105 protein-coding genes and 2 tRNA genes (2 of these 107 running past the window's edge) are annotated in these 115343 nt (G+C 32.5%); 58 read left to right on the plus strand and 49 right to left on the minus strand.

The features are described from left to right. A protein-coding gene (gene recG / locus BD847_RS04745) for an ATP-dependent DNA helicase RecG (protein WP_115887103.1) crosses the window boundary here: on the minus strand, positions 1 to 2 show a 2-nt sliver of it. It extends 2107 nt beyond the left edge of the window; a 2-nt sliver of its 2109-nt coding sequence is all that appears in the window; its start codon straddles the left edge of the window (only 2 of its three bases are visible, at positions 1 to 2); its stop codon lies off the left edge, out of view. 218 nt (positions 3 to 220) lie between these two features. Between recG and BD847_RS04750 the strand changes: the two genes are divergently transcribed. Beyond that, a complete protein-coding gene (locus tag BD847_RS04750; protein WP_115887104.1) occupies positions 221 to 763 on the plus strand; it encodes a DUF1697 domain-containing protein in 543 nt (180 codons plus the stop codon). Between the two features lie 131 nt (positions 764 to 894). Here BD847_RS04750 and BD847_RS04755 read toward each other — a convergent pair whose 3' ends face one another. Continuing rightward, a complete protein-coding gene (locus tag BD847_RS04755; RefSeq protein WP_115887105.1) occupies positions 895 to 1638 on the minus strand; it encodes a Dph6-related ATP pyrophosphatase in 744 nt (247 codons plus the stop codon). 85 nt (positions 1639 to 1723) lie between these two features. Here BD847_RS04755 and BD847_RS04760 point away from each other — a divergent pair, with 85 nt between their 5' ends. From BD847_RS04760 to BD847_RS04770, 3 genes are all read left to right on the plus strand, one after another. Further along, the gene (locus BD847_RS04760; RefSeq protein ID WP_115887106.1) at positions 1724 to 2752 is read left to right on the plus strand and encodes a transposase; all 1029 of its coding nucleotides are present in this window, start codon (positions 1724 to 1726) and stop codon (positions 2750 to 2752) included. An 8-nt stretch (positions 2753 to 2760) separates the two neighbouring features. Further along, positions 2761 to 4821 (plus strand): M1 family metallopeptidase, encoded by a 2061-nt coding sequence (locus tag BD847_RS04765; protein WP_115887355.1) that lies wholly within the window; start codon positions 2761 to 2763, stop codon positions 4819 to 4821. A gap of 111 nt (positions 4822 to 4932) precedes the next feature. After that, on the plus strand, positions 4933 to 5832 hold the full coding sequence (locus BD847_RS04770; protein WP_115887107.1) for a patatin-like phospholipase family protein: 900 nt from the start codon (positions 4933 to 4935) through the stop codon (positions 5830 to 5832). 77 nt (positions 5833 to 5909) lie between these two features. On the opposite strand, the gene BD847_RS04775 is transcribed toward BD847_RS04770, so the two are convergent. Next, entirely contained in the window at positions 5910 to 6431 is a 522-nt protein-coding gene (locus tag BD847_RS04775) for a DUF7935 family protein (protein WP_115887108.1), read from the minus strand. A 124-nt stretch (positions 6432 to 6555) separates the two neighbouring features. On the opposite strand from BD847_RS04775, the gene BD847_RS04780 reads away from it, so the two are divergent. The 5 genes from BD847_RS04780 to BD847_RS04805 all read left to right on the plus strand — a co-directional run bounded on the left by BD847_RS04780 (position 6556) and on the right by BD847_RS04805 (position 12446). Beyond that, positions 6556 to 7323, plus strand: coding sequence for a sulfite exporter TauE/SafE family protein (locus tag BD847_RS04780; protein ID WP_115887109.1), 768 nt, complete (start codon positions 6556 to 6558; stop codon positions 7321 to 7323). 123 nt (positions 7324 to 7446) lie between these two features. After that, positions 7447 to 7746: a hypothetical protein gene (locus BD847_RS04785; protein ID WP_115887110.1), complete on the plus strand. Its 300-nt coding sequence runs from the start codon at positions 7447 to 7449 to the stop codon at positions 7744 to 7746. Between the two features lie 537 nt (positions 7747 to 8283). Beyond that, complete coding sequence (locus tag BD847_RS04795) at positions 8284 to 10626, plus strand: ATP-dependent helicase (protein ID WP_115887112.1); 2343 nt, start codon at positions 8284 to 8286, stop codon at positions 10624 to 10626. Between the two features lie 84 nt (positions 10627 to 10710). Beyond that, entirely contained in the window at positions 10711 to 11331 is a 621-nt protein-coding gene (locus BD847_RS04800; RefSeq protein WP_115887113.1) for an L-threonylcarbamoyladenylate synthase, read from the plus strand. Positions 11332 to 11408: 77 nt separating this feature from the next. After that, entirely contained in the window at positions 11409 to 12446 is a 1038-nt protein-coding gene (locus tag BD847_RS04805) for a carboxypeptidase-like regulatory domain-containing protein (protein ID WP_115887114.1), read from the plus strand. Positions 12447 to 12687: 241 nt separating this feature from the next. Here the strand turns inward: BD847_RS04805 and BD847_RS04810 are convergent, their stop codons facing one another. Genes BD847_RS04810 through BD847_RS04820 form a run of 3 tightly spaced genes read right to left on the minus strand, consistent with a single transcriptional unit; the run spans position 12688 to position 15049 of the window. Continuing rightward, positions 12688 to 13521, minus strand: coding sequence for an OmpA/MotB family protein (locus BD847_RS04810; protein WP_115887115.1), 834 nt, complete (start codon positions 13519 to 13521; stop codon positions 12688 to 12690). Positions 13522 to 13555: 34 nt separating this feature from the next. Beyond that, positions 13556 to 14575: a glycosyltransferase family 2 protein gene (locus BD847_RS04815; protein WP_115887116.1), complete on the minus strand. Its 1020-nt coding sequence runs from the start codon at positions 14573 to 14575 to the stop codon at positions 13556 to 13558. Positions 14576 to 14596: 21 nt separating this feature from the next. Next, complete coding sequence (locus BD847_RS04820) at positions 14597 to 15049, minus strand: type I restriction enzyme HsdR N-terminal domain-containing protein (protein WP_115887117.1); 453 nt, start codon at positions 15047 to 15049, stop codon at positions 14597 to 14599. Between the two features lie 69 nt (positions 15050 to 15118). On the opposite strand from BD847_RS04820, the gene holA reads away from it, so the two are divergent. The 3 genes from holA to ettA all read left to right on the plus strand — a co-directional run bounded on the left by holA (position 15119) and on the right by ettA (position 18115). After that, positions 15119 to 16123 (plus strand): DNA polymerase III subunit delta, encoded by a 1005-nt coding sequence (gene holA, locus BD847_RS04825; RefSeq protein ID WP_115887118.1) that lies wholly within the window; start codon positions 15119 to 15121, stop codon positions 16121 to 16123. Positions 16124 to 16188: 65 nt separating this feature from the next. Next, complete coding sequence (locus tag BD847_RS04830) at positions 16189 to 16371, plus strand: CAL67264 family membrane protein (protein WP_115887119.1); 183 nt, start codon at positions 16189 to 16191, stop codon at positions 16369 to 16371. A 52-nt stretch (positions 16372 to 16423) separates the two neighbouring features. Beyond that, a complete protein-coding gene (ettA, locus tag BD847_RS04835; protein ID WP_111291005.1) occupies positions 16424 to 18115 on the plus strand; it encodes an energy-dependent translational throttle protein EttA in 1692 nt (563 codons plus the stop codon). 99 nt (positions 18116 to 18214) lie between these two features. Here the strand turns inward: ettA and BD847_RS04840 are convergent, their stop codons facing one another. After that, positions 18215 to 18913 carry a carbohydrate-binding family 9-like protein gene (locus BD847_RS04840; protein ID WP_115887120.1) on the minus strand — a complete coding sequence of 233 codons (699 nt, stop codon included), beginning with the start codon at positions 18911 to 18913 and terminating at the stop codon, positions 18215 to 18217. A gap of 148 nt (positions 18914 to 19061) precedes the next feature. Here BD847_RS04840 and BD847_RS04845 point away from each other — a divergent pair, with 148 nt between their 5' ends. Further along, positions 19062 to 20717: a M1 family metallopeptidase gene (locus BD847_RS04845; protein ID WP_115887121.1), complete on the plus strand. Its 1656-nt coding sequence runs from the start codon at positions 19062 to 19064 to the stop codon at positions 20715 to 20717. A gap of 149 nt (positions 20718 to 20866) precedes the next feature. Next, positions 20867 to 22522 (plus strand): M1 family metallopeptidase, encoded by a 1656-nt coding sequence (locus tag BD847_RS04850; RefSeq protein ID WP_115887122.1) that lies wholly within the window; start codon positions 20867 to 20869, stop codon positions 22520 to 22522. Positions 22523 to 22851: 329 nt separating this feature from the next. Here BD847_RS04850 and BD847_RS04855 read toward each other — a convergent pair whose 3' ends face one another. Then, positions 22852 to 24396, minus strand: a complete 1545-nt coding sequence (locus tag BD847_RS04855) for a hypothetical protein (RefSeq protein WP_115887123.1) — start codon at positions 24394 to 24396, stop codon at positions 22852 to 22854. 155 nt (positions 24397 to 24551) lie between these two features. On the opposite strand from BD847_RS04855, the gene BD847_RS04860 reads away from it, so the two are divergent. From BD847_RS04860 to acs, 7 genes are all read left to right on the plus strand, one after another. Beyond that, entirely contained in the window at positions 24552 to 25727 is a 1176-nt protein-coding gene (locus BD847_RS04860) for a 2-isopropylmalate synthase (RefSeq protein ID WP_115887356.1), read from the plus strand. Between the two features lie 77 nt (positions 25728 to 25804). Continuing rightward, positions 25805 to 26923 (plus strand): 3-isopropylmalate dehydrogenase, encoded by a 1119-nt coding sequence (leuB, locus tag BD847_RS04865; protein WP_115887124.1) that lies wholly within the window; start codon positions 25805 to 25807, stop codon positions 26921 to 26923. A 272-nt stretch (positions 26924 to 27195) separates the two neighbouring features. Continuing rightward, the gene (gene ilvD, locus BD847_RS04870; RefSeq protein ID WP_115887125.1) at positions 27196 to 28869 is read left to right on the plus strand and encodes a dihydroxy-acid dehydratase; all 1674 of its coding nucleotides are present in this window, start codon (positions 27196 to 27198) and stop codon (positions 28867 to 28869) included. Between the two features lie 64 nt (positions 28870 to 28933). Beyond that, positions 28934 to 30622: a biosynthetic-type acetolactate synthase large subunit gene (ilvB, locus tag BD847_RS04875; RefSeq protein WP_115887126.1), complete on the plus strand. Its 1689-nt coding sequence runs from the start codon at positions 28934 to 28936 to the stop codon at positions 30620 to 30622. Between the two features lie 87 nt (positions 30623 to 30709). After that, positions 30710 to 31231 (plus strand): acetolactate synthase small subunit, encoded by a 522-nt coding sequence (ilvN, locus tag BD847_RS04880; RefSeq protein WP_115887127.1) that lies wholly within the window; start codon positions 30710 to 30712, stop codon positions 31229 to 31231. Between the two features lie 61 nt (positions 31232 to 31292). Continuing rightward, positions 31293 to 32762: a ketol-acid reductoisomerase gene (ilvC, locus tag BD847_RS04885; protein WP_115887128.1), complete on the plus strand. Its 1470-nt coding sequence runs from the start codon at positions 31293 to 31295 to the stop codon at positions 32760 to 32762. A gap of 494 nt (positions 32763 to 33256) precedes the next feature. After that, positions 33257 to 35164, plus strand: a complete 1908-nt coding sequence (gene acs, locus BD847_RS04890) for an acetate--CoA ligase (RefSeq protein WP_115887357.1) — start codon at positions 33257 to 33259, stop codon at positions 35162 to 35164. A 135-nt stretch (positions 35165 to 35299) separates the two neighbouring features. Here the strand turns inward: acs and BD847_RS04895 are convergent, their stop codons facing one another. The 3 genes from BD847_RS04895 to BD847_RS04905 form a co-directional block, all read right to left on the minus strand. Further along, on the minus strand, positions 35300 to 35896 hold the full coding sequence (locus BD847_RS04895) for a 3'-5' exonuclease (RefSeq protein ID WP_115887129.1): 597 nt from the start codon (positions 35894 to 35896) through the stop codon (positions 35300 to 35302). Between the two features lie 3 nt (positions 35897 to 35899). After that, positions 35900 to 37816: a DUF294 nucleotidyltransferase-like domain-containing protein gene (locus BD847_RS04900; protein WP_115887130.1), complete on the minus strand. Its 1917-nt coding sequence runs from the start codon at positions 37814 to 37816 to the stop codon at positions 35900 to 35902. A 653-nt stretch (positions 37817 to 38469) separates the two neighbouring features. Next, a complete protein-coding gene (locus BD847_RS04905) occupies positions 38470 to 38886 on the minus strand; it encodes a hypothetical protein (RefSeq protein WP_115887131.1) in 417 nt (138 codons plus the stop codon). A 146-nt stretch (positions 38887 to 39032) separates the two neighbouring features. Here BD847_RS04905 and BD847_RS04910 point away from each other — a divergent pair, with 146 nt between their 5' ends. Together BD847_RS04910 and BD847_RS04915 are read left to right on the plus strand one after the other, a co-directional pair. Then, positions 39033 to 40262: a multidrug effflux MFS transporter gene (locus tag BD847_RS04910; protein WP_115887132.1), complete on the plus strand. Its 1230-nt coding sequence runs from the start codon at positions 39033 to 39035 to the stop codon at positions 40260 to 40262. A 170-nt stretch (positions 40263 to 40432) separates the two neighbouring features. Continuing rightward, the gene (locus tag BD847_RS04915) at positions 40433 to 40717 is read left to right on the plus strand and encodes a DUF4242 domain-containing protein (protein WP_115887358.1); all 285 of its coding nucleotides are present in this window, start codon (positions 40433 to 40435) and stop codon (positions 40715 to 40717) included. Positions 40718 to 40813: 96 nt separating this feature from the next. On the opposite strand, the gene BD847_RS04920 is transcribed toward BD847_RS04915, so the two are convergent. The 5 genes from BD847_RS04920 to BD847_RS04940 all read right to left on the minus strand — a co-directional run bounded on the left by BD847_RS04920 (position 40814) and on the right by BD847_RS04940 (position 46295). Next, the gene (locus tag BD847_RS04920; protein ID WP_115887133.1) at positions 40814 to 42082 is read right to left on the minus strand and encodes an NAD(P)/FAD-dependent oxidoreductase; all 1269 of its coding nucleotides are present in this window, start codon (positions 42080 to 42082) and stop codon (positions 40814 to 40816) included. Between the two features lie 142 nt (positions 42083 to 42224). Next, positions 42225 to 42554: a hypothetical protein gene (locus tag BD847_RS04925; RefSeq protein WP_147298494.1), complete on the minus strand. Its 330-nt coding sequence runs from the start codon at positions 42552 to 42554 to the stop codon at positions 42225 to 42227. Positions 42555 to 42562: 8 nt separating this feature from the next. Then, positions 42563 to 43897 carry a DEAD/DEAH box helicase gene (locus BD847_RS04930; RefSeq protein WP_115887135.1) on the minus strand — a complete coding sequence of 445 codons (1335 nt, stop codon included), beginning with the start codon at positions 43895 to 43897 and terminating at the stop codon, positions 42563 to 42565. A gap of 216 nt (positions 43898 to 44113) precedes the next feature. Continuing rightward, positions 44114 to 45652, minus strand: coding sequence for a DEAD/DEAH box helicase (locus tag BD847_RS04935; protein ID WP_115887136.1), 1539 nt, complete (start codon positions 45650 to 45652; stop codon positions 44114 to 44116). Between the two features lie 109 nt (positions 45653 to 45761). Then, positions 45762 to 46295 (minus strand): DUF6155 family protein, encoded by a 534-nt coding sequence (locus BD847_RS04940; RefSeq protein ID WP_115887137.1) that lies wholly within the window; start codon positions 46293 to 46295, stop codon positions 45762 to 45764. Positions 46296 to 46399: 104 nt separating this feature from the next. On the opposite strand from BD847_RS04940, the gene BD847_RS04945 reads away from it, so the two are divergent. Both BD847_RS04945 and BD847_RS04950 read left to right on the plus strand, forming a co-directional pair. Next, on the plus strand, positions 46400 to 46693 hold the full coding sequence (locus BD847_RS04945) for a DUF3817 domain-containing protein (RefSeq protein ID WP_115887138.1): 294 nt from the start codon (positions 46400 to 46402) through the stop codon (positions 46691 to 46693). After that, on the plus strand, positions 46686 to 47945 hold the full coding sequence (locus tag BD847_RS04950) for a mechanosensitive ion channel family protein (RefSeq protein WP_115887139.1): 1260 nt from the start codon (positions 46686 to 46688) through the stop codon (positions 47943 to 47945). The genes BD847_RS04945 and BD847_RS04950 overlap by 8 nt, the downstream gene beginning before the upstream one ends. 101 nt (positions 47946 to 48046) lie before the next feature. Here the strand turns inward: BD847_RS04950 and BD847_RS04955 are convergent, their stop codons facing one another. After that, positions 48047 to 48475, minus strand: a complete 429-nt coding sequence (locus BD847_RS04955; RefSeq protein ID WP_167443821.1) for a hypothetical protein — start codon at positions 48473 to 48475, stop codon at positions 48047 to 48049. Positions 48476 to 48601: 126 nt separating this feature from the next. On the opposite strand from BD847_RS04955, the gene BD847_RS04960 reads away from it, so the two are divergent. Together BD847_RS04960 and BD847_RS04965 are read left to right on the plus strand one after the other, a co-directional pair. Then, positions 48602 to 49003, plus strand: a complete 402-nt coding sequence (locus BD847_RS04960; protein ID WP_115887141.1) for a glyoxalase — start codon at positions 48602 to 48604, stop codon at positions 49001 to 49003. A gap of 10 nt (positions 49004 to 49013) precedes the next feature. Continuing rightward, positions 49014 to 49514 carry a hypothetical protein gene (locus tag BD847_RS04965; protein ID WP_115887142.1) on the plus strand — a complete coding sequence of 167 codons (501 nt, stop codon included), beginning with the start codon at positions 49014 to 49016 and terminating at the stop codon, positions 49512 to 49514. A 297-nt stretch (positions 49515 to 49811) separates the two neighbouring features. Here the strand turns inward: BD847_RS04965 and BD847_RS04970 are convergent, their stop codons facing one another. Further along, on the minus strand, positions 49812 to 51554 hold the full coding sequence (locus BD847_RS04970; protein ID WP_115887143.1) for a DUF885 domain-containing protein: 1743 nt from the start codon (positions 51552 to 51554) through the stop codon (positions 49812 to 49814). A 68-nt stretch (positions 51555 to 51622) separates the two neighbouring features. Then, positions 51623 to 53599: an alpha-ketoacid dehydrogenase subunit alpha/beta gene (locus BD847_RS04975; protein ID WP_115887144.1), complete on the minus strand. Its 1977-nt coding sequence runs from the start codon at positions 53597 to 53599 to the stop codon at positions 51623 to 51625. A 172-nt stretch (positions 53600 to 53771) separates the two neighbouring features. Here BD847_RS04975 and BD847_RS04980 point away from each other — a divergent pair, with 172 nt between their 5' ends. The 10 genes from BD847_RS04980 to BD847_RS05025 all read left to right on the plus strand — a co-directional run bounded on the left by BD847_RS04980 (position 53772) and on the right by BD847_RS05025 (position 61122). Continuing rightward, positions 53772 to 54722 (plus strand): isopenicillin N synthase family dioxygenase, encoded by a 951-nt coding sequence (locus BD847_RS04980; protein WP_115887145.1) that lies wholly within the window; start codon positions 53772 to 53774, stop codon positions 54720 to 54722. A gap of 114 nt (positions 54723 to 54836) precedes the next feature. Beyond that, positions 54837 to 55169 carry a translation initiation factor gene (locus BD847_RS04985; protein ID WP_115887146.1) on the plus strand — a complete coding sequence of 111 codons (333 nt, stop codon included), beginning with the start codon at positions 54837 to 54839 and terminating at the stop codon, positions 55167 to 55169. A 96-nt stretch (positions 55170 to 55265) separates the two neighbouring features. Then, entirely contained in the window at positions 55266 to 56135 is an 870-nt protein-coding gene (locus BD847_RS04990) for a nucleoside phosphorylase (protein WP_115887147.1), read from the plus strand. 35 nt (positions 56136 to 56170) lie between these two features. Next, positions 56171 to 56611, plus strand: a complete 441-nt coding sequence (locus tag BD847_RS04995) for a DinB family protein (protein WP_115887148.1) — start codon at positions 56171 to 56173, stop codon at positions 56609 to 56611. A 4-nt stretch (positions 56612 to 56615) separates the two neighbouring features. After that, positions 56616 to 57008 (plus strand): VOC family protein, encoded by a 393-nt coding sequence (locus BD847_RS05000; RefSeq protein WP_115887149.1) that lies wholly within the window; start codon positions 56616 to 56618, stop codon positions 57006 to 57008. After that, complete coding sequence (locus BD847_RS05005; protein ID WP_115887150.1) at positions 57008 to 57481, plus strand: DUF4265 domain-containing protein; 474 nt, start codon at positions 57008 to 57010, stop codon at positions 57479 to 57481. Before BD847_RS05000 ends, BD847_RS05005 begins: the two co-directional genes overlap by 1 nt. A 68-nt stretch (positions 57482 to 57549) precedes the next feature. Next, the gene (locus BD847_RS05010) at positions 57550 to 58401 is read left to right on the plus strand and encodes a substrate-binding domain-containing protein (RefSeq protein ID WP_115887151.1); all 852 of its coding nucleotides are present in this window, start codon (positions 57550 to 57552) and stop codon (positions 58399 to 58401) included. 18 nt (positions 58402 to 58419) lie between these two features. Continuing rightward, entirely contained in the window at positions 58420 to 59352 is a 933-nt protein-coding gene (locus BD847_RS05015; RefSeq protein ID WP_115887152.1) for a transglutaminase, read from the plus strand. Between the two features lie 225 nt (positions 59353 to 59577). Beyond that, positions 59578 to 59952, plus strand: coding sequence for a hypothetical protein (locus tag BD847_RS05020; protein ID WP_115887153.1), 375 nt, complete (start codon positions 59578 to 59580; stop codon positions 59950 to 59952). 114 nt (positions 59953 to 60066) lie between these two features. After that, positions 60067 to 61122, plus strand: a complete 1056-nt coding sequence (locus tag BD847_RS05025; protein ID WP_115887154.1) for a linear amide C-N hydrolase — start codon at positions 60067 to 60069, stop codon at positions 61120 to 61122. 44 nt (positions 61123 to 61166) lie between these two features. Here the strand turns inward: BD847_RS05025 and BD847_RS05030 are convergent, their stop codons facing one another. Together BD847_RS05030 and BD847_RS05035 are read right to left on the minus strand one after the other, a co-directional pair. Next, positions 61167 to 62615: a glycosyltransferase gene (locus tag BD847_RS05030; RefSeq protein ID WP_115887155.1), complete on the minus strand. Its 1449-nt coding sequence runs from the start codon at positions 62613 to 62615 to the stop codon at positions 61167 to 61169. Positions 62616 to 62918: 303 nt separating this feature from the next. Continuing rightward, positions 62919 to 63362, minus strand: a complete 444-nt coding sequence (locus BD847_RS05035; protein ID WP_115887156.1) for a PepSY-like domain-containing protein — start codon at positions 63360 to 63362, stop codon at positions 62919 to 62921. Positions 63363 to 63496: 134 nt separating this feature from the next. On the opposite strand from BD847_RS05035, the gene BD847_RS05040 reads away from it, so the two are divergent. The 4 genes from BD847_RS05040 to BD847_RS05055 all read left to right on the plus strand — a co-directional run bounded on the left by BD847_RS05040 (position 63497) and on the right by BD847_RS05055 (position 66762). Continuing rightward, a complete protein-coding gene (locus BD847_RS05040) occupies positions 63497 to 63913 on the plus strand; it encodes a VOC family protein (protein WP_115887157.1) in 417 nt (138 codons plus the stop codon). Between the two features lie 31 nt (positions 63914 to 63944). After that, the gene (locus BD847_RS05045; protein WP_115887158.1) at positions 63945 to 64487 is read left to right on the plus strand and encodes a helix-turn-helix domain-containing protein; all 543 of its coding nucleotides are present in this window, start codon (positions 63945 to 63947) and stop codon (positions 64485 to 64487) included. A gap of 87 nt (positions 64488 to 64574) precedes the next feature. Beyond that, complete coding sequence (locus BD847_RS05050) at positions 64575 to 65516, plus strand: hypothetical protein (protein ID WP_115887359.1); 942 nt, start codon at positions 64575 to 64577, stop codon at positions 65514 to 65516. 145 nt (positions 65517 to 65661) lie between these two features. Next, positions 65662 to 66762 (plus strand): acyltransferase family protein, encoded by a 1101-nt coding sequence (locus BD847_RS05055; RefSeq protein ID WP_115887159.1) that lies wholly within the window; start codon positions 65662 to 65664, stop codon positions 66760 to 66762. Between the two features lie 181 nt (positions 66763 to 66943). On the opposite strand, the gene BD847_RS05060 is transcribed toward BD847_RS05055, so the two are convergent. The 12 genes from BD847_RS05060 to BD847_RS05120 form a co-directional block, all read right to left on the minus strand. Continuing rightward, the gene (locus BD847_RS05060) at positions 66944 to 68107 is read right to left on the minus strand and encodes a chromate transporter (RefSeq protein ID WP_115887360.1); all 1164 of its coding nucleotides are present in this window, start codon (positions 68105 to 68107) and stop codon (positions 66944 to 66946) included. A gap of 1 nt (position 68108) precedes the next feature. Then, complete coding sequence (locus BD847_RS05065) at positions 68109 to 68606, minus strand: hypothetical protein (protein ID WP_115887160.1); 498 nt, start codon at positions 68604 to 68606, stop codon at positions 68109 to 68111. A gap of 59 nt (positions 68607 to 68665) precedes the next feature. Next, positions 68666 to 69532, minus strand: coding sequence for a chromate resistance protein ChrB domain-containing protein (locus BD847_RS05070; protein WP_115887161.1), 867 nt, complete (start codon positions 69530 to 69532; stop codon positions 68666 to 68668). Between the two features lie 186 nt (positions 69533 to 69718). Next, positions 69719 to 70873, minus strand: a complete 1155-nt coding sequence (locus BD847_RS05075) for an outer membrane protein assembly factor BamB family protein (RefSeq protein ID WP_115887162.1) — start codon at positions 70871 to 70873, stop codon at positions 69719 to 69721. 189 nt (positions 70874 to 71062) lie between these two features. Continuing rightward, entirely contained in the window at positions 71063 to 71731 is a 669-nt protein-coding gene (locus BD847_RS05080; RefSeq protein ID WP_244201557.1) for a GNAT family N-acetyltransferase, read from the minus strand. Between the two features lie 545 nt (positions 71732 to 72276). Further along, complete coding sequence (locus BD847_RS05085; protein WP_244201558.1) at positions 72277 to 72717, minus strand: putative quinol monooxygenase; 441 nt, start codon at positions 72715 to 72717, stop codon at positions 72277 to 72279. A gap of 335 nt (positions 72718 to 73052) precedes the next feature. Further along, positions 73053 to 73634 (minus strand): RNA polymerase sigma factor, encoded by a 582-nt coding sequence (locus BD847_RS05090; RefSeq protein ID WP_115887163.1) that lies wholly within the window; start codon positions 73632 to 73634, stop codon positions 73053 to 73055. 198 nt (positions 73635 to 73832) lie between these two features. Further along, positions 73833 to 74948, minus strand: coding sequence for a nuclear transport factor 2 family protein (locus tag BD847_RS05100; RefSeq protein WP_115887165.1), 1116 nt, complete (start codon positions 74946 to 74948; stop codon positions 73833 to 73835). A gap of 261 nt (positions 74949 to 75209) precedes the next feature. Next, positions 75210 to 76514 carry a M20/M25/M40 family metallo-hydrolase gene (locus BD847_RS05105; RefSeq protein ID WP_115887166.1) on the minus strand — a complete coding sequence of 435 codons (1305 nt, stop codon included), beginning with the start codon at positions 76512 to 76514 and terminating at the stop codon, positions 75210 to 75212. A 304-nt stretch (positions 76515 to 76818) separates the two neighbouring features. Next, positions 76819 to 76896: transfer RNA gene (locus BD847_RS05110), tRNA-Val, on the minus strand. A gap of 352 nt (positions 76897 to 77248) precedes the next feature. Then, on the minus strand, positions 77249 to 78022 hold the full coding sequence (locus tag BD847_RS05115) for a DUF4304 domain-containing protein (protein WP_115887167.1): 774 nt from the start codon (positions 78020 to 78022) through the stop codon (positions 77249 to 77251). 78 nt (positions 78023 to 78100) lie between these two features. After that, positions 78101 to 78178, minus strand: a tRNA-Val gene (locus BD847_RS05120). A 264-nt stretch (positions 78179 to 78442) separates the two neighbouring features. Here BD847_RS05120 and BD847_RS05125 point away from each other — a divergent pair. After that, entirely contained in the window at positions 78443 to 80233 is a 1791-nt protein-coding gene (locus BD847_RS05125; RefSeq protein ID WP_115887168.1) for an ABC transporter ATP-binding protein, read from the plus strand. A 275-nt stretch (positions 80234 to 80508) separates the two neighbouring features. On the opposite strand, the gene BD847_RS05130 is transcribed toward BD847_RS05125, so the two are convergent. Continuing rightward, on the minus strand, positions 80509 to 81678 hold the full coding sequence (locus BD847_RS05130; RefSeq protein WP_115887169.1) for a proline dehydrogenase family protein: 1170 nt from the start codon (positions 81676 to 81678) through the stop codon (positions 80509 to 80511). A gap of 266 nt (positions 81679 to 81944) precedes the next feature. Here BD847_RS05130 and aroB point away from each other — a divergent pair, with 266 nt between their 5' ends. From aroB to recQ, 5 genes are all read left to right on the plus strand, one after another. After that, on the plus strand, positions 81945 to 83012 hold the full coding sequence (gene aroB, locus BD847_RS05135; protein WP_115887170.1) for a 3-dehydroquinate synthase: 1068 nt from the start codon (positions 81945 to 81947) through the stop codon (positions 83010 to 83012). A 299-nt stretch (positions 83013 to 83311) separates the two neighbouring features. Beyond that, positions 83312 to 84715: a type III PLP-dependent enzyme domain-containing protein gene (locus BD847_RS05140; RefSeq protein ID WP_115887171.1), complete on the plus strand. Its 1404-nt coding sequence runs from the start codon at positions 83312 to 83314 to the stop codon at positions 84713 to 84715. Positions 84716 to 84824: 109 nt separating this feature from the next. Beyond that, complete coding sequence (locus tag BD847_RS05145) at positions 84825 to 85793, plus strand: deoxyhypusine synthase family protein (RefSeq protein ID WP_115887172.1); 969 nt, start codon at positions 84825 to 84827, stop codon at positions 85791 to 85793. Between the two features lie 8 nt (positions 85794 to 85801). Beyond that, positions 85802 to 86209, plus strand: coding sequence for a DNA primase (locus BD847_RS05150; protein ID WP_115887173.1), 408 nt, complete (start codon positions 85802 to 85804; stop codon positions 86207 to 86209). A 133-nt stretch (positions 86210 to 86342) separates the two neighbouring features. Next, entirely contained in the window at positions 86343 to 88466 is a 2124-nt protein-coding gene (gene recQ, locus BD847_RS05155) for a DNA helicase RecQ (protein WP_115887174.1), read from the plus strand. A 160-nt stretch (positions 88467 to 88626) separates the two neighbouring features. Here the strand turns inward: recQ and BD847_RS05160 are convergent, their stop codons facing one another. The 4 genes from BD847_RS05160 to BD847_RS05175 form a co-directional block, all read right to left on the minus strand. Then, complete coding sequence (locus BD847_RS05160) at positions 88627 to 89142, minus strand: DinB family protein (protein WP_115887175.1); 516 nt, start codon at positions 89140 to 89142, stop codon at positions 88627 to 88629. Between the two features lie 41 nt (positions 89143 to 89183). Continuing rightward, positions 89184 to 91769: a phosphoenolpyruvate carboxylase gene (locus BD847_RS05165; protein WP_115887176.1), complete on the minus strand. Its 2586-nt coding sequence runs from the start codon at positions 91767 to 91769 to the stop codon at positions 89184 to 89186. A gap of 92 nt (positions 91770 to 91861) precedes the next feature. Beyond that, the gene (locus BD847_RS05170) at positions 91862 to 92341 is read right to left on the minus strand and encodes an Lrp/AsnC family transcriptional regulator (protein ID WP_008468989.1); all 480 of its coding nucleotides are present in this window, start codon (positions 92339 to 92341) and stop codon (positions 91862 to 91864) included. Positions 92342 to 92418: 77 nt separating this feature from the next. Continuing rightward, entirely contained in the window at positions 92419 to 93573 is a 1155-nt protein-coding gene (locus tag BD847_RS05175) for a M14 family metallopeptidase (protein ID WP_115887177.1), read from the minus strand. A gap of 313 nt (positions 93574 to 93886) precedes the next feature. On the opposite strand from BD847_RS05175, the gene BD847_RS05180 reads away from it, so the two are divergent. Further along, positions 93887 to 94360: a helix-turn-helix domain-containing protein gene (locus tag BD847_RS05180; protein WP_115887178.1), complete on the plus strand. Its 474-nt coding sequence runs from the start codon at positions 93887 to 93889 to the stop codon at positions 94358 to 94360. A gap of 83 nt (positions 94361 to 94443) precedes the next feature. Here BD847_RS05180 and BD847_RS05185 read toward each other — a convergent pair whose 3' ends face one another. Continuing rightward, the gene (locus BD847_RS05185) at positions 94444 to 94995 is read right to left on the minus strand and encodes a 1-acyl-sn-glycerol-3-phosphate acyltransferase (RefSeq protein ID WP_115887179.1); all 552 of its coding nucleotides are present in this window, start codon (positions 94993 to 94995) and stop codon (positions 94444 to 94446) included. A 65-nt stretch (positions 94996 to 95060) separates the two neighbouring features. Here BD847_RS05185 and BD847_RS05190 point away from each other — a divergent pair, with 65 nt between their 5' ends. The 6 genes from BD847_RS05190 to BD847_RS05215 all read left to right on the plus strand — a co-directional run bounded on the left by BD847_RS05190 (position 95061) and on the right by BD847_RS05215 (position 99804). Then, positions 95061 to 95726: a spermidine synthase gene (locus BD847_RS05190; protein ID WP_115887180.1), complete on the plus strand. Its 666-nt coding sequence runs from the start codon at positions 95061 to 95063 to the stop codon at positions 95724 to 95726. A 9-nt stretch (positions 95727 to 95735) separates the two neighbouring features. Then, positions 95736 to 96413, plus strand: a complete 678-nt coding sequence (locus BD847_RS05195) for a peptidoglycan DD-metalloendopeptidase family protein (protein ID WP_115887181.1) — start codon at positions 95736 to 95738, stop codon at positions 96411 to 96413. A gap of 6 nt (positions 96414 to 96419) precedes the next feature. Continuing rightward, on the plus strand, positions 96420 to 96893 hold the full coding sequence (locus tag BD847_RS05200) for a hypothetical protein (protein ID WP_115887182.1): 474 nt from the start codon (positions 96420 to 96422) through the stop codon (positions 96891 to 96893). Between the two features lie 22 nt (positions 96894 to 96915). Continuing rightward, positions 96916 to 97431: a hypothetical protein gene (locus BD847_RS05205; RefSeq protein WP_244201559.1), complete on the plus strand. Its 516-nt coding sequence runs from the start codon at positions 96916 to 96918 to the stop codon at positions 97429 to 97431. Between the two features lie 52 nt (positions 97432 to 97483). Beyond that, on the plus strand, positions 97484 to 97954 hold the full coding sequence (locus tag BD847_RS05210; RefSeq protein ID WP_115887184.1) for a nuclear transport factor 2 family protein: 471 nt from the start codon (positions 97484 to 97486) through the stop codon (positions 97952 to 97954). A 107-nt stretch (positions 97955 to 98061) separates the two neighbouring features. Further along, positions 98062 to 99804: an APC family permease gene (locus BD847_RS05215; protein WP_115887185.1), complete on the plus strand. Its 1743-nt coding sequence runs from the start codon at positions 98062 to 98064 to the stop codon at positions 99802 to 99804. 199 nt (positions 99805 to 100003) lie between these two features. Here BD847_RS05215 and BD847_RS05220 read toward each other — a convergent pair whose 3' ends face one another. Beyond that, positions 100004 to 101491 (minus strand): aminotransferase class V-fold PLP-dependent enzyme, encoded by a 1488-nt coding sequence (locus BD847_RS05220; protein WP_115887186.1) that lies wholly within the window; start codon positions 101489 to 101491, stop codon positions 100004 to 100006. Between the two features lie 182 nt (positions 101492 to 101673). Between BD847_RS05220 and msrA the strand changes: the two genes are divergently transcribed. Further along, the gene (msrA, locus tag BD847_RS05225) at positions 101674 to 102204 is read left to right on the plus strand and encodes a peptide-methionine (S)-S-oxide reductase MsrA (protein WP_115887187.1); all 531 of its coding nucleotides are present in this window, start codon (positions 101674 to 101676) and stop codon (positions 102202 to 102204) included. Between the two features lie 133 nt (positions 102205 to 102337). Then, positions 102338 to 103906, plus strand: a complete 1569-nt coding sequence (locus BD847_RS05230; protein WP_115887188.1) for a protein adenylyltransferase SelO — start codon at positions 102338 to 102340, stop codon at positions 103904 to 103906. A gap of 161 nt (positions 103907 to 104067) precedes the next feature. On the opposite strand, the gene BD847_RS05235 is transcribed toward BD847_RS05230, so the two are convergent. Continuing rightward, complete coding sequence (locus tag BD847_RS05235) at positions 104068 to 105033, minus strand: YpdA family putative bacillithiol disulfide reductase (RefSeq protein ID WP_115887189.1); 966 nt, start codon at positions 105031 to 105033, stop codon at positions 104068 to 104070. Between the two features lie 7 nt (positions 105034 to 105040). Further along, entirely contained in the window at positions 105041 to 105514 is a 474-nt protein-coding gene (locus BD847_RS05240) for a CYTH domain-containing protein (RefSeq protein ID WP_115887190.1), read from the minus strand. 185 nt (positions 105515 to 105699) lie between these two features. On the opposite strand from BD847_RS05240, the gene BD847_RS05245 reads away from it, so the two are divergent. Together BD847_RS05245 and BD847_RS05250 are read left to right on the plus strand one after the other, a co-directional pair. Beyond that, positions 105700 to 106611 (plus strand): OmpA family protein, encoded by a 912-nt coding sequence (locus tag BD847_RS05245; RefSeq protein ID WP_115887191.1) that lies wholly within the window; start codon positions 105700 to 105702, stop codon positions 106609 to 106611. Positions 106612 to 106627: 16 nt separating this feature from the next. Beyond that, positions 106628 to 107176, plus strand: a complete 549-nt coding sequence (locus BD847_RS05250; protein ID WP_115887192.1) for a hypothetical protein — start codon at positions 106628 to 106630, stop codon at positions 107174 to 107176. A gap of 92 nt (positions 107177 to 107268) precedes the next feature. On the opposite strand, the gene BD847_RS05255 is transcribed toward BD847_RS05250, so the two are convergent. The 7 genes from BD847_RS05255 to menD form a co-directional block, all read right to left on the minus strand. After that, positions 107269 to 108300, minus strand: coding sequence for an o-succinylbenzoate synthase (locus BD847_RS05255; RefSeq protein ID WP_115887363.1), 1032 nt, complete (start codon positions 108298 to 108300; stop codon positions 107269 to 107271). Between the two features lie 157 nt (positions 108301 to 108457). Continuing rightward, positions 108458 to 109660, minus strand: a complete 1203-nt coding sequence (locus BD847_RS05260) for a tetratricopeptide repeat protein (RefSeq protein WP_115887193.1) — start codon at positions 109658 to 109660, stop codon at positions 108458 to 108460. Positions 109661 to 109826: 166 nt separating this feature from the next. Next, a complete protein-coding gene (locus tag BD847_RS05265; protein WP_115887194.1) occupies positions 109827 to 110504 on the minus strand; it encodes a metal-dependent hydrolase in 678 nt (225 codons plus the stop codon). A gap of 27 nt (positions 110505 to 110531) precedes the next feature. Next, positions 110532 to 111494, minus strand: a complete 963-nt coding sequence (gene menA, locus BD847_RS05270; protein ID WP_115887195.1) for a 1,4-dihydroxy-2-naphthoate octaprenyltransferase — start codon at positions 111492 to 111494, stop codon at positions 110532 to 110534. An 87-nt stretch (positions 111495 to 111581) separates the two neighbouring features. Continuing rightward, positions 111582 to 112415, minus strand: coding sequence for a 1,4-dihydroxy-2-naphthoyl-CoA synthase (locus BD847_RS05275; protein WP_115887196.1), 834 nt, complete (start codon positions 112413 to 112415; stop codon positions 111582 to 111584). 796 nt (positions 112416 to 113211) lie between these two features. Beyond that, complete coding sequence (locus BD847_RS05285; RefSeq protein ID WP_115887198.1) at positions 113212 to 114066, minus strand: CvfB family protein; 855 nt, start codon at positions 114064 to 114066, stop codon at positions 113212 to 113214. 125 nt (positions 114067 to 114191) lie between these two features. Then, a protein-coding gene (menD, locus tag BD847_RS05290; protein WP_115887199.1) for a 2-succinyl-5-enolpyruvyl-6-hydroxy-3-cyclohexene-1-carboxylic-acid synthase crosses the window boundary here: on the minus strand, positions 114192 to 115343 show its 3' portion. The gene runs 519 nt beyond the window's last position; 1152 of the gene's 1671 nt are visible here — the last part of the coding sequence; its start codon lies off the right edge, out of view — the gene reads right to left on this strand; the stop codon is at positions 114192 to 114194.

The following is a 115343-nucleotide window of genomic DNA, read 5'->3' on the forward strand; positions in this document are numbered from 1 at the left end:
ATTTTTTTTTGACTTCTTAGATTATTAGATTTTTAGACTGGCTTAGATTTTAGAAAATAAAGCAAAGAAGAAAGAGTAAAGACAAAAAATCTATTTTTTTGCTTCTATATTCTTTGCTCTTTTTGGAAAGCGAAGATAGATTTTAATTAGGAAATTTGAAAATTGATTTATTTGAAATCAAACATATAATAATATCTTTGAAGTATAAATTACAAAAAAGATGAAAACTCATTTAGCACTTTTACGCGGTATCAATGTTTCTGGTCATAATATGATGAAAATGGAAGCTTTGAAAACCATGTTGGAAAACATCGGATTTCAAAATATTAGAACGTATCTGCAATCCGGAAATGTTTTTGTTGATAGTGAAGAAGATGCTTCGAAAGTGGGTTTTATGATCAAGCAGGAAATTTTCAAGGTTTTCGGGCACGAAGTTCCGGTAATTGTAATTACTAAAGAAGATCTGGAATTGTGTTTTAAAAACAGTCCGTATTTAAAGGGAAAAGATTTAGATACCAAAAAGCTTTATGTTGCATTTGTTTCGACTGTTCTGAAAAAAGAAAATATAAATGATTTAAAAATCAGTCAGTTTAAACCGGATGAAGCGAGTATTGATGGTAACAGAATTTTTATAAAATACGCTATCGGAGCCGGAAAAACCAGGTTGGAAGGTAAATATATTGAGAAGAAGCTAAATGTAATTGTGACAATAAGAAACTGGAATACAGTTACAAATTTGCTGGCAATGTATTCTGAAGAATAGCAGTTTTTTTTAAAAAAATACCGAATTAAGTCCTGTCACGCTAAGCGAAGTCAAAGTGTCGCCACGAGTTTCACAAATTCACACAAATCAATTCGTGAAAATTAGTGAAATTCGTGGCAAACTTTTTTATATTATTTCGGAATCAAATCACAATACCAAAATCCAAAATCAAAAGCATCAGAACTATTTGTATCACATGCAGTATTTGACGAATCTTCTGTTTTAGGTTTTTCATATTTACGGTAAACAATTTCTCCAATTTCAAAATTTATTGGTTCAGAGAAAATTGGGCCATCAAAAGCAAAAGTGTGAAATTCTCCGTTTTCACCACAGACATCAACATTTTCGGGTAAATCATTTATAAAATCCTGATCGATAATTCGGCCAACAAAACTTTTGTCTAAATAACGTTCATTTATACAAACCACAATTGTTTTGAATCCAAGTGAAATAAATTCCTGAATTAAATCGTGAGACGGAATTTTCCAAATCGGGAAAACGCCTTCAAAATCTAATTTTGCCAATTGATCCTCGCGATATTTGCGTAAATCTTCCAAAAAAATATCGCCAAAAACGGACTGTGAAATACCTTCTTCTTTCAATTTGGTTAAAGTTTCGGTCATTACATTTTCGTAAACTTCCATAGTTGGCATTTCAGGAATTTCAAGAATTTTTAATGGAATTCCGATACTTTTTGCCTGAGCTTCTAATAATTCAACTCGAACGCCATGCATGGAGATTCGTTGAAATTGCTGATTCACGCTCGTCATTAAACATTCAATTTTATAGACAGGATTCTGAAGGATTTTATATAAGGCAAGAGCAGAATCCTTTCCGCTGCTCCAGTTGAATAAGGCTTTTTTTATCGACACGATTTGGTATTTTTATACGGTAAACTTACAAATTTCATTCTATTTGTTGATGAAAGGTTTGTAACTTTGGGATTTTACACGCCAAAAAATGACATTATATAAAGATAAATTCAAAGTAGATTCAATTAGATTGAAGAATTGGGATTATTCAAGCGAAGCAGTATATTTTATCACAATAGTTACGAAGAATAGAGAATGTATTTTCGGAAACATTGAAGACGATAAAATGATTTTAAATGAAAATGGAAAGATTATTGAGACGGAGCTTTTAAGGTCAATTACGATTCGTGAAAGTTGGTTCTTCCATAATTGGGTTATTATGCCAAATCATATTCATTTGTTGATTGAAATTCAAAGCACAAATAATATTCAAAATCAATATGAAATTGAAAACGATAATAAAATTAAAACCACAAGCAAAATCCAAACCACAACGCATATCGTAGAGGCGCACGGCAGTGCGTCTCCGCACAGTATATCCGAAATAGATGATTCTTTGGCGACAACCGTTGCGGAGACGCACTACCGTGCGCCTCTACAGAACCAATCGGAATCGGAATTATTAGAAAAACAAATTTTAAAATTTAACAAAAATAGCACAACGCATATCGTAGAGGCGCATGGTAGTGTGTCTGCGCACAGTATATCCAAAATAGATGATTCTTTGACGACAACCGTTGCGGAGACGCACTGCTGTGCGCCTCTACAGAACCAATCGGAATCGGAATTATTAGAAAAACAAATTTTAAAATTTAGCAAAAATAACACAACGCATATCGTAGAGGCGCACGGCAGTGCGTCTCTGTCCAGTATATCGACAACAGAATTTAACACATCTTTGTCGACAACCGTTGCGGAGACGCACAGCAGTGCGCCTTTACAGAACCAATCGATGTCGAAATTCGTGAACAAATCAAATTTATCTAGAAAACCAAAATCTATTTCATCATTTGTGGCTATTTTTAAATCGATAACAACAAAGCAAATAAATGGTTTTGAAACAATTTGGCAGGATAATTATCATGATCACATCGTTAGAAATTACAAACGATTCGAAATAATTTACGACTACATTAAAAACAATCCGAAATCTTGGGAAACAGATTCTTTAAAATAAAGTATTCAATGAAATATATCTTCTTTCTAATTACTTCTTTTGCTTTTGCACAACAAACTCAGTTTGTTGATTTCAAAACCGTTTCCGGCCAATTAACTTTAAATGCCAAAGAAAAAACAGTTTCAGGTAATGTTGAATATGATTTTGTGGTTTTAAAACAAATTGACACCATAAAAATTGATGCCAAAAACATGGAATTTTCCAATGTACAAATCAATAATAAAGACGTTGTATTTGTTAATTCCGGAAAACAGCTTCAAATCGTTGGTAATTTTCAACAAGGAGAAAATCATTTGACTTTTGAATATACTGCAAAACCAAAGCAAGCCTTATATTTTGTTGATATTGAAGGGAAAGAAGTTCAAATTTGGACGCAAGGTCAAGGCAGATATACCAGCAATTGGTTTCCGAGTTTTGATGATGTAAACGAAAAACTGATTTTTAATTTAGGAATATCATACGATGCAGCATATCAGGTTGTCTCGAACGGAATTTTAAAAGAAAAAACTCAAAAAGGAAATTTATTCCATTGGCAATATGAAATGAAGAAACCAATGAGTTCGTATGTTTTAATGCTTGCTATTGGGAAATACGACAAAAAGAATTTAAAAGCGAAATCGAATATTCCACTTGAATATTATTTGGAGAATAAAGATGTTTCACGCTTTGAACCAACTTTTCGTTATTCAAAACGTATTTTCGATTTTTTAGAGAAAGAAATTGGCGTAAAATACCCATGGGAAATTTACAGACAAATTCCGGTAAGGGATTTTTTGTATGCCGGAATGGAAAATACAACTTCAACGCTTTTTGCAACTCGATATGTAGTTGATTCAATTGGTTTTACCGACAGAAATTATACAAATGTAGATGCGCACGAATTGGCGCATCATTGGTTTGGTGATCTAATTACGGCAGAAAGTAGCAAACAGCATTGGCTTCAGGAAGGTTTTGCGACTTATTATGCAGCCTTGGCAGAAAGAGATATTTTTGGTGACGATTATTTTTATTCCAAACTTTATGACACAGCTCAGCAAATAAAATTTGCGTCAAGAACCGATTCAATTCCGGTTTTGAACCCAAAAGCAAGTTCACTTACATTTTATGAAAAAGGAGCTTGGATTTTGTTTGTTTTACATGAATCAATAGGAGATAAAGCTTTTAAAAAAGCAATAAAAAGTTATCTGAAAAAATATGCTTATCAAACTGTAAATACTGAAGATTTCTTTAGTGAAATTAAAAAAGTTTCCAATTTTGATTTGGATAAATTCCAAAAAACCTGGCTTGAATCGACTGTTTTTGATACGCCAACGGCAAATGCTTTATTGAGTAAAAACAAAGCGATTCAGGTAAGACTGCAAGTCGATAAGTTGAAGAAAACACCTTTTGAAGAGAAAAAAGATTTCTTTTTAAAAACTTTAAATTCTGATGTTTATCATACGGTTAAAGAAGCCATTGTTGAGCAATTAGAAAATGAGAAGTACGAAGCCAAGAAAGAATTATTGCTTTTGGCGATGAAGACAAACAATGTTTATATCCGTCAAACCGTTGCAGAAACTTTAACCAAAATTCCTGAAGATTTTAGAAAAGAATATGAAACACTGTTAAACGATCAATCGTACCAGACACAAGAAACGGCTTTGTATTGGCTTTGGAGAAATTTCCCTGACCATAGAAATGAATATTTGGATCAATCAAAAAACTGGATTGGTTTTAATGATTACAATCTTAGAACATTATGGTTGTCTCTGGTATTATCAACCCCAAATTATGCCGATAATCCAGATGAACTTGTTGCTGAATTAATTGGTTTTTCATCTACAAAGTATGAAGCTACTACAAGACAAAATGCGCTCGAAAAATTAATAGCCTTCAAAATTATTAACGACCAAGTTCTAAGTAATTTAGTCGCTTCAACAACGCATCATATGTGGCAGTTTTCAAAATTTGGAAGAGATACAATAAGAATGTTATTAAAAAATTCTGAAATGCATGCTTCGTTTGAAAGAATTTTGCCTAATTTGACCCCCGACGAACAGTTTCAATTAAACCGTTTACTGAAAGAATAGAATGGAAAAGAAGAAAGAAACAAGATGAAAGATTTTATTAAAAAAAACTCTTTGTTCTTACTTCTTGACTCTATTCTCTAAAAAAAAAAGCAAAAACCTACAATACCACATATGAGAGCATTAGTTATTTCTGGCGGCGGAAGTAAAGGCGCATTTGCCGGCGGAGTTGCGCAGTATTTAATCGAAGAGAAAAATCACGAATACGATTTGTTTTTAGGGACTTCTACAGGAAGTTTACTGATTCCGCATTTGGCTTTAGGACATATTAAAAAAATTCATTCGGTTTATACTAATGTTACCATGACAAGTATTTTTAATATTTGTCCGTTTGTGGTTAAAAATAAAGAAGGAGTTGACATTGTAACGATAAATCACTTCAATGTTTTACGCCAGTTTTTTAGAGGGAAAAGGACTTTTGGCGAAAGCAAAGGTTTGAGAAAATACATTCGAAATAATTTTTCATTATCAGATTTTAATAAACTTAAAAAATTAAAAACTGATGTTGTTGTTACGGTTACTAATTTCACGAAAAACGAATCAGAATATAAATCGGTAAAAGAGTGTAGTTACGAAGAATTTGTAGAATGGTCTTGGATTTCAAGTAATTATGTTCCGTTTATGAGTTTAGTCGAGAAAAACAATTACGAATATGGCGATGGCGGATTCTCAAGTTTAGTTCCAATTCGTGAAGCAATCAATCGTGGCGCCACAGAAATAGATGTAATTATTTTAGAAACAGAAGTCAATATGGATAAAACGGTTATTGGAAAAAATCCGTTTTCACTAATGATTGATTTGTTCCGAATTGCTTTAGATCAGGTAGAAAAGCATGACATTGCTATAGGAAAACTTATGGCAAACAATAAGAACGTGAAACTTAACTTATACTACACACCAACAAAACTTACTGATAATGCTTTAATTTTCAATAAAGAAGTGATGAAAGAATGGTGGGAACAAGGTTTTGAATATGCTCAGAATAAGTCTGAAGTAATGAGTGATAATAGGTAATTTAAGATTTTAGAATTCAGATTTTAGATTGCAAGAGATAAATCTAAAATCTGAATTCTAAAATCTAAAGTATTTTTCTACCAAAGTTCGGCAACTTCATTTTTAATATATCCTAAAGCTGCATTGCTAGGTGATTGTTTTTCTAATAAATCATTCAAAATAACTTCACGCAATTTATCAGCATTTTCTACTTTATCGCTCATTGCAGCTTTACGAATCATTTGGATTGTTGCATTTTTTGCAGTTACAATAATAGTCCAGCATTCTTCAGACATATAAATTTGTTGCGTTAAATTATGCTCAAATTCTTGTTCGATTTGTTCAATTAAATAGTTTTCGTAATCGTTTTTGTTGTTCGAAATTGGTGCAATTCTAATTAATAGTTTCGTTAGATTTATGCGTTCCAAAAATAATGTCATACGCTCATAAGCCTGCAAACGTATTGGTAATGATTGTTTTTGGTAATCTCTATTCAATAAAAAAGCACGTTTTTTATCATTGTTTTTAATATGCAGTTCAAAAAAACTGTAGGCAACAAATCCTGTAACTATTGCAGGCAATGTATAACTGGCTAATTCTATAATTCTTGTAAAATCCATTTGGGTTAAATTTTTTAGCAAAAATATACTTTTTGAGGAGAAATCCGTTTTAATTTTTTGGTAATAAACAAAACGGAAAACCTACTTTTGCAACTGTTTCAAAATTTGCACAATACTACTTTTAATGGATTCATACATTATACTTTTTCTTTGCTTAGCTGCGTTTGCTGCAGGATTTATCGATGCAATTGTTGGCGGCGGCGGACTAATCCAAACTCCAATGGGATTAATTTTATTACCTAATTTACCTGTTTCAACAGTTATTGGTTCTTTAAAAATTCCGGCTTTCAGCGGAACGGCTTTTGCTGCTTTTCAATATTTAAAGAAAGTAGTTATTCAGTGGAAATTATTAATCATTATGATGTGTTTGGCAGTTCCATCGGCATTTTTGGGTTCTACAATTTTGACAATGGTGAGCAATGATTTTATGAAACCGCTTTTGCTTGTGGTTTTGTCCTTGTTGTTTGTTTATACGTATGCAAAGAAGAATTTTGGTCAGCATGTTGCTAAAGATCATTCAGAAATGACTCAAATTATTTATGCTGTTGTAATAAGTATAATAGTTGGTTTTTATGATGGATTTATTGGGCCAGGAACCGGAAGTTTTTTTGTAGTTGCTTTTATTGCACTTTTAGGTTTTGATTTCTTGCACGCTTCCGCGAATGCTAAAATGGTGAACCTGGCAACGAATTTTGGTTCGATTTGTTTGTTTATGATCAAAGGAAAAATCATTTGGTCAATCGCAATTCCAATGGCAATTAGCAATGGACTAGGAGGATGGCTTGGCGCAAAACTTGCTATTAATAAAGGAAATGGGTTTATTCGAATTTTCTTTTTGGTTGTTGTAGTTGGGACATTGATTCGATTTGCGTACGATGTGTTTTTTAAATAAGATTCTATAATGAAACCTCTGGTTTGAAGTACTGAGATACTAGTTTTTTTTAACTTGTTTTTTTACTAAATATCATTTTATTAGAATATATTTGTCAGATAACAATACTAAAAGTATCATTAAATGATAGAAATAGTTGAAAATTACGAGAATTACGTTCAAAATTTACCAGATTTAATTAGTAAATCATATTATAAAGCCGAGTTTTTTATGCAAAAACTAGGGTTAAAACATGCAACATACTACAGGAAATTAAAATCAAATAATTTTACACATCAAGAAGTTAAGTTGATTACAATCTTGTTGTTTCCTGAAGAAATCTTACTGCAACAATTACAAAAAAGTGAGGAAGATATAAAAGCAGGCAGAACTATTAGTTTTGAAGATTTTAAACAAAAATTAGGAGCTAAGTATAGTCTCTAATTCTATGGGATTTCTTTTATTGTCCCAAAAAAGAACTATAAACAAAGTTTCTTTTTCAATTAAATAAAACAAGTAAATTTGGTTAGAAACTAAAAACTTTCGAAAAGAAGTTTTTTTATATTTCGATCCAATATAATTGTTTTGCGCAATCAGTTGGATAGTTGAAATTACTTGAATTTTGAACTTGTTTGATTTATTATCCGAATACTTTTGAATTATTTGAAAAAATGTTTTCTCGGCAATTTCTGTTAGTTCTATATTCATATTTAATTTTGGTGTTAAACAAATATAGTATTTTTTTAAGTTTTTTCTTTCAAAATATTTAAAGAAAGCCAATTGTTTGAATCTAGCCCCGATTGAGGCGGTATCCTCGTAACGGAGTGAAGAGATAAAGCCGAAAGCGGGAAACCATGCTCAATAAAATGCCCATTCTTCGGCTTCAAAAAAAACTTAGTATCTTAGTCCCGAAGCTTCGGGATAGTACCTTAGGAACTTTCTCTTTTAATTCTTATTTTTGCCTAAAAGGAGATAAATTACATGCAGAAATATATTGACCAGCTCAACGAAGCGCAGAGAGCGCCTGTTTTAAAGAAAGACGGGCCAATGATTATTATTGCTGGTGCAGGTTCGGGAAAAACCCGTGTTTTAACAATTAGAATTGCTTATTTGATGGCTCAGGGAATTGATGCCTTCAATATTTTGTCGCTGACTTTTACCAACAAAGCAGCGCGTGAAATGAAACACAGGATTTCGGATATTGTGGGAGCATCTGAAGCTAAAAATCTTTGGATGGGAACTTTTCACTCGATTTTTGCGCGTATCCTTCGTGCAGAATCAGATCATTTAGGATATCCTTCTAATTTCACTATTTACGATTCTCAAGATTCGGCAAGACTGATTTCTTCCATTATTAAAGAAATGCAGTTAGATCGTGATATCTACAAACCAAAACAGATTTTAGGACGTATATCAAGCTATAAGAACAGTTTGATTACGGTAAAAGCCTATTTCAATAATCCAGAATTGGTTGAAGCCGATGCAATGGCAAAAAGACCGAGGTTAGGAGAAATATATCAGCAATATGTGGAGCGCTGTTTTAAAGCCGGTGCAATGGATTTTGATGATTTGTTGTTGAAAACCAATGAGTTGTTGACTCGTTTTCCAGAGGTTTTGGCTAAATATCAGGATCGTTTCCGTTATATTTTGGTTGATGAGTACCAAGATACCAATCACTCTCAGTATTTGATTGTTAGGGCTTTGTCTGATAGATTCCAGAATATTTGTGTGGTTGGTGATGATGCGCAGAGTATTTATGCTTTCCGTGGGGCGAACATCAATAATATTTTGAATTTCCAGAAAGATTATGAAGGTGTAGTAATGTTTCGTTTGGAGCAGAATTACCGGTCAACACGAAATATTGTTGAAGCGGCAAATACAGTAATGGAACATAACAAAACCAAACTGGATAAAGTAGTTTGGACAGCAAATGATTTTGGACCAAAAATTAAAGTCCATCGCAGTTTAACTGATGCTGAAGAAGGGCGTTTTGTTGCAAGTACGATTTTTGAGCAAAAAATGCAGAATCAGCTTCATAACGGAGCTTTTGCAATTTTGTATCGTACTAATGCACAGTCGCGCGCGATGGAAGATGCATTGAGAAAACGTGATATTCCGTATCGAATTTATGGTGGATTATCTTTCTATCAGCGTAAAGAGATTAAAGATGTTTTGTGCTATTTACGTTTGGTAATTAACCCAAAGGATGAAGAAGCTTTAATTCGTGTGATTAATTATCCGGCACGTGGAATTGGAGATACAACTGTTGAAAAGTTGACTATTGCTGCGAATCATTACAAACGTTCGATTTGGGAAGTAATGGTGAATATTGATAAAATTGATTTGAAACTGAATACAGGAACAAAGAACAAATTGAAAGATTTTGTTACTATGATTCAGAGTTTTCAGGTAATCGATCAAAATCAGGATGCTTTTTATTTAACGGATCATGTTGCGAAGAAAACAGGTTTGGTTCAGGAATTGAAAAAAGATGCTACTCCGGAAGGAATGGCTAAAATTCAGAATATCGAAGAGCTTTTAAATGGTATTAAAGATTTTACTGAAGGCCAAAGAGAGATTGATGGAGCAAGAGGTGCACTTTCTGAATTTATGGAGGATGTGGCTTTGGCAACGGATTTAGATAAAGACACCAATGATGAAGACCGAGTAGCTTTGATGACGATTCACTTAGCAAAAGGACTTGAGTTTCCACATGTTTTTGTGGTTGGTATGGAAGAAGATTTGTTTCCGAGTGCAATGAGTATGAGCACAAGAAGTGAATTGGAAGAAGAACGTCGATTATTTTACGTAGCTTTAACTCGTGCAGAACATCAGGCGTATTTGACCTACGCACAGTCGCGTTACCGTTGGGGAAAATTAACTGACAGCGAGCCCTCGCGTTTTATTGAAGAAATTGATGGTCAGTTTTTAGAATATTTAACTCCAGCTGAAACTAATTATCGTTATAAATCACCAATTGATGGCGATATTTTTGGAGATGTAGATAAGTCAAAACTGAGATTAGCAAAACCAGTGGGAGGAACACCTCCAAAACACATTACAGATAATAATCCGAAACCGGATTTAAATATCAGAAAATTAAAACCAGTTGCAGGTACAAATCCTAATGCAAGTGCAGGAGCTCCAAATTTATTTGATAGTAAATTAACTGTTGGAAATGTGGTGATGCACGAGCGTTTTGGAAAAGGAGAAGTTATTAATCTAGAAGGCGTTGGTGCTGATAAAAAAGCCGAAATCAAATTTGAAGTAGGCGGAATTAAGAAACTTTTGCTAAGATTTGCTAAATTAGATGTAGTAGGATAAATATATGTTTCAGGTTTAAAGTTTCAAGTTGTTGAAGCGTAAACTTGAAACCTGAAACAATAAAAAACTTGAAACGAAAACACTATGGCTGAATTCATAAAAATATATCCCGATAAACCAAGTGAAGCTGCAATTGCAAAAGTTGTAAAGGTGCTTCAAAATGGTGGATTGGTAATTTATCCGACAGATACTGTTTATGGTTTGGGTTGTGATATTACCAATTCGAGAGCTTTAGAAAAAATTGCAAAAATTAAAGGAGTTAAGTTAGAGAAAGCAAAATTTTCGTTTATTTGTCATGATTTAAGCAATTTATCTGATTATGTGCGACAGATCGATACCTCTACTTTTAAAATTTTAAAGAGAGCTTTGCCTGGTCCATATACGTTCATTTTACCGGGAAATAACAATTTACCAAAAGAGTTTAAAAAGAAAACGACAGTTGGTATTCGTGTTCCTGATAATAATATTATATTAGAAATTGTTAAACAATTGGGAAATCCAGTTGTTTCAACTTCTATTCGTGATGATGATGATGTGATTGAGTATACAACTGATCCTGAATTGATTTTTGAAAAATGGCAGAATCTTGTTGATTTGGTAATCGATGGAGGTTATGGTGATAATGTTGGTTCGACAATTATCGACTTGTCTGAACATGAACCGGTTATCGTGAGAGAAGGGAAAGGGGATATTGATATTTTGTAACAAAAGAAATGTATTTCTAGGATAATACAAAAAGGTTTGGTTAATTAGCTACTGATTAATCAAACTTTTTGAATTTAATGAAAAAACTATTTACTCTTTTATTTTTGTTTTCTGCGGTCACTATATTTTCTCAACAGAATCTTATAGGCAAAATTACAGGAAAAGGTAATATTCCGTTAGAAGGAGTAAATGTTTACTATGATGGTACGACAATTTCAACAGTTTCAGATGCTGATGGACAATTTTCTATCAAGTATGAACCTAATGCGAATAATATTTTAGTGATTAGCATAATGGGATATCAGACCGAGTATCTCTCAGGACTAGATGCTTCAAAGCCATTAAATATTGTGATGAAGATTTCTGAAAATGAGCTTAAAGAGGTTGTAGTTAATAATAATAATGAGTTTACAAGAGCTCAGAAATTAAAGTTGTTTAGAGATTTTTTTTTAGGAAAAACTAGTAATGCGAAATCAGCGATTATTAAAAATGAAGATGATATTAAATTTAATTATGATAAAAAGAATTTGATTTTTACTGCATCTTCAGATAAACCTTTGGTAATTATAAATCCAGCATTAGGATATAAAATTGATTTTGAATTGGTAATTTTTGAAGTTTCTTTTAATAGATTTAGTATTAATTCAATAGATGCGTTTAAGAATTTTTACGGTGGTGTGAGCCGATTTGAAGAAATTGATAATAGTGCTAAAGTTTTAAAAAAACGAGAAAAAACATTTAAGGGATCTCAAGTTCAGTTTTTCAGAAATTTGGCAAATACAGATTGGGAAGCGAAGAAGTTTTTATTATTTAAAGATAAATATACTCAGGACCCAAGTAAATGCTTTACAATAACTAAAGAAGAAGATTTTACAAAAGTAGAAGTAATTCCTCAAGATAAAGCTGAAATCAAAAGTCTAAACTCAAAAAATATTATCGCAGTTTATAATCTTGTCTTTGATAAAAAAGAAGCATCGAGGATCACTTTTGAAACAAATAGTTTTTATATTTATAAGTACGGAAATAATTCTAATATTGAAGACATACTTTTTTCAGGAAAAATTTCGGAAAAAAGAGTTGGAGATATGTTGCCTTTAAATTATGGGATTGATTAATTTCAATTCTAATAATTTCAAATATGCAAAAATGACAACATGGTATATTTGTAAAAAAAAACTGAAATTGTATAAAAGTTTAAAAATTATCGCTAATTTTATAATAGTTAAAATTTAGTTAGTTGATTAAAAATAATGCTATTCTTGATTTATATTTAATTGGTTATTAAAAAAATTAAGGATACATAAAAGCAGGTCGTAAGACCTGCTTTTTCTGTTTTTATGATATGTAAAACAAGGATTATTTAGCTTGTTTTTTCATTTCTTTTTCAATCATATCGTAGAATTGATCGATTTTTGGCATAACCACAATACGAGTTCTTCTGTTACGAGCTTTGTTTTCAGCGCTGTCATTAGCAACTAAAGGCACATAAGAGCTTCTTCCAGCTGCAATTAATTTTGCTGGGTTCACTCCAAGATCATTTGTTAATACACGAACGATAGAAGTAGAACGTTTAACACTTAAATCCCAGTTGTCTAAGATAATTCCGTTGCTTTTGTAAGGAACATCATCAGTATGACCTTCAACCATACATTCAAAATCAGGTTTGTCGTTTACAACTTTTGCAACTTTAGCTAACACAGATTTTGCTTTGTCGCTAACTTCATAACTTCCGCTTTTGAATAACAATTTATCAGCGATAGAAATAAATACAACTCCTTTTTCAACATTGATTTCGATATCTGGATCGTTGATTCCAACAGCTCCTTTTAAACTTGTAACTAAAGCTAAAGTTACACTGTCTTTTTTCGTAAGAGCATCTTGAAGTCTTGAGATTTTTAAATCTTTCTCTTTTAAGCTTTCTAGAGATTTTTCTAGGTTTTCAGCTCCTTTAGTAGTTAAAACCGTTAAATCTTTTGAACTGTTGATCAAGTCTTGATTATGTTGTTTGTAGCTTTCTGCTGTTGCAGCAAGACCAGCTTTCTCTTCTAAGCAAGAATTCAATTTTACAGTGCAAGAGTTTAATAAATCTTGGGTCTCTTTGTTCTTAGCTTCAAGTGCTGCATATTGCTTCTTCGATACACACGAAGTTAAGGCCATTAATACTGATAGTGCGATAACTATTTTTCTCATAGGTATTATATTTAATTAAACGTTGATTACAAATTTAGTTTTTAATATTTTGATTACTGTTAAAGATTTCTTTAAAAACCAGTAATTTCTTTATGTAATACAGATAAACGATACTTTTTACGGTATAGTATTGCTGTATTTGAAAATCTTTTCGCTTTTTTAGATACTTTAAAGATAGGCAATAAAAAGATAAATGTGCCTTCAATATAGCAAAAGTATGACTGAATTTGCCTTGTGTAAGAAAACGGATACCGGCAATCCCATCTAAAACCATTCTGAAAAAAATCACAAAGAATAAACCTTTCGTTGGTAAATTTTTGACGAGCATCAGCAATGAGTTTCGGAAATTCAAAAATGTCTTTCTTGGGTTTCCTTGTTGCAAAGTTGCGCCTCCAACATGATAAACAACCGATTTAGAATTATACTTTATAATATGGCCTTCATTTGCGGCACGCCAGCATAAATCAATTTCTTCCTGATGAGCAAAGAAACTTTCGTCGAATCCTCCTAATTCATCATAAACTTCTTTTCGGATAAAGAAACAAGCTCCGGAAGCCCAGAATAACTCACAATTATCATTGTATTGTCCATTATCTTTTTCAATTGTATCAAAAATGCGTCCACGACAAAATGGGAAGCCATATTTATCAATGAAACCACCGGCTCCTCCGGCATATTCGAAATATTCCTTGTTTTTAAAATCAAGAATTTTAGGCTGAATAATTGCGGTTTGTTTTTCAGAATCGAAAGTTTCAAGTATTGGTTTTAACCAATTTTCGGTTACTTCAATATCCGAATTTACTAAGGCATAAATTTCTGCATCAATATGTTTCAAAGCATCATTATAACCTTTTGCAAAGCCGTAATTGCCAGTATTTTTTACAATCTTAACTGTAGGAAAATTTTGTTGAACAAACTCAACCGAATTATCTGTAGAATCATTGTCGGCAACATATATTGTTGCTCCTTCTGAAAACTGAATAACAGATGGTAAAAACTGCTCCAGCAATTTTACTCCGTTCCAATTTAAAATGACAACTGCTATTTTATCCAAAAGCTCTTAAATTATTTTATTTTAATGGTTTTCTTTATAGTCTGGCAGATTTCTCAAAAACTGATATTTTTCGTTTTCAAAATCCATTTGACAATAAAAATGGTTTAGCCCGTTTGTGACATTCAAAAACCGTGCCTGCATTGTCATATTATAACGTGCAATTTGATCAAAAGTTGCCTGAGAGATTTTTACCTCAGGAGCTTTGCATTCTACTAATATGTGTATAGAGCCATCAGAATTAAAAACAACAACATCATATCTTTTTCGTAATCCGTTGACTTTTAAAACTTTCTCAACATTGATTAACGATTTGGGATATTTTTTTTCCTTCAATAAATAATGAACAACATGCTGTCGAACCCATTCTTCTGGGGTAAGAATGATAAATTTTTTTCTGATTTCATCAAAAATTGACACTTTATTTTCGCTATTTTTGAATCGAAAACTATAGGTTGGAAAATTTAATTGCTGCATAAAGCAAAAATATAAAATAGTTTTAGGTTTCAAACCAACTTGAAACTTTAAACTTGAAACAAATTTTAAATGGACGAAGTTGTAAAGATTGTTAATGATATCAAGGCGGGAAATATAAGGCCAATTTATTTTTTGATGGGAGAAGAACCTTATTATATAGATAAATTATCGGAGTATATTGAGCAAAATGTTCTTGCGGAAGAAGAGAAAGGTTTCAATCAAACGGTTTTGTATGGAAGAGACGTTTCTGTAGAAGATATTGTGTCAACGGCCAAGCGCTATCCTATGATGGCTGAACGTCAGGTTGTTATTGTAAAAGAAGCTCAGGATTTGTCCAGAAACATTGATAAATTAGAAGCGTATGCCAATAATCCAATGGAAACTACGGTGCTGGTTTTTTGTTATAAATACAAAACACTTGACAAACGTAAGAAAGTAACTAAAGTATTGGCTCAAAACGGTTTGGTTTACGAAAGTAAAAAACTTTATGAAAATCAAGTTGGCGATTGGATAAAACGTGTTTTAGCCGGAAAAAAATATACAATTGACCCAAAGGCAAATGCTATGCTTGTCGAGTTCCTTGGAACTGATTTAAGCAAAATCAATAATGAGCTTGAAAAACTGCAGATTATTTTGCCACAAGGCACGATGATTACGGCGGAACATATCGAAGAAAATATTGGTTTCAGTAAAGATTATAATGTTTTCGAATTACGAAAAGCAATTGGTGAACGCAATCAATTAAAAGCGTATAAAATTGCAGAAAACTTTGCACATAATCCTAAAGAATATCCATTGGTAATGACTACCGGATTAGTATTTGGATTCTTTGTTCAGCTTTTAAAATATCACGGATTAAAAGATAAAAATCCAAAGAATGTTGCTTCTGCTATTGGTGTAAATCCTTATTTTTTAAAGGAATATGATTTGGCTGTAAAGAATTACCCAATGCGAAAAGTGAGTCAGATTGTTGGTGCTTTAAGGGATATTGATGTTAAAAGTAAAGGAGTTGGAGCAAATGCACTACCGCAATCCGATTTGCTAAAAGAAATGCTTTATAAAATATTTAATTAAGCCGTAATAATTCACGATATTTGCCTTTCTAAAAATTAATCAGATTAAAAAATAATTACACAATTATGGGAATGAATAAAAATACCGTTTTAGGATGGGCTACTTTTATAATGATACTTATGGGATTGTTGCTTATAGGTCTTGGAATCTTTAGATACAGTGATGTTTCGGGCTGGGGATTTGCTGCTGTTGGAGTTGGTTTTTTTGCTAATGCCTGGGTTTTCAATGCGCTGAAAGGAAGGGTTTAATCTGTTTTATAAGAAAAATTAAAAACAATAATAAAAATAAATAATAAAGAAAATGTCAGACGATAAGAAAGTAATTTTCTCAATGCAAAAATTGAGTAAAACCTATCAGGGAGCAGACAAACCGGTACTTAAGAATATTTATTTGAGTTTCTTTTACGGAGCTAAAATTGGTATTTTGGGACTTAACGGTTCGGGAAAATCTTCTCTTTTAAAAATTATTGCCGGAGTAGATAAAAACTACCAAGGTGATGTTGTTTTTCAGCCAGGTTATACTGTAGGTTATTTAGAGCAAGAACCAATTCTTGATGATTCTAAAACAGTTATCGAAATTGTTCGCGAAGGCGCTGCAGAAACTATGGCAGTTTTAGAAGAATACAATCAAATTAATGATTTATTTGGTCTTGAAGAAAATTATTCAGATCCAGATAAAATGGATAAATTGATGGACCGTCAGGCAGCATTGCAAGATAAAATTGATGCGCTTGGTGCTTGGGAAATCGATACTAAGTTAGAAATCGCAATGGATGCATTGCGTACACCGGAAGGTGATACACCAATTAAAAACCTTTCTGGAGGTGAGCGTCGTCGTGTAGCTTTATGTCGTTTATTATTGCAACAGCCTGATGTATTGCTTCTGGATGAGCCAACCAACCACCTTGATGCTGAGTCAGTTCTTTGGTTAGAGCAGCATTTAGCGCAATATTCAGGAACTGTAATTGCGGTAACACACGACCGTTATTTCTTGGATAACGTTGCAGGATGGATTCTTGAATTAGATAGAGGAGAAGGTATTCCATGGAAAGGGAATTATTCTTCTTGGTTAGATCAAAAATCAAACCGTATGGCTCAAGAAGAAAAAGTAGCTTCTAAACGTAGAAAAACGTTAGAGCGTGAGTTGGAGTGGGTTCGCCAAGGTGCTAAAGGTCGTCAGACAAAACAAAAAGCACGTTTACAGAACTACGACAAATTATTAAATGAAGATCAGAAACAACTAGATGAAAATCTGGAAATCTATATTCCGAACGGTCCACGTTTAGGAACAAATGTAATTGAGGCTAAAAACGTTGCAAAAGCGTTTGGTGAAAAATTATTGTATGATAATTTGAACTTTACGTTGCCACAAGCCGGAATTGTTGGAATTATCGGACCAAACGGTGCTGGTAAATCGACCATTTTCAAAATGATTATGGGAGAGCAAGCAACGGACAGCGGAGAATTCTCAGTTGGAGAAACGGTAAAAATCGCTTACGTAGATCAGTCGCACTCTAATATTGATCCGAATAAATCGATTTGGGAAAATTTTGCAGACGGTCAGGAATTAATTATGATGGGCGGAAAGCAAGTAAACTCAAGAGCTTATTTATCTCGTTTCAATTTTGGTGGTGGAGAGCAGAATAAAAAAGTATCAATGTTGTCTGGTGGTGAGCGTAACCGTTTACACTTAGCAATGACTTTGAAAGAAGAAGGAAACGTGCTTTTACTGGATGAGCCTACGAATGACCTTGACGTAAATACACTTCGTGCACTTGAAGAAGGTTTGGAGAATTTTGCTGGTTGTGCAGTTATTATTTCGCACGACAGATGGTTCTTAGATAGAATTTGCACGCACATTCTAGCTTTTGAAGGAGATTCTGAAGTTTATTTCTTCGAAGGAAGTTTCTCTGATTATGAAGAAAATAAAAAGAAACGTCTTGGCGGTGATTTAACTCCAAAACGTTTGAAATACAGAAAATTGATTAGATAAATCTAATTAATTTCCTCCCGAAATTTCGAGATAAAATCCCAAATTCCTTTACTTGGAATTTGGGATTTTTTTATATCTGATGTTCTCATTTGAATTAGATTATTCTACAAATTCGAATGTCGCAAATTCCTGTGGCTGATGAAAACCAAATTTTCCACTCTTATATGATTGTAAAGCTAAATATTCAGTTGTTTGACCGTAATCGATTCTAAAAGCATTACCGCGCCATTTTGTTCCCGATTCAGGTTTTTTAAAATTGCCGTTTTCGATTTTCTCCAAGCTTGAAAAAGGGATTTTAATTTCGGCGCAAAAACCTTCTGAAGTAATTTTGCTTTTTGCTTCCATTTCTAAAATGTCAAATGCCATTGAAGTTTTCCATCCGCCACAATCAGCTGAAATACATTTTAGCAGCATATCATAATTTGTTGAAAATGCATTTACTCCAATTTCAATATAATTTTGACCATCACCATCCGGATCAATAAAAATTTCGACTAAATCATCTGTGTTGAAAATTCCGGAATCTTTTTTCTGATTGGTTCCAATTATTTTTGAATCATTGGAACGATAGGCGATATACAGGTTTTCATCATTCCACGAAAGTGAAACAAATGTATTTTGGTTTGCTTTTTCTCCGGAATTATGAATTACAAACGGGCCTAAAAAAGGTGTTTTCCAATCAGATAAATCTCCGTCGATATTTATTTTTTCGGCTGTTTTAGAAATTGAAACTGTTTGCGAATAAATAGTTCTTGACCAAATTAAAAGTATAAAATATAAAAGACAACGAAGTTTCATAGAATGTCAGTGTTATTAGAAAAGCTAAAATAAACAAGAATATCTGAAGTTGAATGTTAATTTTCAGAATTAGAAAATAGAAATTTAACTCGAATAGTTACATTTGTTAAAAACAAAGAAAAACGTATTTACACCAAACTACCATATAATGAAAAAAATCTTTGGAAGCCTTTTTGTCGCTTCTTTAATTGGTTTTAATGCCAATGCTCAAGGCCTTTTGGCTAAGTCAGAAAACATTTTTACGCATCAGGATACTTTACGCGGAAGCATCACAAAAGAAAGAGCTTGGTGGGATTTAAAATATTATCATTTAGATATTAAAGTAAATCCTTCACAAAAAACAATTACAGGTTTTAATACTGTACGTTATACTGTTTTGACTGAGAATAACAAAATGCAAATCGATTTGCAGGAGCCGATGCAAATTTACAAAGTAACGCAGAACGGAAAAGAATTGAAATTTGAAAGAGACGGAAACGCATTTTTTATTCGGTTGACTGAAAAGCAAAAAGTGGGAGAAACAAAAGAAATTGTAATTTCATTTGGAGGAAAACCAAAAGAAGCCATCAGACCACCATGGGACGGAGGAATTACATGGAATAAAGATAAAAACGGAAAGGATTTTATCGCTTCATCTTGCCAGGGACTTGGCGCAAGCGTTTGGTGGCCGTGCAAGGATCATATGTACGATGAAGTAGAAAATATGCTAATCAGCGTGAATGTTCCGGGACATTTGACTGATGTTTCGAATGGAAGATTGCAAAGCGTTAAGAAAGAAAAAGACGGAACAAAGACCTTCAATTGGTATGTGGCAAATCCAATCAATAATTATGGTGTGAACATTAATATTGGAGATTATGTAAACTTTTCTGAGAAGTTTAAAGGAGAAAAAGGCGATTTAGACTGCAGTTATTATGTTTTGAAAGATAATCTGGCTGTTGCAAAAGAACAATTTAAAGATGCCCCAAGAATGTTGAAAGCTTTTGAAAGCTGGTTTGGTCCTTATCCTTTTTATGAAGATAGTTACAAACTTGTTGAAGCACCTTATTTAGGAATGGAACATCAGAGCAGTGTGACGTATGGTAATAATTTTAAAAACGGACATAATGGACATGATATAAGTGGAACTGGTTGGGGATTAAAATACGATTATATTATTATTCACGAATCGGGTCACGAATGGTTTGCTAATAATATCACTTATAAAGATATCGCAGACATGTGGATTCATGAAAGTTTTACAACATATTCGGAATCAGTTTTTATTGAATATTATTATGGAAAAGAAGCTGCGAGTGAATATATTAGAGGAATCAGAAAAATGATCCGTAATAAAAGTTCAATTATCGGGAGTTATGATGTAAACAGAGAAGGTTCTGGCGATATGTATCCAAAAGGCGCAAATATGCTGCACACAATTCGTCAGGTAATCAATGATGACGCTAAATGGAAATCAATATTAAGAGGATTAAATAGTACTTTTTATCATCAAACAGTAACTACAAAAGAAATTGAAGATTATTTAAGTACACAGTCAGGAATCAATTTGAGTTCGATTTTTGATCAATATCTTAGAACACCTCAAGTTCCTACTTTCGAATATTATATTAAAGATCAAAAACTGACGTATCATTGGATAAACAGTGTTGAAAATTTTAATTTGCCTCTGAAAGTAAACTTCGACGGAAAAGAAATGTGGCTAAAACCTACAACAGATTGGAAAACAGAAGATTTAAAATCGGACAAAACAAACTTAATTGTTGATCGAAATTTTTATGTAACTGTTTTTAATATTACAGAATAGATTCTGAATTCATTCAAAAAACAAAACCTGATAAATTACTGCGATTTATCAGGTTTGTTTTTTTATTTAGAAATCATAAAATTTTAGAAAGTTTAATTTGAATGTTTACATTTGTTGAAGATTGATTTCAAAATAATACCGTTTTACTAATGAAAAATTACTTCGGAAGCATTTTTGTTGCTTTTTTAATTGGTTTTAGTGCCAATGCCCAAGGACTTCTTAATAAAGGAGAAACAGTTTTTACACATCAGGATACTTTACGCGGAAGCATAACAAAAGAAAGAGCCTGGTGGGATTTAAAATATTATCATCTGAATGTAAAGGTTAATCCTTCTGAAAAAAGCATTTCGGGTTCTAATTTAGTTCGTTATACTGTTTTGACAGAGAACAACAAAATGCAAATTGATTTGCAGGAACCAATGCAGATTTACAAAGTAACGCAGAATGGTAAAGAACTGAAATTTGAAAGAGACGGAAATGCATTTTTTATTCAGTTGACTGAAAAGCAAAAAGTTGGAGAAACAAAAGAAATTCTAATTTCATTTGGAGGAAAACCAAAAGAAGCTGTAAGAGCACCTTGGGATGGAGGTTTTTCTTGGAAAAAAGATAAAAACGGAAAAGATTTTATTGCTACATCTTGTCAGGGATTAGGTGCAAGTGTTTGGTGGCCAAACAAAGATCATATGTATGATGAAGTTGAAAATATGTTGATCAGCGTGAATGTTCCTGGAGATTTGACAGATGTTTCGAACGGAAGATTACAAAGCGTTAAGAAAGAAAAAGACGGAACTAAAACCTTCAATTGGTATGTTTCGAACCCTATTAATAATTACGGAGTGAACATCAATATTGGTGATTACGTTAATTTTTCTGAGGTTTATAAAGGAGAAAAAGGTGATTTAGATTGTAATTATTATGTTTTGAGAGATAATTTGGCCAAAGCCAAAGAACAATTTAAAGATGCACCAAAAATGCTTAAAGCCTTCGAAAACTGGTTTGGACCTTATCCGTTTTATGAAGACAGTTATAAATTAGTAGAAGTTCCGTATTTAGGAATGGAACACCAAAGTTCTGTAACCTACGGAAACGAATATAAAAATGGTTATTTAGGTCGTGATTTGAGCGGAACTGGCTGGGGATTAAAATTTGATTTTATCATTATTCACGAATCTGGTCACGAATGGTACGCGAACAATATCACGTATAAAGATATTGCTGATATGTGGGTGCATGAGAGCTTTACTAATTATTCTGAAAGTTTGTTTTTAGAATATTATTATGGAAAAGATGCAGCTGCTGAATACATTATCGGATGTAGAAAAAACATTCATAATGACACGCCAATTATCGGGCATTATGATGTTAATAACGAAGGATCCGGAGATATGTATCCAAAAGGAGCTTCAATGTTGCACATGATTCGCCAAGTAATTAATGACGATGCAAAATGGAAATCGATTTTGAGAGGTATGAACAAGACTTTCTATCATCAAACTGTTACCGGAAAGCAAATTCAGGATTATATTAATGAGCAATCAGGAATTAATTTCAACAGAGTTTTCGCTCAGTATTTAACAACAACTCAAATTCCTGTTTTTGAATATATGTTCAAAAATGGAACTTTTGGATATCATTGGACAAATTGCGTTGCTAAATTTGACATGCCGGTTAGAGTAAAATTGAACGGTGTTGAAACTTGGTTAAGACCAACGACAGAATGGCAATCTGAAAAAACTACTACAGAAGATAGAAAAGTAGAAGTTGATAAAGATTTCTATGTTACGACTTCTAATATTGTCGAATAAAAAGTTTTAAAATTCCAAAATATAAATCCCAAATTCCAATTTTGTTGGAATTAGGGATTTTTTATTAAGATTTGAATTGTATGCATATAGTAAACCCGACAGGTTTTAAAAACCTGTCGGGTTTTGTTTTTCACGTAAAGTATGTCATTTCGACCGAAGGGAGAAATCACACTAGTATTTCCGTAAAGAGAAGCGCCAATCTTTGTAGAGTTTCGAGTGAGATTTCTCCCTTCGGTCGAAATGACAAAAAAGCGTAAAAGGTTAAAACTTTTACGCTTTTTTTCTTATTGGAATTTGGAATTTAAAATTTAAAATATTGGAATTTAAAATTATCTACTATTCAATTTTGCCTTTTCCTTAATAATATCAGCAATCTTACGATTTTCAATTTTACTTTCAAGCCAAGAAATAATATCTAAATAAAGGAAAGCTCTTTTTTCGTAAGTATTCTTTTCAAGTTCTACGAAACGAGCGTGCATTTTTTTGAATTCCTTTTTAATATCAGCAGGATAAAAGTTATTTAAGTTTCTTAGGAATTTTATAATCTCTTTCTGAACTTCATGTAAGTCGTTCATTTTTATCAAGAATTTATATGTGCTCTTAAGATGATTTTCTAAGTAATAATCTTTTCCTAATTCATAATGTGCTATCAATGACAAAAGTCGGGCAAAACACATTAAATCTTCGCGCATACTTAAGTTCTTGTTGTTTATGATTTTGTCTAAATAATTAATACACTCATTGTATTTTTCGTTTCCAAAATAGATAGAAGCAATTTTATAGAAAAATAACATTTCGTGATGCTCGTCAAGATGCTCACTGTGAATTTTCAGTTTTTCTAAAATCTCTGGAATCAAATATTCACTTTCATCAAAAGTACCTTCAAGAATATGAAGATTCAACTTATTGTTGTAAACGTATAGAAATGATAGTGATGCAATGTTGTCGTTAACCGGAAATCTCGGATCTGCGATTGTTTCTTCTAAAAGCGTCAAATATTTCTTGAAATTCGAAGTATACTTTAACATATAAAGCGATTCAAGAAAATAGTGATTTCCTTTTAAGAAAAACACCGGATTCAGATAAATCATATTTGGGTTATCATAAAAGAGCTGTACCCATTTATAAGCAAATTTATAACTCGCCAAGAAATCCTGAACTAAGAAACTACGCCATAAATTGGCATTGTAAAACCAATATTTTTCGCGAAAGCCAAATTTACTTTCGTCTAGTTTTGCAATATGTCTGTTGAAATAATCGTCTATATATTTATATTCTTCATCGCTTTTTACGTAACCCGTTTTCAGCATGATTCCATATAACTGAAGCGATAAATTTGATAGTTTGCTTGAAATTGTATTTCTGTAATTTAGTTCTTTTGCCTGAATTACTAGTTCATCGGCGCGACCTTGAATACTGCGGGTAATATATTGTGATTCGATCAGTTTTTCGAATTCTACAATCTCATACGCCATATATTTTTCATCATTTTCTAAAGCCTGCTGTTTTGTTTTATCTAAGATTTTTAAACTCTGTCTGTACAATCCTTTGTTATATAGAATAACAGCAAAATCTATTTGCTCTCGTAGCTGATAGCGAATATTCTGGCTCGGAATATTTAAACGGATACTTACTAGGATTTGTTTGTACAAGTATGATTTTAAGTTAGATAACTGTACTTTTTTGATGCTTCCGCTTTTTAAAATTAGCTTTTCATCATAGGTTTCAGATTTATCTAAAATATTAAACAGTTCGATAAATTTTGTATTCGAACTGGTTTCTAAACGACTCGCAAAAATTTTAAATTGTCTTTTTTCAGATTTGGAAAGGGATTTAATCAGAACAAATAAGAAATCTTTTTGATGGTTAGCCATTGTAAAAAATAATAATATAACTTATTGATTATAAAGTATTTAACTAGGTATAAATTGTTTTATGAACAGTATAATTTCGTTAAAATGAATTTCGTACTGCATAAGTACAATATATATTTGTTATCACAATGTGAAATTACATTAAATTAATGAATATGAATAGAGAGAAAGTTCAAATTTTTGACACCACTTTGCGCGATGGTGAACAAGTTCCAGGATGTAAGTTAGATACTAACCAAAAATTAGTTATCGCAGAACGACTAGACAAAATGGGAGTTGATATTATCGAAGCAGGTTTTCCTGTGTCAAGTCCGGGCGATTTTTTATCGGTCTCTGAGATTTGTAAAATTGTAGAAAATGCAACCGTCTGCGGATTGACAAGAGCCGTAAAAAACGACATTGATGTTGCTGCAGCAGCTTTAAAACATGCTAAAAGACCTAGAATCCACACGGGAATCGGAACATCTGAATCTCATATACTCCATAAACTACAAACTACTCCTGAAGATATCATCGCAAGAGCAAAATATGCAGTAGCTCACGCAAAATCATATGTAGAAGACGTTGAATTCTACGCTGAAGATGCTGGAAGAACTGATAATGCCTTCTTGGCAAAAGTTTGTGAAGAAGTTATTAAATCCGGAGCTACGGTTTTAAATATTCCTGATACAACAGGATATTGTCTTCCTGAAGAATACGGAGCAAAAATTAAATATTTAAAAGAAAACGTAAAAGGAATCGAAAACGTAATCCTTTCATGTCATTGTCATAATGATTTAGGAATGGCAACCGCAAATTCAATTGCAGGAGCTATAAATGGAGCAAGACAAATTGAATGTACAATTAACGGTATTGGAGAAAGAGCTGGAAACACTGCACTTGAAGAAGTAGTAATGATTTTCAAACAACATCCGTACTTAAATCTAGATACAAATATCAATACTAGAGAATTGAACGAAATGAGCCGTTTGGTTTCTGAAAGTATGGGAATGATTGTTCAGCCAAATAAAGCGATTGTAGGAGCAAATGCTTTTGCACACAGTTCTGGAATTCACCAAGATGGTGTAATCAAAAACAGAGCGACATACGAAATCATGGATCCGCTTGATGTTGGTGTGAATGAATCATCAATTATTTTGACAGCAAGAAGCGGAAGAGCTGCTTTGGCGTACCGAGCAAAAAAAGTTGGTTATGAGCTTACAAAAGTACAATTGGATATTGTATATGTTGAGTTTTTGAAATTCGCTGATATTAAAAAAGAAGTTGTTGATGCTGATATTCATCAGATTATCGAAGCTTCAAAAATTCAGGGAGAACTAATCAGAAGCTAGTTCATTAGAAGAAGGAAAATAGAACAAAGAAGAAAGAGAAAAAAAATAAAGATTTAAATCATAAAGAACGAGACGTTATGAATTTGAAAATAGCAGTTTTACCAGGAGATGGTATTGGACCAGAAGTAATTTTACAGGCCAAAAAAGCATTGTATGCCATTGGCGAAGTGTATAACCATGAATTTGTTTTTGAAGAGGCACTTATGGGTGCTGTTGCCATTGACAAAACAGGAAATCCACTCCCGGAACAAACGCTAAATCTTTGTTTAAATACAGATGCAGTTTTGCTTGGTGCTATTGGTGATCCAAAATATGACAATAATCCAAATGCAAAAGTTCGTCCGGAGCAGGGATTATTAAAACTGCGAAAAGAGCTTGGTTTGTTTGCAAATATTCGTCCAATTAAACCTTATAAAGCGTTAATAGAGTCTTCTCCTTTAAAAAGAGAAATTATTGAAGGAGCCGATTTTACAATTTTTAGAGAATTAACTGGCGGTGCATATTTTGGAGCAAAAACACTGAATGAAGAAGGGACACACGCTTCAGATTTATGTGAATATTCAGAAGAAGAAATCACTAGAATTGCACATTTAGCTTTTAAATCGGCGCAAAAAAGACGTAAAAAGCTAACATTGGTTGATAAAGCAAATGTTTTAGAAACCTCAAGATTATGGAGAAAAGTTGTTCAGAAAGTGAGCGAAGACTATTCAGATGTTGCTTTAGATTTCTTATTTGTTGATAATGCAGCAATGCAGTTGATTTTAAATCCGAAACAATTTGATGTGATTTTAACTGAGAACTTGTTTGGAGATATTTTATCTGATGAAGCTAGTGTAATTACTGGTTCAATTGGTTTATTACCATCGGTATCTTTAGGAGAAAAAAATGCTTTGTTCGAGCCAATTCATGGTTCATATCCACAAGCAAAAGGAAAAAATATTGCAAATCCGATTGCTTCAATTTTGGCAGCGGCACTTTTATTAGAGCATTTTGGATTAACTAAAGAAGCTCATGTAGTTTATAAAGCGGTAGAAAAAGCAATAGAATTTAAAGTAGTTACAGTCGATTTAAAACCAGATTCAAAATTCGGTACAAATGAAGTAGGGGAGTTTGTTTCTAATTTTATTTTCAGTAAAGATGATCTGCTTTATTTTAATAATGATAATGTAAGTATTGGACAATCGACAATTGTTTAATATTTTTTGTTAAAACGTAGAAGAAATAACAAGAAGTCTTTAAAATGTTGAGATTTTATTTTTTTAGTCATTAAAGTTTTTATACTTTTGTCTCACTAAAAAATAGAAAAGATGCAAATCTCAGTTATTATTATTTCTTCTGTCGTTGTTGTCAATGTGATTAGCACATCTGCGTCGGGAATGTTATAAATATAATTGAAAAACTATATTATAAACCTTCCAAGTACTGGAAGGTTTTTTTTTGAATAAAAATTAAAATAAAATAATACATAATGGAATTAAATAAGTACAGCAAAACCATCACTCAAGATCAGACACAGCCTGCAGCGCAAGCGATGTTATACGGTATTGGTTTAACTGAAGAAGATCTAAAAAAAGCACAAGTTGGAATTGTGAGCATGGGTTACGATGGTAACACTTGCAACATGCACTTGAATGATTTAGCAAAAGATGTTAAAAAAGGTGTTTGGGATGCAGATCTGGTCGGACTTATTTTTAATACCATTGGTGTTAGTGATGGAATTTCAAACGGAACAGAAGGAATGCGCTATTCTTTAGTTTCTCGTGATGTAATTGCAGATTCTATTGAAACAGTTGCAGGAGCACAATGGTATGATAGTATTATTGCGATTCCTGGCTGTGATAAAAATATGCCTGGAGCGTTAATCGCAATGGGAAGATTAAATCGCCCATCGATGATGGTTTATGGAGGTTCAATTCACTCTGGAAAATGGAAGGGTGAATCTTTGAACATTGTTTCTGCTTTTGAAGCTTTAGGAAAAAAAGTAAAAGGAGAAATTACTCCGGAAGATTTTAAAGGAGTTATTCAAAATGCTTGCCCAGGAGCTGGAGCTTGTGGTGGTATGTATACAGCAAATACAATGTCTTCTGCAATTGAAGCATTAGGAATGAGTATGCCATACAGCTCTTCTAATCCTGCTTTAAGTCAGGAAAAAAGAGACGAATGTCTTGCTGCAGGAGCTGCAATTAAAATTTTATTAGAAAAAGATATTAAGCCAAGAGATATTATGACTCGTAAAGCTTTCGAAAATGCTATTACAATCGTAGCAGTTTTGGGAGGTTCTACAAATGCAGTTATGCACTTAATCGCAATGGCGCACTCTGTTGGTATCACAATTACTTTGGATGATTTTCAGGCAATTAATGACAGAACACCAGTTCTTGCTGACATGAAACCAAGTGGTAAATACATGATGGAAGATATTCATGAAGTTGGAGGTATTCCGGGAGTAATGAAATATCTATTGAAAGTTGGATTGATTCACGGAGATTGTTTGACTGTAACAGGAAAAACAGTTGCTGAGAATTTAGCTTCAACTCCGGATTTACAAGACGGACAAGAAGTAATTCACGAAATTCAAAAAGCATTAAAACCAACAGGAAATATTCAGGTTTTATACGGAAATCTTGCTTCTGAAGGTGCTGTAGCAAAAATCAGTGGAAAAGAAGGAGAATATTTCGAAGGGCCAGCTGTAGTATTCGAAGGTGAATTTGAGGTAATTCCAGGTCTTCAAGCCGGAAAAATTAAACCAGGAAATGTAGTCGTCATTAGAGGTTGTGGACCAAAAGGTGGTCCGGGAATGCCTGAAATGCTAAAACCTACATCTGCAATTATTGGAGCCGGATTAGGTAGCACCTGTGCACTAATCACAGACGGTAGATTCTCCGGAGGTTCACACGGTTTCGTGGTAGGACACGTTACACCAGAAGCATATGACGGCGGTGGTATTGCACTAGTAAAAGATGGAGATATAATTGCCATCGATGCGGTGAAAAATACAATCGACCTGAAGATATCTGACGAAGAATTCGCTGCTCGTAAAGTGGCTTGGGTTCAGCCTCCTTTAAAAGTAAACAAAGGAGTTTTACTTAAATACGCAAGATCGGTGTCAAGCGCTTCTACAGGTTGCGTTACCGATAATTAATTAAAAAACAATAATATCAAGGATCAATTGAAAATTGAAATTGATTTTTGAAAAATAATATACTATGAAAATATCAGGGGCAGAAGCCGTTATAAGATGTTTGTTAGAAGAAGGTGTAGACTTGGTTTATGGTTATCCGGGAGGAGCAATCATGCCAGTTTACGATGAATTATATAAATTCCAAGATCAGTTGCATCACGTTTTAGTTCGTCATGAACAAGGTGCGACACACGCAGCTCAAGGTTATGCGAGAGCTACTGGAAAAGTGGGTGTTGCAATTGCTACTTCTGGGCCGGGTGCTACAAATTTAGTTACCGGAATTGCAGATGCGCAAATAGATTCAACTCCAATGGTTTGTATTACAGGCCAAGTTGGTAGGCATTTATTAGGTTCTGATGCATTTCAGGAAACGGATATTATCGGAATTTCGACTCCGGTTACAAAATGGAATTTTCAGATTACTGAAGCTTCTCAGATTCCGGAAATAATTGCAAAAGCGTTTTATATCGCACGCTCAGGCCGTCCGGGTCCAGTTTTGATCGATATAACTAAAAATGCGCAATTTGACTTTTTTGATTACAGTTATGAAAAATGTACAGGAATCAGAAGTTATGTTCCGGTTCCGAAATTAAAATTAGATAAAGTTGCTGAAGCTGCTGCTTTAATCAATAGCGCTAAAAAACCGTTTATCGTTTTTGGTCAGGGAATTATTTTAGGTCAAGCCGAAGCAGAATTCAAAGCGGTAGTAGAAAAATCAGGTATTCCGGCAGCATGGACAATTTTAGGTCTTTCAGCTTTGCCAACAGATCATCCATTGAATGTTGGAATGTTAGGAATGCACGGAAACTATGCGCCAAACTTGTTAACTAATGAATGTGATGTTTTAATTGCCTTCGGAATGCGTTTTGATGACCGTGTTACCGGGAAATTAGCTACTTATGCAAAACAAGCAAAAGTAATTCACTTCGAAATTGATCCAGCTGAAATTGATAAAAACGTTAAAACTGAAGTTGCTGTTTTAGGTGATGTTAAAGAATCTTTGGCTGCTTTATTACCATTGTTAGATGCAAAATCTCACGATTTATGGCACAATGAATTTAAAGCTTTACAAGAAGTAGAATTTAATTCGGTTATAAAAGAAGAATTAAACCCAACGAATGGAAAAGGAATTTCAATGGGAGAAACTATTGAAATGATCAATAAACATTCAAAAGGTGATGCAATTATCGTTTCAGATGTTGGTCAGCACCAAATGTTTGCTTGTCGATATGCAAAATTTAATTCAACAAAAAGTAATATTACTTCTGGAGGATTAGGAACAATGGGATTTGCACTTCCAGCTGCAATTGGAGCTAAAATGGGAAAACCAGAGCGTGAAGTTGTAGCGATTATTGGTGATGGAGGTTTCCAAATGACAATTCAGGAATTGGGTACAATTTTCCAAACTCAGGTTCCGGTTAAGATTGTTATTTTAAATAATGAATTTTTAGGAATGGTACGTCAATGGCAGGAATTGTTCTTTGACAACCGATATGCATCAACAAAAATGATTAATCCAAACTTTGTTGCCATTGCTGAAGGATACCATATTAAATCTAAAAAAGTAACGCAACGTGATGATTTAGATGAAGCTGTTGCAGAAATGCTGGCTTCTAAAGATTCATACTTCTTAGAAGTCATGGTAGAAAAGGAAAACAACGTTTTTCCAATGATTCCGACAGGAGCATGTGTTTCAGAAATTAGATTAAGCTAAGAAAAAGGTTTCAAGTTTCAGGTTTCATGTTCCAAGTTAAGCAAAACTTGAAACTTTAAACCTGAAACAAATAAAACTAAAAACAAAATGGAAGATAAAACATTTACCATATCGGTATACTCAGAAAATAACGTGGGTTTGTTGAACAGAATATCGGGAATATTCTTAAAGCGTCACATTAATATATTAAGTCTAAATGTTTCTGAATCAGAAATAGAGAATGTTTCAAGATTCATCATTGTAGTGAATACTACAGAAAAATGGGTTCAGAATATTGTTGGGCAGATTGAGAAACAAATTGAAGTTATAAAAGCATTTTATCATACAGATGAAGAAACAATTTATCTTGAAAATGCATTGTTCAAAATCGCTTCAAGTTTGTTATTTGACGAAAAACAAATTCAGAATATCATTAAAGAAAGCCAGTCTACAATTGTAACGGTTTCTCGTGATTTCTTCGTGATTTCAAAATCAGGAAGACGTTCTGAAATTGAAGACTTATACGCAAAGTTCAAACCATACGGAATTATGCAGTTTGTACGTTCGGGAAGAATTTCAGTTTCTAAAGAAAAGATGGAGATTTCTTCATTATTAGAAACATTCAAGTAATACAATTTTAGCTATATATTAATCAATTATAAATTTCATTTCATTAAATATTAAAACAAAAATGGCAAATTATTTCAATACATTACCACTTAGATTACAATTAGAACAATTAGGAGTTTGTGAATTTATGGAGCAGTCTGAATTTGCAGACGGAATTGCTGCATTGGCAGGGAAAAAAGTTGTAATTGTGGGCTGTGGTGCACAAGGTTTGAATCAAGGTTTAAACATGAGAGATTCTGGTTTAGATATTTCTTATGCATTGCGCGCAGATGCAATTGCTGAAAAAAGAGCTTCATATAAAAATGCAACTGAAAATGGTTTTACAGTAGGAACTTACGAAGAATTAATTCCAACTGCTGATTTGGTTTGTAACTTAACTCCGGACAAACAACACACTGCTGTAGTTACTGCAATTATGCCATTAATGAAACAAGGATCGACTTTAGCATATTCTCACGGATTCAACATTGTTGAAGAAGGAATGCAAATTCGTAAAGATATCACTGTAATTATGTGTGCTCCAAAATGTCCTGGATCTGAGGTTCGTGAAGAATACAAAAGAGGATTTGGTGTACCAACTTTAATCGCTGTTCACCCTGAAAATGATCCAAACGGATTTGGATTAGATCAGGCGAAAGCTTACGCTGTAGGAACTGGAGGACATAGAGCAGGAGTTTTAAGATCATCGTTCGTTGCAGAAGTAAAATCAGATTTAATGGGTGAGCAAACAATTCTTTGCGGATTATTGCAAACTGGATCTATTTTATGTTTTGATAAAATGGTTGAAAAAGGAATTGATGCTGCATATGCTTCAAAATTAATTCAGTACGGATGGGAAACTATCACTGAAGCTTTGAAACATGGTGGTATTACAAATATGATGGATCGTTTGAATAATCCTTCTAAAATCGAAGCTTACGAATTGGCAGAAGAATTAAAAGACATTATGCGTCCGTTATTCCAAAAACACCAAGACGATATCATTTCTGGAGAATTCTCAAGAACTATGATGATTGACTGGGCAAATGATGATGTTAACTTATTGAAATGGAGAGCTGCTACAGGAGAAACTAACTTCGAAAAAACAGCTCCACAAGAAGCTCCAATCTCAGAACAAGAATATTTTGACAATGGAGTATTAATGATTGCAATGGTAAAAGCTGGTGTTGAATTGGCTTTTGAAACTATGACAGAAGCTGGAATCATCGAAGAATCAGCTTATTATGAGTCATTGCACGAATTACCATTAATCGCAAACACAATCGCAAGAAAGAAATTGTTCGAAATGAACCGTGTAATTTCTGATACTGCTGAATACGGATGTTATTTATTTGATCATGCATGTAAGCCATTATTGACTGAGTTCATGAAAAAAGTAGAAACTAATATTATTGGTAAACCATTCTCAACTTCAAACGGAGTAGATAATGCTGTACTAATTGCTGTTAATAAAGAAATTCGTCAACATCCTATCGAAGAAGTAGGAGCTTGGTTGAGAGAGTCTATGACTGCAATGAAAAAAATTGGATAATAAATTGGGAATTACCACACATTCGACTGTGATGGGATTTGCACTGTATCTCTGTTTTATGTAATATTTTGAATTAGTAAGCACTTATTAAGAAAATGAGATTAGATGCATAATTGCATTCACTTAACTTGAGTGAGTTTTAGTTAAGTGAAGGTAATCCCGAAAATTGGGATATGTTCAGTAATGGATATATTTGTTGAAATTTCTATTTTAATTAATAAAGATGCTTCTATTTTCAAAATAAATGAAGTAGGTAATGGAGAATTACAATATTAATTGTTATTGAAATTGTTAAAAATAAAAAGGCGTGGTAAATTTTTTCCACGCCTTTTTTGTAATAAGCTTTTTGAGGTAAAAAAATGTTTTTTTATATTAAACGCATTAAAAGAAGAATTTTTTTTTAATATGTGTTTTTATTTGCCAAAATTTATGAATTAAATAATTTTAAGAATACACTGAGATTTAATACATTTATAAAAAAATTCCAAGAAACAATGAGTTATTATAAAATTGAAAATTTAGAACAATATTTTAAACATTACAATAAGTCAATCAGGGAACCAAGAAAATTTTGGGGTAAAATTGCAGAAGAAAATTTTACATGGTACCAACAATGGGAAAAAGTTGTTGATTTTAATATGGCCGACGCCGAAGTAAAATGGTTTACAGAAGCTAAAGTTAATATCACAAAAAACTGTATAGACAGACATTTAAGCAAAAGAGGCGAAAAAACGGCTATTATCTTTGAACCGAACGATCCTTCTGAAGATGCTTTACATATAACGTATAACGAATTATACGAAAGAGTTTCAAAAATGGCGAATGTTTTGCGTGAGCAAGGAGTTCGCAAAGGCGATCGAGTTTGTATTTATTTACCAATGATTCCGGAACTGGCAGTTGCTGTTTTGGCTTGTGCCAGAATTGGAGCGATCCATTCTGTAGTTTTTGCAGGATTTTCTGCTTCTGCAGTTTCTGCAAGGATAAATGACTGCGAATGTAAAATGGTTATTACTTCCGATGGAGGTTATAGAGGAAACAAAACAATTGATCTTAAAGGAATTGTTGATGAAGCACTTGAAACTTGCCCTTCAGTAGAAAAAGTATTGGTTGCAAAAAGAACTAATACTTCAGTGAAAATGAAAGATGGTCGTGATATCTGGTTGCAGCCACTTTTAGATGCAGCTATGGATAACAGTGTTGCTGAAATTATGGACGCTGAAGATCCTTTGTTTATTCTTTATACTTCTGGATCTACCGGAAAACCAAAAGGAATGGTTCATACTACAGCCGGATATATGGTTTATACTGCCTATACATTTAAGAATGTTTTCAGTCATGAAGAAAATGATATTTTCTGGTGTACTGCAGATATTGGTTGGATTACAGGTCACTCTTACATATTATACGGACCATTATTGAATGGAGGAACAACTGTAATTTTTGAAGGAGTTCCATCTTATCCGGACTTTAGCCGTTTTTGGGATATTATCGAAAAACATAAAATCACACAATTTTATACAGCGCCAACCGCAATTCGTTCATTGGCAAAAGAAAGTTTAGATTATATTCAAAAATATCCTCTAAAATCACTTAAAGTTATTGGGTCTGTTGGAGAGCCAATTAACGAAGAAGCTTGGCACTGGTTTAATGACCACGTTGGAGATAAGAGATGTCCAGTGGTTGATACTTGGTGGCAAACAGAAACAGGTGGAATTATGATTTCGCCAATTGCTTTCGTTACGCCAACAAAACCAACTTATGCTACTTTGCCATTACCTGGAATTCAGCCAGTTTTGATGGATGAAAAACGTAATGAAATTGAAGGAAATCAGGTTGTAGGTAGTTTATGTATCAAATTTCCTTGGCCTGGAATTGCCAGAACAATTTGGGGAAATCATGATCGTTATAAAGAAACGTATTTCTCAGCTTTCCCAGGAAAATATTTTACGGGTGACGGTGCATTAAGAGATGAAGTTGGTTATTACAGAATTACTGGTCGAGTTGATGATGTTGTAATTGTTTCAGGACATAATTTAGGAACAGCGCCAATTGAAGATGCTATCAATGAGCATCCGGCTGTTGCAGAATCTGCAATTGTTGGATTCCCTCATGATATAAAAGGAAATGCATTGTACGGTTATGTAATTCTTAAAGAAACTGGTGAAGACAGAAATAAAGAGAATTTAACAAAAGAGATTAATCAATACATTTCAGACCACATTGGACCAATTGCAAAATTGGATAAAATACAATTCGTTTCAGGTTTGCCAAAAACACGCTCTGGAAAAATTATGCGTAGAATTTTGCGTAAAATAGCGGAAGGAGATTTTTCTAATTTTGGAGATACTTCAACATTATTAAATCCTGAAATTGTAGATGAAATTACACAAGGAAAAATCTAAGGATTTTTTCTATTGAAAATAAAAATGCCTCTTAAATTTTAAGAGGCATTTTTTATTATGTTGTTTATAAAGTCTTCATCACAAAGTTCGTCATTTCGAGGAACGAGAAATCTTCGCAAGTTTCGATTTAGAGATTTACTTAATTCCCAATCTAGATTTCAGTTTCAAAAACAACAGCGCAATTTTATAAGCATCTTCAGCTGAAGAATTTCTGTCGCTTTTTGGAATCTTATAAATTTCGCATAAATCGTCAAGCGAAAATTGTTTGTCGTTTATATCTGTAAGTTTTCGGTACATCATGTCAACATCAAGCGCTTCATTTTTTAAGCGGCCACAATCTAAACGCTCCAACGCCGAATTGATCATTTCGATATCAAAGTTAATATGATGTCCAACTAAAATTGCATTTCCAAGGAAATTTATAAAAGCGGCCAAAGCTTCAGGTTCCTGCATTTTCGCCATTTTGCTTTCAATGATAAATTCATTAGAAAGACCATTGTCCTGCAAAAATTTGTATTGAAGTAATACACATTCAAAATTATCCTTAATAACAATACTATCTTCAACAACTGAAAATGCACCTAAGGATAAAATAACATCCTTATTCGGATTAAGCCCAGATGTTTCTGTCGATAAAACAACAAATCGGTTGGGTTTGGTTTCGAATTTAGTTAAGTAGTCCTTCCAAAAATCAGGATATTCTTTATTTATATTTTTCAGCCAGTCTAGCATATTTTACGAGAATTGTGTAAGTTGAAATTTACTCTTAATTAGTTCCTCAAGATCTTTCATTGGGGTCAAGGCATTTTTTAACTTTTCTTTGTCTGTTTTAGACATTTCTCTCAAATTTATATATTGTCCTGAATCGTCATTTTTTAAACCTTCAACAGTTCTAAATTTTGAAAGTATTAAGAAAGCTTCAGCACAGCTTAGGTAGATTTCAGCATTTTTAGAGTCTGTAATGGCTAATTGTTTAAATCTTAAATAGGTATTTTTAATTCCTTTAATGTTTGCATTCAATATCAACAAACGCGCAGCATCAATAAGTGGCATTAATGCACGGGTTTTAATATCAAATTTTGTTTTATGCGGACCTTCTTCTTCAACTATAAATTTCTTGAAAAAGCTCAAAGGAGAGTTCTTTTTCAACGCATCATTACCTAAAAAGTCGAAGAAAAGTGTATTGTTGACAGCGTTCTTGAAAATTACATTTTCTATTACTTCTTCAATTTTTGGTTCTCCAAAAACGATTTCATAATCAAAGAAAATACTGCTCAAATCATTACTGTTTTCACCTGGAGTATTCATCCAACTGTTGTATTGTTTTGTCCAGTCTGTCAGTGATTTACACCACAACATATTGCTTGCCATATGTCCATTTGGGCAAAATTCGTAGCCCACTTTTTCTAATATTGAAGTAGCTCTTTTAGCTAATCGCAAAAAGTAATCTTTAACTTCTCTGTATTTTTCCGGAGCAACATCCTCAAAAATTAAGATACTATCCTGATCTGTAAGTAATAATTGTTCTTTACGTCCTTGACTTCCAATGCTTAACCATGCAAAACGAGCAGGAGGGGAGCCCAGATCTAAAATTGATAATTCAACAGATCTTTTTATAATAGCCAGATTAATCTCGCTCGCAATATTGCTAACATGGGAAATCGGAATATTTTTCTGAATCGAATTCTGAATCAAATCTGATAAACGATCTCTGATTTGTTTTAAATCTTTTGGTAACTGCGAACGCTTAATTTCTTTGATTAATACACCAGGGTTACTTGCTTGAGCAACAATTAAATCGTGCTCAGAAATTATTCCTTTCACAGCAGATTTGCTTGTACCGTCTTTAGTAACACATAAATGTGTAACATTATGTTTTAGCATAAGCAATTGCGCTTCCGCTAAAGATACATTTTCAATAACGGTAACAACTGGAGAAGACATAATCTTGTCAATTGTTTCAGTGATAGGATAGCGGCCAGTCGCAATTTTTGAAGCTAAATCTGTTGCTGTTACAATTCCAATTGGGCGATTTTTTTCACAGATAATAATACTGTCGACCATAGATTCAGTCATTAGAATAGCAACATCTTTCACAACATGATTAGCTTCAGTTGTTAGAGGAGAATTGTTGTAATTCAATGATTGAATGTATTGTAATTCTGATTGCTGATCTACATAAAATGAAGTGTCAGAAATTACTTTTCCGTTTGAATTTACACTGTCTTTTGTGTGTCTTGAATTAGTCGCAAAGCTTTCCAAAAGGAAATTCAAAACATCCGAATTATTCGCAACAAAAGGTCTGAAAACGGCAATTGGTATAGCATACACAATACTTTCTTCGCGGGCTTTTGCCGTCATCATATAGTTGTTTTTGGCAAAAAACGGTCTTAATCCAAAAATATCACCTTCATGGCATTTATTAATAATAGTTTCTTCAGCATCGGCAATTGTGGTTAAATTTATTACGCCGGAAGCTACAACATAAAAACTATCATGAAGCACATCATTATTTTGAAATAATACGGTGTGTTTTTCTAAATTGAGTACGCGAATATTGGTTGCAATATCTGATAATTCCTGAAAAGTTAAATTATCAAATGGCGGGTATTCCTTTAAAAAATCTGCAATATGCTCAGCAATTGTATTCATACGTCTGATAATTTTTTTGAAGTATCGAATGTAAAAATAATAAAATAAAGTCTTACAATGAAAGCAAGTTCGACAGAATATAAATATTTTAAAGAAATGTTAAGATTTAGTGATTTCAAGGCTTTAAAATGTTTTTTTTACGTTTAAAAATCTTAATGTGTGGATTCGTTTCATGACTTTGGCATTTTTAAATATACATTTTTTTTATAAATAATTACATGATAGAGTATTGCTTTTTGAATTTTAAGTTTCATGAAAGCGATCTGTAGAATGTACAATGACTGAATGCATCATTAGGAAAAGAATTCTTAAATATTCTATTTTACATAATATAAATTATAGTTCAAACATGATATCGTTATAAATGACCCAAATCCAATTACAAACGAATATTTCTCTGTTATGATTATACAATGCTTCATCTTACTCTTTATTGATAACTTTTCTAATTTTTTTCAAATGATCAAATTTTCAATCAGACTACAGTTTACAAATTCAAGATTTATTCTTAAGCTGAAAATCGCATATTTGAAAAAATAAAATACTTTTTATCAAATATGCGTTTTATAAGCATTCGTGAATTCACAGATTAATCAAATAAAAAGCATCACGTATAATTGTGATGCTTCAAATTTCTCATATTTGAAAATTAATTATATTTTTTTCAAATAAACAGATTTACCGTTCAACGAAACTTCAATGAGATTTGTTTTTTCTGAAAAAGTTGTTCGCAAAACATTTCCTTTAAAAACAGAAACATCGCCATAAACTTTTCCAGTTTCATCTGAAACATATTCAAATTGGACTTTTTTATTTCCTGGTTCAATTCCGAGTTTGTAGCTTGAAAATTTTGTTCCTTTTAAATCAAATTGTTGCTGCGAATCTATAATCTTTCCATCGGCATAAAAATTTGTGACTGTTTTGCTCAACGTGATGTCCGGATAATATTCATTTACTTTTTTAAGAAGCTCATATTGCTCAACGTTTGCATCTTCTTGTTTTGAAGTGATTGTTTGTGCAAAAGATATTGAAGAAAATAGAATCGCTAATAATAAGATGTACTTTTTCATAATTGTTTAAATTTTTAGATTATTAAATCTGTTCTGCAAACTTTAAGGGTATTTATACTTAAAATTTACCATTAATATTATTTAAGAACTCTACAAGTTATGAAAACTCTACCTTTGTAGAAAATTTATTAGTTTTTTTTAAGAAAATGACAACAAAAAAATACATTAAACTTATACTCATTTTAGGTTCTTTAACTGCACTTGGGCCTTTTTCAATTGATATGTATCTGCCTGGTTTCTCTGATATTGCAAAGGATTTGAACACAACTGTTGCTAAAGTTTCGATGAGTTTGTCTAGTTATTTTATCGGAATTTCTGCAGGACAATTACTCTACGGACCATTATTAGACCGTTTTGGACGTAAAAAACCTTTATTTGTGGGTTTGATGGTTTATATATTGGCTTCGCTTGGTTGCGCATATGTAACTGATATTGATTCGTTTATTCTCTTACGATTCATTCAGGCAATTGGAAGTTGTGCTGCAACAGTTGCTTCTGTTGCAATGGTTCGTGATTTGTTTCCTGTAAAAGATATTCCTAAAGTATTTTCACTCTTAATGCTTGTTCTGGGGCTTTCTCCAATGCTTGCACCAACGATTGGTGGTTATGTAACAGAAGATTACGGCTGGCATACGGTGTTCTTTATCTTAATGTTTATGGGAATTGCTATTTTGTTGGCTTCTCAAATTGGTTTACCAAATAGTTACAAACCAGATACTACGATTTCATTAAAACCAAAACCTATTATTTCTAATTTTTTAAAAGTCCTTAAAGAGCCGCAATTTTATACGTATGCATTTACGGGAGCAATCGCTTTTTCGGGATTATTTACCTATGTAGCGGCCTCTCCTATCATATTTATGGATATCTATCATGTTGATGCTAAAACCTACGGATGGATTTTTGCCTTTATGTCGGTTAGTTTCATTGGTTCCAGTCAGTTGAACTCGGTTTTATTGAAGAAATTTTCAAGTGAGCAGATGATTTTTGGAGCATTAATTTTACAGTCTATTGTTAGTATTGTTTTCCTTGTACTTTCTTTAAATAATTTATTAGGATTATACGAGACTATAGCAATGTTATTTGTGTTTTTAGGTTGTTTAGGGGTTTCAAACCCAAATACTGCCGGACTTACTATGGCTCCGTTTGCTAAAAATGCCGGAAGTGCTTCAGCTTTAATGGGCGCAATTCAATTAGGCTTAGGATCTATTGCGTCTTTTGCTGTTGGAATCTTTGTTAAGGATTCTGTAGCACCTATGGTTCTTATTATGACTATTACAACCTTTGTTGCTTTTATTGTTCTGAATATTGGAAAGCGATTTATTAAGAAAAAGGTTGAATTAGGTTCTGGAGATGATGTTGCCATTGTTCATTAGAATAAAATTAATTTTTGGGCTCTTTCTATTTAAAACCTTGTATATAAATGTTTTATGGTTTTTTAATTTATTAATTTTATAGTGCTTAAAATTAAATGGAATCCAGATACCATTTGAAAAACGGGGCGAAACCGAAAAGCCACACGAGTAGGAATAAATTTCGAATTATTATGCCGAAATATGTTATTGAAAGAGAGATCCCAAATGCTGGCAAACTTACATCAGATGAACTTCAAAGTATTTCACAAGCGTCCTGTGGAGTATTAAAACAACTAGGAACGCAAATACAATGGGTAAACAGTTATATAACAAACAATAAAATTTATTGTATCTATATTGCGCCAAATGAAGAAATGATTTATGAGCATGCTAAATTGGGTGGTTTTCCAGCCAATTCCGTAAATCAGATTTTGGGAGTAATTGATCCTACCACAGCTGAAGAAGTTTTGAATTAAACTTAAAATAATAAAAAACAGAATCTAATATAGATTCTGTTTTTTTATTGATTTCAATCCTGGAATTTGAAATTTCAAAAATTGAATATTTTAAATTTACTCTGCTGATTGTCTTTTATCAGGTCGAATAATCATTCTTAGCGATTGATCACTTGCAAAATAAGCAACCATCCAGTTCCAGAAAGTTTGCAATCTATTTCTATAAGTTATCAGCGAGATCAAGTGGATAAACAGCCAGATAACCCAGGCAAAGAAACCTTTAAAATGCCATTTCGGGCTAGGTAAATCTACAACTGCTTTATTTTTTCCGATAATTGCCATCGATCCTTTGTCATTATATTCAAAAGGTTTTAATGGTTTATTGTCGGCCATTTTCATAAAGTTTTTGGCTAAATTAATTCCTTGCTGTATAGCAACTTGAGCAACTTGTGGATGTCCATCAGGAAAATTTTTATCTCCGGCTAAAATGGCAGTGTCACCAATTGCGTATATATTTTCAAATCCGTTAACTTTATTGTATTGGTCCGTCGCCATACGTCTTCCACGGCCGTAGCTTTCTTTTGGAATTCCCTCAAAAATTTTAGCAGAAACTCCAGCGGCCCAGATTAAGTTTTTCGTTTTAATGGTTTCCCCATTTTCAAAAAATACGGTATCGTTAACATAATCAGTAACACGCGTATGAAGCTTAACTACAACGCCTAGTTTTGTCAAAGCTTCCAAAGTATCTTTTTGAGAAGCTTCGCTCATTGGCGAAAGTAGCGCATCTCCTCCATCAACCAAATAAACATTACTTGCCGATGTTTCTAATTCTGGATATTCTTTTAGCAGAATATTTTTTCGCATTTCGGCAAACATTCCAGAAACTTCTACTCCTGTTGGTCCACCTCCGGCAACTACAATAGTTAAAAGTTTACGACGTTTGCGCATATCTTTGCAGATTGCAGCTTTTTCAAGGTTTTTAAGCAACGCATTACGCATTTCGATGGCATCATTTAAGGTTTTCATCGGAATGGCGTTTTTCATAACGTTTTCCATACCAAAATAACTGGTTTCTGCACCTGTGGCAAACACCAGATAATCATAAGTAAGTTCACCGTTGTTCAAAACAATCTTGTTTTCGGTAGGAACTACAGACTCCAGTTCGCCCAAACGAAACTGAAGGTTTTTCTTTCCTGCAAAGAACTTCCTAAAAGGATAACTAATACTTGAAGGCTCTAAAAAAGCAGTCGCAACCTGATATATAAGTGGAGGAAAAAAGTTGTAATTATTTTTGTCTACAAGGGTTACTTGTATTTTAGGGTGGTTTACAAGTTCTTTTGCTAAATTGATTCCTGCAAAGCCACCTCCTATAATAACGATCTTCATATATGTTGTTTATTAAGTAGGATTAATAAAATATTTCCTTATAAATATACAACTTTAATATCCAATGACAATTGTCAGATTTGTTACTTTTTGAATTTTTTAACAGGTTTATAGATCTATTTTGAAATATTGTTTATTCTCTTTATTTTGATGCATAATAACAACTTTGGCTATATAAATGGGTGAGATTTTTAGTTGAAATCCAGTCAAATTGTGCATTTATAAAAATCTCAAACTGTTCAAAATTTACAAAACTATATTTTTGATCAGTTAAAATTGGGTTATCATAAACATAGCTATTTGCAATTTTATTTACCTGCTTACAAATTAAATCGCAATTATCTAATTCTTTATTTGAAAGTCCTGGATAAATTTTTGAAAGTCTTTTGTTAATGGGCACAAGCCAATTTTCTCCAAATTCCATTGAAAAAGATAAAGCCTCGTTTAATATTTCATGTGATAAATTTATCATCTAGAATATTACTTTTTGAATTTTTTAACAGGTTTTTCAACTACATCGATTTTGTTTTGAAGGACGTAATTAGCCAATAATTTTTCAATTAGTTCGTCTTTTGTTAAGTGGTGGAAAACAGTTTTTACTTTTGTTTTTAAATCTGATGAAATATCATGATTTGGCTTTGTTTTGAAAATTTGTTTTGCCCACAAAAGTGTATTATTTTCTTCAAGGCTTAATGCCGAAGGTTTCTCAAATTTGGTAAATTTAATTCCAAGTTCTCTTTCAAAATCAGGAATTTCAATAACTTCTTCTTCCTGTAAAACAGTTAATGAAAGTCCCTTTGCTCCTGCCCTTGCGGTTCTTCCGCTACGGTGTACGTAATTTTCATAAGTATCCGGCAAATGGTAATTTACAACATACGAGATTTCTTTTACGTCAATTCCTCTGGCAGCAAGGTCTGTAGCTACTAAAATATTGATATGTCCTTCACGGAACTGCTCCATAATTCGATCACGAATTCCTTGCGTTAAACTTCCGTGAATAGCGCCTGAAGAAAAACGGTTTATTGCTAAATTTTTAGCTAGTTTATTTACTGCAGCTTTAGTTTTACAAAAAATAATTCCGCGTTCGCCTTCTCTTGAATTTAGAAAATGCATTAAAACATCGAGTTTCTCAATTGGATCAACGACAATATATTCGTGATCAATTCCTTGATTTCCGGTTGTTTCCATGTCGGCACTTATCTGAACTACGTTTTTGTTCAAATAATTTTGTACCAATTGTTTAATTGTTCCCGGCAAAGTAGCGGAGAATAATAAAGTGCGGTGTTTTTTTGGAAGCTCTGCAATAATTTCATCCAGACTTTCTTTTAGAATAGAAACCATTTCATCAGCTTCATCCAAAACTAGAAATTGTGTTTGTTTTAGGTCAACTGCTTTTCTTTGGATTAAATCGATTAATCGTCCCGGCGTTGCCACTACTATATGAGTGGGATTGCTTAGACGCTCAATTTGAGGTTTAATCGGAATTCCTCCACATGTAGCTGCAATTGAAATATTTGGAATGTATTTTGAAAAATCTTCTAAATTTCTAAAAATCTGATGTCCAAGTTCTCTGGTAGGAACCAAAATCACTGCCTGCACAACTGACGAAGTAGTATCAATCAACTGTAGCAAAGGAAGCCCGAAAGCAGCAGTTTTTCCTGTTCCGGTTTTGGCCAGACCAACAACATCGTGACTTTCTGATAATAGCAACGGAATCGTTTTTTGCTGAATTTCTGTTGCTTCAACAATATTAAGTTCGCTTAAAGCTTTTAAAATTGGTGCTGAAATTCCTAATGTTGTGAATTGTTTAGACATCTTTATATTTTTGTTAGTTTTTTGTTTGCTTCGCCTGTTCGGCTTTCAGCCTTGGGTCAAGTTTCAGGTTTCAAGTTACGCCAAAACTTTATAAGTTTAAAGGAGAAATGACATTTACTCAGAAATGCCATTTCTCCTTTTAATATTGATAATCTGTATTTTAGGTTCCAACAACTTGAAACGTGAAACCTGAAACATTTAGAACTTAAAAATTTATCAATCCGGTTCGTTCATGATTTTTTCACGGTACTTTTTACCAATCAAAAGCGTTAGATTCTTCTTGTAATCATCAAGAAGCCATTCGCGATAATTTTTACTGCATTGACTTAAACATTTCGCAAAACGTTTAATTCTGCACTCAATATCATCATCAAGTTCTTTTCCTAAAGCTTTTGCTTCCTGAAGTGTTTCTGTATTGTCTACACACATTGCTGCGTGTTGTTCCAACGATTTATCCAAAACAATTTTCGAACGCAAATTTTGTTTGATCGCCAGTTTGTGTTCTTCATCAATATCGAAAGTAACCTCGGCAGTTTTACTGAATTTCGCTCGTAATTCAGGTGGCATACTGTATTTAAAGAACATTTCGATTTCAGTATCATCTCTTAGGTTTTCCAAATAAAACTCAGGAGATTTAAAGATATGTTGCCAGTTTACAGGCTCACTCCATAAACCAAAACGAGCAGCATTATTTCCTAAATCGATTACTGTAAATTCGTCTTTTCCTGGCAATTTACGAGATCCTCGACCAATCATCTGGTAATATAAAGTTAGCGATTTTGTCGCTCTGTTTAAAATAATAGTTTCTACAGTTGGTTCATCAAATCCTGTAGTTAAAATTCCAACCGAAGTCAAAATCGCATCTGGAGTTTTCTTAAACCATTGTAAAATATCTTTTCGTTCTTCAGGACTGCTTGTATTATCAAGGTGTCTGATATCGTAACCCGCTTCTCTAAAAGTTTCATACACATATAAAGAAGTGTGAATACCATTATTGAAAATAAGTGTCTTTTTACCCAAAGAACGTTCTGTATAAGCATGAAGCAATTTTTCTTGCATCATTGTATTGGTATACAAATCATCAGAAGATTTTACGGTATAATCACCGTTGATACCTACTTTTAGAGAAGTAAGACCAACATCATAACTATACGTAGTAGCTCTTGCCAAAAATCCTTTTTCAATCAACGAACCAATTGTGTCACCAACGATAAGCTCATCATAACTTTGGTGCATTGGTAATTTAATATTCGAACTTAGAGGAGTTGCTGTTACACCTAAGATGAAAGCATTCTTAAATGAATTCAATAATTTTCTGAAAGAATTGTAGTGCGCCTCATCAATAATAACCAAACCAATATTATCCAAATGAAGTTTTTCGTCATTGATACGGTTTTTTAATGTTTCAACCATAGCTACGAAACAAGAAAAATCATTTTGGTCCGGTAATTCTTTTACCTTACTGTTGATTATTTTATTGCTTACGCCAAAGCCTTTCAGCATTTTTGAAGTTTGTTTACAAAGCTCAATACGGTGTGTTAGAACCACAACTTTTTTGTCATTATTGGATAAATAACGGCGTACAATTTCGGAGAAAATTACTGTTTTCCCACCTCCTGTAGGCAATTGATACAATAAATGATGTTTTTGAGGAGCGTTATCTAAGCGATCAAAAATGGCGTCAATATCGCCTTTTTGGTACGCATAAAGCTCTTTTTTCTCTTCTCTTTCTATTTCTAAAGTGTTTTGAGACATTGTTTATTTTTGGATTTTTGCAAAAATACACCGAAAAAACAGTTATTCATCTTATTTTAACCTAAAATAAATGTTTTTTTTAAACTAAGATTTTTTATGGGAAGTGCTTTTAGAGGTCAATTTTGTCTAAAATAGCCTCAAATTCGTACTTATTTTTCCATTTTTGTTGCAAAGTCTCCTTATAAATACCTTCAATTCGTGATTTATATTCATTCAAAATACCATTCGAAATAGAGAAAGTTACGGCCTGCTCAAAAGAATTTAAAATGCTTTTGTAAAACAATTCCTGCTTGATGAAGTTTTGAGAAGAATAAGTTTGTGCAATTTCAATATTGTAAAGCATCAAATCTGCAATTACAAAAGAATCGACACCTAATGAAATAAAATGTTTGATAATTTTCTGGGCTACAGAACGACGCATTTTTGCTTTCGGACGCCATTTTGCACCCGGCTTTTTTATAGGGAAATATTCGTGAGAAATTTTAACCTTGGATTCCTGCAGCAATTTGTCTTCCTTCGGATTAAAAACAAAGTCGTAATATACTTTTACGGGACTGAATTTTTCATACAATTCTATAAGCAGTTCTTCCAATTGCTCTTTGGTTAAATCGGCTAAATATTTTTTTAAATCGCGTTTGCTCATTATCAAAGTTTAAGAATACAAAAGTAAATTACTTTACTGACACATAACTCAAAAACCAATCCTAATACTTAATTTTGCTGCTTTAAACACAAAAAAATAGATACATGCTTAAGATTTTTAAAGTTACAGCCATTTTAGAAGGAATTTCTTATTTAGTTTTATTTGCTAATATGTTGATTATCAAAAATAATAATCCTGAACTTTATCACACTTTATTACGTCCGTTAGGAATGACACATGGTGTTTTGTTCATTGGTTATATCATCCTTGCTTTTTTATTGAAAAAATCTCAAAACTGGGATTTAAAAACATTTGCAATTATTCTGATTGCTTCTCTTATTCCGTTTGGAACATTTTACATCGAGAAAAAATATTTAGAGAATAAAGCAAATGCATAAGCTTTTGGATAAAATATTTAACTTCTTATACCCGCTTTTTCGAGATTGGGGAATGAGTCGCAACGTAGCGTCTTATACCAGTCTTATTTTTAATATTGCCATTTTGGTGGCATTGGCATATGTTATTTACTATGCTGCCAAATTTATATTAGTGACCTTGACCGCTGTTTTTGCGCAACGTACTAAAACTAAATTTGATGATTATTTAATTCAGAATAAAACCACGCGATACACTGCTTATTTAATTCCGTTTTTCTTTATTTATAAGGCGGTTCCTGTCATTTTGGATAAATATGAATATTGGGAATCTATTTTCGGAAAAATAGTTGGTATTTATATCGTTTTGCTTGGATTGTGGATCGTTCGTACGATTTTCAATTCACTACGAGATTATTTAAAACAAAAACCGGAATATAGCGACAAGCCAATCGACAGTTTTGTTCAGGTTATCATGATCGTGCTTTGGATTTTTGGTTCAGCCATGATTATTTCGACTTTATTTGGAATCAAACAAAGCGAATTACTGACCATTTTGGGTACGCTTTCGGCTATTATTATTTTGATTTTCAGAGATACAATTTTAGGCTTTGTCTCAAGTGTTCAGGTTGCCATAAACGATATGGTTCGTATTGGCGACTGGATTACCATGGATAAATTTGGTGCCGACGGAGATGTAATCGAAATAAACTTGACAACGGTAAAAGTCCGAAACTTTGATAATACAATTACGACGATTCCAACGTATGCTTTAAGTTCAGATTCTTTTCAGAACTGGCGCGGAATGCAGAATTCTGAAGGAAGACGTATCAAAAGGCATATTCTAATTAAAAGCAGCAGTATTCGTTTCCTGAATAATGATGATCTTAATCATATGAAAGGAATTCAGCTTATTACTTCTTACATCGAAACCAGACAAGCCGAAATCGAAAAGTATAATGATCTTCGAGGAATTGATAAGTCACTTTCGCTTAACGGACGAAATATGACCAATTTAGGTTTGTTTAGAAAATATATTATGCAGTATTTATTAGATCATCCGGGTCTTAATAAAAACATGCATATTATGTGCCGCCAGCTACAATCTACAGCGCACGGAGTTCCATTGGAAATTTATGTTTTCTCAAGTGATAAACGCTGGGCGAATTACGAATATATCATGTCGGATATTTTCGATCATATTATGGCTTCGGTAATTTATTTCGATCTTGAAATATTCGAATTGCCTTCGCAGATAGGACGTCTTGATAGATAAGTTAAGTTTTTTTGTTTCAGGTTTCAGGTTTCAAGTTATTGCATTGCGCAAAGTTGAACCTGAAACCTGAAACTTGAAACTTGAAACTTGAAACAAAAGAACTATTTCCCAACCTCTTCAAAAACAAACTTCGGATCATTATAATTTAATGTTCCTTCAATAAAGCAAGGAAGATTCATGTAAGTTCCTACTACGCCGGTTCCTAAAATTAATTTCTTGTCTTTTTTTAGCAAAGCGATTGGAACTCTCTTCCAGCTTCCTCCGTTAGAAATAAAATGAAAATCGCCCGTAAGTTTATTTTCTTTAATATCTCCTCTTACGTCGCCTGAATCTTTTCCTAACTGATGATAAAGTATTTCGTAACGGCCATAAAAACGTTTGTCGTTGATTTTGATGGCCAAAATAGCAGTGTCTTTTTGATTTACGGCGCGATAAACGATTTCTTTGTAGTCGCTTTTGTTTTCTTTAGAATTACAAGAAATAAAAGAAATCGCAATTAAAATAAGAAGAAGGAAAGAGTTTTTGATCATAATAAATTTTTAAAATCATATTTAAGCTAATAGTACTTTTAAACAATTAAACTTGAATTTTGTTAACTAACTAATGTCTTAATTTAAATTTTGTATTTTAATTTTTTCTAAATTTAAAGAAAAAACATGGCAGACAGAGATATTTTTTTAAGAGAATTTAGAGGTGAAACTTTAGGAACTGTCAGTGACCAATCTTCGGCAGACGAATTGTTTCAAAACCAAACTATTAGACCCATTTTAAAACTTCAAAATGATTTGTTTATTGCAGTTTTCATTAATTACGTCAATAAAAACAAAGCTGATTTTTATTCTTACTCAGTAGAGAAAAAACTTCAGACTATCGAAAATTCCATTCAGAAAGATATTAAATTCAGAAATTCACTAAAAGGAATTGTCATGGCGCTTTTTACGATTGAAGAATATGACACTTATATTCAGAATTCTTCAAGTCTAAATAAACGTATGATGAATTTATTGATTGATAGATTGAAAAGTCAGATACAGCTGTTTGAAGTAGAAACGAATTAATTTTTTTTAAATGTCAATTAAAACTTTTTGGACAATCCTAATAAAAATATTAGGATTATGGATGGTATACAGGATTTTAACTGTTTTGCCAGAATTGATTTCCAATCTTTATTTTATCTATGAAAATGGTGATTCTAAGAATTTGGTTGTTTTGTTTTCGAGTATTCTGATTGCGATTTTATTTTTTTGCTTGATAATAAGAACCTTTCTTTTTAAAACGCTTTGGATAATTGAGAAACTAAAACTTGAGAAAGGTTTTGAAACTGAAACTATTGAAATACAATCAAATGAAAATAAAATAATTGCAATTGCTCTCATTGTAATTGGAGGATTTATTTTTATTGAAAATCTTCCGATTTTATTGAGAGAAATTGCTGTTTTCTTTCATGACAAAACCCAATTCAAAGATTATCCAAAATCAGGATGGATCATTTTTTATCTTTGTAAATCAGTTTTAGGATATTTATTGATGACTAATAGTTTTAGAGTTGCGAGTTTTATAAAAAAGTAAAGTTCCAGATGGAAAACGATTTGTTGTCCAGATATAAATCAAAAAAAATCTTTACAAACAATTAATTATTCACGCTGTTTGTCATTTCGACGAAGGAGAAATCTTCGCAAGAAACTCCGCAACATAATCCCAATCTTTATCGAGCTTCTCGTGGAGATTTCTCGTTCCTCGAAATGACAAGATTGTGTTTAATTCTCATGTTTTATTTATCTTTCAAGTTCATTCAAAATATAAAGAAAAAAGGTTTGATGAGAAATAAATCCCATCAAACCTTTTTAATTAAAATAGTTGCAAATTTTATTCTTTAGAAAGCATTAATTCCTTGATATATTTAACCGGAGCACTTCCAAAACTTAAGAATTTCTCATGAAACTTTTTCAGGTTAAATTTATCTCCTTCTTGTTTCTTCAATTCTTCTCTTAAATTATAAATTTCAGTATATCCTGTAAAGTAAGAGCATAATTGTACTTGAGATAGCGTTACACGTTTCCATTTACCATCAGCTTCGGCTTGCTGCTGAAAAGCCTCTTTTGTTAATAGATCTATAGCGGCTTTCTGAGTCATGTTTTTAGTATGAACACTGATGTCTAAAATGGTATTGCAAGTAGTTCTTAAATTCCATTTGTAATACATCAACCACATTTCGTCTGAATTTTTATAACCGCTTTCCAACATCATTTTTTCAGCATAAACTGCCCACCCTTCTACCATAGCGCCATTTCCTAAGATCGCTTTAATGATACTTGGCGATTGGTTGCTGTAAACCAATTGCGTGTAATGTCCTGGAATTGCTTCGTGGATATTTAAAATCTGAAGAATATAGTCGTTGTATTCGCGTAAATAACTTTCTGAATTTTCAGCCGTCCAGCCAGACATGCTTCCTACATTGTAGTATGTGTTGCCGTTTTTATCATAAGGTCCAGGAGCTGAAATTGATGCTCCAGCTACACCCGCCATATAAGCTGGTTCTTTACGTACAACAAGCGGTTTTGATGGATCTATATATAATAAATCTTTAGCTTTTACATAAGCTGTTAATTCCGGGATTTGCTTTTCAATTTCAGATTGAAATTTTTCAGGAGTAGTATGTTGTAAAGAGATTTTATCAATAACTTGTTTAATTAACTCAAGTTTATCAGTTGGTTTTGGCTCATTTCCTTTGTATTTCGTCCAAAGTTTATCTGCAAGAACAAACATTTTCTCGTGCAAATCTTTTTTATGATCCATTGCAATTTTATAAATTTCATCAACAGTATAGCTTGATTGAATATCAAAATTGAATTTTTTAGCATATAATGCTGAACCAAGTCTAAAAGATCGAGGTGTTTTATTTGGAGTTGTTTTCAACCAATCTGCATAATCAGTAATCGCTTTTTTAGCAATTTTAGCTTTTTCTGTTATTTCTTTTTTCTCAACAGTAGTTAGTTTGCTTTTTTCTAAAGCTGCATTAAGATCAACATCAAAAACAGTAGAACCGCCTAAGTTTTGTGCGATTGCAAGTTCTGTATGTTCTATCGTAGGATTTTTTATGTTGGCTTTGGCAGCTTCGTAGTAAGCAGGAACATTGTCCATTTTTGCGCTGAAAGCACGAAGACGATTTTCTAATGAATCGTAATTGCCATTCAATATTTCAGAAAAAGCGCCACAAACATTATAATCTGAAGGATTCCATTCAGATGATTTAAGTTCTTTAATGCTAAAAATGGTACTTTCAAGCTGACTTTTTATCATCTGAAAATCAGTCTTATTATTGTCAGACAGATCTTCAAGTTTAAACTGTTTTAATGAATCTAATTGCGCATTCGCAAAATCAAGTTGTTTTTTTTCTTCTGTAGCATTTGGAACAATCAAAACATTGTCAAATTTATGATATCCTACTCCGGAAGCCCAACCAGGATTAATTTCCCATAAAGCAGTTACAAAGCCATCTTTGTATTTATCAAATTTTTCGTCTAAAGCTTTATCTGAGTTAGACTTAGTGCTTTTATTACAGGAAAAAAGCAATGAAATAGCAAAAATTGAAACAAATAGTTTTTTCATAAGTAATTTTTTTTATGGTTTAAAGATAAAAAAAATGTTCATTATGCAAACCAATGTGATTTTTGTAATCAATATTTCAATAATTCTAATAAAATATCTTCAAAACGATTTTTAGCCAAAAATTGATCTTCCAGTGCTTTGGTAAATGGAATTGGCGTGTCTAAACTCGCGACTCTTTTTACCGGAGCATCCAGATATTCAAAACAGTTTTCCATTATTAAAGCCGAAATATCGCTGGCAATTCCGCCAAACATGGTGTCTTCCTGATAAATAATCGCTTTTCCTGTTTTTTTAACCGAAGCAAAAATAGTTTCGGTGTCCAGCGGTTGTAAAGTTCTTAAATCAATTAAGTCGGCATCAATTTCAGGATTATTACCTAAAGTATCTAAAGCCCAATGAACAGCAGCTCCAAAAGTGATAATGGTTACTGCATTTCCTTCTTTTATCAAAGCCGCTTTTCCAAAAGGAATGGTATAATAATCTGTTGGAACATCCTGATAAATACTTCTGTACAATTGTTTGTGTTCAAAGAATAAAACTGGATTCGGGTCATTTATGGCCGTATTTAATAAACCTTTTGCGTCATAAGGGAAAGCTGGATAAACCACTTTTAAACCGGGTGTTTTGGTGAACCAGGCTTCATTTGTTTGTGAGTGAAATGGCCCAGCCTGAGTGCCACCACCACAAGGCATACGAACTACGACATCGGCTTTTTCGCTCCAGCGATAATGTGATTTTGCTAATAAATTTACTATTGGGTTAAAACCGGTTGAAACAAAATCAGCAAACTGCATTTCTACAATTGCTTTGTATCCGTTTATAGATAATCCCATTCCTGCTGAGACAACAGCACTTTCACAAATTGGCGTATTACGAACTCTTTCCTTTCCAAAGGCATCAACAAAACCATCGGTGATTTTAAATGCGCCGCCATATTCAGCAATATCCTGCCCCATGATGACTAAGTTTTTGTTGCGCCACATCGATTGTTCTAAACTATTTCGAATAGCATCTATAAAGCGAATATTTTTTACTTCTTCACCATGTGTATATTCTTCATATTCAAAATCTTTATAAACATCATCTAATTCTCCGCTGTAAGTTGGAACAATTTCAGGTTCAGCATTTGCGATTGCTAAATTTTCATCAATTTCCTGCTTTATTTCATTATGAAGTTGTTCGTCGTATTCAGGAGTTAAAACTCCAATTTCAGTTAAATAGTTTTTGTAATTTGCAACAGGATCTTTAGCAGCCCATTCGTCCATTAATTCCTGAGGTACGTATTTAGTTCCACTCGCCTCTTCATGGCCTCGCATTCTAAAGGTTTTAAACTCTAATAAAACAGGACGAGGGTTTTCTTTCATTTCTTCTTTAAGAGAAGATAATTTGGTATAGATTTCAACAATGTTATTTCCGTCTAAAATGTAGCTTTCAATACCGTATCCAATTCCTTTATCGGCAAGATTTTCGCAGGCATATTGCTCGTTTGTAGGTGTAGAAAGTCCGTAGCCATTGTTTTCTATAATAAACATAACCGGTAATTTCCAAACTGCAGCAATATTGAGCGCTTCATGAAAATCACCTTCGCTTGTTGCACCTTCTCCGGTAAAAACAGCAGTAACTTTTTTATTATTCTGAAGTTTATCGGCTAATGCGATTCCGTCTGCGATACCCAATTGTGGTCCGAGATGCGAAATCATTCCGATTATTTTGTATTCCTGAGTTCCGAAGTGAAAACTACGATCTCTACCTTTGGTAAAACCATTTGCTTTTCCTTGCCATTGAGAGAATAAGCGGTATAAGGGAATGTTTCTTGTTGTAAAGACACCCAGATTCCGGTGCATTGGCAGTACATATTCGGTTTCGTCCAAAACTGCAGTTACTCCTACTGCGATTGCTTCCTGACCTATTCCTGAAAACCACTTTGATACTTTTCCCTGACGAATCAAAATCAGCATTTTTTCTTCGATCAAACGGGGTTTTAGAATTTTTTTGTATAAATCCAGTAATTGTGAATCTGTAAGATTTTGTCTGTGAAAGATCATTATGGTTTATGTTTTGGTTTTTCAAATATAAAGAAATACAACAATTTTATTCGTTTTTGTTATAAAAATTTTATTTTATAATAACTTTTAAAATTCAATTCTAAAATATTCTCTACCTTTGTTATTGAAAGGTTCTGCGGGGCCTTTTATCTTAAAATAAAAAATGTAAAGTATGCAAAACATTCCTAGTGTAGACTTACGTGATTTCCTTTCGGACGACCCGAAACGTAAACAAAAATTTGTAAATGAAATCGGCAGTGCATTTGAAAACATTGGCTTCGTAGCCCTAAAAGGTCATTTTCTTGACGACCAGTTAGTAGACGAGCTTTATGGCGAAATTAGAAAATTTTTCGCTTTGCCAATAGAAACTAAGCATAATTATGAAATTCCTGGTATTGGCGGACAAAGAGGTTATGTGTCTTTTGGAAAAGAACATGCTAAAGGCCGTAAAGAAGGAGATTTGAAAGAGTTTTGGCATTTTGGCCAATATGTTGATGCAGATTCAAAATACGCATCAGAATATCCGGAAAACGTTGAAGTAAAAGAGTTGCCACGTTTTAATGTAGTTGGTAAAGATGCTTATCAAATGCTTGAAAAAACGGGTGTTTATGTACTTAGAGCTTTAGCACTTCATTTAGGATTAGATGAATTTTATTTTGATCAGTATGCAAAAGAAGGAAACTCAATTTTAAGACCAATTCATTATCCTCCAATTACTTCAGAGCCTGAAAATGCAATTCGTGCTGCGGCCCATGGAGATATAAACCTTATTACTCTTTTGATGGGAGCTCAAGGTAAAGGATTGCAGGTTCAAAATCATGATGGTGAATGGATTGACGCTATTGCAGCAGATGATGAACTTGTTATAAATGTTGGAGATATGTTGTCAAGACATACCAATAATAAATTGAAATCGACAATTCATCAGGTTGTGAATCCACCAAGAGAATTATGGGGAACTTCACGTTATTCTATTCCATTTTTTATGCATCCAGTAAGCGATATGCGTTTGGATTGTTTAGAAAATTGTATCGATGCTGAAAATCCAAAGAAATTTGAAGATATCACAGCAGGTGATTATTTATATGAACGTTTAGTAGATTTGGGGTTAATTAAAAAATAAAAACTCAAATAAATTTCAAAAATAAAAATTCCAAATTCCAAGCTTTATTGGAGTTTGGAATTTAATTTTTAAATACTTTTATAGTTGGAATTTGTTTTTTAGAATAAAAAATTTATGGACTTTAAAGATCAATTAAAAAACTTATTTCCGGATCATATCGAATCAAATGAACCGGAAGAAATTCAGGAGCAGGATCATGTTCTTTACATTCAGAAAGAACCAATGATTTGCAAATTTGAAAAAAGAAAAGGAAAACCAACCACTATTATCGAAGGTTACGAAGGATCTGATGAAGATTTTAAAGTTTTAGCCAAAGAAATCAAAACTAAATTGAGTGTGGGCGGTACTTTTAAAGATGCGTCAATTATCATTCAGGGCGATTATCGTGATAAAATAATGGCCATTCTAAAAGAAAAAGGATTTAAAACGAAACGTGTAGGCGGTTAAAAAAAAGTTTAAAGTTTAACGTTTCAGGTTTCAAGTTATGAGAATCTGAAAAAAACTCAGAATCTTAGCCGCTCATTACCTTAGCATCTTAAAAATATGATACAAAATTCAGAATTAATACTAAATCCGGATGGAAGTGTTTACCACTTAAACCTTCTTCCTGAGCATATAGCAAATGATATAATTTTTGTTGGAGATCAAAATCGAGTTGAAAAAATCACTCAGTTTTTTGATTCAATCGAATTTTCTACTCAAAAAAGAGAATTCAAAACCCAAACGGGAATTTATAAAGGCAAGAGGATTTCAGTAATGTCAACCGGAATTGGGCCTGATAATATTGATATTGTCGTAAATGAATTGGATGCCTTGGTTAATATCGACTTAAAAACGCGTCAGCCAAAAGAAGTTTTGACTTCTTTGAATATTATCAGAATTGGAACTTCGGGTTCTTTGCAGGCAGATATTCCTGTAGATAGTTTTGTAATGTCGAAGTTCGGACTTGGATTGGATAATATGCTTCGCTCCTATTTAATAGATGAAGTTTCGAATGTAGCAATCGAAGACGCTTTTATAGCACACACCAATTGGGATATCCGAAAAGGAAAACCTTATGCAATTGCATGTTCAGAAAAATTAGAAAAGATTATTGAGTCGGATAAAATTTTTAAAGGAATTACAGCAACAGCCGGAGGATTTTATGGACCGCAAGGAAGAGTTTTACGTCTCAATATTCAAGATGAAGAATTGAACAATAAAATGGACAATTTTGATTTTGATGGTAATAGAATTACCAATTTAGAAATGGAAACTGCTGCAATTTATGGTCTTTCTTCGCTTTTAGGTCATAATGCATTATCTTTAAATGCTATTATAGCCAATCGAGCTTCGGGAACTTTCAGTGAAGATCCTTACAAAGCGGTTGATGAATTAATTGCTTACACATTGAATAAGCTGGCAAATAGTTAATTAGATAATTTGTTAATCAGGAAATTAGATAATTTATGCATGATGCAATTCTTAAGTTTGAGAAAATATTGAATGAGAATGTTTCTTATTTTCCAGTATTGAATAATGAGATTTTAGAAGCAAAAGTTCCTGGAAAGTGGTCTAAAAAAGAAATTCTGGGGCATTTAGTAGATTCTGCACTTCATAATTTGGTTCGATTTACAGAAATTAATTATGCTGAAAAACCATATCAACACAGACCATACAATCAAATAGATTTGGTAAATTTGAATGATTATCAATCAATGGATATTAATGAATTAATACAATTATGGTTTGTGCTAAACAAGCAAATTGTACGAATTATGAAATCTGTTGATGATGAAGTTTTAGATTATAAAATTGTTTTAAGTGATAAAACAGTAATTGATTTAAAATTTCTTATGACCGATTATGTTGAGCATTTAGAACATCATGTCAATCAAATAAAATCTTAAGATTATGTTTTTACGAGTTGCACGTCACACCAATAATTTGCAGGAAATTGAAAATTTTTATGTTGATGTTTTAGGATTTGAGAGATTAGGCGGTTTTGAGAATCACAATAATTATGATGGTGTTTTTATTGGAAAATCAGGTTTAGACTGGCATTTCGAATTTACACAATCTGACGTACAAACAAAACATTCCTTTGATGAGGATGATATAACTGTCCTTTATCCAAAAACAGTTGAAAATTATAATGAATTGATTAAAAAGGTAATACATTACGGTATTTCGATAATTGAATCAACTAATCCGTTTTGGAATGAAAACGGAAAAATGATTCAGGATCCAGATGGATATCGTATTGTTATATCACCATTAAAAGCTGTAATAAGCGAAATAGAATAATGCAGGAAACACACACAAAAATATTATTTAAATACTACAGCGACTTATTAGAAGAAAATGTTGTAGAAACCATGTGGGCAGAAATAGTTGACTTAGAGAAAGGTCTCTTTAAACTGGATAATATTCCTTTTTTTGGCCCTTTGATTGCTACAGATGATTTGTTTTATGCCGAATATGATGAAAATGAGAAACGCTTGGTTTACAGAGAAACTATTGAAAGTTTCGGAAATTCGATTATTCAGGTTGTAATCTTAGAAAAGGGATTCGATAAAGAAATTATCAGAGAAAAATTAAGCGCTATAAACTGTTTATCAGAAGGGTTAAATGAAACCTTATTTGCCGTTGAAGTAATGAGAGATGTTGATTATTCACTGGTTAAGAACATTTTGAGCGAATATGAATCGCAGGATATTATCGACTTTGCCGAACCATGTCTTTCAGACAAACATCGCGCGGATCTATTAAAAAATTAAAAAAACAGACAGACAATCAGACAAATATAATACGCATACCCAACTTAAACTTAACTTAAACTTATTCTATGAAAACCGTAAAAATTGTTGGTGTTCCCGAACACTTCAATTTGCCATGGCATCTATGCATTGAAAATGGCGAATTCGAAGCAGAAAATATTGATTTGCAATGGAAAAATATTCCTGAAGGTACCGGGAAAATGTGTCAGATGCTCCGTGATGGCGAAGCAGATATGGCGGTGATCCTTACAGAAGGAATCGTAAAAGATATTGTGGCTGGAAATCCTAGTAAAATTGTTCAGATTTATGTGCAGTCGCCTTTAATCTGGGGAATCCACGTTGCTGAAAAATCAGATTTTCATACAATTAAAGATTTAAAAAATAAAAAAGTAGCGATTTCAAGAGTTGGATCCGGTTCACAATTAATGGCTTATGTAAATGCCAGCGAGCAAGGTTGGGAAACAGAAGATTTACAGTTTGAAATCATAAACACAATTGATGGTGCGGTTGATGCATTGACAAATGGTACTGCAGATTATTTTATGTGGGAGCGTTTCATGACCAAACCACTTGTAGATAAAGGTGTTTTTAGACGTGTTGGAGATTGCCCTACTCCATGGCCTTCATTTGTGATCACAGTTAGGGATGAGTTTCTAAAAAAGAACCCAAAAACCGTTGAAAAAGTTCTTGAAATCATAAATAAAACAACCAATAATTTTACACAAATTCCAGAAATCGATAAAACTCTGGCTGATTTGTTCGATCAAAAAGTAGAAGACATTCAGGAATGGTTAAAATTAACGCAATGGTCTCAGAAAAATCTTAATGAAAAGGCATTTATCAAAATTCAAAATCAACTTTTTGATCTGGGAATTATTGATAAAAAAAGTACTTTTGTTGAAACAGTAAAAGCGCTTTAAAAACTGCTTTTGATTCTTATGATGAAATTCCCAAAAATTGACTTTCCGCGATTAAAATCCAAATTACAGGTGAAATCACCTTGGGATAGGATTATTATTTCGTTGTTGAGTCTTTTAATTACAATCCCAATTTTCATCATTCTGCATCAAAATTTACGAGATTTAAACTGGTCTTTCAATTTAGACAGGGTTTTTATATTCATTTTTGTTTTCGCAGCAATTTTCTTTTTGTTGATGTTGTTGAGAACCATTATAATTTTATGTGTTGCAGTTTACCTTTTGGTATTATTTTATGGTACAGTTATCGGAAACTATGGCTTTAGTGAGATCTCAGAAGATTATAATTCAATGATTTATACCATGTCGGATAATCCTTTTCCGCAGGATATAATTGTGGCAAAACTGCTTCCGTTTCCAAATAAATCAAAAATTATAAATGCTATTGAATATCAAAATCCTAAAGTGCGAAATTTTGCTATAATGGCGACAACAAAGCATTTTAAAGGAATTAGAGGATACTCAGATTATCGTACTACCATTCAGTGTTTTGCTGTTTTTAAAGAAATTAACAGTCGCTGGAATTATGTAAACGATCCCAAAGAAGGAGATTATATTGCAACAGCTAGTGAATCGCTTGAATATTTTTCTGGTGATTGTGATGATCATTCAATTTTAATGGCAGCTGCAATACGATCTATTGGCGGTACACCAAGGCTTATTCATACAAAAGGACATATTTATCCTGAAATTCTAATTGGATCATTAATTGATTTAGAGAAAGTGAATTATCTTATAAAAAATGTTCTTTTTACGAAAGAAAGTTACGGCAAAAAGATTCATTATCATATTGACGAACGTGGTCAGGTTTGGATGAATCTCGATTATACCGCCACATATCCAGGCGGACCATTTTTATATGAAGAAATTTTAGGGGAATTGACACTTAAGTAAAAAATAGTTTTGTTTTTTACTTTGCTGATCAATTATAAAACTACTTTTTAACTGAAAAGGCTTGATTTTTATAGGTTTTTTATAATCAGATGATTATGAAATAATTCCTGTTTTCTGTTCATTTTGCTTTCATATATTAATGTAATTATAAATATTTGACTACAAACGTTTTAAGTGTTATTTTTTTTTGTAACTTTTCCTGTCTAATTTTTTAATCACTGAATTATGAAAAAATCTAAATTATTTATCTTCGGAATTTTATTATCAGCAGTATTAATTCTTTCATGCAACAAAGCAAAAAGAAATGAGTTAGTAAATTCTTGGAAAGTTACAAATGTTGAAGCAAACAAAAAGCCGCTTTCTGATTCATTGAAGAATATAATTCTTACTAACGGCCAATTAACTTTTACTGAAGATGGGCATGTAACAGGATTTTTATTAAGAGAAATGACAGATGGTACTTATGCTTTAACTAAAAAAGGAAAAAGCCTTGTAATTAAAGATGAAACTGGTACACCATGGCCTTGTGTGAGCACCATTACCAAGGACGAACTAATTTTGGAAGCAGAAGAAGTTAAATTGACTCTCAAAAAGATTTGATTTTGTTTTGCTGAAAATACAAACATAACCACATAAAAAGAATAAAAAAAACTCCAAAGTAATCTCAAATTTTGGAGTTTTTTATTTTAATAGTAACTGAAAATTACATTAGTTATGAAATCAAAATTTAAAAATTTCTTTCTTTTAGCTTTATTTTGTTTACTACATTTTAGTGCGACAAGTTTTGCCTGTACAAGAGTAGTTTATCAAGGTCCAAACGGAACTGTTCTTACGGCTCGTTCTATGGACTGGAGAGGTGAAATTCCAGCAAATCTATGGGTTCTTCCCAGAGGAATGGACCGATTTGGAGAAGCTGGAAATAATTCAGTAAAATGGAAGGCAAAATACGGAAGTGTCGTAACAAGTTCCTGGGATATTGCATCTTCTGACGGAATGAATGAAAAAGGTTTGGTTGGAAATCTTCTTTGGCTGGCTGAGTCGACTTATCCGCAGTTTGAAAAGAATAGTAGTGCAAAAGGATTGGCTGTTTCTTTGTGGCTTCAGTATGTATTGGATAATTTTTCTACAGTTTCGGAAGTAGTAAATGCCTTAAGTAAAAATGAATTTACAGTTACTTCTTCTCATATTCCAGGAACAGATATTTTTGCGACAGTACATTTGTCCGTTTCCGACGCATCAGGAGATAATGCCATTTTTGAATATATAAATGGGAAATTAGTGATTCATCATGATCGAAAATATGTTGCAATGACCAACTCTCCTATTTTTGATGAACAGCTTGCTATAAATACTTATTGGAAAGGAATTCCCGGAACTATCATGCTACCAGGAACCAATAGAGCCGCTGACCGATTTGTAAGAGCTCATTATTATATTGACGCAATTCCTAAAACAGATAATATAAGAACGGCACTTGCCAGTGTTTTTGGTGTAATTAGAAATTGTTCTGTTCCGCTTGGAATTTCTTCGCCAACAGAGCCTAATATTTCTTCGACAAGATGGAGAACTGTTGCCGATCAAAAGAATCTTATTTATTATTTTGACAATGTATTAAATCCAAATGTTGTCTGGGTTGAGTTTAGTAAATTAGATTTTAGCGAAAAAGCCAAGGTGAAAAAACTAAGTCTGGCTAATAACGAAAACTATTCGGGAGAATCCTCTGCAGGATTTGTGATAACACCGCCTTTTAAATTTGCCGGACTAGACTAATAAAAACAAAACCCCGAAGAAACTTCTTCGGGGTTTTGTTTTTATTATAATCCGCGTGTAAGCCATCCTTTTTTATTGGCTGTAGCAATTGCATAAGGTGTAATCCAGAACAAGCTAAAGGTGTAAAAAATACTATATGAATAAGCCCAGAAAGCTTCTGATAAACTATATCTTTTTGCATAAAATAATACTGAAAAACTCGAAACAATAAATATGCTTAAAAGTGTTGAGCTAAAGAATAATACAGGATGAACAGCTATAAAAAACAGCATAAACAATAAGAACGGATATGCCATTATAATTCGCAACGACTGATTTAAGAATAATAATCTTGCACCAAATTTTGATTCGTTTCTAAAATCCTTAAAAACATACTGTGCCATCATGATGTTTTCACGCACATTGCTTCTACCCCATCTGATGAACATTTTGTATAATCCTTTATATTCTTCTGGTACATTTGTCAAGACGTAAGCATTTCTCTGAAATAAAACATGTAATCCCTGTTTTAAGATCATATTTGTCATTGCTCGGTCCTCGCCAATATCTGAAGGTTGCCCCATAAAAGTTTGGTTGATCCATTCCGGAAGACATGCAAATACAGCGTCTTTTCGGTAAGCAGCCGCTGCGCCAGGAGTACAAAGAACAGAACCAAGCATACTTTCTGCAGAACGCATGAATTCGAAACTCATTACAAAACTTACATTTAGCATTTTTGGAAGTAACGCCTTTTTGTTATTCAAAACATGAACATTTCCTGCAACTGCACCACATTTTTTGTCTACTACAAAGGGACTTACAAGATTTCTTAAAGTATCTTTTTTAACGATTGAGTCACTGTCTACTGTTACGAATATTTCACCAGTTCCAAGTTCGAATCCGCGGTATAGTGCATGACGTTTTCCTTTGTTTTCAGGTTGCTGAAAAATAGTTAAGCGATCACCTAATTTTAGTTTTGCTTGTTGCATCCAGTACCAGGTATCGTCTTTACTTCCATCGTCAATTGCTAATAATTGTATTTTGTGTTCCGGGAAATCGCTTTCGGCAAGACTAAGTAATGTATCCCAAACCAGTTTTCCTTCATTGTAAGCGGGCACAATTACGGTACAAGTTGGCAATAAATCATCACTTACGGATTCAATTGGTTTATAGCGGAAATATAAATACAGATTGTATAAAAAAGATCCTGTTTGAAAAAAGAACAGCATTGCTGTAAATACTAGAAATGGCAATCCCCAAGCTGAATTTATTCGGTCTAGCTGAAACTGATCAAAGTCGGATTGTAGCGTGTAGACTAAAAATGCGCCACCTAACATTAATAGAAAAGAGCCTGAAAGAACCAAACGCCCAAAAGAGCTTGTCTGTTTTTCTATCGCTTTTTTGGCTGAAGTATTGGTAACATTAAAATTGGAATTATTATGTATTTTCTCTTTTGCGTTGAGACTGTTGTTCGAAGTATAAAATTGTTCTGAGATAATTGTTTCACTTTTCATTATGGCTATTGCTTTTATCGTAAAATGGCTTTTATTTTAAATTTATTCTCTGTTTTCGAAATCATTTTATTGTGCCATAAAAACACAACAAAGACAATTCGATACAGATTTGATAGTATCCCATTTTACAAGCCTCGTGCCAATTGGAGTTAGAATTGATTATGAGTGATTTAGTAAATTCACTCCATAAAAAAAGTGTATAAAGTTTATACACCTGTGAAAAGTTTACCCTGAAATTTAAGAAATAAGCCTTTAAAATCGGTTGAATTTAAAGGCTTAACAAAGTAGAATTTGAGTTATAGTTTATTCAAGTTTGTTCTTTTTATCCTTTAGAATTTTTCCATCTTTAGTAAATTCTAAATCAATTTTGTTTGTTAAGTCAACATCGAGATCTTTATGGCCATAATCGATGTGAGTTATTTTTTCATTGGGATAGTGTTTGGCTACATAATCCTTAATTTCTTTAGGAATAAATTCTGTCGGAATTGGTTTGTCATCGCCGTCTACTTCTCTGTACGAACCATCTTTCCAAAATTCGACCTCAGTTCCATCTTTAAGAATTACCTCATATCCTTTTTCGCCATGTTCAGCATCCTTCTTTGCTATATCAACGGAAGTATGATTAAAATATTGTTTAAGAAATTGTTGAGATTCTTTTGGAAGCTCCGAAACGGCAATTTTTTTCTGCGCGTTGACCGTCAGTGCTAAACTTAGCGCTAATGTTGAAATAATTATTTTTGCTTTCATGATTTGCCTTTTTTAATATCGTATCTAGCTAATTTACAATAACTAAAGTTGCATTCAAATCAATTTAAGAAAGCTTTAGTTTTTTACAAAAGGCTTTTTTTAGTACTTTTAAATTTTAATTCATTGAAGAAGTCATGGAAGATCAAAGTAAACAAACAGCAAATAATACCGAAGTAACTCCAAAAGTTACTGGGATTGGCGGTATTTTCTTTTTTTCGGATAATCCAAAAGAAACCAGAGAATGGTACGCCAAAAATCTTGGAATTGAAGTAAATGACTGGGGATCTACTTTTGAATCGAGAAACATTGATAATCCTGATGTAAAAGAGGCGCTTCAATGGAGTCCGTTTAAAAAAGATGATACTTATTTTGCTCCGTCAAAAAAGGATTTTATGATTAACTATCGTGTTCAGAATATCGAAGGTTTGATTGATCAGCTGAAAAAGAACGGAGTTACGGTTTTAGATGAAATTGCAACTTACGATTACGGAAAATTTGTCCATATTATGGATGCAGATGGTAATAAAATCGAATTTTGGGAACCAATTTAGAAATAGAACTATATATATTAAAAAGTAAAAAATGAAAACAAAAGTTCAATTATTGAGAGAAGAAAAACATCTTACTCAGACTGAACTTGCTCAGGAATCTGGGCTTTCTTTACGAACGATTCAGCGAATTGAAGCAGGTAATATTCCGAAAGGGTTTACACTCAAAACACTTGCAAAATCATTAAATACGGAACCCGAAAATCTAATTGCGACAAATGATAATTGGAGTATAATTGCACGTGTCAAATTAATTAATATTTCCGTTTTATCGTCGCTTATCCTTCCGTTTGGGAATATTATTTTTCCCGCAATTTTAACTTATAAAACAAAAGAACCAGAAGCCAAAGAATTGGGTAGAAACATTATAAGTTTTCAGATTATTTACTCTTTTATACTTGCGACTTTATTAATTGTAAGTCCTTTTATCCAAAAAGCTTTTTCTATACAATTTCCTCTTTTTTTAGTTGTTTTAGTTGTTCTTAAAAGTATTAATGTCTTTATAATTGTAAAGAATAGTGCTAGTTTGAATCAAAAATCAACTTTGTACATTAAATTGAAAAACAGCTTTTTATAATTATTGTCACGCAATTGACGTAAAATTGTCATATTGTTTTTTACTGCATTTTCAGATACAATTCCGAATCTTGCACAAAAAAATGTGATGAAAATAATTAAGAAAATTGTGTTGGTCTTTGTGGCTGTTTTTATTATGGCTTCAGTTGGTGGCTATTTGTATTTTGATAGAAAATTTACACCACCCGAGAATTACCTGAAGGTTTCCGGAATGACCAAAAAATTGCCTTTTAAATGGGCTTCCGACGAAGAAAATAGTTATGCTGCGATGCTTTTGCCAATTAGAATAAAAGGTATTGATAAAACTTTTTATATGCAGCTGGATTCCGGTTCGCAAAGCACCGTTTTTTATAAAAAATCACTAGAATCGATTCAGAAAAAGTTTCCAAAACAATTGAATTTCAACGAAAGTTTAAATGAAATTTCTCTCGTTTTTAATTTAAAGGACATGACTGTTTCTTCTGAAAGTTTTGAACTCCTCGACTACGGAAATAATGTAGATTTTGAAACCCCTAACACAGAGAATATCATTGGAACAATTGGAACTGATTTGTTTGAAAAAAGAAAAGTAGAAATTGATTTTAAAAATAAAAGAATTTCCCTTTTAGAAAAAATCGACGATAAAGGTTTCTCTATATTCGAATTTAAAAAACGAAAAATAATTTTTCCGATGATTATAGACAATCAAAAAATGAAACTTCTATATGATTCAGGAACAAGTGGATATGAATTAATTGTAAATAAAGAAAAGTGGATTCTTTATAAAAGTAAAAAAGACAAAATTAAAAAAGAGAATGGAAATTCTTGGGGAACTGTATTAAGCGTATTCACTGCGCCCGCAACTAAAAACATAGAGTTTGGGAATCTAAAACTGCAGCTTTCAGAAATAACATATATCGAAGGCACTTCAGAATTGCAAAAAATGCTCATGAAGCGCTCAGGAATGCAGGGAATGATGGGAAATAAGCTCTTACTCAATCATAAACTTATTTTGGATTGTAAAAACGAGAAATTCAAAATTGAGAATTAAATGAAAGAAGTTGTTAAGTCTTTAAATCTGTTGTTAAAATCTTGTTATCCTGATTTTGTTTTAAGTATTTATTTGTATAATTTGCGGCGCCGGCAAAATAGTTGGCGGTCTTTATTAACTTAACCTTATTTGCATTAAAAATTAAATGGATACTACCGAACCCCAAACCACTACAACAATTTTACAAACCAAACAACATTTTGAAATATTAGACGGATTGCGAGGCGTTGCAGCATTAGCTGTTGTCGTTTTCCATTTTATGGAATGGGTTTTTACTGATCCAAGCAAAAATTTTATCGGACATGGTTTTTTGGCCGTTGATTTTTTCTTTTGCCTTTCCGGATTTGTAATCGGTTATGCTTATGATGATCGTATTGCAAAAATGGGACTTCGAAACTTTTTTATTGCGAGGATTATCAGATTACATCCGTTGGTAATTGCGGGATCAATTTTAGGTCTTTTGGCTTTTCTTTTTGATCCGTTTGGGGGACATCTTGAATTGTATAGCGCAGGAAAAATCTTTGTAACTTTTATTTGTTCACTATTCCTTATTCCCTTGCCTATAATTGAAGATCGTGGTTTTAATAATTTTAGTTTCAATGCACCGGCGTGGTCATTGTTTTGGGAATATATTGCTAATATCGTTTATGCATTTGTACTTTACAGAGTTGGGCGTAATTATTTGAGATTACTTACTTTGGTAGCTGCAATTGCACTTTGTTATGTGGCTTACACATCTGGAAATTTATTAGGTGGCTGGAGCGGACCAACTTTTTGGGATGGATTTGCACGTATATCTTATTCTTTTTTAGCTGGTTTACTTATTTATCGTTCGAACTGGATTATTAAAAATAATCTTGGTTTTATTGGTCTGGCTGTATTATTGTTTTTAGCTTTCGTAATGCCTTTTTCAGAATGGAACTGGATTTCAGAACCGTTAATTGTATTGTTTTATTTTCCATTATTGGTTGCTTTAGGTGCTGGAGCAAAATTAAATGATGGATTTAAGAACATTTGTGTGTTTTCTGGAAATATTTCTTATCCATTGTACATGACGCATTACGCTGTATTGTGGATGTTTGGAAATTATTACACGACACACAAAGTATCAACTTCTGAGTTAACTTTTATTGTTATTATATCGACGATTCTTCTGGTCGGATTTGCTTATTTGGTGATGAAACTTTATGATATTCCGTTAAGGAAATATCTAACAGATAAATGGCGCAGTAAAATAGCAAAGTAAAATAATTGATTTTTGCGCGTTCAAAGAACTCGTTTAAACTCTCAAAAACTTCTTAAGAAATTAAGGAGTTTTTTTTATTTATTTGGTTTCTTACTTTTTATTAAAGCAAGGATTTTATTGAAGTAGATATGCATAGAAACTAAGTTTTATCAGAAAAAATAATTTGGAATTATTTTCTTGACTAAATCAGTTTTATAAATATTCCTATTATGCCAGCAATTAGAATTATGTATGGTTCCTGAAGTTTTTTATAATAAAGAAGTGCCATAATGGTTAAAATCGCAATTAAAGTGGTAGGTATATCAATAATACTTCTTGTTGCTATAACAATTACAGAGCCAACTAAAGCACCAATAACAACAGCTGTTATGCCATCAACAAACGCCTTAACTGATTTATTATCGGCAATTTTCTTAAAATAAGGAGCCAATATAATTGTAAAGAGATAACACGGTAGAAAAGTTGCTAAAGCAGCTGTGAAAGCACCAAAAAAGCCACTAACTAAATATCCTATAAATCCAACGGTTATTACCACTGGTCCGGGTGTAATCATTGCTACGGCAACTGAATCAATGAATTGTTGTTCAGTCAGCCAATTATTTTCTTTCACTACACCGGAGTGCAAAAAAGGAACAATAGCTAATCCGCTTCCAAAAACAAAAGCTCCTGCTTTAGCGAAAAAAACAGCCAATTTGAAAAGTGTTGATTCTTCTGAATTCAACAAACCAAATTGAAATAAAACTAAGAAGTTTGTTGTTTTAAAACTCCACCACTTTGGAGGAGCCTTGAAAATCATGTATAAAAGCCCAGCAAAAATAAATAGTAACACTTGCTCCGTTTCGGTTATAAACGTTACGATAACGGCTGAGATAAAAAACATCCAAAGCAACCATTTCGATTTTAGAGATTCGAAGTTTAATTTACCAATAGATTTCAAAGTCAGCTTATACGAACTTAATGCTATAATACCAACCACTGAAGCGCCAATGCCATAAAATACAGCCTGAATCCATGCCAAGCCACCATATGATTTATAAACAATGCCAAGTAGCACTACCATTATAAAAGACGGTACAATAAACGCAAAGCCAACCAAGGTTGCTCCTAAAAAACTGTAATGAACAAATCCTAAATAAATTCCTAATTGCGCTGCGAGTGGCCCTGGTGCTAATTGTGCCAAAGCTAATCCTTGTTTGTATTCTTCCTCGGTTATCCATTTACGATCTTCTACTAAATCCTTGTGCATATAGCCAACTAAAGCAACAGGGCCTCCAAAACCTGTAGTTCCTAGTTTTAGAAAATAAAGTGTTAAATGTAGTAAACTGTATGTTGGTTTTGTTTTCATTTTAAAAAGCAATTCCAAACTGAAAACCAATTGTAAAAGTTGCAGGATGATCATTACCAAAACGAACTGGCAAAGGAACAGCGGCGTAATAACTACAACTACTCCTTTTAAAAACGGTTTTATTAAAAACGGGTGTAAATCCGTATCTTCCGCTTGTTTCAAATGCAGCTCTTCCGGCAAATGTGTAGCCATTTCCTAATGCAACCAAAACTCCGGGATGAAATAATAAATTAGTTACTTTGTCAGTTCCGTTATCGTCTTTTATATTTGGAACCATTTCAAAAGAAAACCCTATTTTTTGACTTTTCCAAATGTTAATTCCCGTTGGAAAACCTACAGCATAATAATCTCTAAAATTTACTGTCGTTTCATCACTGCTGAAGGTAACGATTGGATGCATTATACCAAAATACCCTGTTATTTTAGGGTAAGTAGTTTGGGCTGAAATGTTTATACTTGATAGTAATACGGCAAAGAAAAAAGTTAATTTTAAATACATTGCTTTAGTTTTATTTATGACAGCAAAACTAAAAGTCAATAAAGCTTTAAAATAGAATCTTATTTACCTTTTGTATCTGGATTACTTTTTTTATTCTTTTTTCGATAAGACGAAGGATTTTTGCCTGTATGCGATTTAAAAATTCTCGTAAAATGACTTTGATCTGAAAATCCGGTCATGTAGGCAATTTCGGTTAAGGAATGTGAAGAGTTTGAAATGAGACTAATTGCTTTTTCAATTCGTAATTTTCTCACGTATTCTCCAAAATTTAAATCTTCAAAATGTTTTGAAAATTCCCTCGATAAATAGGACGGATTTAAATCTAATTCAGATGAAATTTTCTTTAAATCAAATGCAAATTGAGCATCAATCTGATCCTGAATTATTTCTTTTAGACCTTGAACCCAAGCAGGTGTTTTAGTTCCGGATTTTTTGTCTTTGAGAAACTTATTATAAACTTCATGAAGTAAGTTTTCAAAAGGGCTATTCTGCAAATGATTTTGTCTGTAAAGATGCGTAGCCCAGCTATATAACGCATCGTACATAATCATTCCTGTTTCCAAAAGTTTATAATCGTCGGTGATATTATAAGAAAGTCCAGCTGAAATCGCCCAAAGTCCTGCGGATTCTTTTGCAATATCATGTCTGTCGGTATCTGCGCCACGCACAATTCCAGCTATAATTGAAATGGCGGGATCGTCGATTTCATATTTTTTTACAATGTAGTCAAAAGTGCTTTGATCTTCATAATGCGTAAATTCAACATCTGGAATATCAAATGGTGTTGCATTTAATTCTTTTGCTTTTTCTAAAACTTGATTAAACGGAACATAAATGAATTCAGCTTCACTGTCAACAAACTTTTTTATTAGCCATGGACAAGCGATTCGGTCAATTTTTGGTCGTTCTCTGGTAATCCATTTCATTTTCTAAATCTTTAGGGTTTTGTTTTTCAAATCTAATGAAATCATTTGGTTTCAAAGATTTGTTATAATTGATTCAAGTACTTAGGTTGTTTGTGGCGAGAATTAAATTAATTTTCAATCAGTACAAGCATTTAATTGTAAAAAACAAAAAATAAGCCTTCTCAAAAATTTTGAGAAGGCTTTTTTTTACTGTCTTATTATTTTCAAATAAGCGCTGTAAACATCATCTTTAAGTGAAGTACGCATATAATACATGTCTTCGTCTTTTGTATTCAAATCAAATTTAATTAAACCTGCATCGCAATAATAAAATATCGTATCGTCAACAGGAAATTCAATATTTGAGATAGGCATTGTTGTAAGTTTTAATTCAAATGCTATTTCGCCATTTGTAATATCAATTTGGAAAAGCTTTTTCTTGCGTGTATATCCCCAAATATTATCACTATCCTCTGTTATGTATTCGATGTTATCATCATTAAAATCCCTTTTCCATATCTGAGTTCCAGTTTTTGAATCTACGGCATATAATGTAGAAACTGTAGTTCCTTGCGCTGCAAAATATATTTTTTTGTCTTTGCAGAAGATGCGTTCCTTCACATTAAACTGATTTTCATCAAATTTAAATTGCCATAAAATATCTAATTTATCAGGGCTTAACGCATACAACACATCTTTTTCATTTGCTATAAATATATTTTCACCATCAGTTACAGGTTTTCCATACATTGGTACATCAAAGCTTTTTTGGTTGAGAACCTTTCCTGTATTGGCATCAAAACTATAAAGGCTAGAAGCACTTTGAGCAAAAATTTTGTTATTGAAGTAGAGAACCGGAATATCATTATTTGTAGATTCCAGCTTATAGCTCCAGGCTAAACTTCCATCTTTTATATTTAGTGCATATAGGTTGCCATTTTGAGCAGTTATATACAGTTTTCCATTATTTATAATTGGAGTTTGGTTTTTCAGTATAATTTGATCGGTACTATTACTTAATCTTGATTTCCAAAATACATCTCCGGTTTGGTTATCAATTGCGAAGATTTCTCCATTAATAAACGGAACATATACAACGCCATCATGCAACGTTACCATATTGGCGCACATTTCAGTAAAAGAATCCGTTGCTTTTACAGTCCAGCCAATTTGTTCAGATTCTAAATCATACGAAAAAAGAGATCCGTCATAATCATAAATTAGAATTGAAGCTTCATCTAAAGGGACTTTTTTAATTGGTTTTAGGACTTTGTTGGAAACGGCATCATTAAATACAGATGTTTGTCCAAAAATATTTATAACTGTTAGCAGAAATAAAAGAGATATTAGGTTTTTCTTCATTTTAAGATTTGGGTTTGATGATTTGATTTATTTGTTCGGCAATAAATTTGTCAAACAAATAAATTTCTATGTCAAATATAATTAAAATGTTTTACAGGTTATTAGTTCTTTATCTTGTGAATTATAATCTTTATTAGCTTTGATTTGCTGCACTTGTTGGTAGGAATAGTATATTGCAGAATGTCTATATCAAATGTCTGTAGAATTTTGTTTAGGATCAAAAAGCATTGCGGTACATAAACAATTTTTTCTTTCTTTACTCATTAGTATTGGGCAGTTTACGCAAGATTTACAACTCTCCCAAAACATTTCATCAGCAGGAAGTTCATTGAAAGTAACTGGCTCAAATCCAAGTTCATGATTCATTTTCATAACGGCCAGACCTGAAGTTAAACTGAATATACGAGCTTCAGGATACAGTTCACGGCTCAACTCAAAAATTTTTCTTTTAATTTTTTTTGCAAGCCCGGTATGTCTAAATTCAGGAGCTACAATTAATCCGGAGTTTGAAACATATTTATCGTTCTCCCAAGAAGAAATAAAGGAAAAACCGGCCCATCGCCCATCTGACGCAAAAGCGATTACGGCCTCACCTTTTTTCATTTTTGTTTCAAGCAACTCTGGAGAACGTGCTGAAATACCGATTCCTCGTGCTATGGCAGAAGACAATGTTACCTCGCAGATTTCTCTAATCCAGAAAGTGTGAGCAGATCTGGCTTTTTCAATAGTAAATTCAACTAATTCCTCTGCATCTTTGACAGCAGAAGATATTGTTCTGTTTCGAAAAGAACCGGAATAGAAAAAGTTTTTATTTGATAAGTTTATTTTAGAATCTATTATGGGGTCAATAATTTTCATAATTGTTTAATTATATGGTGAGGAAATACCAAGTAAAAGTTTCAAATTGGCCTATACTATTTGAGAGATTAGCAAAACCGCAATAAAGAAAACGATCGTAAATACCATTAAGTTGATAAAGCGATCTTTATTTTGCATAGATTTTTTTGATACATATAGCTTTGTAATTTCCTTGTTTCTGGTTTTATTTGTTTTCATATTTTTTTTTAATTGATATTAGTCTGGATTAGTAATAATGTTATGACGTTAAAAGCAAAAAAACGTTCTTGCCTCTAAATCTATACTTCTCGAATTGATTCATCGATTAAAAACAAATGATATGCCATAACAAAGAAAATTAATCAAATTATTGATTATCAATTAATTGTAAATAAAGTAGATTTTTTTTGTTTTAAAACAGTATCAAAATGATAGGATCCACTATTCAAAATGAAAGGGATATTGAAGATTGCTAAACGGAAAAGTGATAAAATAGCAAATATATTGCCGAAGAATACTTCTAGTTATTTAGACGATTTTTGAAAGAGGGATATACCGTAGTCGATTTATTCCTTCATTTTCATAAACAATAATTTCATTGATTCTGGATCAATTGCATTCATATCGATCAATTTTAATGATTTCACCATTTTAAGCGTGCTTGTTTTATATTTTAAAAAATGTGGTGTTTTTAAATGTGATTGATAAGCATTGTGATCCGCATAAATTTCTAATATTTTAACTTGAGTAGAATCGTTTTTTTGGTACATTGGAAAAATTGCCAATACACCGTGTTCCAATTTTACTGAAGCTGAAGATTCTTCTTTTAAAATGGCTTTGTATTCGGATAGATATTTAGGGAAGATTTCGATTTCCGCTACACGAACCATCATATCTTTTTTTTGAGCGAATATATTACTGTGAGTAAAAAACAAAGACGCAAATGTTAGATAAAAGAATATGGTTTTTGAAAAACTGTTTTGAAAAATATTGGAAGACTGTTTCATTTATCAATTCAATTTAGCTTTATTAATTTTTCGATATTGATTTAAATTACAAACAGCCTTAAAAGTATGAAAAAAATATAATGTTATTTGTTTTGGCAACGTTAGAAATGCTTTCCTTTATGCAATATTATAAATCAAAGTGAATCAAATGGATTAAGCGGTTTTTACATCTTAACATTCCGTATGATTAGAAAAGATAAACATTTGGACAAAACTTAGTCTAAAAGGACGAAAACTCTTTTTTTAAAATTATAGAAAAGGAAATTTTAGCTTGGAAGCATTAGTTTGAAAAGTTTAGCGCTATAGCAATAAAGATAAATGCGCGACACCAAGTTTTAGTTTAAGATAATCTTATTTTTTTCGATAATTTTTCTCAAATTAGTTATTGCATAACGCATTCTGCCCAATGCAGTGTTTATACTAATTTTCTTCTCTTCAGATATTTCTTTAAAACTCATATTACAATATAATCGCATTATTAGTATTTCTTTTTGGTCATCTACAAGTTCTTCCAAGAGTTTTTTCAAATCAATTTCAAGCTGGTCGATAATGATTTTGCTTTCAATATTTAGTGAATTATCAGACATAATAGAAAAAATGGAAAATTGATCATTGTCTCTCAGCATCGGCATTCGATTTGTTTTGCGAAAATGATCAACAATCAAATTGTGCGAAATTCTCATAACCCAAGAGAGAAATTTTTCTTCTTCTTTATAAGAATTGCTTTTAAGGGTTTTAATTACTTTAATAAAAGTATCTTGAAAAATATCATTTGTAATGTCTTTATCCTTAATCTTTGAGAATATAAAACCATATATTCTGGATTCATGTCTTTTGATTAATTTTGAAAGAGCAGCTTCATTGCCATCTATGTATTTTTTTACAAGTAAAGAATCAGGAATATTCATATCGACCATAATATCAAATTTTTAATTTTTGGAACCGCAAAATTAAAAGTGAACTGGTTATATTCTTTTGCCTGTAAAGACTTTAAAGTATTAAAATAAGATTTTTTAGCAATGAAGATTTTAAAATTATCTTTTTTAGTAGATAACGCTCTATAGTGTTGATTTGCAATCGATATATGTAATGTATTGATGGTTAATGAAAAAAAACTAATTACTTCTTTCAATCAGTTCAATTATTTTTAAAGCAACACCATTTGAGGATTGAAAGTTTTGTCCCGTAACAATTCGGGCATCTTGTTCAACATAAGATTCATTTCGCTTTGAGAATTTAAACTTCCCTCCCCTTTCTTCTATTGTTTTCTGAATTAAGAAGGGAAAGTGTTTGAAATATTTGCCATCTTGTTTTTCAAAAGAATCCGGATAACCACTTATTTTTTTCCCTTCAACTAAGAACTTTCCATTTTTAGTTTTCAAGTTAACAATACCTGCTGTTCCATGACATACCGAAGAAATGATGCCGTTATTATCTTCATAAACTTGCATAGTGATATGTTGAATATCTTGATTTTCAGGAACGTCATACATTGCGCTTCCGCCTCCTATATAATGAACAGCTTTATATTTTTTATAATCAATTTCTTTGGGACTCACAGTATTCTTTATGGCATACATAAAATCTTCGTTATACAAATATTGCTTTTGCAAATTATCAGAAGTATTGATATAGGCTAAAGGAATAGCGCCTCCCTTTGGACTTACAAAATCAACCGTATAACCGGAATTTATAAAAGTATCGTAGGCGTTTACAATTTCTGCAAAACTATTGCCTGTTGAAATTGTGGAATTTCCGTAATAATTGGCATTGGAAACAATGAATAGTATTTTCTTCCCTGATTTATTACTTGCTTTGCTGCTTGCCGCTTTGCTAATTATTTTCCATTCACCCTGAATTTTTTTAAGCAAAAACATATCCATAAATTCTTGTTTTTTTTCAGGTATGAGAATTTCTGCTTTCGCTAAAGCGATATCATTAAAATATTCTATAGAGATAATTTTGCCTACACGGCCGTTAAATTCTCCTTTATTTCCTTTTTGAAACCAGGTAACATATTCTGAACTTGGAACTATCCATAAAGGTTTTTCTTTGTGACTTAAAAACAGATTGGCCTCAGGATAAAAAGCCTTGCTAATATTCTCGGGTTTATTGTAAGATGTGCCTTCAATATAATTTTGAATACAAATCTCAATCAGAGATTGCTCGGATTGTGAAAAAGATAAATTTGATAGTAATGCAAATAGTATTGCGAAAAAGATTTTTCTCATAAACTTTGAATTTTAAATGATTTAAAAAATGTTTTTCAAAACTATATCGATTAACTTTTAAATCATTCCATGTTTATGATATCAGGAGTACGGATTTATAATTTCGGAGTTTTTTTTTCTTATAATTCAGAAAATACAATGTCTGTAATCATGCTTCGTTATTAAGTAACCTCTTTCATTGGTTGTATTATCAAACAATAAAAAAGCGCTGAAAAATCAATTGTTTTCAGCGCTTTTATGATTCTTTATAATTTATTGAAGTTATTTCAGTTGAGTAGTATTTACTCTTGTCGGTGTATCTTTTCCACTAATAATCGAAGAAGAACTTAATGCAATTGATTTTATTATTTGAGTCATGTTATCAATATCCAACGTTTCAAACTCATCATCGGCTGTGTGATACGTTAGCTCATTATCCATTTTTGAAGTAGAAATGGTATGAGCAGGAACTCCAAGTCTGGCTAAAGTAGCGTTGTCTGAGCGATAAAATAATTGTTGGTCTGGATAAGGATCTGCATAAAATGTAAAATTTGTTCCTGTTAAATTAGTTTGTAAAATCTGCCCCATATTCGACTTTTCGAAGCCTGTAATATAAGCAGAGTTTTTACCCCATTTAGATTCTGTTCCAATCATTTCAATATTGAACATCGCAATCACTTGTTCTGGCGCAAGCTGTTTAGAAAAATATTTGGCTCCATAACCACCTATTTCTTCAGCCACAAATGTGGTGAAAATAATAGTTCGCTCGTTGTTGTTCTGCTTTTTAAAATATTTCGCAAGCATAATTACTGCTGTTGTTCCAGCGGCATCATCATTAGCGCCATTATAAATAGAGTCATTTGCAGGATGTGGAGCGCCTTCTTCGGGAGCGCCTACTCCTAAATGATCATAATGCCCTGAAAAAATCACATACTCATTTGGTTTAGTTTTTCCAGGTAATATTCCAACAACATTATTCAATGTTTTTTTGGAGATTGTATTCGTTAATTCAACAGAAAAAGTGGTTGCTTCTGTGGTACCAAAAACAAACATAATTGTATTGTTTCCTGGAGTAGCAGTTATTCTTTCGATATGTTTAATATTTGGTAAAACATTATCAAATGAAGAATCAACTAGTACCAAAAGATTTTTCGGACTTTTATAATATTCATTAAATTTCTCGCCAATGTTATCTCCTTTATTGATTTTTACAATAGAAATGTCGCTTTTTTCAGTTAAAGAAACTTGAGGAAGGTAGGAGAATGTTACAATTTGATTATTATTTATTTCTTTGCCATCAATAGTAATTTTTGAAGAAACAGCTTCAGAGGCAGTCATTGAAAATTCTTGTTTATAATTCGTTGCTGCATTGAAAGTTTGCAGGCCAATTTTTTTAAACTCTGATTCTATAAACGCTGATGCTTTATCAATACCGGGAGTAAAAGTTCTCCTACCCTGCATGTCATCAGCCGAAAGTATTTTCTCGATACGAGTTACTTCTTTGTTCGTGATAATTTTATCAATCGATTGTCCATTTACATTAAGACATTGACTTAGAACAAATATACTTACAATGATTTTTTTCATATTTTACTTTTATAAATAACATTTTGATTGAACCAAAAGTACGCTAATTATCTGCAAAACTTGGTGCGAGTAAAAAAAATAATTGAAAAAACTGAGGTGTTTTAACTTTCGAGATGTATCCCTTTCGGTCATTTGAGTCTCTAATGAATCTCATCCTTTTTTATTATAAGAAACGACTCTTTCTTCTAAAGTGGGCTTTTGGAACTGATCGCTAATCCTTGTTGTAATTTATTTAAATATCGGATTGTATAGTATTAGAAAAAAGGCGTATAAAAAAAACTCCTTAATTTCTTAAGGAGTTTCTTGGTGGGCGATGAGGGGTTCGAACCCCCGACCCCCTCGGTGTAAACGAGGTGCTCTGAACCAGCTGAGCTAATCGCCCTATTTTATTAGGTTGCTATCATTTCGTGATTGCGAGTGCAAATATACAGCTAGATTTTGTATTTGCAAGCGTTTTTAGAAAAAAAAGTGAAATATTTTTTGCTGCATTGTTTATCAAGCTTCTAACATAAGATTTTCATGATCCTCTAGAAGTATTTCTTTCCAAGTGCTGTTTTTTTATAGCTGTTTCATCATTCTAAATTAATATTTCTCGGTAAAAACTAAAACAAAAAAAAACTCCTTAAATTTCTTAAGGTTTTTTTTGGTGGTCCTTACTAATCATTTTTTGCAGGATTTGAAAAAACTTGCAGTCATATAGATTGGATTTTTATTTGATAAATCAATAATCATGTTTAAATTCCAAAAAGCTTTTTTAACCAACTCTGCTTTATATTTACAAATTTAATATTTGCTTCTGAGTCTTCTATTTCTTCAAGTTCAACATTATATTTCTTAGCAAATCTTTTTATATTATCGATGTAATGTTGGTTAATAGATGTCTCTGATTTAACTTGCTGTCGTCCATCAGGAAAATTAACTGTGTGAGTAGATTTTTGAGGATTTAATGCTTTTTTATAATGCTCTTTAATAATATTATTTCCTTTTTCAATTTGACCTGTGGTCATATAAAATGCAATAAGATAATATGGTGACAAGGTAGGACTTATATACTTACTGTCTTTATCTAAAAAAAGTTGTAATTTTTCAAGGGAATCATAGTTCTCAAATATTGGTTTTAAGTATTTTTCAAGATCAGTTTTAATTTGCTCCGCTGTTTTTGAGGGATCAATATTTTTTGATAATGTGTACCAATGATCCCTTTTATGGGAAAATATTCCAAGACGATTGTATATAAAACAATCATAAGTTTTTGGAAATTCTAACGGTATTACTTTATCATCAACAATTGAAGATATTTCTGCATTATAAAAACCGAAATTAAATGTAAAGTCAATACTGTCATTATATGAATTCCATTGGCTTTTCTGAACATTGAAGCATTGGATTACATTATTAGTCTGCTTTGAAAAATGAAGAGCCTTACGTTTGAATCCAGATTTCTTGAAAAAAGGTATAATTATTTCTTTGCAAATTATGTCAAAGTCAGTTTTTAAATTTTCATTCATAGTTTGATTGGATTAATACAAAGAAGTTGTGAAGACAAATTTAAACAAAAAAACTCCTTAATTTCTTAAGGAGTTTCTTGGTGGGCGATGAGGGGTTCGAACCCCCGACCCCCTCGGTGTAAACGAGGTGCTCTGAACCAGCTGAGCTAATCGCCCTATTTTACTAGGTTGCTATCATTTCGTGATTGCGAGTGCAAATATATATCTAGATTTTGTATTTGCAAGTGTTTTTGGTGAAAAAAATGTAAATATTTCCGGTTAAATATTTAGAGTTCTATTTTCCAGTAAATTAAAAACCAAATAAAAATCTCGATTTTCTTAAATTTAGTTAAAAACAGAGAACTCAAAAGCTAATTAAAAATATTCTTTTGTATTCACTTGCTATAATCATACCTTTGTATACCTTAATTGTATATTCAAATGGCTAGATTTCAAGAAAACGATTTACCGAAAGCTAAATTAGACTCTAACTCCCTTCAAAAAGCACTCCGAATTTTTAAATATGCCAAGAACCACAAATGGAAATTTTTCCTTGGCTTGATTTTCCTTTTATTAACCAGCGCCACTGCCCTAGCCTTTCCTAAATTAATGGGAATGCTTGTTGACTGTGTAACGAATAAAGATCTTGACAAAGCAAATGAAATTGCCATTGCATTAATGGGAATTTTAACTTTGCAGGCGATTTTCTCTTTTTTCAGAATTTCCCTTTTTGTGAATTTTACAGAAAATTCATTGTCAAACATTCGTTTTGCATTGTATGAAAACCTGGTAAAATTGCCAATGTCTTTCTACTCTCAAAAACGTGTTGGTGAACTAAACAGCAGAATCAGTGCAGATATTTCGCAATTACAAGACACTTTTACCACAACAATCGCCGAATTCCTGCGTCAATTTATTTTAATTATTGGTGGATTTGTGATTTTAGGAAGCATCAGTCCAAAACTGACTTTAATGATGCTGGCTATCGTTCCTGTTGTTGCCGTTGCAGCAGTTATATTTGGAAGATTTATTCGTAAATACGGTAAAAAAACACAAGATAAAGTGGCAGAAAGTCAGGTAATTGTTGAAGAAACATTACAAGGAATCAGCAATGTTAAGGCTTTTGCGAATGAATGGTACGAAATTCAGCGTTATAAAAATAAAATAAAAGAAATTGTAAAAATTGCCATAAAAGGCGGACAATACAGAGGTTATTTTGCTTCGTTTATCATTTTATGCCTTTTTGGCTGTGTAGTTGCTGTCGTTTGGTACGGAATTACTTTGACAATTAGAGGCGAAGTTGAAGGCGTAGGGGATTTGATTTCTTTTGTTCTTTATACTACTTTTATTGGTGCTTCTTTTGGAGGAATTGCCGAAATGTATGCTCAGATTCAAAAAGCAGTTGGGGCAACTGAACGTGTTTTTGAACTTTTAGAAGAAACTCCGGAAGAAATCAATACAAATTCAAAAGTACATACAATAGAAAAAATAAAAGGAAATGTTACTTTTAAAAATGTTGCATTCCATTATCCTTCAAGAAAAGAAGTTCAGGTTTTAAAAGATGTAAATTTCTCAGCTGAATTTGGACAAAAAATTGCGATTGTTGGACCAAGTGGAGCCGGAAAATCGACTATTTCGTCTTTATTACTGCGTTTCTACGATATTACGTCTGGAGAAATTTTAGTTGATGGGAAAAATATTCATGACTATGATTTAGAAAATCTGCGTGGAAATATGAGTATTGTGCCTCAGGATGTAATTTTATTTGGAGGAACAATAAGAGAAAATATTGCGTATGGAAAACCAGATGCTTCAGACGAAGAAATTATAGCGGCAGCAAAACAAGCAAATGCTTTTAATTTTATAGAAGGTTTCCCAGAAAAATTTGAAACCTTAGTTGGAGAACGCGGCGTAAAATTATCCGGCGGACAACGTCAGCGTATTGCTATTGCGAGAGCTTTGCTTAAAAATCCAAGTATTTTGATTTTAGATGAAGCAACATCATCATTAGATAGCGAAAGCGAAAAACTGGTTCAAGAAGCTTTAGAAGTTTTAATGGAAGGAAGAACAAGCATTATCATCGCTCACCGTTTGTCAACTATTAGAAATGCAGATAAAATCTTAGTTTTAGACAACGGAAAAATTTCCGAAGAAGGAACGCATCAGGAATTAATAAACCTTGAAAACGGAATTTATAAAAACTTAAGCAATTTACAGTTTAGTAATTCTTAAGAAATTTCAAATTCCAATTACAAAACAAACCCGACAGATTTTAAAACCTGTCGGGTTTGTTTTGTTTAATGACCATTGTAAATCGGATTGAAGTCCGTCTCTAAAATATAAAGCGAGCCAAAAGTTTTTTTTAAAAGTTCCGAAGGAACGAACCATATTGTAGAGCTGGACTTCAGTCCAGTTTACACAAAGAATATTAAAAACAAAAAAAGGGCTCCAATTTTTAATTGGAGCCCTTTATATATAAACTATAAACTGAGACAGAAAACTGAAAATTATTTCCCTTTTCTACGTTTACGTTCTGCTTTAATCATAGATAATTCGCGACTTGTTTGTCCTGCTACAGAAGTGTTTTCTTCTGCACGACGAATAAGGTATGGCATAACATCTTTTACAGGACCAAATGGCAAATATTTTGCAACATTATAACCGTTTTCCGCCAAGTTGTAACTAATGTTATCGCTCATTCCGTACAATTGACCGAACCAGATTCTGTTATCATTTTTAGAGATACCTCTTTGCGCCATCATTTCCATTAGTTTGTACGAACTCAATTCGTTGTGAGTTCCGGCAAAAATGGCCATTTTTTCGATGTGATCTAACATATAATGTACAGCAGCATCATAATTTACATCAGTTGCTTCTTTAGAAACACAAATTGGAGAAACATATCCTTTTTCTTCTGCGCGTTTGTTTTCTTTTTCCATGTAAGCACCACGAACTAGTTTCATTCCGATATAGAAACCTTCATTTTTGGCAACTTCATGTAGTTTTTTCAAATAATCCAAACGATCCCAACGGTACATTTGCAAAGTATTGAATATAATGGCTTTTTCTTTGTTGTATTTGCGCATCATGTCAGTTACTAAATCATCAGCAGCGTCTTGCATCCAGCTTTCTTCACCATCAATAAGTAGAGCTACATCTTTTTTGTGTGCTTCACTGCAAATTTTATCAAAACGAGCCACTACTCTATCCCATTCAGCTTGTTCAGAAGGATTTAAAGTTTGTTTTTCTCCTAGTTTTTCATACAATTCGAAACGGCCTAATCCGGTTGGTTTAAATACCGCAAACGGAATTGCAAGGCGTTCTTTTGCAAATTCCACAGTTCTTAATGTCATTTCAAGAGCAGCATCAAACTGTTCTTCTTCTTCTTTTCCTTCAACAGAATAATCCAACACCGATGAAACGCCTTTAGTATACATTTTATCTACTACAGTAAGACAATCATTCTCGTTTACACCACCACAAAAGTGATCAAAAACAGTGGCACGAATTAACCCTTCAACAGGAAGATGCGCTTTAATAGCGAAATTAGTAACAGCGGTTCCAATTCTAACAAGAGGTTCACTGTCAATCATTTTAAAAAGAAAATAGGCTCTGTCAAGTTCGGTATCACTTTTTAGTGAAAATGCAACTTGAGTGTTATCGAATATTTTTTCCATTAAGTTTAGTTTTTATGCAAAGATAAAGACTGTTTTGAATAATGTTTAATAAACGATATCATATTTTTGCATATTTTTAGTTAAAGTTGTATTTTGACGTAAAAGTTTACAGAATTAGAAAAGCGTCTCTTTTAAAGAGCTATAAATGCCATTCTAGGATTTAATAAGTCAGGAAAATCAAGACTTATTCAACAAATTAGAGTTAAAATTTGAATATTATTACGTCAAAAATGCCGTATTTTGCGTTTTAAAATAACCGAAGAAGTATGAAATCTATTCAAGCCAATAATTATCTGGTGCATTTTAACCAAAATGCATACGAAGCATTAAATAATCATTTAAGAGAAAATAAATATTCAAATATCTTTATAATAGTAGATGAGCATACAAATGAGCACTGTCTTCCTAAATTTATTCCAATGCTGGAAACAGATTTATCCATCGAAATTATTGAATTTGAAGCTGGTGAAGCCAATAAAAATATTGAAACCTGTATAGAAATCTGGAACATATTAACGGAACTTGGTGCTGATAGAAAATCGCTTATTATTAATGTTGGAGGTGGTGTTGTTACTGATTTAGGAGGTTTTGTTGCTTCTACTTTTAAAAGAGGTGTTAACTTTATAAATGTACCAACTACTTTATTGTCTATGGTTGATGCTTCTGTTGGAGGAAAAACGGGTGTTGACTTAGGGAATCTTAAAAACCAAATTGGAGTAATTAACGTTCCTCAAATGGTTTTGATTGATACAGAATATTTAGAAACTTTGCCACAAACCGAGATGCGTTCCGGTTTAGCTGAAATGCTAAAGCATGGTCTAATTTACGATGCTCCGTACTGGCGACAGTTTTCAGATTTAAAATCGATTGTTTTTGATGAATTGGATCAGTTAATTTATCGTTCAGTTGAAATTAAAAATGAAATTGTTATTCAGGATCCAACAGAGAAAAATATTCGTAAAGCATTAAACTTCGGACATACATTAGGACATGCTATTGAAGGATATTTTTTAGAAAGTGAAGAAAAAACAACTTTATTGCACGGCGAAGCCATTGCTGCCGGAATGATTTTGGAAGCTTATATTTCACTAAAGCAAAATCTTATCTCAGAAGAAGAATACAGAGAAATTAAAACCGTAATAAAAGGTATCTACGACGACATCATTTTTGAGGAAAATGACATTGATCCGATACTTGAATTGCTGATTCATGACAAAAAAAATGAATATGGTTTAATTCAATTTGCGCTTATTGAAGGAATCGGAAAAATAAAGATTAACCAATCTGTTGAAAATAAATTGATTCTAGAAGCGTTTGAGGATTATAAATCTTAAACTTTTTTTAATCAAAAGCATTGCTTTAGGTATATATTATTTTTTACATTTGCCACAATGAAAACAAACAGTAAACAAAGACAATTCAGCTCTTACAGAAACCGTCTCAACAGTTCTTTATTAAGAATGTTGAACCGTTTTTATAATAGTAAAAGTCCGTTTTGTTTTGATGTTTTTCAATGCTCGAAGGCAGAACATGAAAAACTGCCCATTATATTCGCCAATATTAGAGTTTGAATTTTAGATTTAGAACCGATAAACTAAATTTAAAAATTACAACTTATAATATTGAAATATAAATGAATACAAAATATTCTGATCTAATTAATCAAACATATTACTTTCCACAAGAGGAATTTAAACTAAACAAAGACAACCTACAGTTTCACAACATCGATTTGATGAAATTGGTTGAACAATATGGTACCCCATTAAAGTTTACCTACCTGCCTCAAATTTCTGAAAACATTAATAAGGCAAAAGCCTGGTTTAGAAAATCAATGGAAAAGAACAAGTACGAAGCAAAATATTACTATTGCTATTGTACAAAAAGTTCTCATTTTGAGTATATTATGAATGAGGCATTTAAAAATAATATTCATATAGAAACATCATCAGCGTTTGATGTTAATATTGTGGAAAACTTATTGGAGAATGGTAAAATCAACAAAAGTACTTATGTAATATGTAATGGTTTTAAAAGAGATGAGTACATATCTAATATCGCAAGATTAATCAACAACGGACATAAAAACACTATTCCGATTATTGATAATTACGAAGAATTAGATTTGCTTCAGGCAGAAATCAAAGGAAAATTTAAAATTGGAATTCGTATTGCTGCTGAGGAAGAGCCTAAATTTGAGTTTTATACCTCAAGATTAGGAATTGGATATAAAAATATCGTTTCGTTTTATAAAAAACAGATTCAGGAAAATGATAAACTGGAGCTTAAAATGCTTCACTTTTTCATTAATACCGGAATAAACGACACATCATATTATTGGAATGAGCTTGTAAAATGTATCAAAGTATACATTGCACTAAAAAAGGAATGTCCTACTCTTGATGGTTTGAACATTGGAGGTGGTTTTCCAATTAAAAACTCATTGGCGTTTGAATATGATTATCAATATATGATTGATGAAATTATCAATCAGATTAAAATCGCCTGCGATGAAGCAGAAGTAGATGTTCCTAATATTTTTACGGAATTTGGATCATTTACTGTAGGTGAAAGTGGTGGCGCAATCTATCAGATTTTGTATCAAAAACAACAAAATGATAGAGAGAAATGGAATATGATTGATTCATCTTTCATAACAACTTTGCCGGATACTTGGGCAATAAACAAACGTTTTATCATGCTGGCGGTGAACCGTTGGAATGATACTTACGAGCGGGTTCTATTGGGTGGATTGACTTGTGATAGTGACGACTATTATAATTCAGAACAAAACATGAACGCTATTTATTTGCCTAAATACAACAAAGAAAAGCCGCTTTACATTGGTTTCTTTAATACTGGTGCGTATCAGGAAACAATTGGAGGATATGGAGGTTTACACCACTGTTTGATTCCACAACCTAAGCATATTTTAATAGATCGCGACGAAAATGGTATTCTGGCAACCGAAGTGTTCTCAGAACAACAAACTTCAGATGATGTATTGAAGATTTTAGGATACAAGAAAAAAATGTAAAAAAAATTCTTGCAAATTAAATGTTAATATTTGAAAAATGATTAATTTGCATACAACAGAAGGTTAAAAACTTTTTAATTCAAAAACAAAGAAAAAAAACAAGAACGAAATGAAAGGACCAATCAGTCAGTTTATTGAAAAACATTATTTACACTTTAATTCTGCTGCTTTAGTTGATGCTGCAAAAGCTTATGAACAACAGTTAGCAAATGGTGCTAAAATGATGGTGAGTATGGCTGGCGCTATGAGTACAGCAGAAATTGGTAAAATTTTTGCCGAAATAATTAGACAAGATAAAGTACAAATTATTTCATGTACTGGAGCCAATCTAGAAGAAGATATCATGAATCTTGTTGCACACTCTCATTATGAAAGAGTGCCACATTATCGTGATTTAACGCCGGAAGACGAATGGGCTTTACTTGAAAGAGGATTAAACCGTGTTACTGACACTTGTATTCCTGAACACGAAGCATTCCGTCGTTTGCAAAAACACATTTACAAAATCTGGAAAGATGCTGATGATAAAGGAGAACGTTATTTTCCACATGAATTCATGTACAAAATGTTATTATCAGGTGTTTTAGAAGAATACTACGAAATTGATCTAAAAGATAGCTGGATGTATGCAGCTGCAGAGAAAAATTTACCAATTATCGTTCCAGGTTGGGAAGATAGTACAATGGGAAATATTTTCGCTTCATACGTAATTAAAGGTGATTTGAAAGCATCTACCATGAAATCAGGAATTGAATATATGACATTCCTTGCTGACTGGTATCCAAAAAATAGCGCTAACGGAATTGGATTCTTCCAAATTGGTGGTGGTATTGCGGGTGACTTCCCTATTTGTGTGGTACCAATGTTGTACCAGGATATGGAAATGCACGATATTCCTTTCTGGAGCTATTTCTGTCAAATTTCAGATTCTACAACTAGTTATGGTTCTTATTCGGGAGCAGTTCCAAATGAGAAAATTACTTGGGGTAAACTAGACATCAAAACCCCTAAATTTATTATAGAGTCGGATGCTACAATTGTTGCACCGTTAATTTTTGCTTATTTATTAGATTTATAGGATATTTTATGAAAAGAGTTATAGTAGACTACGCTAAATTGACCAATGAAATTTTAAACCTTTTGGTTGAAAAATTTCCTGATGGTTATGACGATTCGGATGTTATCCGTTTTAGAAACGCTAAAAACGAATTAGTAGAAGCTGTTGAAGTTCGCACCGAAGACACTATTTATTTAGTAAAAATCAGTACTAAACTTGCTGACAGAATTGAAAACTACGATGAAGATGACGATATTGATCTTGATGTAGATACAATTGAGCCAGTTAAAGGGATTGATCTTGAGGATGATAGCGACGACGATGACGATGATGATACTCAGGACAAGCCAGATACAGATGGTGGTGACGATGATGATGATGAGGATAAAGATGATATCGCAGACGATAGTGATGATGACGATGACGACGAAGACTAATCGTTTATTTTAAATATTTAAAAAAAGGAACTCTACAAAAATGAGTTCCTTTTTTTATTACGTAACAAATTTATATGTTTGAAAGAAATTTCTTATATTTAATAATTCATCTTTACAAGAAATAATATTACATATGACATCAGAATTATTACACGCCAAACTAAAAGACAATTTTGGTTTTGAAAAATTCAGACCCAATCAGGAAACGATAATTAATACCATACTTTCTGGTCAGGATACGCTTGCCATTATGCCAACTGGCGGAGGGAAATCAATTTGTTTTCAATTACCGGCTCTTGTTTTGCCAGGAATTACAATTGTTATTTCTCCTTTAATTGCATTAATGAAAGATCAGGTTGATAGTTTAAAAGCCAACGGAATTTCTGCATGTTATATTAATAGTAGTCAAAGCACTGAAGAACAGCAATTTAATATTGATAATCTAAAATCAAATATTTTTAAATTGGTATATATTGCTCCTGAAAGTTTATCTTATCTGGATGTTATGTTTAATGAGTTAGAAATAAGCCTGATAGCGATTGATGAAGCACACTGTATTTCATCTTGGGGGCATGACTTTAGACCTGCTTATACCAATTTGGGATATTTAAAAAATCGCTTCCCTTCTACTCCAGTTCTGGCACTTACTGCAACAGCTGACAAAGCGACGAGAACAGATATAACCAAACAGCTAAATTTAAAAAATCCAAAAACTTTCATTGCTTCATTTGATAGAAAGAACTTAAGTCTGGAAGTTCGTCCGGCTTTGGATCGTGTAAAACAAATAATTGAATTTGTTGAGAACAAACCGAATGAGTCCGGTATTATTTATTGTTTAAGTCGAAAAACGACTGAAGAACTTGCAGAAAAATTACAAAAAAACGGAATTACTGCAAAAGCTTATCATGCTGGTTTAGACAATAAGATCCGTGCAAAAACACAAGACAGTTTTATAAATGATGATTGTCAGGTTGTTTGTGCGACAATTGCTTTCGGAATGGGAATTGATAAATCAAATGTACGCTGGGTTATTCATTACAATCTGCCAAAAAATATTGAAGGGTATTATCAGGAAATTGGTCGTGCTGGTCGTGATGGATTGCCTGCTGAAACTATTTTGTTTGAAAGTTATGCCGATGTTATTCAGCTTCAGAAATTTGCGTCAGAGGGATTGAACTCAGATGTTCAGCTTGCAAAATTAGAAAGGATGAAGCAATATGCAGACGCTTTGAGCTGCAGAAGAAAAATTCTTTTATCTTATTTTGGAGAATTAGTATCTGATAATTGTGGCAATTGTGATATTTGCAAGAAACCTCCAATATTTTTTGATGGAACAATTTTAGCCCAAAAAGCATTATCAGCGATAACCCGTTTGCAGGAGTCTGAACCATTACCTGTTATTGTTGATTTTTTAAGAGGCTCAAAAAACGCATATATTTTTGAAAAAAATTATCAAACGCTAAAAACGTACGGAATTGGCGCAGACATTTCATGGTACGACTGGAATCAATATTTAATTCAGCTGATCAATCTTGGTTATTGTGAAATTGCATTTCATCAGCACAATAAAATTTTGTTGACGTCATTTGCTAAAAAAGTTTTGTTTGAAGGCGAAAAAGTAAAATTGACAACTGTCGTTAAAAAAGTGATTGATAAAAATGAAATCAAACAAGAGAAAATGAAGGTAGCTAAGAATTCTCTTTTTGAAACACTTCGAAAATTACGTTACGAAATTGCAAAAGAAGAAGAAGTTCCGGCTTATGTAATTTTTAGCGATGCATCTTTGCGACAAATGGAAATTTTACGACCTATGACGGATGATGATTTTCTTGCGGTCGAAGGTGTTGGTAAAGCGAAGTTGGAAAAATACGGTTCCGAATTTATTAATGCGATAATTGAATTTTATAAAAATAAATCGGTTGTAAAAAAAGAGAAAAAAGGAAGCACTTTTAATAAAACGCTTGAATTATTTGAAAATGGAATTTCTGTAGAAGAAATTGCTGAGCAAAGAAGTATTAGTAAGACTACTGTGATTTCGCATTTAGCAAAATTGTATGTAGATGGTCATAATTTAGATTTGAGCCAATTTGTTTCTGAGGACGAAATTTCGAAAATAGAAAAAGCTCAGATAGAACTGGAAAATCCTAATGCGCTAAAACCTTATTTTGATTATTTTGAAGAAAAAATGTCTTACGATAAAATTCGTTTCGGGTTAGCTTTTATTGAAAGGAAACAGAAATCAGTTTTGTCATCTTGACGAAGGAAAGATCGCACTAGAAATTCCATAAAGTTAGTAGCCAATCTTTATAGAATTTCTAGTGTGATTCCTCGTTCCTCGGAATGACAAGATTGGGTAAAATAGTAAACCCGACTGGTTTTTAAAACCTGTCGGGTTTGATTTTATAACTTATTTTGAATTACAAATACCTTTCTCTAAAAACTTTTTGATGATGTTTTTGATGTCCTATAATGACAAAGCCTAAAGCACGAACAGAGATTTGAATATTTGAAGCAGTTCCAATTCGTTTAAGCTGTTCTTCAGACAAGCTTTTGAAAAACAATAAATTAGAATGTCTTAACGCCGAAAGCTCAGTAAGTAAATCTTGAATACTTCTTCGGTTTGAATCAGTGTTAACTGCATAATCATTTTCTTCAAAACTTGGCAAAGGCGTTTTGTCATTTCTGGAAAACCTTAATGCTCTGTATGCAAAAATACGCTCACAATCAATTATATGTTGGATGATGTCTTTTATAGTCCACTTCCCTTCAGCATAACGATAGTCAAATTTATCCATTGGGATATCCTGAACAAATCGGATAAAATCATGCAGCGAAATTTCTAATTCTTCTATTAGGTTTACATTTCCAGCTTCTTTAATATAAGTTGCAAATCCGCCAGAGTATTCATTTTCTAACAATTGATCTGAATTCATTTTAGATAATTTTAAATTTCTATAATAAAATAAATTTAACTTTAAGCGGAGTTTCTACTTGCATTAGTATTTCCGAAAAGAGATCTGGTTACAATTTTCTCATACACTTTTCTCAAATCTTCGTTTCCAGAAAGATCTTTGTTTAATTCATTAATTCGTAACAAAGCATATTGCTGAATAGTCAATAATGGTAAAACAATTCGTTCTCTAATTTGAATTGACGCAATACCGTCAGGATAATTTTCCATCAAAGTTTTATGCCCGGCAATTTTTAGTAATAAACGTTTTGTTTCTGAAAACTCATCGTATATGATTTGCCAAAATTCACCAAACTCAGGATCATTTCTCATATAAGCAGTCAATGGTAGAAATGATTTAGCCAATGACATCATACTATTTTCTAATAAAGTTTTGAAAAATAATGAATTGTGGTACAGATCACTTACTTTATCCCATTGTCCGTTTTCTTCGAAATATCTTAGTGCTGAACCAACTCCAAAAAATCCAGGTACATTTTGTTTCAACTGGCTCCATGACCCAACAAACGGAATTGCTCTTAAATCAGCAAAATCCAAAGACTCTGATTTACTTCTTTTTGAAGGACGGCTTCCGATATTAGTTTTAGAATAATATTTCAGCGTACTCATCTTTTCCAAATAAGGAATAAATTTCGGATGATTTTTAAAACTTAAATATTTTTCATATCCTAAATCAGCTAAATGATTTAAGATTTGAGTCTCTTCTGCTGTTAATTCATTTTTATCTTTGCTGAATACCTGATTCGTTACACCGGCACTCAAAAGATTCTCAATATTATAACGACATGAATCTAAAGTACCAAAGTTAGAGCTGATTGTTTGCCCTTGTACAGTAATTTGAATTTCGTTGTTTTCAATTTTTGGTCCAAGTGATGCGTAGAATTTGTGTGTTTTTCCACCACCACGAGCCGGCGGGCCTCCACGTCCATCAAAGAAAATAGCTTTAATGTTATATTTTCTGGAAATTTCAGTCAGGGCAATTTTAGCCTGATAAATACTCCAGTTTGCCATTAAGTAACCACCATCTTTTGTTCCGTCAGAAAAACCAAGCATAATAGTTTGCTTATTTCCTCTTGCTTTTAGATGTTTTGAATATTCAGGATTAGTGTATAACTGCTCCATTATTTGATGCGCATTTTGTAAATCATCTACAGATTCAAAAAGCGGAATAATATCAACTGTTGGTTCTTCCCAATCATTCAAACGAATCATTGCAAAAGTCTCCATCACATTAAGTGCACTTTCATTGTTGCTAATGATATAGCGGTTTGCACCTTCTTCACCATTATTTTCCTGAATTGTTTTTATAGCCTGAACAGATTCTAAAGTTGATCTTGTGATTTCATTTTCAAAATCAGCTGGATTTAAATTGCCTTTTACTTTTGATAAAACATCAATTTTCTCATTTTCTGTCAGTTCATAATAATTCTTTGGGAAAATTGATGAACCTGAATTTAGATAATGAGTAACAACATCTTTAAATACTGCATTATGAATTTTACTATTCTGACGAATATCTAAAGTGGCGAAATGAAACCCAAATAAATTGATTTTTACCAAAAGTGCTTCCAGTTCATCTAAATATAGTGACTGGTGCTTCTCGATAATTATCGTTCTAATTTTATTTAACTGCGTCAATAATTCATCTAAAGTGATAAATATTTCACCTTTAGAATAAAATACTGAACGATAAAGTTTATGTTCAAGATCGGCTACCAAAGTATCTACATCTGAGAAAGTTAGCTTGCGCTTTAAATTTCTCATTTCGACATAATAACATTTTAAAATTGAAGTTCTTAAACGATCAGCAACTTTTAAAGTTATATCAGTAGTAACAAAAGGATTTCCGTCACGATCTCCGCCTGGCCAGAAACCAAGTTTGATTAATTGATTTTTAATTGCATTTCCGTCAAGGATGTTTTTTTGCAGATAATGCACAATTTCTCCTGAAGTAGCATAAAATACGTTTTCAAGATACCAGATTAAACTAACTGCTTCATCATAAGGATTAGGCTTTTCATTTTGTATAAAAGGTGTTTTCCCTAATTGCGCCAGTAATTGTTTTATCTGTAATAAATTGTTCTGACGAATCGCTTCAGTCAAATCATTGATAATTCCCAAAACCGGACCAGGATAAAATTGTGTTGGGTGTGCCGTTAAAACTGTTCTTACGTTGAAGTTCTCTAAGAATTCGCTTAATTCATCATCTTTTTCCTTTGCATCAGATTTCTCTTTAATATCACGAAGCGAACCACGCCCTTCCATGTTGTTAACTTCAGGAAATGCAGCGTCTTCGATAGCATCAAATAATACAATTTGACGTTCTATATATTGAATAAATCGAAACATTAAGTCGATTTTTTCCTTTTCAGAGGCGTTATTTAAAAATTTATTTGAGAAAAAGTCGAATATTTCCTTTGGTGTTTCCTGTTTTTTAAATCCTGTTTCACAAGTTTCTGTAAATAACGGAAGTAAAACACCCGTATTGTCAATCGAATCAAAGGGTAATGTTATAAATACACTATTGTAAATGTGATATTTAGAGAGAACGTCCTGATTAAAACGTTCAATTTTTGGTAACGTGTACATAATTGTGTTGTAGTTGGTTGGTTAATTAGTCATAAAAAAACCTCAAGAGTAAACTTGAGGTTATATTTTATAATATAGCATTCAAGAAAATATTACATATTTTTAAAAATAGTATGCATCAAACGCTTCTTGTCGTTAATACTTTCTTCTAATGAAATCATAGTTTCTGTTCTGTAAACACCATCGATATCGTCAATCATAAAAATTACTTCTTTCGCGTGTTTCGTATCTTTTGCTCTAATTTTGCAAAAAATGTTGAATTTACCTGTTGTAACAGAAGCAACAGTCACGAACGGAATTTGATTGATTCGCTCTAATACAAATTTTGTTTGAGACGTATTATTAAGGAATACACCCACATAAGCAATAAATGAATACCCTAATTTATCGTAATCTAAGGCCAAAGAAGATCCCATTATTATACCGGCATCCTCCATTTTTTTTACTCTAACATGTACTGTACCAGCAGAAATCAAAAGTTTTTTTGCAATGTCAGTAAACGGAACTCTCGTATTGTCTATTAACATATCTAAAATCTGGTGATCTACTTCATCTAAACGAAATTTACTCATAATTCTTTAATTAATATTACTAATTGCTATTACAAAGTATAAAAATATATATAAAAAACAACAAATTCACATAAAAATTAACTTTTTATCAACCCGTTAACAAATTTAGTATTTTTATTTAAATAAAAATTTGCTTTTTGATTCATTTTCGGCAAATTATCATAATCATCAGAATAAACTGCACCTTCTGCGTCATATTCGTAATGTCCAAAATAATTTTCTAAGTCACCTACTTCTGCTATATAAGCATTAAAATGAATCTTATTTTCAATCAATTCTTCTTTGTATTGTGCGACAAAATTCGTAATAATTTCGATACCATCATAATTTATTTTGATATTTTTATACATAAAATCATAAAAAACGACTTTATTTTGTGAAATATTCAAATAATCTTGAATTCTATTATCAACTAAATCGTTTTCGAAGATAAGTTTAAAGCTCGTAATTAGTGAGAAAAAGATGTATTTTCTGGTAATTTCACGATCGTAATCGTTCGCGTAATGACCTGCTTCAAATAAAATGGTAGGAACTCCTAAAAACTGAAAAGTATCTCCTATGCAATTGATATTAAATGAATCATCAAAACGGCCAATTTGTCCAGGGATATATTTTTGTAGCTCATCATTTAATCCTGCAATCAAATTTATCGCTTTCAATCGGTTTTCGTTAATCTCTCGTTCTTCATTATAAGAAGGTGCTAAAAAAGAAACCGTTGCCGGTTTTCCTGTTTCACCCGCACCGAAAATAGTGCGCTGGTCGTGCAAATTGAAGCAGTAATGTGGTTTGAAAGTTTCAAAAACATTTCTAAGGACATTGCTTTCTGGCTGCGTTAGATTTTGTGAATCACGATTTAAGTCAATTTTATTTGCATTTTCACGTGTATATAACTTCGCTCCATCTGGGTTTAGTATCGGAATGCTGTAAAATGTAAATGTATCAAGCATTTTTTTTGCAAAGTCAGATCCATTGTTTAACACATTTATAAAATCAAAAAGCGCTTTTGTTGTTGTGCTTTCGTTGCCATGCATTTGCGACCATAGATAAATACGTGTAGCGCCAGTGCCAATTTCATAACTATATATAGGTGCGCCTAAAACTGATTTGCCAATAATTTTGACTTGATTATTGGTGTTTAATTTATCTAATAAAGGTTGGATATGATCTAAAGTTAGATAGCGTCCTTCAATTGAAAGTTCTTTGTTCTGACTAAATAATTCTTCTAAATTCATTTGTGATTTGATTAGTTTACAAAAGTAAACATCTTTATTTTTACAATTGTAAACTAGTAAAAATACTGATAATTCAGAATTGTAAACATGTATTGTGTAAATTTCACCACCTTTGGGATTAATTTAATTGACAAATGTTATTTGTTTATATTTAGGCTATTATTTTATTGTTTTTCAATTATTTAAACTAAATTAAGTAAAGTGTTAATTTATAATAAAGAACATGTTTACCGTAGATTTATATTGCATAATAGGTTATGTTTTTAATTTTAGTTACATTTGTAAACATGTAGAATGCTTAAAATAATTTACAATGGTAAACATAGAAGATTTTGTCAGACGACTAGAAATTATACTGGATTACTATGGTATAAATGCCTCTTCATTTGCAGATAAAATTGGAGTGCAGCGTTCCAGCATGTCGCACCTTCTTTCTGGTCGAAATAAACCGAGTCTTGATTTTGTAATGAAAATTCTTGAAGTTTTTCCCGATGTTGATTTGTATTGGCTTTTAAACGGAAAGGGAGAATTTCCAAAAAATAATGAAGAGATTATAAATCAAAAGATCGATTCAAATTCGGAAAACGAAAATATTGCCTCCCCTTTTCCGTCGAATGAAAAATTGGAAACGTTTGACTTATTTTCAGGAATAGAAAATAATGAAGTTAAAAATGGAGGACAAAATGTTTCTTCAAAAAAGAATCAATTATATTCTTCTCAAGAAAGTGAAATTGAAAAAATTGTCTTTTTTTATAAAAACGGGACATTTAAGGCATTCAATCCCTGATTCAGAAATTTTGCGTATTTGAAAAATTTTGAAATTGTTTTCCAATTAAGCGATTCTCACTCAATTGGAAAAATAATGAATTTTTAGAATTGTAATCCGTTATCAGGAATTTTTCCTAGTACACCTTTGTAGTGTTTTTTTAAAATTTCTAAATCGGCTTCATAATTTCCAGTTGGAAAAAATGGTGTTCCTAAGTTTACTTCTTTTTTACCCCAATCGAAAGCGACAGGAACAATTGGCACATTTGCTTTAAGTGCGATATAATAAAAACCGCTTTTCAGCTCATTTACTTTTTTACGCGTTCCTTCAGGAGCAACAGCTAAACGAAAAACTTCTTTACGATCAAAAATTGCTGCAATCGAATCTACTTTATTCAATCCGCCGGAACGATCTAATGGTTCGCCGCCAACGCTTCTGAAATAATATCCAAAAGGAAATTTGAACAATTCCTTCTTTCCTACCCAATTCATTTCTAATCCAGAAATTCCACGGGTAAAAATTCCCAAATAAAAATCATGGTTACTGGTATGTGGCATAACCATCAGGACGCATTTTTTTACATTAGCATTCTCCAATCCCACTATTCTCCAGCCCATTAGCTTAAAGAAGATAAATTTGTATAACAGTTTCTTCATTAAAAATTAATATTTGGTGCAAAATAAAAGATTTAAATGGTATTTTTGAGTAAAAGCATTACAAAATGATTCAAAAACTTTTCAGTTATTTTATTCCAATCAAAATATTCAAAAAAAAATCTTCAAGAAGTAAAATTATTGAAGTAACCTGGGCGAATGGCGAATTGGTTTTAGATTCTGAAAACACGAATTATTCTTATGGGAGTTTACAACGCATATTAAGGTACGGTTTACGAAATATTGGATATGACGCTATTTTAGAAATGAGTCATATTTTGGTTTTGGGAGTTGCTGGCGGAAGTGTTATCAAAACTTTGGTTGATGAAATTGAATATAAAGGTAAAATTACCGGCGTTGAAATTGATCCTGATATGATTGAAATTGCAAATCAGTATTTTAACCTTAAGGATATTAAACAATTGGAAATCGTTATTGATGATGCTTTTGAATTTGTGCTTAAAACCAAAGACAAATACGATTTGATTATTGTCGATATTTTTGAAGACATTAAAATGCCGAATTTTTTGTTTGAAAGTTTTTTTAGTAATCGCATTTGTTCTTTGTTAAAGAATCAGGGTTTTATTCTTTTTAATACCATGATCTTGGATGAGGCACATAATGTTAGAAATCGTAAATATATTTCGGAAATAAACCCTAAATTGTTTTCCTCAAAAATGCTGCCCCGCATTGAGGTTCATAATGAATTAATAATAATTGAAAAAGTTGAATAATCTAAATTTATGAAAACCCTTGCCTCTATTTTAAACGCCTTACCACCTACTAAGATTATTGATTCAAGTATTGATTTTTCTCGATATGTCGCTTTGGATTTATCGGTTACTAATCAGGAATTAGTCGAAAGTAATCCTGAAAATGCTATCGAATTTGAGAATTTTATTTCAAATTATTTAAAACAAAACAATGCAGAAGTTGCCTACGGAGGTTATATTGAAGGTCGTACCTTGTATAAAAGAAGTACGATTTTTAAAAACGAATCAATTCCGGAGCGTAATATACATATAGGTCTGGATTTATGGAGCAAAGTTGGAACTCCTGTTTTGGCTGCTCTTGACGGAAAAGTTCATAGTTTTAAAAACAATATTGGTTTAGGCGATTACGGCCCTACGATTATTTTAGAACACGAAATTGAAAATGAAAAATTTTATACTTTATACGGTCATTTATCGTTAGAAAGTATAGAAAGTCTCACTGTCGGGAAGTTTTTCAAAAAAGGAGAACAAATTGCAACTCTCGGAAATGCCGCTGTCAATGGCGATTACGCTCCTCATGTACATTTTCAAATCATCCAAAACATTGAAGAAAACTGGGGAGATTATCCGGGAGTCTGCAATACAAATGATCTTAACTTTTATATTGAAAACTGCCCCGACCCTAATTTATTATTAAAAATAACATAAATAGTTATGAAGAAAGCAGGATTGATTATATGTTTGTTACTGTTAATTGGATGTAAATCGAAAACAATCAGCAGAGATACAGAGGATTTAAAAATTAAAAAAGTAGCTTCTACTGAAATTAATTCAAATCAGCAGAAAAAAGCGTACGAATTAGGTAAACGCGTATTGGAAACCTGCAATACTTCAAAATTTAAGCCTTTTAATGAAACCGAAGTAACGAAATCTGTTATGGATAACACAACTGAGGAAAGATTGACAAAAACCTGCCAACGTTTTAGACAATATTATGGAAGTTTTATTGATTTGAAGTTAGATGGTGTATATAAAACAAAAAACGAAGTGATTTACCGTTATCATGCTTTGTATACAAAAAAGGTTGCCAATAAAGAATTACGTGTTTTTGTTGATGAAAACAATCTGGTTTCTGCTATAAAATCGATGGATTGGGACGAAAAATTTGATATAAAAGTAACCGAATAATAGTATATATATGATTTTAAAAATGCCACTTATCTTTCTTTTTGTTTTAATTTCGACGTTTGCCAATGCACAGCAAACTATTAGTGTAAAGGGATCTCAGCCTTATAATGCAACTCAGGATTATACTTTCATTTGCGAAAAGTATGTTTTATCAGGAGAAATTAATGTTCAAATTGCAAAAACAGATAAAGGTGGAATTTTAAAATTATCTATTCTTACTGCCAACGATAAAACCAAAATTTCCGGAGGTGTTTATGTAGACTTGGCAAATGCTGATGTAATTGCGTGTGTAGATAAAAATGTAAAAGAAGATGCAGAAGGAAGAACAACGGCATATTACTACTTTACTCCGGCTGAGATGAATAAATTAAAAAAAACAGACATATACGCTATCAGGTTTATTGTAGCAAGTACTTCGAGCGTTTTTGGTAATCAAACTAATTACTTTACAGCATATAATAAAAAGGCTTATTTCTCAACAGCATACGATACGTCTAAAAAAAGTTTCGATACAGCCAAAGAAATAAGTGTCTTGTAAGGAAATGATTTGGTAAAATAAATCTTATATTTATAATCAAAATTATCTTTACATGAATGCTAACGAAAGTTTAATTACAAAATTCTACACCGCTTTTGCAAATGCTGATGCTAAAACCATGAGCGAATGCTATCATCCAAAAATACATTTTATCGATCCTGCATTTGGCTTACTAAAAGAAGATCAGGTTTCTGATATGTGGAAAATGTTGATTCAAAAAAGCAAAGGCAATATAAAAATCGAATTTTCAGATATAAAAGCCGATGATTTTTCCGGTTCTGCGCGATGGATTGCAACTTATAATTTTTCAAAAACAAACCGTCAGGTAATCAATAATATAAGAGCTGAGTTTGTTTTTCAGGACGGATTAATTATTAAACATACTGATAGTTTTGATGTTTGGAAATGGTCGAAGCAAGCCTTTGGTCCTACCGGATATTTGTTAGGTTGGACAGGATTTTTTCATAAAAAAATAAAAGAGCAAGCTTTATTGTCGCTTAAAAAGTTTCGGGAATCCAAATAAAATTCTTAAATTCATAAGGTAATATTTTGATTATCTGTTTGTTGCGAAGATTCTTGTGTTTTATCAATAGTAATTAAGCATCAAGATTGTTATTAACCTGAATAACTATGAAAGAACTTGTACACAAAAAACTGAATCAATTGCAGGCAACAGCAATCTGCGGTAATGACATTAGTTCTTCCTGTTTGTACGTTTCGGCGCTAACAATTTTATATGCTGGTCAATATGCATGGATTTCGTTGCTAATTGTTGCAGTCGTTTTATTTTTATTCCGAAAAATATATGGTGAAGTTGTCGGTGCAATTCCTTTAAATGGAGGAGCTTACAACGTTTTATTAAATACATCTACAAAACGGTTGGCGTCGCTTGCAGCTACTCTAACCGTTTTGTCGTATATGGCAACGGCAGTAATTTCGGCTTCAGAAGGAATGCATTATTTGCACGGAATTTTTGAAGGTCTAAACATTACTATTGCAACCGTTGTGATCCTAATTTTATTTACCTGTTTGGCAATTTTAGGAATTGGCGAATCTGCTTTTGTAGCCGTAATTATTTTCATTACGCACATAACGACATTGACTTTGCTGGTTTTGGCATCTGTGTGTTTTTTACTTTTTAATGGGCTCGAAACTTTTCATATAAACTGGCAGACTCCACTTGCTACAGGAAGTATTGAAACCGCACTTTTCCTCGGATTTTCTGCTGCCATGCTCGGAATATCCGGTTTTGAAAGTTCTGCAAATTTTGTTGAAGAACAGCAACAAGGAATTTTTCCTAAAACACTTCGCAACATGTGGGCGATTGTCAGTTTCTTCAATCCTGTAATTGCTATTTTATTAATTAGTGTAATTCCGTTAACGGAGGTTGGAGAAAACAAAGAATCGCTTTTAGCACATTTGGGTGAAACAACCGGCGGTTCATGGTTGGCCTGGCTTATTTCAATAGATGCCGTTTTAGTTTTGTGCGGAGCCGTATTAACTTCGTTCGTAGGTGTTTCTGGATTATTAAACCGTATGACTTTAGATCGAATTTTACCAAATTATTTCCTAAAGCAAAATAAAAGAGGCTCACATTACAGAATTGTAATAAGCTTTTTAATTCTTTGTATTTCAGTACTTTTTGCTACTCAGGGACATTTAGAATCGCTTGCGGGAGTTTATACGTTTTCTTTTCTGGCAGTAATGGCTTTGTTTGGAATTGGAAATTTATTGCTGAAATTCAAGCGTCAAAAACTTCCAAGACCAGAACGTGCCCGCGGTATCGCTGTAGTTGCAGCCGTAATTTTTGTGGTTGCTGCCTTTATCGGCAATATGGAGCTAAACATCAATGCTTTTTATACTTTTTTGAAATACATGATTCCATCTTTAATTTTTATTGGAATAATGCTGAATCGTGTAATTCTGATAAAACTTTTAATAGAAGCACTCGAGTATTTTTACCAGCCACTACGCCGAATGGTAATTTTGAGTAATCGCTATCTTCAAAATTTAAGTATCAAAATTAATTCTCAGGAATTTGTTTTTTTTACCAAAGGTGATGACATTGCAATTTTAAATAAAGTTCTGCAATATGTTGAAAACAACGAAACTACAAAAAAACTAAAAATTGTTCATGTCAAAAAGAATGAAGAAACCAATATTGCACTAAAAAAAGATCTTGAAGTTCTAGATCGTGCGTATGACGATATTGATATCGAATATCTTGAAATAAAAGGAGAATTTGGACCGGAAATGATTGATGAGCTTTCTAAAAAATGGAATATCCCAAAAAACTTTATGTTTATAGCTTCACCTGGAAATAAATTTTCATATCGGGTTTCAGATCTCGGCGGAGTCCGATTAATTATGTAGTTTTTTTTAAGAAGCAGAAAAATCAGTTTTCAATTTAACAATAATCCCGCTATCCGTTTCAATCTTTTGTGCTGAACCCCAGCACAAAAGGATTTCCACTTCTATCGGGGCTAAGCAAGAAATATAATTTTTATAAAAAGTAACAAACGACAAACCCTACAGGTTTTTAAAACCTGTAGGGTTTGTTATCTTTAGCGTCTTAAGATTTAAACCAGCTCTCTACTAATTCATCTTCAAACGAAGTGGCATTTTTATGAACGAACTCGTTAGTGTTTTTATTATAAGAGTAATCCAAAGACCAAGTTTCATGATTTTTAGCTAATTCTTTAATGCTATCGCATACATAAGCAATTTCTTCATCAGTCGTCGTTGGGTGAATTGACATTCTGATCCATCCCGGTTTTTTAATCAAATCACCAATTGTAATTTCATTCACTAGTTTATTTGAAGTTTCCTGATCAACATGCAGTAAAAAATGCCCATAAGTTCCGGCACAACTGCATCCGCCACGAGTTTGAATTCCAAAACGGTCATTCAGTAATTTTACGCCTAAATTAAAATGAAGATTTTCAATAAAGAATGACACAACGCCTAATCTGTCTTTATGTTGACCGGCTAGAATTTTTATATTCTCAACAGGTTCCAATTCATTAAAAACATAATCTACAATTTCATGCTCACGCTGCAAAATGTTTTCGATTCCCATTTCTTCTTTTAGCTCAATTGCCAAAGCAGTTTTTATAACCTGCAAAAATCCTGGAGTTCCTCCGTCTTCACGGTCTTCAATATTATCGATATATTTGTGTTCGCCCCAAGGATTTGTCCAGCTTACCGTTCCTCCGCCAGGACAATCCGGAATCATATTATTGTATAATTTCTTGTTGAAAATTAAAACACCAGAAGTTCCGGGTCCGCCCAAAAATTTATGAGGTGAAAAGAAAACGGCATCTAAATAAGCTTCAGAATCTGCCGGATGCATATCGATTTCTACATAAGGTCCGGAACAGGCAAAATCAACAAAACACACACCGTGATATTGATGCATTAATTTAGCTGCCTCATGAAAAGGCGTTTTTAAACCCGTAACATTGGAGCATGAAGTAATTGATGCAATTTTTATGGTTCTGTCTTTGTACTTTTCTAAAAGTTCCTGCAAATGATCAAGACTGAAAAGTCCTTTTTCGCAAGACGGAATAATTTCAACATCGGCAATGGTTTCTAACCAAGAAGTTTGATTAGAGTGATGCTCCATATGGGAGATAAAAACGATAGGTTTTTTCTCTGCAGGAACAGTTGTGCAGCTTTTAAGGTTTTCAGGAATTTTCAAACCTAGAATACGCTGAAATTTATTTACAACGCCCGTCATTCCAGTTCCATCGGTAATTAAAACATCATCATGATTAGCATTAGCATGACGCTTAATAATATGTCTGGCATGATGGTACGCTTTTGTCATGGCAGTACCTGACACAGTAGTTTCAGTATGTGTATTAGCCACAAAAGGCCCAAATTCATTGAGTAATTTCTCTTCAATTGGACGATATAATCTTCCGCTGGCAGTCCAATCAGTATAAATTATTCGTTTTTTGCCAAATGGGGAAGTAAATTCCTGATTAATTCCCACAATATTTTGACGAAAATCCTTAAAATAAGTTTCTAAACTGATGGTATTATTTTTGCTGTTCATTAGGTGTGCCTGAGTTTGATTGCAAATATATTGCTTTTTTATACAATTGCGAATTTATCAATACTAAACTTCAAATTTTAAAGAACCAATCAGTATCTTTAGTTAATCGGTTCTTTTTTTAATAAATTATCATAATATTCTATCGGATTAATAGGCATTAAAATAATAAACAATACTATTCTATGGGAAATTTAGCAACAGCTACTTTTGGTGGCGGATGTTTTTGGTGTATTGAAGCTGTTATTCAGCGTTTAAACGGAGTAAAATCCTTAAAATCAGGTTATTCGGGAGGTTTTATTAAAAATCCACCCTATCGTGAAGTTTGTACTGGCAGAACCGGACATGCGGAAGTCATACAAGTCACTTTTGATCCTGACATAATTTCATACCACGATTTGATTTTTATATTTATGACCAGTCACGATCCTACAACACTTAATCGTCAGGGTGCGGATGCTGGTACACAATATCGTTCTATTATTCTATATCATGATTTAGAACAAAAAACAATTACTCAAAAGGTTTTCGAAGAAGTTCAGCCTTTTTATGATGATAAAATCGTAACAGAATTGACCGCTTTCGAGGTTTTTTATGAAGCCGAAGAAGATCATCAAAATTATTATAACAACAATCAGGATGCGCGTTATTGTCAAATCGTAATTGATCCAAAAGTGCAGAAACTGAAAAAAATGTACGCCGATAGATTAATTTAAGTTTTAGCCACTGATTACATAGATTAAGATTATTTTTATAAATATCTTCAATGATTTACCAAGAAGCAAAAAGAATCCTTTTAATCTGTGTATCCCGATAGCTATCGGGAGTGGCAAAAAAAAAATACCACAAATGAAAAATTTAAAAATAAATAATCGATTTACAGCTGAATTGCCTGCCGATCCAGATTTAACAAATGAAGTTCGTCAGGTGAAAAACACCTTGTTTTCATATGTAAATCCAACAAAACCTTCAAATCCTAAACTAATTCATGCTTCAGAAGAAGTAGCTGAATTAATTGGAATTTCAAAAGAAGAAACCAAATCTGAAGATTTTCTAAATGTTTTTTCAGGAAAAGAAATTCTTCCTGAAACGCAGCCGTTTGGTATGTGTTATGCTGGACATCAGTTTGGAAACTGGGCCGGACAACTTGGTGACGGACGCGCTATAAATTTGACTGAAATTGAACATGATAATCAGTTTTACACGCTTCAATTAAAAGGAGCAGGAAAAACGCCGTATTCAAGAACTGCAGATGGTTTGGCTGTTTTACGCTCTTCAATTAGAGAATATTTATGCGCTGAAGCCATGTTTCATTTAGGAGTTCCTTCTACTCGATCGCTTTCTTTAATCTTATCTGGAGATCAGGTTTTGCGTGATGTTTTATATAATGGAAATCCTGCATATGAAAAAGGCGCAATTGTTTGCCGTGTTGCTCCATCTTTTATCAGATTTGGAAGTTTTGAAATGCTGACTGCCAGAAACGAATTGAGAAATTTAAAACAATTCGTTGAATTCACAATTACGCATTACTTTCCGGAAATTACCGGTGAACCAAAAGAACAATATTTGCAATTTTTCAAAAAAGTTGCCGATACAACACGAGAAATGATTCTACATTGGCAACGCGTTGGCTTTGTACATGGCGTAATGAATACAGACAATATGTCGATTCACGGAATAACGATAGATTACGGACCATATGGCTGGCTTGAAAATTATGATCCAAACTGGACACCAAATACAACTGATAGTCAAAATAGAAGATATCGTTTCGGGAATCAGCCACAAGTAGCACAATGGAATTTGTATCAATTAGCAAATGCACTTTATCCTCTTATAAACGAAGCTGAGCCGTTAGAAAAGGTTTTAGAATCGTTTATGAATGATTTTAATTCGGATTATAAAGAAATGTTTTTAAGTAAATTAGGATTGTTTACTTCAACTGAAACTGACAACGGATTAATAGCAGATTTAGAGAATAATTTGCAACTGACAGAAACAGATATGACGATCTTTTTCAGAAATTTAAGTACTGTTGAAAAATCAGATTTCGCACCAGAAGCAATTGAGAAAATTAAATATTCATTTTACAAACCGGAAGAAGTTTCTGGAGAAATTTTAGAGATTTGGACAAAATGGTTCTCAGAATATTTAGAAAGATTAAAAGCTGAAAGTTTATCAGATGAAGAACGTTCTCAAAAAATGAACCTGATAAATCCTAAATATGTGCTTCGAAATTATATGGCACAACTTGCCATCGATGCTGCTGATAAAGAAGATTATTCATTAATTGACGAACTTTATACACTTTTGCAAAAACCATATGACGAGCAACCGGAATATGAAAAATGGTTTGCAAAACGTCCTGATTGGGCAAGATCAAAAGTTGGCTGTTCAATGCTTTCTTGTAGTTCTTAAAGTTTTTTTTTGCCACGAATTACACGAATTTTCACGAATTAAATTTTACTATTTGAGTGTTTCAAGTCTTTGGGAAAGAATTTACGCAAAGCATTTCGACTTCGCTCAATGCGACAGCTTTAAAAAAATTAGTGAAAATTCGTGTAATTCGTGGCAAAACTTTATTCTGAAGTAATATAATCCACAATCATTTTAGCATGTATTCTTGAATTCTCAATAAACCATTTATGCGTCTGCATTCCGCCACAGACAACTCCGGCAAGAAATAATCCTTCTATATTTGTTTCCATTGTTTCAGGATTGTAAACTGGAATTTTTAATTCGTCACTAGAAAGTTGGATTCCGATAGTTTCAAGAAAATTTAAATCAGGCTTATAACCTGTTAACGCTAAAACAAAGTCATTTTCAATAGTAATTTTTCCCTCCGGAGTTTCAATTTCTACTTCATTATCTCTAATTTCAGTGATATTTGATTCAAAATAAGCTTTAATGCTTCCTTCTGCAATCCGGTTTTCGATATCGGGTTTAACCCAATATTTCACTCTATTGTTGATTTCGTTTTTACGAATTACCATCGTTACATTCGCTCCTTTTCGCCAACATTCCAGTGCTGCGTCAACAGATGAATTATTAGCGCCAACTACTAAAACATTACGGAAAGCATATTCGTGCGCTTCTTTATAATAATGACGAACTTTTGGTAGTTCTTCACCTTTTACATTCATTGTAATTGGTATATCGTAAAAACCAGTTGCAATAACTACGTTCTTAGAACTATAATTATTTTTATCCGTTACAATTTCAAAGTGATTTTGATTTTTTTTCTCAATTTTGGTAACTTTTTCAAACAAATTAATAGAGAAATTAAAATAGCGATGAATATTTCGATAGTATTCTAAAGCTTCTTGGCGACCGGGTTTTGGCGCCAAACAATTAAACGGAATGTCTCCAATTTCTAATCGTTCAGCAGTAGAAAAAAACGTCATATACAGCGGATAATTGAAAATACTATTTACAATCGCACCTTTTTCTATTATTAAGTAATTTAAATTTTTCTTTTGAGCCTCAATTGCACAGGCAAGACCAATTGGTCCGCCTCCCACAATAATCAAATCATAATCTGTCATAAATCAGTTATTTTTCCCAGTCTTTATAAGGGTTTTTGCTTAAGTACGCGTTATAGTATCTTTTGTCATTTGTGACTTCTTCTCCAAGCCAGTCCGGTTTTTCAAAAGTCTCATTTTCAGATTTTAGCTCAATTTCGGCCATAATCAAGCCTTCGTTTTCGCCATAAAACTCATCGACTTCAAAAACATGATCTCCGGATTTAATTTCAAAGCGAGTTTTCTCAATTTTTCCTTTTTCGCATAATTTCAGCAATTCCTGGGCTTCCTCAAAGGGAATTTCATTTTCCCACTCAAAACGTGTCATTCCTCCCTGATGTCCAATTCCTTTTATTGTTAAAAAGCCTCTGTCGCCTTTAATTCTCACGCGAACGGTTCTTTCAGGAATGGAGCTTAAATAACCTTGAGCAATTTTATTTTGAGTAAAAGCCTGTTCTTTAAAATCTTCAGATTTTACAAGAAACTTTCTTTCAATTTCAACCATTTTGATACTTCAATTAATTTTAATGCAAGTTACTCAATTTAATTCAGGTCGGGAAATGATTTTAAAAGCTAGAAGAGTTTAAAATTGTAGTCTCTTAACTTTGTAGTATTATCAATTTAATTGATTATTAACATGTTAGGTGTTTTTATTTCGTTAAATTTGATAGAATCTTAACATGTGAACTTATGTCTAAAAAAGCACTTTATCTCTTAGGCATTGCATTAACCATTATTTTAGGTACATTTTTGTATGTAAAATTTTGTTGCAATTGCAGCATGCAAACACCAGCCGCTGATACAGAAAAAGTACCAACAGTTGCAGTCAAGGACAATAATTTTGTTCCTTTTGTTCTTAATGGTCCAGGAATTAATTTCCGAACCAATGACAACCTCAAATTCTTAAAAAACAGTGCTGCATTGATTGTACCAGTAAGTGATTCTGTGACAATTGGAGTTGATAATTTAAAGACATTTTTAATTGCCAATCCTAAGCAAAAAGTGACTATTACAGGTTATGCCACTTCTGATGAAACCAATACAACTAAATTTGAAAATCTTGGTTTAGCCCGAGCAAATGATGTTAAAAATTATTTTGTTTCCAAAGGTTTATCTGCTGCACAGTTTGATACAAAAGGTGAAATTATAGCGAGTTGGAAAACCAATTTAGATACACTTTTAGGTCCTGCCGAATATAAATTTGAAGCTATTGATACTACCGCAGTGGCGACTGATGAATGGAGTATTTTGAAAGATAAAATAAATACAGATCCTTTAATTCTTCATTTTAACACCAATAAATCCAGCGATAATCTCACCGCAATCGAAAAACAAAAAGTAGCTGATATTGCCAAATATATGGATCATGTAAAAGATGCTTCGGTTTTAATTGTAGGGCATACAGACGATGTTGGAAACCGTGATGCTAATGTTATTTTAGGGCAAAAACGGGCAGAATTTTCTAAAAATTACTTAGCTAAAAACGGGATTGATGCTTCTCGTATCACAACTGAATCTAAAGGCCCGGATGAACCTGTGGGAGAAAACACAACTGTCGAGGGAAAAGCGAACAACAGAAGAACTGTAATTACAATCAAATAATTTAAAATATATAATCATGAATATACCTTGTATCTTAATACCGGCATTAGTGGGATTAATCTGTGGAATTTTAGGTTACTTGCTAGGGAAAATGAATTCTAAAACTGACAATTCGCTTGCAATATCTTTGCAGGAAGATCTAGATGCCTGCAAGGCAAATACCAAAAATTTAAATGCAAGAATAGCACAATTAGAGGCTGATTTGGCAGCAAAAGCAAAAATCGCTGCAGCACCACAGTCGTTTGCTGCATCGGCACCGCTTATCTTATTTGATAGCGCATTGGCAGCAACTGTTTTTGGAAAAAAAATAAAAGAAAATGATTTGAAAATTGTTGAAGGAATTGGCCCAAAAATAGAAGCTTTATATCATAGTGCCGGAATTACAACGTGGTATGAACTGTCACAAACTTCAACTGAGAAATCACAGTCTATTCTAGATGCCGGCGGTGAAAATTATGCAATGCATAATCCTAGTACCTGGGCTAAACAAGCTTTAATGGCTTATCAGGGAAAATGGCAGGAACTCAAAGACTGGCAAGCTAACTTGCTTGGAGGAAAAGAGTGATTTTTGGAGATTCAAAGGCTTAGAGTAGCAAAGGTTCGGAGGTTTTTATAATACAAGCCTTTGAACCTTTGTTCCTTTGGAGCTTTGAACCATTAAAAAAAATCCCATTTTTTTGAAGTATTATACCATAACTGTCCTTGAGAAACTTCCAGTGGACATTCAAAATTATTGGTATAAAGTGCTCCGGTTCCTAAACCTTGTGGCATTTTTGAATTTTGGATAAAAGTCCATTGCGAAATAGCGTTCAATCCAATATTGCTTTCTAAAGCTGATGTAATCCACCAGCCTATTCCGTATTTATCTGCCAAATCAATCCATTCCTTCGTTCCTCTGAAACCACCAATAAAACTTGGTTTCAAGATTATGTATTGAGGTCTAATTTTCTGAAGCAATTTTTCTTTTTCTTCCAATGAAAATATACCAATAAGTTCCTCATCCAAAGCAATTGGAAATGGCGTATTTTTACATAAATCAGACATTGCCTGAATATTTCCTTTCTTAATAGGTTGCTCAATACTATGAAGCTCAAATTGATTTAATTGATTGAGTTTATCTAAAGCTTCGTTTAAAGTAAAAGCACCGTTAGCATCCACTCTTATTTCTATTTGTTCAGACGAAAAATGGCTTCTTATAAATTGCAGTAAATCTAATTCTGTCTGAAAATCGATGGCTCCAATTTTAAGCTTTATGCAATTGAAACCAGTTGCGAGCTTCTCTTCTATTTGTTGTTTCATAAACGAAGCTTCACCCATCCATACTAATCCGTTTATAACAATTGATTTAGAACCAGAAGTAAATTCGGAAGGAAATAAAACATATGGATTTTCATTTTTTAAAGATAAAAAAGCCATTTCAACACCAAACTGAATAGAAGGAAATTCTAATAAAGCTTCCCAAAGAGCCGTTTCTCCTAAATAAATATTCTCACAAACCCATTTTAGTTTTTCTTCATAATCATCACGATCATCAGCGCTTAATCCTCGTAAAATACCACATTCTCCAATTCCTTTTTTATCATTTTCTTCTAAAATAATAAACCAGGTTTCCTTTTCGGTCATAATGCCACGAGACGTTCCGGATGGACGTTTAAAATTGAGCATATATTTTTGATAAGACGCCTTCACTGCTTTGTGTTTTTTTTGAACCATGTAAGTAATATAAGAAAATTTTAAGCTTGGGTTTGAATCCTTGATAACGCTTTTTTTAGATCATAAAAGCAAATTAAATTTAGAGTGTGCTGTAATTTAAATGGACTTAGATGACTTATATGGTGAATATTTTTTAATTATAAAGTTTTAAGATTTTTTCGAAGTCTTTTGATGGAAGACCTGCTTTTTGGAAAATCGCAAAATCGGATTTTGTTTTTTCTTTCCAGCTTATATTGTCAGTTACGTTTTGATCTTGGTATCTTTTGTAAATAGTCTTTGCATCACTATAATTATCGGTGATTAAGTACAAATGTGCTAAATTTAATTTTACTAGCAATTCTGTATTATCCAGCTTTTCGCCTTCCTGCAAAAACTTCAAAGCTTTTTCGTACTGTTTTGTCAAAATGTAACAATAACCAATCGAACTGTAATCTAATGCAGTAGCTTTTCCTTCTTTAATAATTGTGTTTAGTTTAGGAATTGCTTCGTTGTACTTTTGCTGTTTGATTAGTACAGAAGCTTGATTTCTAAGATCATTAAAAACGTTTTTAGAAATATCAGCATCTTTATAGCAAGCATTTCCAAAGTCTTTGTAAACTTTATTTTTTTCTATTGGAAGTAGTTTTTGAAATTCGGCATAACGATACTGTTTCATTATTTTTTCGAGAATACAAACGCAAAAATCATCTGAATTGGCCATTTTTTGAACCATTGTTGATGTTTTGCACAGACTGATAATATCATTTTTATTGTCCTGATTCCAGCCACGGTTTAATTTGGTATCCACCCATGGCACTACTTCTAAAACAACTTTCTGCTTTAAAAGCCAGTTTTTACTATGAAATCCAAACCAAAGGGTGCTTACATTTTGTGCTAAACAAGTTGATTTATCAAGCGATAATCTTTTGGCATCTTTACTTAAAGGTTCGTCTTGCGAATAACAGGCTTTATCTGTTTTCCCGTCTTCGATATATTTTTTGGCATTTTCAGAAGAGGTAAATAAGGCATAAGTACAAGTATCATCTCCTGATATTTTAGACATCAAAAAAACTGCTCCGGCTGAACCTTGACTGATTCCGGTTGGATCTGGAATTGATTTTAAGACAGAAACCAGACTGTTTGCCATTTGTTGGTTTTCATCCAAAAGTGTGATTCGGTAGACGATTTCTGTTGTACCAACAGGTAAATCTTCTGTTTTTATTGAGATTCTGTCACGAGCAGAAACAATAATTTCTTTTGTAGTTGCGCGTTCTTTGTCCCAATAGCCGTCTTTTTGCGCAAATGAAGTAAATGAAGTTGTAATTAAAAGAAATAGGGTTAATCTTTTTAATTTCATATTGATAGATGATTTTTCAAATTCAATTTTGTCATTTCGACCGAAGGGAGAAATCACACAAATAACTCCGTATGCATTATCGCTAATCTTTGTAGAGTTTCTATTGTGATTTCTCCCTTCGGTCGAAATGACATATATTATGCCAAACTGATTAATGTATTAAAAACTACAATTCAATTGATTCACCAATTCCTAATAACATCAAATCTTTTCCCTTGTCGAAAAACTTTTTGATTGCTTCTTCGTGATTGATTTCGATGTAACCGAAAGTATCAAAATGATAGCCTAGAATTTTATCGCATTCTACAAAATCTGAAGCGATTATAGCATCTTCAACATCCATTGTAAAATTATTTCCGATAGGAAGAATGGCTAAATCTAGCTTTGTTCGTAACGGAATTAATTTCATATCATATGTTAAAGCTGTATCACCTGCGATGTAGATATTTTTGTGCTCGCTTTCGATTACAAATCCACCAGGATTTCCTCCGCCAGAACCGTCAGGAAAGGTACTTGAATGAATAGCATTTACATATTTAACTTTTCCAAAGTCGAATTTCCAGCTTCCGCCATGATTCATTGGGTGAGAATTAAAGCCAAGTTTTGCATAATAACTGGCAATTTCAGCATTTGAAACAATAACAGCGTTGGTTAATTTTGCCAAAGCCTGAACATCTAAAACGTGATCAGCGTGTGCGTGTGTCAATAAAATATAGTCTGCTTTTAAATCTCTTAGGTCGATTGCTGCTGCAGCCGGATTTCCTGTGATAAATGGATCAACAATAATATGTTTTCCGCCAACTTCGATTCCTAAAGATGCATGTCCGTAAAATGTAATTTTCATGATTAAATTTTTTAAGTTGAACTTATTTTATCTTCCACCCAGAAAAAGATTAACAATGATATCTGAAATCAACGAAATCATACAAACTGTCAGTAAAATTGAAAGCAAAAAGGTGCTTAGTGCCAGTTTTTTTAATTCTGGGTCTAATAATTTGGGATTTTGGTTTTTAGAAACCGTTACTAAATGTTTTGCTAAAGGGATAAATGCAAGTAAAAACAAATATTGATCGAATCTGTAATCACTTAAAATTGCAAAAACAACAACTAAAAGCATCGCCGTAATAATCAAAGTAAAATGATAAATTTTAGCTTTGGCTCCGCCCATTTGAACTACAATAGTATTTTTTCCTGATTTGCGATCTGATTCTTCGTCTCGCATATTGTTTAAGTTTAAAACTCCAACACTAAGCAAACCAATTGAAATTGCAGGAAGAATCAGTAACGGATCAACTTCCTTTGAATAGAGGAAGTTAACACCCAATGTACTAACCAATCCGAAAAAAATAAAAACAAAAACGTCTCCAAATCCTTTGTAACCGTACGCGGAGTTTCCGACTGTATAGCGAATTGCCGAAACAATTGCAGCAATTCCTAACAATAAAAAGAAAATTGAATAACCAAAATTATCCTTCCCGAAAGCAAAATAAATTAGTATAACTGCTGATAAAAGCGTTAGTAAAGAAGTAATAATAATTGCCTTTTTCATCGCTTGTGGCGTAATTACCCCACTCTGAATAGCGCGCTGCGGCCCTACTCTGTCAGCATTGTCGGTACCTTTTACTCCATCCCCATAATCATTGGCAAAATTGGATAAAACCTGTAAACCTAATGTTGTTAAAAGTGCAAAACCAAAAATTTTCCAGCTAAATACTTCTGTCGGCGTATTGATAGTTTCTGTTGGGTTTGATAAAGCGTAGATGCTTCCAACAATAATTCCAGAAACTGATAAAGGCAATGTGCGCAATCTTGCGGCTTCAATCCAATGTTTCATTATTTGTTTTGTTTATTTTTGGTTTCAAGTTTAATGTTTCAGGTTTATAACTTGAAACCTGAAACGTTAAACTAATTTATAACTTTTTTATGGCAACCATTTATTTTCGCCAAAGTCTGGTTTTCTTTTTTCCAAGAAAGCATTTCTTCCTTCTTTTGCCTCTTCGGTCATATAAGCCAAACGGGTTGCTTCTCCGGCAAAAACTTGTTGCCCAACCATTCCGTCATCAGTTAAATTCATTGCAAATTTTAACATTTTGATCGAAGTTGGCGATTTTTGAAGGATTTCCTGAGCCCATTCATATGCAGTTGCTTCTAATTCGTCGTGCGGAATTACAGCATTTACCATTCCCATTTCAAAAGCTTCCTGAGCAGAATAATTTCTTCCTAAAAAGAAGATTTCACGCGCTTTTTTCTGCCCTACCATTTTAGCTAAATAAGCAGATCCGTATCCGCCATCAAAACTGGTAACATCAGCATCTGTTTGTTTAAAAATAGCGTGTTCTTTACTTGCCAGCGTCATGTCGCAAACTACATGCAAACTATGACCACCACCAACAGCCCATCCTGGTACTACTGCAATAACTACTTTTGGCATAAAACGAATTAATCGTTGCACTTCAAGAATATTCAAACGATGTTGTCCGTCCTCGCCTACGTAACCTTGGTGTCCACGGGCATTTTGATCGCCTCCACTACAAAAAGAATAAACACCGTCTTTAGTAGATGGCCCTTCAGCAGAAAGCAAAACTACTCCAATTGAAGTATCTTCCTGAGCATCATAAAAAGCCTGATATAGCTCTGAAGTTGTTTTTGGGCGAAAAGCATTTCTCACATTTGGTCTGTTGAAAGCAATTCTGGCAACTCCGTTGCATTTTTTATACGTTATATCTTCAAATTCTCTGGCAGTTATCCAATCCATTTCTATTTGTTTAGTTTTAAAAAATTATAGTGTAAAAATAAACCATTTTTACATTTTTACCTACTCAATTTGATTTAAGTCTTATGCCAAAACGCTGCGGAATGTTAACAATTGGTATTTACTTACAAAAAATAACACTTTTTAACATTAGTTTTGAAAAAATATGAGTAATTTTACACCCTAGAAATCAACGAGATACAAATTATTTTGTTGATATAAGATTGATTTTCTTTCACTGATTTATTAACCTAAAAAATGATTTTTTTGAGAAAATTTAAAAAATTTGTCGCTCATTTTTTTATGGTTTTTAAAAGTAAACCCTTGACTAATGAGCAAATGATTTATTCATTTGTTGAAACTTCAAAGAGGAGATAGTAACACCTACGGTTAAACGATAGAATTGTTGATGTAATTAGTATCAAGATTGATTACGAAAAGAGGAAAAATACTAACCGAAACTTTCTAAAAGTTATTTTTTTAAACCAAATGGGTTAGCCGTGAAATTGAATTTTTGATATGAATATAAATGTATTGATTGTTTAAAGACATACCCAAAGAGAAGTAATTTCTAAAAGCAATAAAGCTATTATTTTTCAATGGATTCGAATTTATTTTATTTCTGTTTTTTTTTAATTACAATTTTTTTTAAAACTAGAATAAAAAGAGAAAGGCTGCTTGTAATGAGCGGCCTTTCTTGTTACAAGAAATTAAAATCCAACACAAAAATTCCAAATTCCAATCTTTCTTTGTGGCAAAATTGGAATTTGGAATTTTTGTGTTGGATTTTTTTTTTAAACTATTCTTTTACCAGATAAATTCCGTCTTCTTTAATTTCAATGAGTTTTTCTTTATATAAAGCTCCAACAGCTTTTTTGAATGTCTTTTTGCTCATTTTTAATACCGTTTTGATGTCTTCTGGGTGTGAATTATCATTCAGTCTCAAGAAACCTCTATTAGCTCTTAATTCATCCAGAATTTTCTCTGCATTTGGCTCAATGCTCTGGTATCCTTGAACTTGTAATGCTACATCTATTTTATGATCAGGGCGGATATTTTTTATGTATCCGCGCATACGGTCGCCTGTTCGTATTGCGTCGTCATAAACTTCATCTTTGTATAAAAGCCCTTTATGTTGCTCGTTGATGATTACATTGATTCCCAGTTCGGTAATATGAGAAACGATCAAATCGACTTCTTCACCTTTTTCAACTGTAAGATGTTCGTTGTTTAAAAATTGATTCAACTTACTTGAGGCAACCAAACGATTTGTTTTTTCGTCTTTATAAAGATAAACCAAATAACGTTTTCCTTTTTCCATTGGACGTGCTTGCTCTTTAAACGGAACAAGAATATCTTTCTCCATTCCCCAATCCATAAAAGCCCCAACATTATTGATGTAATTTACTCTTAAAAGCGCAAATTCATTCAATAAAATATAAGGTTCTAAAGTTGTTGCAACTGGACGTTGCTCATGATCCAAATAAACAAAAACAACAAGTTCCTCGCCTATTTCAAAAGCATTTGGAACATATTTGTTTGGAAGTAAAACGTCGTGAATTCCTTCAGGATCTTTTTCAGGATTTCCTAAAAATAATCCAACTTTTGTGTCACGTAATATAGTTAGTGTATTGTATTTTCCTATTTCCAGCATATTCTTATGATTCTAAGCTGCAAATGTACGAAGTTTGAAAGTGGTAATTCTAAAATGTCGCAGATAAAAATAAAAAGCACCGCAAATGCAGTGCTTTTCTAAATTTTCAAGTTTGCTAAATTAACTTATAAAATACTATTAAGTTCTTTAAAATACATTTTCAAAACAGCGTCGTTCTCAAAAGTTGGCGTAAAAATTTCCAAAATAGACGGAGTATCATTTTTCTTATAAAGTAAATCGATATTTTGTTCTAAAGAATCTAAATCGTCAGCTTTAAAATAAGTAAACTGATACATTTTAGCCAAATGTTCTGCTGTAAGATGATGAGAAGTTTCAAAATAGGTATTAAAAACAGGCTTTTCTTCATGTCCTGGCAAAATCCTGAATATTCCTCCTCCTCCATTATTAATTAAAATAATTTTGAAGTTTTTAGGAATATAGGCATTCCATAAAGCATTGCTATCGTATAAAAAACTTATATCACCTGTGATAAAAATGGTTTGTTTTGAATTCCCAACTGCAGCTCCTATCGCTGTAGAAGTGCTTCCATCTATTCCGCTGGTTCCTCTGTTGCAAAATACTTCAATCGACGGATCAATATCTATTAATTGCGCATAGCGAATAGCCGAACTATTACTTATTTGCAATTGACTATTTTTTGGAAGCGTTTCTATAACTTTCTCAAAGACTTTAAAATCTGAAAAAATAGTTTTATTTAAATATTCGGCTCTCTTTTTTGTTCTGAGATTATAAATTTTACTGATTTTAGCAAAATAATCGCTTTCAATACTTTTTGTTTTAGATAGCAATTCAGTAAAGAAATCATTTGGATGCATTACAAAATGCTTTGTCAATGCGTTAAAAGTATCATAGGCACGTAACGTATCAATATGCCAGTGATGTGCTGGTTTATATTTTCGTAAAAAAGCTTTGATTCTTTTTGAAACAATCATTCCGCCAAATGTTACCAAAACTTCAGGCTGAAATGCATTAAAATCATGATCATCAAAAGGTGTTATTAAGGTGTCAATACTATTAATAAAACTAGGATGATGCAAGTTTGATGTTGTTTCTGTCAACACAACAACAGATTGATGTGCGGCAAGCTTTTCTATAATTTTTTCATCGATAGTATTCACTTCATTTACACCAACCAGAATAAGTTTTCGCTTTGCATTATTCCAGATTGAAATAAAATCGGCCTCGTTCTCGATAGTTTTCGTTTCGGCTTTTTCTTCTAATTCTGTGATTTTAGGCTGAACAGAAAGTACTTCTGT

The organism is Flavobacterium cutihirudinis (assembly GCF_003385895.1).
In the GTDB taxonomy this organism is placed as follows: domain Bacteria; phylum Bacteroidota; class Bacteroidia; order Flavobacteriales; family Flavobacteriaceae; genus Flavobacterium; species Flavobacterium cutihirudinis.

Bases quoted from the DNA above. Each gene is read 5' to 3' on its own strand.
- ilvD (WP_115887125.1), top strand. From the start codon at position 27,196: ATGGAATTAAATAAGTACAGCAAAACCATCACTCAAGATCAGACACAG.
- BD847_RS05000 (WP_115887149.1), top strand. From the start codon at position 56,616: ATGTTTTTACGAGTTGCACGTCACACCAATAATTTGCAGGAAATTGAA.
- BD847_RS04975 (WP_115887144.1), bottom strand. From the start codon at position 53,599: ATGATCTTTCACAGACAAAATCTTACAGATTCACAATTACTGGATTTA.
- BD847_RS04775 (WP_115887108.1), bottom strand. From the start codon at position 6,431: ATGGATTTTACAAGAATTATAGAATTAGCCAGTTATACATTGCCTGCA.
- BD847_RS05010 (WP_115887151.1), top strand. From the start codon at position 57,550: ATGAAAACCGTAAAAATTGTTGGTGTTCCCGAACACTTCAATTTGCCA.
- holA (WP_115887118.1), top strand. From the start codon at position 15,119: ATGGACGAAGTTGTAAAGATTGTTAATGATATCAAGGCGGGAAATATA.
- BD847_RS04985 (WP_115887146.1), top strand. From the start codon at position 54,837: ATGGACTTTAAAGATCAATTAAAAAACTTATTTCCGGATCATATCGAA.
- BD847_RS04770 (WP_115887107.1), top strand. From the start codon at position 4,933: ATGAGAGCATTAGTTATTTCTGGCGGCGGAAGTAAAGGCGCATTTGCC.
- BD847_RS05070 (WP_115887161.1), bottom strand. From the start codon at position 69,532: ATGAAATGGATTACCAGAGAACGACCAAAAATTGACCGAATCGCTTGT.
- BD847_RS05230 (WP_115887188.1), top strand. From the start codon at position 102,338: ATGAAAAATTTAAAAATAAATAATCGATTTACAGCTGAATTGCCTGCC.
- BD847_RS05180 (WP_115887178.1), top strand. From the start codon at position 93,887: ATGGTAAACATAGAAGATTTTGTCAGACGACTAGAAATTATACTGGAT.
- BD847_RS04915 (WP_115887358.1), top strand. From the start codon at position 40,433: ATGCCGAAATATGTTATTGAAAGAGAGATCCCAAATGCTGGCAAACTT.
- BD847_RS05190 (WP_115887180.1), top strand. From the start codon at position 95,061: ATGATTCAAAAACTTTTCAGTTATTTTATTCCAATCAAAATATTCAAA.
- BD847_RS04950 (WP_115887139.1), top strand. From the start codon at position 46,686: ATGCATAAGCTTTTGGATAAAATATTTAACTTCTTATACCCGCTTTTT.
- BD847_RS05245 (WP_115887191.1), top strand. From the start codon at position 105,700: ATGTCTAAAAAAGCACTTTATCTCTTAGGCATTGCATTAACCATTATT.
- aroB (WP_115887170.1), top strand. From the start codon at position 81,945: ATGAAATCTATTCAAGCCAATAATTATCTGGTGCATTTTAACCAAAAT.
- BD847_RS04935 (WP_115887136.1), bottom strand. From the start codon at position 45,652: ATGTCTCAAAACACTTTAGAAATAGAAAGAGAAGAGAAAAAAGAGCTT.
- BD847_RS05020 (WP_115887153.1), top strand. From the start codon at position 59,578: ATGAAAAAATCTAAATTATTTATCTTCGGAATTTTATTATCAGCAGTA.
- BD847_RS05065 (WP_115887160.1), bottom strand. From the start codon at position 68,606: ATGTATTTAAAATTAACTTTTTTCTTTGCCGTATTACTATCAAGTATA.
- BD847_RS05085 (WP_244201558.1), bottom strand. From the start codon at position 72,717: ATGAAACAGTCTTCCAATATTTTTCAAAACAGTTTTTCAAAAACCATA.
- BD847_RS05050 (WP_115887359.1), top strand. From the start codon at position 64,575: ATGAAAATAATTAAGAAAATTGTGTTGGTCTTTGTGGCTGTTTTTATT.
- BD847_RS05005 (WP_115887150.1), top strand. From the start codon at position 57,008: ATGCAGGAAACACACACAAAAATATTATTTAAATACTACAGCGACTTA.
- BD847_RS05210 (WP_115887184.1), top strand. From the start codon at position 97,484: ATGAATGCTAACGAAAGTTTAATTACAAAATTCTACACCGCTTTTGCA.
- BD847_RS04940 (WP_115887137.1), bottom strand. From the start codon at position 46,295: ATGAGCAAACGCGATTTAAAAAAATATTTAGCCGATTTAACCAAAGAG.
- ilvC (WP_115887128.1), top strand. From the start codon at position 31,293: ATGGCAAATTATTTCAATACATTACCACTTAGATTACAATTAGAACAA.
- BD847_RS05015 (WP_115887152.1), top strand. From the start codon at position 58,420: ATGATGAAATTCCCAAAAATTGACTTTCCGCGATTAAAATCCAAATTA.
- recQ (WP_115887174.1), top strand. From the start codon at position 86,343: ATGACATCAGAATTATTACACGCCAAACTAAAAGACAATTTTGGTTTT.
- BD847_RS05025 (WP_115887154.1), top strand. From the start codon at position 60,067: ATGAAATCAAAATTTAAAAATTTCTTTCTTTTAGCTTTATTTTGTTTA.
- acs (WP_115887357.1), top strand. From the start codon at position 33,257: ATGAGTTATTATAAAATTGAAAATTTAGAACAATATTTTAAACATTAC.
- BD847_RS04785 (WP_115887110.1), top strand. From the start codon at position 7,447: ATGATAGAAATAGTTGAAAATTACGAGAATTACGTTCAAAATTTACCA.
- BD847_RS04930 (WP_115887135.1), bottom strand. From the start codon at position 43,897: ATGTCTAAACAATTCACAACATTAGGAATTTCAGCACCAATTTTAAAA.
- ilvN (WP_115887127.1), top strand. From the start codon at position 30,710: ATGGAAGATAAAACATTTACCATATCGGTATACTCAGAAAATAACGTG.
- leuB (WP_115887124.1), top strand. From the start codon at position 25,805: ATGAATTTGAAAATAGCAGTTTTACCAGGAGATGGTATTGGACCAGAA.
- BD847_RS05240 (WP_115887190.1), bottom strand. From the start codon at position 105,514: ATGGTTGAAATTGAAAGAAAGTTTCTTGTAAAATCTGAAGATTTTAAA.
- BD847_RS04970 (WP_115887143.1), bottom strand. From the start codon at position 51,554: ATGAAAAAACTATTTGTTTCAATTTTTGCTATTTCATTGCTTTTTTCC.
- BD847_RS04900 (WP_115887130.1), bottom strand. From the start codon at position 37,816: ATGAATACAATTGCTGAGCATATTGCAGATTTTTTAAAGGAATACCCG.
- BD847_RS04795 (WP_115887112.1), top strand. From the start codon at position 8,284: ATGCAGAAATATATTGACCAGCTCAACGAAGCGCAGAGAGCGCCTGTT.
- BD847_RS04800 (WP_115887113.1), top strand. From the start codon at position 10,711: ATGGCTGAATTCATAAAAATATATCCCGATAAACCAAGTGAAGCTGCA.
- BD847_RS05285 (WP_115887198.1), bottom strand. From the start codon at position 114,066: ATGCTGGAAATAGGAAAATACAATACACTAACTATATTACGTGACACA.
- BD847_RS05125 (WP_115887168.1), top strand. From the start codon at position 78,443: ATGGCTAGATTTCAAGAAAACGATTTACCGAAAGCTAAATTAGACTCT.
- BD847_RS04820 (WP_115887117.1), bottom strand. From the start codon at position 15,049: ATGCAGCAATTAAATTTTCCAACCTATAGTTTTCGATTCAAAAATAGC.
- BD847_RS04830 (WP_115887119.1), top strand. From the start codon at position 16,189: ATGGGAATGAATAAAAATACCGTTTTAGGATGGGCTACTTTTATAATG.
- BD847_RS05220 (WP_115887186.1), bottom strand. From the start codon at position 101,491: ATGAACAGCAAAAATAATACCATCAGTTTAGAAACTTATTTTAAGGAT.
- BD847_RS05185 (WP_115887179.1), bottom strand. From the start codon at position 94,995: ATGAAGAAACTGTTATACAAATTTATCTTCTTTAAGCTAATGGGCTGG.
- BD847_RS04765 (WP_115887355.1), top strand. From the start codon at position 2,761: ATGAAATATATCTTCTTTCTAATTACTTCTTTTGCTTTTGCACAACAA.
- BD847_RS05175 (WP_115887177.1), bottom strand. From the start codon at position 93,573: ATGAATTTAGAAGAATTATTTAGTCAGAACAAAGAACTTTCAATTGAA.
- BD847_RS05035 (WP_115887156.1), bottom strand. From the start codon at position 63,362: ATGAAAGCAAAAATAATTATTTCAACATTAGCGCTAAGTTTAGCACTG.
- BD847_RS04810 (WP_115887115.1), bottom strand. From the start codon at position 13,521: ATGAGAAAAATAGTTATCGCACTATCAGTATTAATGGCCTTAACTTCG.
- BD847_RS05165 (WP_115887176.1), bottom strand. From the start codon at position 91,769: ATGTACACGTTACCAAAAATTGAACGTTTTAATCAGGACGTTCTCTCT.
- BD847_RS05130 (WP_115887169.1), bottom strand. From the start codon at position 81,678: ATGGAAAAAATATTCGATAACACTCAAGTTGCATTTTCACTAAAAAGT.
- BD847_RS04760 (WP_115887106.1), top strand. From the start codon at position 1,724: ATGACATTATATAAAGATAAATTCAAAGTAGATTCAATTAGATTGAAG.
- BD847_RS05235 (WP_115887189.1), bottom strand. From the start codon at position 105,033: ATGACAGATTATGATTTGATTATTGTGGGAGGCGGACCAATTGGTCTT.
- BD847_RS05145 (WP_115887172.1), top strand. From the start codon at position 84,825: ATGAAAGGACCAATCAGTCAGTTTATTGAAAAACATTATTTACACTTT.
- BD847_RS05195 (WP_115887181.1), top strand. From the start codon at position 95,736: ATGAAAACCCTTGCCTCTATTTTAAACGCCTTACCACCTACTAAGATT.
- BD847_RS05080 (WP_244201557.1), bottom strand. From the start codon at position 71,731: ATGAAAATTATTGACCCCATAATAGATTCTAAAATAAACTTATCAAAT.
- BD847_RS04840 (WP_115887120.1), bottom strand. From the start codon at position 18,913: ATGAAACTTCGTTGTCTTTTATATTTTATACTTTTAATTTGGTCAAGA.
- BD847_RS05250 (WP_115887192.1), top strand. From the start codon at position 106,628: ATGAATATACCTTGTATCTTAATACCGGCATTAGTGGGATTAATCTGT.
- BD847_RS05265 (WP_115887194.1), bottom strand. From the start codon at position 110,504: ATGAAAATTACATTTTACGGACATGCATCTTTAGGAATCGAAGTTGGC.
- BD847_RS05090 (WP_115887163.1), bottom strand. From the start codon at position 73,634: ATGGTCGATATGAATATTCCTGATTCTTTACTTGTAAAAAAATACATA.
- BD847_RS04960 (WP_115887141.1), top strand. From the start codon at position 48,602: ATGGCAGACAGAGATATTTTTTTAAGAGAATTTAGAGGTGAAACTTTA.
- BD847_RS04910 (WP_115887132.1), top strand. From the start codon at position 39,033: ATGACAACAAAAAAATACATTAAACTTATACTCATTTTAGGTTCTTTA.
- BD847_RS05115 (WP_115887167.1), bottom strand. From the start codon at position 78,022: ATGAATGAAAATTTAAAAACTGACTTTGACATAATTTGCAAAGAAATA.
- BD847_RS04860 (WP_115887356.1), top strand. From the start codon at position 24,552: ATGAATAGAGAGAAAGTTCAAATTTTTGACACCACTTTGCGCGATGGT.
- BD847_RS04995 (WP_115887148.1), top strand. From the start codon at position 56,171: ATGCATGATGCAATTCTTAAGTTTGAGAAAATATTGAATGAGAATGTT.
- BD847_RS04750 (WP_115887104.1), top strand. From the start codon at position 221: ATGAAAACTCATTTAGCACTTTTACGCGGTATCAATGTTTCTGGTCAT.
- BD847_RS04780 (WP_115887109.1), top strand. From the start codon at position 6,556: ATGGATTCATACATTATACTTTTTCTTTGCTTAGCTGCGTTTGCTGCA.
- BD847_RS04920 (WP_115887133.1), bottom strand. From the start codon at position 42,082: ATGAAGATCGTTATTATAGGAGGTGGCTTTGCAGGAATCAATTTAGCA.
- BD847_RS04965 (WP_115887142.1), top strand. From the start codon at position 49,014: ATGTCAATTAAAACTTTTTGGACAATCCTAATAAAAATATTAGGATTA.
- BD847_RS04925 (WP_147298494.1), bottom strand. From the start codon at position 42,554: ATGATAAATTTATCACATGAAATATTAAACGAGGCTTTATCTTTTTCA.
- BD847_RS05160 (WP_115887175.1), bottom strand. From the start codon at position 89,142: ATGAATTCAGATCAATTGTTAGAAAATGAATACTCTGGCGGATTTGCA.
- BD847_RS05055 (WP_115887159.1), top strand. From the start codon at position 65,662: ATGGATACTACCGAACCCCAAACCACTACAACAATTTTACAAACCAAA.
- BD847_RS05105 (WP_115887166.1), bottom strand. From the start codon at position 76,514: ATGAAAAAAATCATTGTAAGTATATTTGTTCTAAGTCAATGTCTTAAT.
- BD847_RS04855 (WP_115887123.1), bottom strand. From the start codon at position 24,396: ATGGCTAACCATCAAAAAGATTTCTTATTTGTTCTGATTAAATCCCTT.
- BD847_RS04990 (WP_115887147.1), top strand. From the start codon at position 55,266: ATGATACAAAATTCAGAATTAATACTAAATCCGGATGGAAGTGTTTAC.
- BD847_RS05060 (WP_115887360.1), bottom strand. From the start codon at position 68,107: ATGAAAACAAAACCAACATACAGTTTACTACATTTAACACTTTATTTT.
- BD847_RS04980 (WP_115887145.1), top strand. From the start codon at position 53,772: ATGCAAAACATTCCTAGTGTAGACTTACGTGATTTCCTTTCGGACGAC.
- BD847_RS04805 (WP_115887114.1), top strand. From the start codon at position 11,409: ATGAAAAAACTATTTACTCTTTTATTTTTGTTTTCTGCGGTCACTATA.
- BD847_RS05260 (WP_115887193.1), bottom strand. From the start codon at position 109,660: ATGAAATTAAAAAGATTAACCCTATTTCTTTTAATTACAACTTCATTT.
- BD847_RS04845 (WP_115887121.1), top strand. From the start codon at position 19,062: ATGAAAAAAATCTTTGGAAGCCTTTTTGTCGCTTCTTTAATTGGTTTT.
- BD847_RS05140 (WP_115887171.1), top strand. From the start codon at position 83,312: ATGAATACAAAATATTCTGATCTAATTAATCAAACATATTACTTTCCA.
- BD847_RS05170 (WP_008468989.1), bottom strand. From the start codon at position 92,341: ATGAGTAAATTTCGTTTAGATGAAGTAGATCACCAGATTTTAGATATG.
- BD847_RS04945 (WP_115887138.1), top strand. From the start codon at position 46,400: ATGCTTAAGATTTTTAAAGTTACAGCCATTTTAGAAGGAATTTCTTAT.
- BD847_RS05030 (WP_115887155.1), bottom strand. From the start codon at position 62,615: ATGAAAAGTGAAACAATTATCTCAGAACAATTTTATACTTCGAACAAC.
- BD847_RS05150 (WP_115887173.1), top strand. From the start codon at position 85,802: ATGAAAAGAGTTATAGTAGACTACGCTAAATTGACCAATGAAATTTTA.
- BD847_RS05040 (WP_115887157.1), top strand. From the start codon at position 63,497: ATGGAAGATCAAAGTAAACAAACAGCAAATAATACCGAAGTAACTCCA.
- BD847_RS05100 (WP_115887165.1), bottom strand. From the start codon at position 74,948: ATGAGAAAAATCTTTTTCGCAATACTATTTGCATTACTATCAAATTTA.
- BD847_RS04895 (WP_115887129.1), bottom strand. From the start codon at position 35,896: ATGCTAGACTGGCTGAAAAATATAAATAAAGAATATCCTGATTTTTGG.
- BD847_RS05215 (WP_115887185.1), top strand. From the start codon at position 98,062: ATGAAAGAACTTGTACACAAAAAACTGAATCAATTGCAGGCAACAGCA.
- menA (WP_115887195.1), bottom strand. From the start codon at position 111,494: ATGAAACATTGGATTGAAGCCGCAAGATTGCGCACATTGCCTTTATCA.
- ilvB (WP_115887126.1), top strand. From the start codon at position 28,934: ATGAAAATATCAGGGGCAGAAGCCGTTATAAGATGTTTGTTAGAAGAA.
- BD847_RS04905 (WP_115887131.1), bottom strand. From the start codon at position 38,886: ATGAAAAAGTACATCTTATTATTAGCGATTCTATTTTCTTCAATATCT.
- BD847_RS05200 (WP_115887182.1), top strand. From the start codon at position 96,420: ATGAAGAAAGCAGGATTGATTATATGTTTGTTACTGTTAATTGGATGT.
- BD847_RS05075 (WP_115887162.1), bottom strand. From the start codon at position 70,873: ATGAAGAAAAACCTAATATCTCTTTTATTTCTGCTAACAGTTATAAAT.
- BD847_RS04850 (WP_115887122.1), top strand. From the start codon at position 20,867: ATGAAAAATTACTTCGGAAGCATTTTTGTTGCTTTTTTAATTGGTTTT.
- BD847_RS05045 (WP_115887158.1), top strand. From the start codon at position 63,945: ATGAAAACAAAAGTTCAATTATTGAGAGAAGAAAAACATCTTACTCAG.
- BD847_RS05275 (WP_115887196.1), bottom strand. From the start codon at position 112,415: ATGGATTGGATAACTGCCAGAGAATTTGAAGATATAACGTATAAAAAA.
- ettA (WP_111291005.1), top strand. From the start codon at position 16,424: ATGTCAGACGATAAGAAAGTAATTTTCTCAATGCAAAAATTGAGTAAA.
- msrA (WP_115887187.1), top strand. From the start codon at position 101,674: ATGGGAAATTTAGCAACAGCTACTTTTGGTGGCGGATGTTTTTGGTGT.
- BD847_RS04955 (WP_167443821.1), bottom strand. From the start codon at position 48,475: ATGATCAAAAACTCTTTCCTTCTTCTTATTTTAATTGCGATTTCTTTT.
- BD847_RS05205 (WP_244201559.1), top strand. From the start codon at position 96,916: ATGCCACTTATCTTTCTTTTTGTTTTAATTTCGACGTTTGCCAATGCA.